Raw genomic sequence first — 114,968 nt, 5'->3', positions numbered from 1 at the left:
GCGGAACACTCCTGCGTCCTGAATGACGCGTGCAGCGCATGCGGTGCGGTGCGGGGAACGAGGGTCCTGCGCCTGAACGAGGTCCCCGTCTTGAACCTATGCAGCAGCCGAGTCAAAGGGCGAAGCGATTCAGGTACATACTGCCAATCTGACTTGTCGGACGCTCCTGTGATCCGGCTCCCGCAACAGTCATCGATAATCGAGGCTCAAAAGTGGCTGGATTCTCTTATCGACTCCCCGGAAGTGGACGCTTCCGACCTGCACGTGGTTCTGAATGACCTCAAGTTGCTGGCCGGACGCGCTCTCCGCGTCCTGACCTCTAACGAACTGCGGAGGTACAACGGCACGTCCGGGCGCGAGGACTGCAGGTTCAGGATCGACCCGAAACGAAAACGGAATGGACTCTTCTGCCCGGGATCAGTGCTTCAGATGGCACACGCAGTCTCCTTCGCGGCGTTTATTCTTCAAAGCGATGACCGCGAGACCTTCGTTCCGCTTATCCTGCGACTCATCTCCGGCGACAACAACGAACCGCTTCACGAATCCCCATCCAACATCATCAGACATTGGGGCGCGCCATCCGCCTCGCTTCAGCGCAAAATGCTCACCGCTCTGCACCCCAGACTTGGTCCCGCCGACGCACTTCGTTACGGAACAGCTGGGCCTAGCGCGTCGACACCGCAACTCGACACACCAGCGGTGCTGGAACGGGCCCGGTCCGTCCCACAACAATTCTGGCCGGGATGGACACGCCTGCTCCACATGGATCAATCGCTTCAAGCAGAAACACTTCAACTTTCACTCAGCGTCGGAGTGCTCCTGCCGGGATACCGGTCACACGACCTCGGCATCCAGGCAGCCGCTTTGGACATTCCCCACCGGAAACGACACACCTTTTCATACGCTTTTGCCCACATGAAGCAGCCCGGACGAGACCAAGTCGTGGTCATCCTCCAGCAGCTGGCAGACTACCTCGACTCCAACCCCGCCCCAATCGACTACAACCGGCGCAGACGGATGTCCTTGGCTGGTCTACTCTCTGAACCTGATTGGCACGATATGGCCCGGGCAGCGGGAACCGAAGCCGGACCGGCGGATGCCGCGAGGTTGTACCTTGCGTACCGGCTTACCGGATCGCTGCCTGAAGCCGGCAGTGACGGCCGGCGTTCTTCCTTCTACATCCTGCAGAATTTTCTGGTCACCACGCCGTCATCGGTTCTGGACGGCCTTGACGACCACGCCCGTGGTTTCCTCGCTGCGCGCGGCGTCCGTGAGCCGCTGAGCTGGGAACCGCCGATTGAGCTGTTTACCCTCCCATCGTTGATCGCGCGACGGGGCGAAGAGTTCGGTGCTACGAGCAGTGACGGCCTGGTTCGACGCGGTCTCGTCGAGGACCGGCTCCTTGCCCGGATCGACGCGAGGGCAACCAAAGCCGTCGCGGCGCTGATTCGTGATGGTGATCTGGACAGCATGCTTCGCTCGGCGATCGGGGCCGGTGAATCCATCGAAGACATGGTGAGACGGTTCAGGAAATCACGTCGAATGATCCGGTGGCATATCGACAGACTGGCCGTGACGTCCCGTTCCGGGGATAAGACGAGGATCAATCCGGAACAGCTCAGAACCTTGTATGTCGATGAGCGACGGACAGCTGAGGAAATCGCCGACATGACGGGCTGGAGCAAGACAACGATCAGGAGGTCTCTTCGCGAATCGGGGACTCTGATGAGGAGCAGGGGAAGTGGAAGCGGGTCGATCGGCGTCAGCGCGGAGCTCTTGCTCGGCTGCCCCGATCTGCTGAAGAAGACGCTGACCGGGCCGCGCTCCGGGCAAAGACTTCAACGGTTCGTCGCTGTCATGTCCTACCCGACGCTAGGAAAGGCCGCAGAAGCCCTTGGCCTGAATGGAACCGCGCTCGTCCGCCAATTCGGGCACCTCGAAGGCGACGCTGGCGGGAGACTTTTCGTCCGCGCGAATAGCCACCATCCGATGGAACTCACGCCCCTCGGGTGGGAGCTCAAACTCCAGGCTCTGAGTTCTGGAGTCCTTGCCTCCTTCCCGGATGGTTCGGGACCGCAACCAAGCACCAAAGAATGGGGAAGTAGCGGAGGCCCCAGTGAATAGGGATCCATCAGCCCGCAGGCCGGGCAGGCGACGGCCGGCGCCGCTCTCCCTCCCGGACGCCAGATGGTCAACGGAAGCAACCCTGCTTAGAACCATGCTCGGTACCGGGGAAACCGACTTGTTTCCCTTGTGGGAGGCGAACCTGGGCAGGTTCGAAAGTGTCGAGCCATGGCGAATATCCGGCTACTATCCCGGCCAGCGAAACAAGGCCGGGTGGTACTGGTCTGTGACGAACCAGGACCTCGTCCCCTTCGAGTCCAATCTTGAACTGGCATTCCTGGTGAAAGCCGACATGGAAGACGATGCTGTGAAGTTCATCTCGCAGCCCTTCAAGATGGTCATGAATGTAAGGCGTGGTCGTTCCTACGTCCCCGATTTCCTGATCGTAGACAATGACAGCGGGGTACGAATTGTAGAAGTGAAAGCTCGCTCCAGGCTCAAGGACGATGCAGTCGTAGCAACACGGGATTGGGCGCAGCCCGAACTGGAAGGGCATGGCTGGTCGTATGAGGTGTATTCAGACCCTGACCCGCAGGAGGCCGAAAACAGGTTGTTCCTCGCCACCTACAGGCGATCATGGCAGTTTGACCCGGTTTTGCTGCAACAGATCCGCTCTGACGCGGAGCCCACGGATTCATTCGGCAGGCTGGAGCGCCGCGTCGCCGCCGAGACCGGCTATGACTGCGGCATCGTTCGGGCGCATCTTCTGCACCTTTGCTGGGCGAGGGATTTCACCCTCGATCTTGAGATTCCGCTGGATCGAGCAACGATTCTGACGCGTGCGAGCAGGCAAGCCGATGTTTAACACACCGCGAATGCCGAAAATCCGAATCGGCGCGCACGTCGTTCACGACGATGAGATCTGGACGGTGGTCGAAATTGTCGGCACCGATCTCCTGATAGAGCGACAGCACCCGAAGACCTTCGCGCGGATCCACATGATTGAACTGCTCATCGACTCAGGCAATTACCGGTTGGCGGCCATCGTGGAAGAAGAAACAACACACCCGGAAGCCCGACAACCATAGACGCCGGGCGTCCGACCACCCACTAAGGGATCCCGGACCGGAGAACGTCGACTTCGGTACGGGCGGCCACACGCCTTCGGATCGAATATCGATCAACCCGGCAACACAATATGACAACGATATGGAAAAGACAGAATGTCAGACCAGCCAGGAACACCCCAACCAAGACCCGCGCTGCGACTTGTCCGGCATGGCCACATTTGGACCGTCTTTGAGATCGGAGGGACCAGCGTCTATATAAAACGTAAAAACCCGAAGGACTCCGCAAGCATCGGTGTCTTTGAACATCGCTCGAACAGCGAATACACCTTCCTGCCTGCGGCGGAAGAGCAAGAGAAGCCACAGTCAGGGCTCGAGACGTTCGAAGAACTGACCGTTCTGAACAAGGAGCAATTCGAAAGAATGAGGCAACGCCTTACCGACGTCAATGAAGTGTTGACTGGGTACAAGTCCGGAAACGCACGTCAACCTCTCCCCGGGGAACCACGCCCCGAGTACGACCCGAAGGTCACCAGCCTGATGGACAGATATCGGGCGAAGGCGGCCGAGCGGGGGATGAGCGTTTCAACCGTGCGCAATCACGTCCGTCGCTATCAGGGCAACCGGGCGCTTGGTCTGGTCGACAAGCCATCCAAACCGTCGAGTGCAATATTCCGCGGCTGTGAACTCCGATGGCTGAAAGCCGCCAAGGAAGTTTTGGACGACTGCACAGTGGAAACCACGGTTTCCCGCACCACCTTGCTCAGGATGGTCCGTGCCAGAGTCAGGGCACAATACGGGGACTCGGTGCCTGAGCCGGGCCGGACAAGAGCTTTCCGGGTCTTGAAAGTGCTCGCACGATGACACCGATATTGAGGTGACAGATTGTCAAACCAACCACCAACGAGGCAGCTAAGAGCGGGACTGCAAATCGTAAGGGACGGCCACATTTGGACCGTCGACGAGATCCGGGGAAGCAGCGTTTGCATAACACGCCAATTCCCGAAAGATTCCGCGAGCATCACTGTCTTTGAGCTTCTCGGGAACAGCAAATACACCTTCCTCCCCTTGACAGGGGAGCAAGAGAAGCCCGAGCCGGGGCTCGAGACGTTCGAAGGTCTATCCACCGTTCTGAAAAAGGAGCAACTCGACAAACTGACACAACGACTTGCCGACGTCAACGAAGTGTTGACGGGGCACAAGTCTGGAAACGAACACCAGCCTGTACCAGGGGAACCGCGCCCCGAGTACGACCCGAAGGTCACCCGGCTGATGGGCCGGTATGGGGCGAAGGCGGCCGAGCGGGGCGTGAGCGTTTCAACCGTGCGCAATCACGTCCGTCGCTATCAGGACAACCGGGTGCTTGGTCTGGTCGACAAGCGATCCAAACCGTCGAGTTCAATGTTCCACGCCTGTGACCCCAGATGGCTGAAAGTCGCGGAGGAAATCTTGGACAGCCGCACACTGGAAGCCACCGTTTCCCGCACCACCGTGCTCAGGATGATCCGGGCCAGGTTCAGGGCTCTCTACGATGGTTCGGTGCCCGAGCCGGGCAGGACATCCGCTTTCCGCGCCCTGAAAGAGCTCGACGGCGACCGAGGCACCTTCGACAATGCCAAAACAGTGCGGAACAAAGCCGCAGTGCCCACGGAATCCTTCGGTCACTTCCACGCAACACGACCGGGACAATACGTACTTCTGGACACCCACACCTTCGACATGCAAACCCTTGACCCCATCACTCTGTCCCCGTGCCGGCTGGAGGTCACAGCGGCAATGGACCTTTACAGCCGGTGCATCCTGGCCCTTCGGATTGCGACGGAGTCCACGAAGAGCATCGACGTCGCCTCTGTTCTGTTTGAAATCATCCAGCCCAGACCAGCTCCGGCAGAGTGGCCCGAAGGAGCGACATGGCCCTACCACGGTGTGCCCGAAGCCGTGCTTCAAATAGAACATGAAACCCCGGACCTCCGCTTCAGCGGCCCAGGAATGATGCCGGACGCAATAGTGGTCGATCACGGGAAAATCTTCATCGCGGCACACATCATGCGGGCGTGCGCAGACCTCGGATTTTCCGTTCTACCGGCCCGGAAGTACACCCCAACGGACAAATCTCCACTGGAACGCTGGTTTGAAACCCTCGAGTTTTTTCTTCAGCTGCTTCCCGGATACACGGGAAGGAACCCGATAACTGCCCCCGCCATCAGGAAGGCGTACTTCCTACCGACCGACCTGGACCGCATCATCCGGGCCCTCACGGCGCTGGTCTATCACCCGGCTCCTATTTCATCGGAGGCCGACGACGAAACGCCGGGACTCCATCTCTCCCCTTACGACCGTTACACACAGGGGATCGCAGCCGCCGGGTACATTCTTTTGCCCAGAGATCCCACGTTTGTTTTTCACCTTCTGCCGGAGAAGCGACGGGCCATCACCCACGAAGGTGTGTCCATTGATGGCCTCATTTACCGTGCTCCCATCCTTGGGAAATACCGGGGGCATCAAACTTCAGACCACAACGTCGGCCGAAAATGGTCATTCCGCGTCAATCCCGACGACCTCCGCAAGATCTACTTCCAGGACCCGGAAGACAATACCTGGTACACCATTCCCTGGGAGCGCTCATCCCCGGCCACTCGGCCTTTCAACGCGGAGGCGCTGGCCGTGGCCAAAGCACATGCGAACGAAAAATACACCGACGTAGAGGACGAGCTTCTACGCCTTGCCCAGGAATTTGGTGCGGGCCTGGAGCTAAGTCCCAAGGAACGCAAAGCAGCCTGGAGAGCCCTGGCAGAGGACGCCAAGCTCCGAGCAGCGCTCCAGAGAGCCATGTCATTCACAGACCCCCCAGATCCTGAAGAACCACAGGACGTGGACGACGGTCAGACACCTGCGAGGGGGCCGGGTGGAACTCCTAAACCGGCAGTTGACGAAGCAGATTACTACTCCGAGGCGGTGGACTTGTTGTGAAGACTTACCCGACATTGCCTGAAAACAATCAATCGATAGCACGGAAAGAAGGCTGGTTCTCATATGTGGAGAGGGCGCCACTCATCCAGCCTCAGCGCCTCTCCATGGAGGACCTCGAACGGCTCTCGAAAGAGGACAAGGTCCTATACGCCCGTCAGAGACAGCACTACCACAGCAATTTTGTCATGCGCACGCCGCAGCTTCAACGCATTCATGATGCACTCGACAATATGCTGATGGCAGATCTTCAGGCCTTTGACAGGGTGCGATACGCGCCGGTCATCGATGCGCTGCCGGGCGTTGGAAAATCCACCGCCGTCAACGAATACGGAAAACTCGTTCACCAAGCGGTCATCCAAGAATCGGGACCATCCGTTGACGAGGAAACCGACCGGATCCCTGTCGTAAGGATCGGGTTGACAGGCAACACGACCCCGAAGTCTCTTTCCCTGCAGATCCTGGAGTTCTTCGGGCACCCGAAAAAGACCGGAAGCGCACTGCAGCTGACTAACTCTGCGCTGGATTGCGTCATGAAATGTGAAACCCAACTCATCATCATTGATGACATCCATTTCCTGGACCTCCACCGAAGGGACGGAATCGAAGTCAGCAACGCTCTGAAGGCAATCGCCAACGAATACCCCAACTCCTTCATCTTCGTAGGAGTGGGCGTGTCAGACGCTCATTTCTTCGGGGAAGCGATGCAGGGGAAGGACGCCCGCAAAGCCCAGCTCGGCCGCCGATGGACAAAACTCGACATGCTCCCGTTCACGATTGAGACCGAGGAAGCACGAGAGGAGTGGAGAAGAGTGCTTCTCACATTGGAAAAGACCCTCGTTCTGTGCGACGCGTACCCGGGCATGCTCGCCGATGATCTGAGCGACTACTTTTTCGCACGAACGTCCGGCTATATCGGATCCATGATGCAGCTTCTTATCTACGGCGCCGCAGCAGCAATGAAAAAGGGGGAGAGGCTGACCAGGGAACTCTTGGACAATATTAGGATCTCTGAGGCAGCCCAGGCCCAGTATCCGGAGTTGGCAGCACGCCTGAACAGAGGCATAACAACTAGTTTGCCCAAGAATCGAAAAATAATGGGCACAACGGAAGAAGAGTGAGTGCCGGAGTCACCCATGATGGCGGCCAAAAGCACGGCCGCAACCCCAGGTTCGGTTCGTCACCCATGGCCGCGGCGAATTGGTCTGTAAATCGAACGCTTACGGTGTCGTACAGATCATCCGCCGGTAGCACAGGCTTCGAATGTTGTTCCAGACGGCCGACAGATTCCGCTCGGCGAGATGGTGTTCCCAAGGAGCGGGGCAAGCCAGATCGAGGTTGTCACCCTCGATTACGCAGTGCTCAACCCGTGTGGGACCACTGACGGGCGACACCCAGCCGACATATCCCTTCGCCAAATACCGCCCGTCAGGGTAGTTCGTGGAGGTCTCAAGCCGTTCACTTCCGGTTGCACCCGTTTCGCGAACAGTCCGTCGCAGCGTTTTCACAATCAGCTCGAAAAGCCCTCAAAGAAGCATCGGCGCCGATACTGTTTGCTGGTGAGCACTTTCAATATCAAGCCGAGGCCCAGGGTACTGTTCGAGGACGTACCCAAAGACTTACTTGCCGGGCTCGTTCGCTTGGTCCCAAGCTTCCAGCTCACCTTTGCCGGCGATGACGTGCATGAGACTGAATACGACCTTTTGGTCACGTTTGCTAGCGATGCTACGACAAGGGGAAAGCACCTCCACGTCTTGTCTTTCGGGGCTAACCTCGCTGATAGCGCCCGCAGAGGTAGCATGCTGACCCACCTTCATCGGGACGTGGGGACTCTGGCAAGCGAAGTGTCGATTTGCTCTGGCACCCCTACAGCCGTCGCAGACCTTCTGAAGTCAACTGTGATTCCACATATCCCTGATGGCCAGAAGGCTACCTGGCATCTGCTCTACCCTGACCCTTACGGGGTCAGCTGGCAGGACTCCATCACCGGCGATCTTGAAGGTCATTGCATTCCTCTGCTTCACCTCGGGCCGGAGCAATTCGTCTACGCCTTCAGCAACCGGCGGGACGGAAATAGTGGGGGCCTGCACTTGTCGTTGCCCGGAATCACGCAGAACCCTGCTGAGTGGTTAAGGCTCTTCCTCGATCTGGTGGCTGCCGTTGACCCTAATAGCGTGCCTTCGGAGATCGAGTGGAAATCCAGCGAACGATGGTCTCCTCCAGAAGTCAGTGATTTCGTCAAGGATCTGCATACGCTGAGGCAAGAGCATGAGCAGGCAATGCGCGTATTCCAAGTCCAGGAACAGGCTTTGAAAGACCAACTGGAGGACGCTGCAAAAAGGGCAGACTCAGGACCTGGCCGACTGCTGACTGCGGACGGCGATGAGCTCAGCGATGCCGTCCTGAAAGCAATGCAGGACCTGGGTTTCGGAGTCAGGGATATGGATGATCATCATGACGAGAGAACCGGGGCCAAGCTTGAAGATCTTCGGGTGGATGACCCGAAGGCCCCGGGCTGGCACTGCTTGGTCGAAGTAAAGGGCTACACCAAGGGCGCCAAAGTGAACGACGTTTCGCAGATCACCGGCCGCCCCGTGGCGGCCTATACGAAGGAGACAGGCGACTTCCCGTCAGCGGTATGGCACATCGTGAACGCGTGGCGTGGAACGCCCCCTTCGACACGACGGGTTTCCATTCCCAATGACGATGACCTGAAACCTCTCACCGATGCTGGCGGCGCCCTAATCGACACCCGGGACTTGTTCGAGGCGTGGCGTGACGTGCGCGCAGGACTGGCCGAGGCTGAGGATGTGAGAGTGTCACTGCGTTCGGCGGTCACCCGATGGACGTACGAGCTGCTCGGAACCTCAAGGCAGGCGGGTGTCGGTCCGAACCGGATGTCTCCCGCTCTGGACTAACTGCTCCCTGAGTGCGGGCCTACACTCGCGCCACGGAGAGTGTACCGCGGTCGCTGCATTCCCGTCGCCTTCGCGTTGGCGAGAGCGGTGGAGGCCATCCCGGCCGCGGGTGCTTTGCCGGCGAGCTTGTCTTTGACGCGAAGTGCTACGGCTTCCTTCACTGGACAAGTCAACTCACCCGCTTGTTTCTAACAGGCCTGTTCTGATGACATGTCCCCGGAGGGTGAGGTCATTTCCCCGAGGGCTTCGCCAGCCGCTCCGGGTCGCCATGGCGAAGCCCGTCAATGGTCTCCCGCTTCCCGCTGCATTGCCCGGCCAGATGAGACACTCCATTCGTTGAAGGGTTAAAGGCGTTGGAGTGTCTCAATCGCCAGTCTTGCAACCCATGGGATACGGCACAGCCGCGCTCCAGTACGGAGATTTCCCGACGCAACCTTGTCGAAGCTGATAGACATACGTCAGCATCATCCCGCGAATGTGAGCGAATCCTGAGAGGTTGTTCCTATGCACGAGATCATCTGCCCCGGATGCGGCAAAGCGTTCAAGATCGATGCGGCCGGATACGCTGACATTTTGAAGCAGGTACATGACCGCGAGTTCGAGCGGGCACTCCGAGAGCGGCTCGAACTGGTGGAGAAGGAGAAGCAAACCGCGGTCAAGCTCGCCGAGACAGAGCTCGCGGCGGTTCTTGAGAAAGACGCGGCAGTGAAGAACGCCGAGATCGAACGCCTCAAGGAAGAACTGAAATCCCGCGATATCGCGAAGCAGCTCGCCGTCAACGAAGCAGTGGGTGCGCTCGAAAAGGAACGAGACCGCCTCGTGCGCGATCTCGGCGCGACAGAGTCCGAACAGAAGGCGCTCCAGGCCCAACTTGGAGAGGCCCGCAAAGAGAAGCAAACTGCCGTCGAGCTCGCGGAGGCGAACCTCACCAACAAGCTCCAGGCAGAGACCGCGGAAAAAGCTGCCGAGATCGCGCGCCTTAAAGAGGAGCTCAAGTCTCGGGACATTGCTGAACAGCTCGCAGTCAACGAAGCAGTGGGCGTGCTCGAGAAAGAACGAGACCGGCTTGCTCGCGACATTTCGGCGAAGGAGACCGAGCAAAAGCTGCTCGAGTCAACGCTCAAAGATAAGCATGCAGTAGAGCTCAAGTCGAGGGACGAGATGATCTCCTACTACAAGGATCTCAAGGCGAAGCTCTCCACGAAGCTGGTCGGTGAGTCGCTGGAGCAGCACTGCGAGATCGAGTTCAACCGGATTCGCTCTGCCGGTTTCCCGATGGCGCATTTTGAGAAAGACAACGACGCACGGACCGGGAGCAAAGGCGACTACATCTTCCGCGAAGCGGACGAAGCCTCCACAGAATTCATTTCCGTGATGTTCGAGATGAAGAACGAGGGCGACGAAACAGCTACGAAGAAGAAAAACGAGGACTTCTTCAAAGAGCTCGACCGGGACCGGAACGAGAAAGGCTGCGAATACGCCGTTCTCGTTTCGCTTCTCGAGCCCGACAGCGAGCTGTACAACGGCGGCATCGTTGACGTTTCCCACCGATACCCAAAGATGTACGTCGTGCGCCCTCAGCTATTCATCCCGATCATCACCCTGCTCCGCAACGCGGCGCTGAGGTCACTGGAATACAAGACCGAGCTCGCCCGTGTCCGGGAACAGAATGTCGACATCACCAATTTCGAGAACGAGCTTGACACCTTCAAATCCGGGTTCGCAAGGAACTACGATCTCGCCTCTCGAAAATTCAAAGATGCGATCGACGACATCGATAAATCGATCGATCGCCTCCATAAGGTCAAAGAATCGCTCCTGGGCTCCGAGAACCACCTCCGGTTGGCTAACAACAAGGCAGAAGACCTGACGATCAAGCGCCTCACTCGCGGGAACCCCACGATGGCTGCGAAGTTCGTAGACCTCCAGTCCCCGGGCGATAGTGAGCAGGGATAGCGACACGGCCTCAATTCGATATTGAGCTAGTCGGCCGGCCTCCAATTGGAAGGAACCTGACCCATCTCGTGCTCAGCTATCGGGCGTGGCGGATCAACATGCCCCAAACTTTAGGGACACGACCCCGTCGCGAGTCTTCGAAGAAGTGAATGGCGAGTTCCGCACCGTCGATTTTGGGTTTGCATGCCAAGATGAGGCGTGCGCATTGAATCTGTCGAGATCCGGAACTTCCGCAAGCTGTATTCAGTCCGTCTGGATCTTTCGGGAGAAACGACTCTCCTCGTGGGTGCCAATAACAGCGGGAAGACGTCCGCGCTGATTGCGCTTCGTTCCTTCCTCAAGGATGGAATTCGGGCGTTCGGAAAGAACGATCTTACTCTGTCTCGCTGGCGCGATATTAACGAAATTGGCGCTACGTGGGTGCTCGATGGCGGGTCGCCGAGTACCAAACCGGGCACCTGGGATGAATACTTCCCGAGCCTCGACGTCTGGCTCCGCGTCAGCGACGTAGAAGTTCATCGGGTCAGCGCCCTCATTCCGACCCTGGACTGGACTGGCGGCCTGGTAGGTGTTCGCTTCGCATTGGAACCCGCCAACCAAGACGAACTTGCTCGTTCCTTTCGGGAAGCTTCGCTAAAGAGCCGGGCGCTGAGAAACCAGTGGCGCGACAATAAAGCCACCAGCTCTGGCGAGGCAACCGAGGCTGATGGCGCAAGCACGGCAGCGTCATCAGAGGCGGAGAGTCTGTCGCTGTGGCCCGAAAACTTGATCGACTTCCTCTCCAGGGACTTCCAGAAACACCTGAAGATTCGGTACTACGTGCTTGACCCTGCAAAGCTCCGCGAGCCCAGCCACGACGCCGCAGTGGTCCAAGCTTTGCCGGATATGGCGGAGCCTTTGACATCGAATCCGCTGGAGCACATCGTACGAATCGACGAGATCAACGCGCAACGTGGACTCGGCGACGCTACCGAACAGTCGCGCGACGGCGCCAGTGGCCGAGTCTCCGATACGGCGCGTCTATCCCGCCAACTCGGCGACTATTACACGCACCACCTCGACCCCTCCGAAAGTCCCGGGCTCGAAGACCTTGATGCCCTCCTGACTATCGCCATCGCACAGAAGCAGTTCGACGCGCGTCTTGAGGAAGCATTCAAAGTTTCTTTCGACGAAATGGCGACGCTCAGCTACCCGGGGATTACTGACCCCAAAATTCGGGTCGCGTCCAAACTCAGTGCTTCCGAAAGCCTGAACCACGAGTCCGCGGTGTCCTTCGCCCTCGACATCGCTGGAAGGCCTGCCACTCAGGATATGCACCTGCCCGAAGGGCAAAATGGACTCGGTTACCAGAATCTGATTTCCATGGTTTTCCGTCTGATGCGTTTTCGGGACCGGTGGATGCGAGTGGGAAAGGCGATCACGGCCAATCCAGATCAACGGATCGAACCAATCCACTTGGTGCTCGTAGAGGAGCCTGAGGCTCACCTGCACGTACAGGTCCAGCAGGTGTTCGCAAAGAAGGCGTTCGAGGTACTCCGACAACACTCCGATTTGGGCGACAACACTAACCTCACTACGCAGCTCGTTATCAGCACCCACTCCAGCCATATCGCCCACGAGTTGCCCTTCGAGAGCCTTCGCTACTTCCGACGACTTCAGGCCGGCACTCAGGTCGCTGTTCCAACATCGACGGTAATCAACGTGGGAAACGCGTTCGGGTCCACGGCTGTGACGCAGCAGTTCGTGACCCGCTATCTTCGCGTACAGCACGCGGATGTTTTCTTCGCTGATGCCCTGATTCTGATGGAAGGAGCTGCGGAGAGGATACTGATTCCCCACTTCATCAAAAACTGGCACCCGACGGTGCATCACGCATATGTCACCATGTTGGAAATCGGCGGAAGCCATGCACACCGCCTCCGCCCACTGATTGACACGTTGAAGATCCCTACCCTCATCGTTACTGACCTTGATCCGCAACTTGATAACCGCAGCACACCAACTGCTCGCCACGCCATGCAGAAGACCGGCAACCCGACCCTGAAGAAATGGTTGGACAACGGAGACGACATCGATGTACTTCTGGATGCTCCGACGGACAGCAAGGAGCTTCACGGGGACACGCAATTCGCGGTTCGGTTCGCGTATCAGATACCCGTGACGGCGATTCTGCCCGGCGGCACTTCGGGAGAGGCGCTCCCGGCGACGTTCGAAGACGCTCTTGCATTTGAGAACGTCGCCTTCTTCGAGGCACTCACCGGAGTCGGTTTGACGAAAAAATTCGCCGAGACCATGGCCACGGCGTCGGATGTCACTTCGGCTGCTGTAGATCTTCACAAACATTTAGGGTCAGGAAGCAAAGCGGAACTGGCCCTTGATGTGCTTGCCGATCCCAATTTTGACGCAATGCTCCCGCCCCGATATATACAAGAGGGTCTTGACTGGCTAGAGGCGAGACTGACTAGGCCAATAGCACTCACCCTTGAGGGTGCGGAACATGCCAAGTGACCCGTCAGTCGACGACCACGTCGATGTTGAGATCGCGGAGTGCCTGAACCTCAGGTCGCCCCGATCCTTCTTCCTCTATGCCGGCGCCGGTTCCGGGAAAACACGCTCTCTTGTCAACGCAGTTCGACAGAGTACGGAGGAATGGGGACAGGAGCTGGCGATTCGCGGACAGCAGGTTGCGGTCATCACGTACACAAACGCCGCCGCCGACGAAATCTCCAGCCGACTCGACTTTGATCCCCTCGTGAAGGTCTCGACTATCCATACCTTCTGTTGGGAGCTCATCCGCGAGTTCCAAGAGGATATCCGCAATTGGGTGAGGGCAGACCTGACCGCAAAGATCCTCGAGTTGGGATCGAAGTCAAGCAGAGCGGGATCTAAGAAGGAGACGGATCGCGTCCTAAGCCTGCAGCGAGCAGGGGACCGCTTGGCGAGAATCGATGAACTTCGCCGCTTCAGCTATAGTCCCGCTGGCGAAAACCGGGGCCCGGAGGCGCTCAACCATTCACAAGTAATCACGCTGACTGCGCAACTGCTGACAAGCAAGCCGATGCTCGGGCGGATCCTCACCACCCGGCACCCGATTCTTTTCATCGATGAAAGCCAGGACACCAACAAGCTGCTTCTCGAAGCGTTCATGCGAGTGGCGGCGGAACGAGAGGGCGAGTTCGTTCTAGGCCTCTTCGGCGACACGATGCAGCGTATCTACAACGATGGCAAAACGGACATCGCCGCGTCGATCCCTTCGACCTGGGCGACCCCCGCGAAGGTCATGAACCACCGCAGCCCCGAACGTATCGTGCGCCTGAGCAACCGCATTAGATCCGATGTCGATGGACGCCCTCAAGAATCCCGCGCCGACCGTGGCAATGGAGTCGTTCGGCTATTCATCGCGCGAACAGGCGCCGATACGTACGCAGTCGAAAGCAGCGTCGCTGAAGAGATGGCATCGACGACGCAAGACATGGACTGGGCATTTCCCTCTACCTCGGAAACTGAGCCGAATGAAGGCCCTGCCGTCAAACGGCTCATCCTTGAGCACAGCATGGCCGCTCAGCGCCTCGGATTCGCACACTTGTTCACGGCGTTATCGAAACTCCAGGCTGAGCGAACGAGTCGTCTGGATGGATCAATCGCTGGCCTTCAGGTGTTCTTGAAGCAGGTTGATCCCCTTGTGGACGCGCATAGAAGCCAAGACATGTTCCGCCTGGCTCGCATTGTTCGAGAGAACTCGCCCCTTCTCGCCAAAAATGCCTTGGAAGATGCCTCGAAGGAAGAGGGCGCGTTGAGACAGATTCTTGATCAAAGCCAGGCCGCTGTCGACCAACTCACTGGTCTTTGGGATGCGAATGTCACGCCGACGCTGGGTGAGGTCGCAGCTGTTTTGGACGAAACGGGCCTTTTTCCTTTGTCCGCGGCGGTGAAGACTGCCGTTATCACGGGCGGTCCCTCCGACAGCAATGACCCCGTCAACGACGAGATAGGCGCTTGGCAAGAATGCCTCTCCGCCCCGTTCAGCGAGCTTACACAGTACGGATCGTACGTCAATGGCCTTTCGCCATTTGCCACCCACCAAGGAGTTAAGGGACTGGAATTCCCGAGGGTTATGGTCGTTATCAGTGATGACGAAGCTGGTGGCTTCCTGTTCAGTTACGAGAAGCTCCTCGGTGTTAAGCCTCCCACTAAGGCTGACGTCGACAACGCGCTTGCCGGCAAGGACACATCCTTAGACCGCACTAGGCGACTTATGTATGTCACATGCAGTCGCGCGACGAAAAGCCTGGCCATCGTGGCATACACAGCTGAGCCGAATGCTGTTCAAACCTTTGCTGTCGATAACCATTGGTTCGCTGCAGAAGAGATTGTCTTGCTCTAGAAGAAGACGCTACCTTTCGGCCGCCACCAGCGCCGCGGGTCGGCAAGCCGCCGCAACGTCCGAGGTTCCGGACTCCGGATTCGGGGATCTCGTAGCGGCGGACCAGGGTTTCGACGGTGTGGCGGCGGTTGGCGACATTGGCGTGCCAGGCTGCGCGCAGCGTGGGCGGCTCTCCCGCAAGGGGGCCGAGAGCGACGAGTAGTTCCCAGGCCAGGTTCTCTTTGGCGTGGCGTTGGTTCATCCGTGCGGTGTGAGAGTAGGCGAGGATGTCTTCGCCGGTGAGTTGGCCGAGCCGTTTGCCGGTCCGGGCCAGGACCGTGGCGATCGCGTTCTCAGCGTTCCTGCGGGCAAGTTCGTGCGCGGCGCGGTACTGGGGAAGATCCCGCATCCGCGCCGTTTCCTCGGGTTCGGCAACGTCCAGGAACGTGATCGCCCCGGAGCTGCGGTTCCACTGCTTCGAGGAGAACATCCACTCGTAGGACGGGCGGACGAGCCGGGCCCGCACAAGGCTCGTCATGCCAAGGCTGACGTGCTGTGTAGGCCGGGACAGACGTCTGCTGAGTTCGGCTAGTCCATTCCTTGGCGCCTGGTCCAAGCCGGAGGCGAACCATCGTTCATCCCAAGTGTCGCCGGGGAAGCAAAGAAGCCAGTGCAGAATGTCACGGGTGGAGCTCCTGCACGCCTTCCGATACCCCTGGCTCTTCCCATAGGCACCGTTGTTGCGCTCGACCCATGCGAGGGCCTCATCTGCGTTGAGAAACTGAAGTCGGCGGAACTCCTCAGCCTGGTCCTGCGGGCCCGGAGTTCCGGCGTCGAAAGCCTGGCGGGGCCGCGTCCAGTTTCTTGCCGTGACGGCGCTGTCGGCCGCCAGCCGTAGCTCCTTTGCCCGCCTGTTGGTTTGGGTCGCTGCGACCTGCGCCGGGGATCTGGGATCAACGACGGTAGCGCTGTCGGTCATTCGGCCAGTCCCAGCAGTTCGCGCAGTGCCGCATCGTCGTATTCGGGCTCGATGCCCGGTGCTTGGGGCTTGGGCCTGGCGTAGTGTTCAAGCACCTTGTGCAATACGTCTTCCATGCGGGGCTGGGTATAGATCGTTGTGGTGGTCACGGACGGGGTAGGTTCTGACCGTCTCACTTGAAGTGTCAACGCCCGAGCGGACACATTGTCTCTTTGGGTGTTAATCTGGCACCGCACGTCCTGTTGTGTCAGGGCCGGATTGTCAATATTGGAGCGTACTCGATAGCGGTGGCGGGTTCTAGCCTCAGGCTGGTCAGTGGTGCTGGTCAGTGGTGCGTAGACCCAACGAAGTCCAGGGCCTCACGGGCGAGGGCCAGCCATGACTCCTGATCGTCGGCTGTGACCGTGAGCCACTCCTTCATGGCACGCCCCTTTCCGGCGTCGAACGGCGCCCCGGCTCCGGTCCCGATCAGGGCGCTGACACGATCTCGTGGCAGCTTCACAACAAGCCTGCCTCCCGAAACCATCGCGAAAATCGAGCCGTGAACCTTCAACGCCGAGGAGCCGAATCCATGCTGTCCCGGTTCGCCGGGCATGCTCACACCCGGGACAGCCCTGAATTCGTCGATCAGTGCGTTGAACCGTTCCTCAGCCAACATGAGGACATCTTCCCGCCCCGGACTTCGCGGCGCCAGACCCGGACGGAACGCCTAACCGCCGTTGAGCAGATGATCCGGCATCCGGTTCCCGGGCGCCCGTCCGCGGATTTCCAGCAGTTCGCGGGCGTGGGCATGAAGGCGCCGGTCCTCGTCGGTTTCCGGCACCCAGGGCGGGATTGGAACGGACGTGCCGGTTTCGTCCCTGGCAACCATGACCGTGAGGCAGTGGGTGGTCAGGTTCATCTCACGGCTCTTGGGGTTTCCGGAGCGCACATGCACGGCAATATGCATGCCTTTGTGGCCTGTGTAGACGAGCCGGGCTTCTACTTCCACCACGTCGCCGATCAAGAGCGGGCGGTAGAAGCGCACGCCTCCGGAGAACACCGCCACGGTGTCCTTGCCGCAGTACCGGGAAGCGCAGACGTACGCGGCCTCATCGATCCACTTCATGACGATGCCGCCGTGGACTTTCCCTCCCCAGTTCACGTCAGTGGGGGCCGCCATGAAGCGGAGAACAACGCGCTCGGCTGTGCCGGCGTGGGTATATTCCTGTGCGTTCATGGCTTCGACGATCTTTTCCCGCACGGCGATCCGCGCGAGGGCGTTGTCTCGCTGCTCGATTTCCTCCGGCGTCGACGGCTCGAATCGGGGGACTGGAACGGGGCGGCCGTCGGGACCGACCGCAACGAAGATCACCAGGCACTGGCTGCGCATCGTGGCCGGACCGCCCTTGGGATCGCCTGAGGACACGGTGGTCCGGATGTGCATGGAAGAGCGGCCCGTGTAGACGATGGTCGCTTCCACCTCGACCATGTCTCCGCTGTTCACGGGGTCGGCGAAATGGATGTTGCCGACGTATGCCGTGACGCAATAGGACTTCGACCAGCCAACAGCTGCCGCGTACGCCGCCTTGTCCACCCACTCAAGGACTGTGCCGGCGTCGACGGACCCGCTGTGTCCGACGTCGGTGGGGGAGGCCAGGAACCGCAGCGTGACGGAGTGTGAGGGGAGCTCGCTCATGACGTGAGTGTATCGACGGCGTGGATACCGGCGCGCTGTATGACGGACGGGCGACGCCCGGGCGGACCAGTGACACCCAAGCTGACCAGTGACACGCAAACGGGCCGCCGACGCCCGGACTCCGGAGTCGACAGCCCATTTTGGCATCAGCAGCGCACTTGGGTGTCGCCGGCGCGGCCGCGCTTTACGGGCCGATGCCTAGGCGAGGATGCCCAGCTTGGAACCCTTCCGGCCGAAGACGGCGGCATCGATGGAGATCCGTCCGGCGCCGGTCAGGGCCACGGCTGCCGCAGCGGCGGCGAGGGCCAAGACAAGTTCGTACCCACCCTTGTCGGCAAACAGGCCTGCTGGAGCGTGGACCAGGAGCAGGGCGCCGAGCATGTCCAGTGCAAGGAGGGCGCCGAAGACTCGGGTCAGCACGCCCGCGATGAGGGCGATGCCCCCGACAAGTTCGATGGTTGCCACGATCGGGGCCACGACGTCGGCGGCGGGTACGCCCATCTTGCCAAAAGCGGCCTGTGTGCCGGCGATAGTGAACTCGGTGAATTTCTGCCAGCCATGCGCGGCGAAGATGAAGCCGACGATGACGCGCAGGACGGTAAGGGCTGTGTTGGTCAGGGTGGACTGGTTCATGTTTTTGCACCGTTTTCGGGTAGCGGGTGGCTGTCGTGAAGCTCCCGAGGTCAAGGCTCTATTTGTTGAAGCTTCAACCCAAGCCTTTCGAACTTTGCTTGAAGTGTCAAACAAACGTTACGCGGGGGGCCGCCACGGCAGTCCCTGCCGAGGCTACTGGCCCTTCCGCTTTGCTTCCAACCAGGGCTTCAGGAGCCGCGTGGTGACCGGCAGGAAAATGTAGACCATGAGTGGCGTCAGGATACAGATGTTCAACAGAACCTGTAGGACCAGCGGCCAGCCCAGGACCAGGGGGTGCAGCAGAAAATTGGCCAGCAGGCTCAAAGGAAAGAACGGCAGGAAGATGCTGACGGCCTGCTTCCACCGCGGCGGCACTGCGGTCTCCGGGACAACGAGGTTCACGTCGCCGGGTTGGGAAAACCATCCCTCGATCCCGGAACGGCGCTCCACCCGTGTGACCTCCATGAGTTCGGTGGCGCTTTCGATCCACCATCGGCGCTCTTCGGATTCCTCCCAAGCCTGCAGGGTTTCAGCGTCCGCGAAGCGGTAAAGCATGTGCCATTCATCGGAATCGGCCGCCGTGCGCACCCACCCTGAACCGAGGTAGCCGGGCCATTCCCGGGCAAGTTCCTGGCCAGCGTGGGCCCATGCGTTGGCTTGGCGGGTGTAACCGGGAGTGATGGTGCGGGCGACGGAAACGGTGATGGGATGCTCGAGCGACACCTCACCAAGCTACATGCCGGTGCCCCGCTAGGCTGGGAAAGTGCCCCAAACAGTGACCCGTCCCACCACACCCTCCACTGCCCGCGAGATCCTGCGCCTGGCTGTCCCCGCCTTTGGGGCGCTCATTGCCGAACCCCTCTTCCTCTTGGCTGACTCCGCCATTGTGGGGCACCTTGGCGTCCCTCAATTGGCGGGGGTGGGGCTGGCCTCCACCCTGCTGTACACCGCCGTCGGACTTATGGTGTTTCTGGCATATTCGACAACTCCCGCTGTGGCGCGGGCCATCGGGCACGGAAAGCTCGCCAAGGCGCTGGCCGCAGGGCGCGACGGCGTCTGGCTGGCCTTGCTGCTGGGCACCGTCCTCGCGGTGGCCGGCTTCTTCGCGGCTGAGCGGTTGGTCGGGTTGCTTGGAGCCAGCGGCGAGGTGCGGGCATACGCCGTCGACTATCTGCGCTGGTCCATGCCAGGACTCGTCGCCATGCTTTTGATCTTCGCTGGCACCGGCGTCTTGCGCGGACTGCAGGACACCCGCACGCCGTTGGTGGTCGCAACGGCGGGGTTCGCTATCAACATCGCCCTGAACTGGTTCCTTGTCTATGGCCTGCATTTGTCCGTGGCGGGTTCAGCCATCGGCACCAGCATTGCTCAATGGGCCATGGCCGCGGTCTATTTGGTCATGGTGGGACGGAACGCCCGGCGCCACGGCGTTTCGCTGCGCCCGGACTGGCGTGGAATCCGCACGATGACCACCGTGGGTTCATGGCTCATGCTCCGCACCCTCAGCCTGCGCCTCGCTATCCTGGCAACGGTCCTGATAGTCACCTCCCAAGGCTCCGTGAACCTCGCCGCGCACCAGCTCGCGATGACCATCTTCTCCTTCCTCGCCTTCGCCCTGGACGCCTTGGCGATTGCCGCGCAGGCCCTCATCGGCAAGGAACTCGGAGCCTCCCATGCGGCGAGGGCGCGAGAGCTCACCCGCACCATGATCCGCTGGGGCGTGGGATTCGGCGTGGTGACCGGCGTGCTTCTGGCAGTCGCCGCTCCGTGGGCCGGCCTTCTCTTTACCTCCGACGCCGGCGTTCAGTCCGCGCTCACAGCGGCACTATGGGTACTCGCCGTCGGGCAGCCGCTCGCGGGTTACGTCTTCGTCCTTGACGGCGTGCTGATCGGCGCGGGCGACGCCCGCTACCTGGCGATTGCCGGCGTCGTGAACCTCGCGGTCTATCTACCGCTTTTGGTGGCAGTCCACGTGACCAGACTCGACGGCGCGGCGGGGCTCGTGTGGCTCTGGGTAGCGTTCGCGCTGGGCTACATGCTGGCCCGCGGAGTCACTCTGGGGCTGCGGGCCCGCTCTGACAAATGGATGGTCCTCGGTTCGCACTAAACTGGACTGGTGACTCTCCCCACCTCCTCAGCGACTTCATCCACGCCCACAGCAGCCGCGCTCTGGAAGCCCGTACTTCTCCGCGCCGGTGCCGCGCTGGTGTTTGGAGCCGTGACCGTCTTCTGGGGCTCGCCATCCGTTCACGTTCTGGCCTGGGCCACCGGGCTCTACATGCTCGCAACCGCGGGCGCCGCGTTCCTTGCTGCGAGTGTTCCGGCGGCCGCGGCGGTCGTCGTCGGCCTGGCGGGGGTGGGTGCCTTGATTACGCAGTCCGATACTGGGGTCGGCGTTTCCGCTCTCGTAGGATTGCTGGTGCTCGGGGCGTTTGAGCTGGTCCGGGGATTCCGGCAGCGCGGACGCCACGTGCTTGCCCGCGACTGGATCATTTCCGGCGTGGTGGGCATCGGCACCGCCGTTGCATTGCCGTTCTTCATCAGCCTTGGAGCGCACGCGCTCCTCGGTGTTGCCGGCGGCGGCGCCATCATCTCGGGAGTCTTGTGGGTGCTGTCCGGGCTGAGCCTGCGGCACGATGGGCGAACCCCCTCTGCTGAGGCCGTAAACTAGTAGTCGTACGTTCTACCCTGCGTAGAACTCTCAAGGCGCGGACGGCGCCAACACCCACATTGGAGGAATGACCTTGGCTGACCAGAAACCAGGAGAGCCGCGCAAGATGCGGACCTCGGTTAAGGGACCGCTGATGTTCTCCGCTTTTTGGGGTGTCTTGGTCTTTTTCGCCGTGCTGATCTTCGCCTCCGGCGGCAGCGCCCGCACTCCGCGCTTTGACCTCGCGTTCACCGGTGCCGGCATCGCCTTCATTGTGAGCCTCGTCCTCGCTGCGATGCTTTCCATGAGCCACAAGGAAAACGCCGAGCACCTCGGCAAGGGCTCGGGAGTCAACCTAAGTTCCAGGAAGCCGGGCCAGAGTCACGGTTCAGCGGCCCCCCATGCGGGCAGCGAAACGGAAACGCCCGACGCCGACTAGGCCGCCTTAGTCTCTTAGCCCGTCACGCCACGCAACTTTTCGCCGGCTGGTCAGCGCAGCAACCCCGGAAACTCGCGGCAGGCCGCCGTCGTGCGCCCTGAAAAGTTGCATGGCGTGACGCCCGCCCGCTTACTCCGTACTTGATGCCTTCCGGGCCCGGTAGGCGGCGACGTGCGTCCGGTTGGCGCAGTTGCCTGTATCGCAATAGAGCTTGGAGCGGTTGCGGCTCAGGTCCAGCACGACGGCGTCGCAATCGTCCGCCGCGCACACCCGCAGGCGATCCATTTCCTTGCTGCGGATGACGTCCACGAGTGCCATGGCGGCTTCCGTGCCCATGCGTTCCGCGAGGGGCGCTTCAGGGGTGGTGGCGTGCAAGTGCCAATCCCAATGATCGTGCTTGACCAATTGGGGGAGTGCGCGCGCGTCGGTGAGGAGCTGGTTGACGGCCTTTGCGGCCGCATCTTCATCGGCCGTCCAGAGGGAAGCCAATTGGCTTCGCAGTCGCTTCACGCTGACTAATTCGGCCTCGCTCCCTTCCCTGGTCCCGGTGAATTCTTCCGCGTCGAGGAAGGCGTGGAGCTCGGCGACACTTGTCAGGGATTCGATGCCGTTGGCGGCCGAATTGATCAAATTGACCACACTTCGAAGCGCCACTTCAGTGTCAGGTGCAAAAAGCACTTTGACTCCTTACATCTCTCGGTAGTAGTGTCAGCAGCGTAACCCATTTTACTCCTGACAGGAGGCTGCTGTGTCAGCTGCAACAAACCGGGCTGGTGCTGCGGGCTTCGTGGCGTCGGGCCTGGGGCTCGCGCTCTTTTCCTCAGCGGTCTTCGGCTTGTCCGGCTCGTTTGCCAAGTCCCTCCTGGAAACCGGGTGGACCCCCGGCGCCGCAGTTGCCATCCGATTGAGCGGTGCTGCACTCATCTTGGTGATCCCGGCCGTCGTCGCTCTCCGCGGCCGTTGGCACCAGCTCAGGGACAATTGGCTCACCATCCTGTTGTTCGGCGTGATTGGTGTTGCGGGGTGCCAGCTTTTCTACTTCAACGCGGTGTCCAGGCTGTCCGTGGGGGTCGCCCTCCTGCTCGAATACCTCGCGCCAACCATGATCGTCCTGTGGCTGTGGGCCGCGAGCCGACGCCGACCCCGGGCCCTCACCGCCATTGGAACGCTGTTTTCCCTCGGTGGACTCGTCCTGGTGCTTGATCTCACCGGTTCCGTGAAGGTGGACTTCGTCGGCGTGCTGTGGGGCATGGCCGCGGCCGTCTGCCTGGTCATCTACTTCTTCATCACAGCCAAGCAGAACGACACGCTGCCGCCCATCGTGCTGGCCTCCGGCGGTCTCATGGCGGGTTCAATCCTTATCTGGATTGCCGGCGGAACCGGTCTGGTGTCCATGACTTTCGCCACCGCGGATACGAAACTCGGGCCGTGGACCACGCCGTGGTGGGTCTCGATCGCCGGCCTCGTCATCCTGTCCACCGTGCTGTCCTACGTCACGGGGATCATGGCAGCACGAAGCCTTGGGTCCAAGGTGGCATCCTTTGTATCGCTCACGGAAGTGTTGTTCGCCGTGGTGTGGGCCTGGCTGTTGCTGGCCGAATTGCCCGGAGCCATCCAGCTCGTGGGCGGGGCACTCATCGTGTGCGGAGTGGTCCTGGTGCGAGTCGACGAGCTGCGGGCGGACAAGCGTGACGCCGTGGAGCCCGGCGAAGACCACGCCTCGCTGGAGCTTGACCATCCGAACGACGTCGAGCCGGTTCCTTCCGAGAGGGTCCTCTAAAACCGAGCCTTGATGGGGACCTGGGCCTAGCATGTTGATATGTGCCGGAACATCCACACCCTCCACAATTTTGAGCCACGAGCTACCTCCGCGGAGGTGGAAGCCGCAGCCCTGCAATACGTCCGCAAGATCAGTGGCACCACCAAGCCGTCCAAGGCCAACGAGGAAGCCTTCTCCGAGGCTGTCCATGAGATCGCGCATATCACCCAGCATCTGCTCGATTCCCTCGTGACCCATGCGCCAGCGCGCAACCGCGACGAGGAGGCGGCAAAAGCCAGGGCCCGCGCGGCCGTGCGTTTCGGAACGGCCTAGCCTCCTCAAACTGTCCCCACCGCCACCCTCGCCTCGCAAGCTCGGCTAGGGAACCCTGGCGGCGTGGGCCCAGGCAGTTGTTGCCGTTCTCACGCCGGATAACGACAACAACTGCGAGTCAGTTGGGTGGGCCGGGACTACTTTGCGAACGAGCGCAACCGCAGCGAATTTGCGACCACCAGGACCGAGCTCGCCGCCATGGCCGCGCCGGCGATCATCGGGTTGAGCAAACCAAGGGCTGCCACCGGGATACCGATGGCGTTGTAGAAGAATGCCCAGAACAGGTTTGTCTTGATGGTGGAGAGCGTCTTCCGGGACAGCTCGATGGCTTGCACCAGCTGCCCGAGGTCGCTGCCCATCACGGTCAGATCCGAGGCCTCGATGGCGACATCCGTGCCCGATCCCATGGCTATGCCAAGATCGGCTTGCGCCAGCGCTGCGGCGTCGTTGACTCCGTCCCCGGCCATGGCCACAGTGGACCCCTGGGACTGAAGCTTCCGCACCGCGTCCACTTTGCCTTCCGGCAGGACCCCCGCGAATACATCTTCCGGGGCGATCCCGACGGCGGTGGCCACCTGGGCGGCGACGGCGGCGTTGTCTCCTGTCAGCAGCAGAGGGCGAATCCCGAGTTCCTTGAGCTTCGAGATGGCTGCAGCCGAACCGGGTTTGACGGTGTCCCTTAGCGTGACTATTCCAGCGGGCTTCCCGTCCACGGCAACCCAGATGGCGGTAGCGCCGCCGGCTTCCTCAGCGGCCAGTGCCTCGCGCTGTACGTCGTCAGGGAAAATGCCGTTGTCTTCCAGCCAGCCGGTCCTGCCGGCCACGACCGTTCGCTCGGCTCTGTTTCCGGCTCCGTTCAGCGCAACCATCCCCCGGACTCCGCCGCCCGGGGCGGAACTGAAGTCCTTCACAGCGGGGAGCGGGCCGGCGTCGGGCATTGCGGACTTGGCGGCAGCGGCGATGGCGTGGGCGATGGGGTGCTCCGACGCTGCCTCGACGGCGCCGGCGAGAGACAGGACGTCGGCGGGGGAGTGGCCGTTCAAGGCCAGGGTGTGTCCAACGGCCAGCTTGCCGCTCGTGACGGTACCGGTCTTGTCCAGCAGGATGGCGTCCACAGTGCGCGTATCTTCCAGCACCTGTGGACCCTTGATGAGGATGCCGAGCTGCGCGCCCCGGCCGGTCCCGGTCAGGAGGCCAACGGGAGTCGCGAGCCCGAGCGCACACGGGCAGGCAATCACGAGCACCGCCACGGCAGCCGTGAACGAGGCATTGAGGTCCCCGCTCAGGGCGAGCCAGACTACGAAAGTAACCACGGCGATGACCAGTACGACCGGCACGAAGACGGCGCTGATACGATCGGCGAGCCGTGCGATCGGGGCTTTGCCCGTCTGCGCCTGGCTGACCAACCGCCCCATTTGCGCCAGCGTCGTCTCGGAACCGACGCGCGTCGCGCGGACCAGTAAACGGCCCGAAGTGTTGATGGTGGCGCCCGTGACCTGGCTCCCCGGTCCGACCTCCACGGGCACGGATTCACCGGTGACCAACGAGGAGTCCACGGCAGATGAACCGCTCGTCACCAGGCCGTCAGTGGCGATCTTCTCTCCCGGTCGGACCACGAAGATGTCCCCCACCACGAGTTGCTCGGCCGGGATCTTGTGCTCGACGCCGTCGCGCAGCACAGTTGCGTCCTTGGCTCCCAGATTCAGCAGGGCCTTGAGGGCATCGCCGGCCTTCGCTTTGGCATTGGCCTCGAGGAAGCGGCCCAGAAGCAGGAATGTGGTGACCACGGCCGCAACTTCGAAGTACAGCCCGCCGCCCATGCCTCCCGTGGACTCCATGCCGGGGTGTTCAGTCATCATGGGGTTGGCAAAGAGCTGCCACGCAGAGTAGAGGTATGCGGCCAGGACGCCGATGGATACGAGCGTGTCCATGGTCGAGGCGAAGTGGCGCGCGTTGATGGCGGCGGCCCGGTGGAAGGGCCAGGCAGCCCACGTCACCACGGGAAGAGCCAGCAGCCCCGCGACCCAACCCCACCGCGCGAACTGAAGGGCCGGAATCATCGAGATGGCGAAGACCGGGACTGTCAGTAAGGCAGCGGCGACCAGTCTCGGCTTTAGCTGCCGGGACGCGGGGCCGTGGTGCATGTGGTCGCCTTGCGCGTGCGCCCGGTGGTCGCCTTGCGCGCCGCCACCGGCGCCATGCTTAGCGCGGTCGCCTGCCGCGGCGCCACGGGCCACATGCTCTGCGTGCTCGGTCGTTCCGCCCCACCGGCCCCCTAACCTCGCAAGCTCGGCCAGGGAACCCTGCCGGCGTGGGCCCACCTTAGACGCACGCTGCCGCATATCTCCTTGCGCTCCCTCGTGCGCCGGGTCACCGTCGCTGTGGTTATGTTCAGGCGCGCCGAGCATGCTGGCTTCGTGCTCGTGCTCGTGGGCCTGGGATGTAGGGCTGGGCCTCGATTCGCGGATCCAGGCTTTGTAGCCCGTCGCGTTGACTGTGTCCACGATTTGTTGGTCCGTGACGTTGTCCGGGACTTTTACTTGGGCCGATTCGAGGGGGAGGTTGACTGAAGCCTCCACGCCGTCGAGCTTGCCCAGTTTCCGCTCCACGCGCGCCACGCATGATGCGCACGTCATACCCTCGATGTCGAGTTCGATGATGCGGGTGCCTGTTTGATGGAGAATGTCGTGATTGCTCACATTGGCCCCTAGGCCTCGTTGGCGACTACCAGGTAGCCGGCTTCGGCGACGGCTTCGCCGATTTCGGACGGGGACAGTTCCTGGGTGGAGGTGATGGTGACGGTGGAGATTCCGCCGGCATTCAGATCGATTTCGACATTCTCCACACCTGCCAAGGACTCGATTTCCTCGCTGACGGCTGAAACGCAGTGTCCGCAGGTCATGCCGGAAACGCTGACGTTCGTCTGGATGGTGGCGGTGTGGCCCATGGCGTGCTCCTTGGTGGTGAGTTGAATGGTGTGGTGAATGTTTGAGGCGTTACCGCAGCAGGCGCCCGATGGCATCGGCTGCCTCCTTGACCTTGATGTCGATTTGCTCTGCGCGCACGACGGGATCGGACTCGGAGGCGGCTCCGACGACGCAGTGCCCGATGTGTTCCTCCACGAGCCCGAGGCTCACGGCATGCAGGGCTTTAGTGACTGCAGAGACTTGAGTGAGGATGTCGATGCAGTATTTGTCCTCTTCCACCATGCGCGCGATACCGCGTACTTGGCCCTCGATCCGCTTGAGGCGCCGCAAGTACGCGTCCTTGTTGGAAGAGTAGCCGTGTTGGCCAATGTTCAAGTCAACCGGGTTCAAATCTGTGGGGTCCACGTCGATCGTGCTCATGCCGTAAAGATATACCCCCTAGGGGTATAAAATCAAGTACCCCCGGGGGGTATCGCCCATCTGGTGAGAGATCGTCTGTTTACAAATTCTGGTTTTGCAATGCAAACCTTTTGCCACTTGTGCTTCCGCTCACAGAAGTATGTTTGTAAAGTTTCCTTCCATACCCGAAGCGGGGGACCGCCGGGCACCGAACCCTTTTCTCCATGGAGGATCCATTGAAAATCGCACGCACTGCGGCTGCCTTTGCCCTCGCCGCCCTCGCGCTGACGGCCTGCGCCCCGCCCACGTCGAACAATGCCGCGTCATCTTCGGATGAGAAGTCAGGCACTATCCGCGTGTGGCTCTTCTCGGAAGTCAACCAGGACCCCAAATCTGCGGTAGTCAAGGCCGCGGTTTCCGATTTCGAATCCAGTCATAGCGGCGTCAAGGTCGACGTCCAGTACATTCCAGTCGACAGCCGGGCGGAACGGTTCAAGGCCGCGTTCAACGACCCCTCGAGTGCTCCCGACGTCGCCGAGTTCGGCAACACAGACCTTGCCAGCTACGTTGCATCCGGCGGATTGTCCGACATGACTGCAGACATCAAGGCCTGGGGCGAGTCCAGGGACCTGGACAGCAAGATCCTTGCCACCACGGACGTCGGAGGCAAGAACTACGGCGTGCCGTGGTACGTCGGCGTCCGGGCCCTCTACTACCGGACCGATCTGCTGCAGAAGCTCGGACTGGGGGCTCCCAAGACGCTCGCCGACGTCGAAACCGTGGCCCGCGCCGTCCGCGCAGCCAACCCGGACATGCTCGGCATTTCGATTGGTGGAGCCGCGCAGTTCTCGGCTATGCCCTACCTATGGGCCAACGGCGGCAACATTGCCACGAAGAAGGGTGACACCTTTGTCTCCGGTTTGGATTCCGCCGAATCCCGGGACGGTATCTCCGCTTATGCCCGGCTACTCAAGAACGACATCTGCCCGCCCCAGACCTGCGCCGAATTCGGCGGAAACGCCAGCGTCCAGCAATTCATCGCCGGAAAGTCGGCCATGACCATCGGTGGCGACTTCAACTACAAGGCCGTCGCGGCCAGCGCCGTCAAGGACAAGTTCGCGGTGGTTCCGGTTCCGGGCAATACGGCCGGTTCGATCGCCCCCGCATTTGCCGGCGGCAACAACCTGGGCGTCTTCAACAGCAGCAAGCACCACACCCTGGCAGCTGAGTTCGTCGAGCTGCTCGCGGGCAAGAAGTACCAGCAGAAAATGTTCGACGCAATGGGCAACTTGCCGACATTCAGCGACGTCCAGAAGTCTGTTGCGGCGTCCAATCCGCAGCTCGACCCCTTCATCAAGACCCTCGCCGCCGGCACCAACTTTGTCCCCGTGACGGAAACCTGGTCCACGATCGACGCCCAGGGCATCTTCACCGGCATGTACCAGAAGATCGTCACAGGCAAGGCTGACGTCAATACGGCTACTGCGGACGCGGCAGCAGCCATGAACAAGGTGTTCGGATCCAAATGACAGGGTTCGTGACACACGTTGGATCCGTGCCAGGCGGTGCGGCATGACGGCGCTTGCGTCCGCGAAGGCGGACGCAAGCGGAACGCGGAACCGCAAGCAGGACCGGAAGCCGACGACGGCGGGGACGTCCCGCCGTCGTGCGCTAGGCAAGCGCGGCCTGGAACCTTGGCTCTACCTGGCTCCAGCTTTCATTGTCCTGATCGCGCTGCTGGGATACCCGATCTTCCAGCTCATCAACGTCTCTTTGTATGACTACCGCCAGGCCCAAGTCAGCGGCAAGGCGCCACTGCAGTTCACGGGCCTGGAGAACTACCAGAAATTGTTCGCCGATCCGGACTTCTGGTCCGTCCTGGGCAATACCGTGCTGTTCGCGGGCGCCTGCGTTGTCCTGACGCTGCTGGTGGGAACGTCACTGGCAGTGCTGGCCACACGGCTCCGGCCCTGGGTCCGGACCGCACTGTTCGTAGTCTCGCTCGGCGCTTGGGCCACACCGGCCGTCACCGGCAGCGCCGTGTGGTTGTTCCTCTTCGACCCCACTCTGGGCCTGGTCAACAAGGCCCTTGTCTCCGTGGGCCTCACGCAGTTCAGCGGCTACTCCTGGACCTACGACAAATGGTCCGCCTTCGGGCTCGTAGCCAGCGAAGTGGTGTGGTGTTCGTTCCCGTTCGTGCTCGTGACGGTCTACGCCGGCATCCAGGCGATCTCCACCGAAGTGATTGAGGCGGCGCGTCTCGATGGTGCTTCCATGCCCCGGATCGCGCGCAGCATCATGCTTCCGATGCTGCGGCCCATCGTGATGGTGGTGACTATCCAGTCCATCATCTGGAATTTCAAGATCTTCTCGCAGATTTACATCATGACCAACGGCGGCGGTATTGCCGGGCAGAACCTCGTGCTGAATGTCTACGGCTACCAGCAGGCCTTCGCGGCCAGCCTGTACGGCCTCGGCTCGGCCCTCGGTGTCATCATGACCGCGTTGCTGATGATCATCACTCTGATCTACCTCCGCATCCTCAAGAGAACGGGAGAAGTCCTGTGACCGCCGTCGACGTTCCACTCCACAAGAACCGGCCCGCGCCGGACGCGCCGCAAAAGTTCCGCAAGGGCGGACGACGCCGGTTCGGCGCCGATGCGGCGGGACTCGCCATCGCGCTTCTCGTCGCGTTTCCCCTGTTCTGGATGGTCCTTTCGGCCCTCAAGCCGAAGACAGCGCTCGATGCCGGAGATGCGGCGCCGTTCACGCTGGAACCGTCCTTCGATTCCTTCATGCGGGTCCTGTCGGTCAACAACTTCGGCAGGTACTTCCTGAACAGCGTGATCGTGGCGCTCGTCGTCGTTATCGTCTCCACCGTGCTGGCGTTCTTGGCCTCCGTGGCACTGACCCGCTACCAGTTCAAGATGCGCACCAAGTTGCTGATCGTAGTGCTTGTGTCCCAGATGGTGCCCGTCGAAGCGCTCACGATTCCCCTGTTCTTCCTGCTCCGCAATGCCGGGGAGGCAGTACCGCTCGTGGGTCTGAATCAACTCGGCTCCCTGGTTCTGGTCCATGTGGGCTTCAGTATCCCGTTCGCGATCTGGATGCTTCGTGGCTTCGTGGCAGCGGTCCCGGTGGAGATCGAAGAGGCAGCGCGCATAGACGGGGCAAGTGGTTTCCGATTTGTCCGATCGATCCTCTTCCCGCTCGTGGCGCCCGGAGTGGTGGCGTGCTCCGTGTTTTCGTTCATCTCCACGTGGAACGACTTCCTCTTCGCCAAGACATTCATCATTTCCGCCCAGGAGAACCAGACCCTGCCCATGGCATTGTTGACCTTCTTCAAGCCCGACCAGAACGATTGGGGTGCCATCATGGCCGGTTCCGTGATCATGACCATTCCGGTGCTGATCTTCTTCATAGCCGTGCAGCGAAAACTCGTATCCGGGCTGGCCGGGGCGGTGAAGGGATGAGCGCCGCGCATTTGCTGGTTCCCGTGCCGTGCTCGGTGGAATCGCACGGAGGTTTCCTGGAACTGGACCCAGCCACCACCTTGGCCGCCGATCCGGAGCTGAACAGCGCGCGCCGCTGGCTCGCCCGGACCCTCAGCGCGGCCACCGGCTGGGACCTGTCCCTGGACACGGTAGCCGATGCGGGCATCAGCCTGCGGCTTGACCAGGAGCTCGACGCCGAGGGGTACCGCCTGCAGGTGGGCGCCGCCGTCGTGATTCATGCGGGCGGTCCGGCCGGCGCCTTCTATGCTGCCCAGACCCTCCTACAGCTGATGGGACCCGCCGCGCTGAGGCAAGCGCCCGTTCCGGAAACGGATGGCACATGGCCGGTTCCCAAGGTATCCATCCAGGACCAGCCGCGTTTCGGGTACCGCGGGGCCATGCTGGACGTGGCCCGGCATTTCATGCCCAAGGACAACCTGCTGCGGTTCATCGAGGTGATGGCCATGCACAAGCTCAACGTCCTCCACCTGCACCTCACGGACGACCAAGGCTGGCGGATCCAGATCAACCGCTACCCGAAACTCACCGAGACCGGGGCATGGCGGCGGGAGTCGTCGCTTGGTTCCTGGCGGGCAGGGGTTTTCGACGGGCTTCCGCACGGCGGTTTCTACAGTCAGGACGATCTCCGCGAAGTGGTCGCGTTCGCTGCCGAGCGGCACATCACCGTCATCCCGGAGATCGATGTTCCGGGACACAGCCAGGCCGCCATCGCCGCCTACCCGGAACTGGGTGCGGGCGCGGATACAGAGGTCTGGACCCGCTGGGGAATCAACGACACCGTTCTGGAAGTCTCGGAAACCTCTTTGGAGTTCTACCGCAAGGTCCTCGATGAAGTCGTGGAGATCTTCCCCGCCCGCTGGATCAGCTTGGGCGGTGACGAAGTTCCGCTCACCCAGTGGCAATCCAGCGCCCAGGCACAGGCCAAAGCCGCCGAACTCGGATTGCCGGACGTTTCGGGATTGCACAGCTGGTTTGTGGGGCAGTTGGCGAAGCACCTTGACGGGCACGGGCGAGCGACTTCCGTGTGGGACGAAATCGGCGACGGCGAGCTGCCGGATGGAGCGTTGGTGGCTTCCTGGCGGGGCTATGAAGGCGGACTAAGCGCGCTCAGAAGCGGTTATGACGTGGTCATGTGCCCCGAGCACAAGCTGTACCTGGACCACCGCCAGGCCGACGGCGACGACGAACCCGTGCCCGTCGGTTTTGTCACCAGCCTGCGGGATGTCTACGGCTTCGAACCGCTGCCCGCGGGTGCGGGTGAGGCGTTCCCGGGCACGCTCCTCGGCGCGCAGGCCAACATCTGGACGGAACACCTGGATTCCCCGCGACGGGTCCACTTCGCCGCGTTTCCGCGGCTGAGCGCCGTGGCGGAGGTGCTCTGGTCCCAGGCGGAGAACCGGGACTACGATGGTTTCCTGGCCAGGCTCGAAGGCGCGCATCTGGAGCGCCTGAAGGCCATGGGAGTGGAATACCGGCCGCTGTCGGGACCGCATCCCTGGCAGTTGAGGCCTGGCGTGGTTGGCTGGAATCGCGATTACGACGCCGAGCAGCGCATCGCCGCTGGATAGGACACACGTGGGTACTGAAGGCACGGAGGCCCGGAACTCCTCGGCTTCGTTGCGTAAGGCGCTGGCTTTGCTGGCGGTGGTTGCGGAGCATCCGGTAAGCGCGGACGGACTCGCCTTGGTGGAGTTGACCAAGCTCTCCGGGCTCAACAAGAGCACGGTCCTCAGGCTGGCCGCGCCCTTGTTGGACGAAAACCTGCTGGAACGCGACGCCGAGAGCGGCCGCTTCCGGCTGGGCCATGGTTGCCTGCGTTTGGGACAGTCATATTTGGACCGGCTCGATTTACGCAGCGTCGCCAACGCCGAGCTCAGACTGCTGATGAGGGCCACGGAAAGTACGTGCCACCTTGTTGTCCTGTCCGGCCATGATGTGGTCTACCTCGACAAAGTGGAAGACGAGGCAACAGTTCGTATGGCATCGCGCGTCGGGGCGACCATGCCGGCGTACTGCACTGCAGTCGGCAAAGCCATGTTGGCGTTCAGCCCGGAAGAAGTGGTGGCGCCGATCCTGGCTGGTGAGCTGGCGCCGATCACCGACAGGACGATCACGGACCCGGAGCAGTTGCGGGCTGAATTCGCCGCAATCCGTCGCCGAGGCTATGCGATAGACGACCGCGAAAACGAACCCGAGGTCCGGTGCGTCGCCGCCCCGATCTTCGGCCACGACGATCACGTGGTTGCCGCCCTCAGCGTCTCCTCCTTGTCGTCCCGCATGACCGCCAAGCGAGTCCGCGAAGTAGGTCCCATGGCCGCCGAAACCAGCCTGCGCATCTCGGCAAAGCTGGGATCCCGGCGTGCCAACGCCAAACTCGCGAAGCTGGCCTAGGAGGGCAGATGGAAAAGCCAATGAACGACGCCGGCGCTGGAGTTGGGGCGGACGGTGCGGCAGGCGCCTACTTCCGCGCGAAGTTGCAGTTCGAGATCGACGTCATGGACGTTGCGGATGCGGCTGCCGGCAGTTTCGTGCTCCTGGATACTCGCAGGCAGTCGTCGTGGGAACACGGACATATCCCCGGCGCAATGCACCTTCCGACCGCGGAGATACCCGCGCGGGCGGCCGCACTGATCCCTGCTGGGAGCTCAGTAGTGGTCTATTCGTGGGGACCGGGCTGCAACGGAAGCACCTTCGCGGCCCTGGCATTCGCCGAGCTCGGGTACCCGGTGCGCGAAATGATCGGCGGCATCGAGTATTGGGCGCGGAACGGGCTCCCGGTGGAGACAACTGAGGGTGTCGTCGTGCGGGACTTCGACGGGCTGGTCACGGCGCATCAGCCGGAGGGTTAGCGGCCACCCCTACCCCCATCCCGCCCAGTCCTCCGGTCTGAGCGAGGGCCGGCCGAGAAGGTAACCTTGGGCCGCGGTCATCCCGAGCTTGGTGACCGCAGCCAGCTCGGCCTCGGTCTCGATCCCTTCGGCTACAAGTGCGGCTCCGATTTCGAAGGAAAAACCGACCATCGCAGCTCCCAGGGCCCGCTGTCCCGGATCTGTGTCGATGCCGGCGATGATCTCGCGATCGAGCTTGATGAGGTCCGGCTTGAGCTGCAGGATGTGGCGCATGGAGGCAAAGCCGGCACCGGCGTCGTCGACGGCTATTCTCAGGCCGGCGCGCCGCAACGGCGCCAGCGCTTCGGCGAGCGGTTCATAGTTGGCGACCTCATGGCGTTCGGTGACCTCAAGCACGATGCGTCGCGGAGGGATGGTCGACTCCACAATCGCGGCTGCCAGCCGAGGGTCAAGGCACGCGCGCGGTGAGAGGTTTGCCGCGATGTACAGTTCCGGCGGGAGCCCCGCAGCGGTGGTCAGCGCCGTCTGGAGAGCAAGGATTTCGAGCTCGATATCCAGGCCGACCGAGGCGGCTTCCATGAAACGCACCTCCGGGGACAACTCCTGGGAACCGCTGAACCTTGTCAAGGATTCCACTCCAACGACGTTGCCCGTTTCCAGGCACCGGATCGGCTGGAATGCTGTTATGAGTGAGCCGTCATTGAGCAATGCCTGGATGCGGACGGTGACTTCCGCACGCGAGCGTGCTGTCTCTGGATTCAAGACACGGCAGGTGCCCTCGAAACCGCAGTCCCTGCCCTCCCTGTCGCCGATCGGCCTTCCGGACACGTCAACCAAGACGCGGCCGCCATTCCGGTGGCGGCACACGGTGACCACCCGGGACCACGAGGAGTCTCCGCTTTCCCTTGCCTTCCAGTCTTCCCGTGCGTCCGCCAAATCCGCGGGGTCGATGACGCAGGTGATGTGCCTCCCCAGCAGTTCGGAAGGTTCGTACCCCGTGATGTCCTTGCACGCCGGGCTGCAGAACGTAAATCGTCCATCGGGCCCAGTGGCCCACAGCCAGTCCATGCTTGTGTGCAGCACGGTGTCCATCAAGCGCGACGTCCGGAACGCCTGGCTGCGTTCCCGCTGCTGCTGCCGCAGGAGACGCCACGCGGCCAGCACCACCAGGGGCACGATCAGCAGTGCCAGAAGAGCGGGGAACCCGGTCTTTTCATCGATGCCGCCCCACGGCGGAAGCCCGAAAGCCAATGGCAGGCGGATAGACAGGGCGACTGCGGCCTCGATGAAGACGACGACCAGCAGCCACCATCCGGTTGAGGCCGACGCCAGCCGGTTCGCTTGGTGTCCCTCCCGGGAAGACGCCCTCTTAAGCCGGGGAAAGCGCATGAAGGGCATCACCCAATAGTGCCACCAAGCCGGGCCCTGGGGATTACGCTGTAACCGCCAGCGCGTCGATTTCCACGAGCATGACTTCGTGCGGGAGGTCGACGAACACCGTGGTGCGGCTGGGCAGTTGGCCGCTGGGGACGTTCTCGGTGATGAATTCGCCGTAGACCTCGTTCATGGCGGCGAAGTCGTCGCGGGTGGTGAGGTAGACGCGGAACATGATGACGTCTTCCACAGAGGAACCGCCGGCTTCGAGGATCGCCTTCACGTTTTCCAGTGTGCGGCGGGTCTGGGCGCGGACGTCGCCTTCGCCGATGTACTGGTTGGTGGCGGGATCCATGGGGCCCTGGCCGGACACCTGGAACAGGCCGCCCTTCTTGATTCCTTGGGAGAATACGTGCGCCGGGGCCGGAGCATTTCCGGTCAGTACTACAGTCTTTTCACTCATGCGGAGTTCCTTTCGTGGCTGACCCAGCCGAGGTCGCGGGAGATGGCCTCGGTGCTGGCTTTGAGGTCGGGCAGCAGCTCAAGCAGTCCTTCATAGCTGAGCATCACCACCGGTACCGAACAAGAGGCTGCGGCCACGACGGCGCCGCTCGCATCGCGAATGGGGGTCGCGATGCAGTGCACGAAGGATTCGTGCTCGGCGTTGTCGTGGGCCCAACCCTGCACCCTGACTTGCTCCAGTTCGGCCAAAAGGGCCTCCGGCGAGGTCAGGGTGGTGTCGGTAATTCTTGTGTAGTCGAGTCCCGCCGCGATCTTTTCCTGCCGGCTGCGCGGCATGTCGGCAAGCAGGACCTTTGCGACGGCGGCCGAATGCAGGGACGCGGTCAGGCCGATCCGGGAGTACATCCGCACGGGATGGTGCGACTCGAATTTGTCGATGTACACCACGTCATTGCCTTCGAACGCGGCGAGGTGCACGGTGTGCCCGGTCTTTCCGTTCAGTTCGGCCAAGTACGGGTGCGCCACTTTGCGGATGTCCCGCTGCTCCAGGGCGAGGGAGGACAGCTCGAACAGTTTGGAGCCAAGCATGAACCGTTGGTCCTCATCGCGGACAACGAAGCGCTTTTCCTCCATCGCGTGCAGAAGCCGCATCACGGTTGTCTTGTGCACCGAAGCCTTGGAGGCAAGCTCATCCAGCGTGGCTGGTTTGGCCGCAAGCTCGGCAAGCAGGTCGATGGCGCGCATCAGGCTCTGGCTCATGGTGCTGTGCTCCGATCTTGAAGGCTTCGGTCCTGGCTGCTGAAGTGCCCGCCGGCAACGTGGATCGCGGCCCATTCGGCATCCGTGGAACCGAGGATGGCCGAAAGCAGGGCGGAGCCGGGAAGGGGGCCGCGATCGCCATGCACGGTGAGGGTGCAGGCTGCGGCGACGTGACCGCGGCGAAGGCTCGCCTTCTGTTCAAGGCCGAACAGCACACCGCTCAGGTACCCGGCCGCGAAGGAATCGCCCGCGCCCACCGGCTCAAGCACGTCCACGGACAATGCCGATACCTCGGACCGCGTCCCGTCCCGTTCCAGGGCGATGGCGCTAATGGCTTCGTTCTTGATGACGACGACGGCGGGATCCGGCATGAGGCGCCGGAGTTCAGTTTCGTCGGTGGTGCCGAAGGCGTGCTCGGCTTCGTCCTTGCCCACCAGCACGATGTCGGCGAGATTGGCCAGGCGGCGCAGCGCGGAACGGTCCTGCCCGGCCCAGAGCGCGGCGCGCCAATTGACGTCGAAGCTGATGAGGCGCCCGTGCCTCGGTGCGGCGAGGATGGCTTCCGTCAGCTCAAGGCATTCCGCCGAGAGCGCCGCTGTGATGCCGCTCAGGTGGATGAGCGAGGCTTCCTCCAATAAGCGCTCGACGGCGGGATTCGCCAGCGTGCCCGGGCTCATGGCTGATGCGGCGGAACCCTGCCGGTAGTACAAAACTGAACTGCCGCCGTCGGGATCCGTTTCCTGGGCGGGGACCTTGACGTAAAGCCCCGTGGGCCGTCCGGGATCGACCTCGACGCCGGAAATCCCTACTCCGTGGTTGCTGAGCTCCTCCAGGATCCGGGTGCCGAATCCATCCCGGCCAACCCGGCCTACCCAGTGGGAGTCCAGGCCCATGGCAGCCAGGCCCATGGCTACGTTCGATTCCGCGCCGCCGATTCCACAATGCAGCTCCGTGGCTTGGTGTAGCGGGACGGGCTTCACCGGGGTAAGCATGGCCATCGTCTCACCCACACATACAGCTGAAAGCATGAAACTCCCGCGCTCCCTCTGCCGCTTCCAGCGGCACTCGACACCCCATGAAGAAGGGATTTCCGTGGCCTGATCAGGGAGCGCCGGGTCATTCCGCGGCCTTGACTCCCAATCCTGCACCATGTTAGACATATCACCAACAGCTTTGCAACCTGCGTTGCAAAATACGCAACGCAATGGAATTTGCGGGCAGAATGCGCACAGTGAATCGCGCACAGTGAAATTGCGCACAGTGAAGGGATCGAACTGGTGAACACTTCCACGTCCGGCGCCGGAGCCGGCGCCGGGGCAATTGCAGCGGACACCGTGGCACGCCTGGCGGATGTCCGGCTCGACTGGCGGCACAAGGCCGTGCCCGCCACAGCAAGCGGCACCAGCCACCGTGAGTTCCTCTCAACAGCCCCGAAGCTCGCCGACCTCCAGACGCCGTTGCTGACCCTTGATGCCGGGGCGGTCCGCTGCAACGCCGATCGCTTGGCCTCATGGTGTGCGGAGCGCGGCGTTTTGCTTGCCCCGCACGGAAAGACCACCATGGCGCCACAGCTCTGGGCCGAACAGCTGAGCCGCGGCGCTTGGGGGATCACTGTGGCGAACTTCGCCCAACTCCGCGTGGCCCGTGAATTCGGTGTGCGGCGCCTGCAACTGGCCAACAGCCTGATCGATCCGCACGCGATCGAGTGGGTCGCCGCGACCGCGAGCCCGGATCAGCCGATCCTTTCCTGGGTCGACTCCACTGTCACCGTGGATGTCATTGGCCGCGCCTTGGAGACCATTGGAAGCAGCGCCGTCCTTGATGTCCTTGTTGAGCTTGGCGGAATCGGTGGCCGGACCGGAGCGCGAGGCGTGGAGGCTGCACTCGACGTCGCCCGCGCCATCTCTGCCTCCCCGCACCTGCGGCTGGTGGGGGTGAGCGGCTACGAGGGATCGTTGGCCCACACGGCCGACGCCGACAGTATTGCCGCCGTCCGCGGCTACTTGGGCCAGATGGGTGAGCTGCATCAGCGGCTCCTCGGGGACGGTCTCTACGGATCCGACGCCGTCATCCTCACCGCAGGCGGCAGCGCCTACTTCGACGACGTCGTCGACGTCCTTTCGCCGTGCGTCACCGCTGGCTCCGGGGTGGGTCCCCGCGTGGAAGTCATGATCCGCAGCGGGGCCTACATCATCCACGACGACGGATTCTACCGCGGCATCTCGCCGTTTTCCCGCGACGGCGGCCAGCCATTCAAGGCAGGCATGCACGGCTGGGCGCGCGTCGTGTCGCAGCCCGAACCCGGCCTTGCCATCCTCGACGCCGGCAAACGCGACTTGCCCGTTGACGAAGGCCTGCCACGTCCGCAGCTGATCGGGCCCGCACTCGGCGGTCCCATGGTGCCCCTCGTCGGTGCCGAGATCACTGCCGTCAACGACCAGCACTCCTTCATGACGTTCGACGCCGGCACCGCCACCGTGCGGCCCGGCGACGTCGTGCGCCTGGGACTTTCGCATCCGTGCACAGCCTTCGACAAGTGGACGCTCATCCCCGTGCTCGCGGATACCGACGGTGACCAAACCGTCGTCGACCTCATCCATACCTTCTTCTAGGACGCACGCCATGAAGACCCTCATCAGCAACGCCGTCCTGGTGGACGGAACCGGGGCGGACCGCCGTCCCGCGGACGTCCTGCTGGACGGCGAGGTGATCGCCGTCGTCGCCGACGCCGGATCCCTCACCGCGAGCGGAACCGGTGCCGAGCGGACTGTCGACGCGACGGGACTCGTCCTAAGCCCCGGCTTCATCGACATGCACGCCCATTCGGACCTGCAATTGCTGGTCAACAAGGACCACTACGCCAAGCTCAGCCAAGGCGTCACCACCGAACTTCTGGGCCAGGACGGGCTGTCCTACGCTCCGGTGGACGATGCCACCCTTAGCGGGGTCCGGGAGAAGATCGCCGGTTGGAACGACAACCCGCAGGATTTCGACTGGAATTGGCGAACCGTGGGCGAGTACCTGGACCGCCTCGACGCGTCCGAAAACGGCAAGAGGATCGCCACCAACGCCGCCTACCTCGTCCCGCAGGGAACCGTCCGGGCCCTCGTGATGGGCTTCGCCGAAGGGGACCCGACACTTGAGCAGCAGGAGCGGATGCAGCACATCGTTCGCACCGCCATGGAGGAGGGCGCCGTGGGCATGTCCTCCGGGCTGACCTACACCCCCGGCATGTACGCCCGGACCGAGGAACTTGCAGGACTTTGCCGGACCGTGGGGGAGCTGGGTGGTTTCTACGCTCCGCACCACCGCTCCTACGGGAAGGGCGCGCTCGGAGCCTACGCGGAGATGATCGGGCTGAGCCGGGACACTGGCTGCGCGCTGCACCTTTCCCACGCCACCATGAACTTCGCCGAGAACAAGGGCCGGGCGGGCGAGCTCCTTGAGCTCATCGATGCAGCGCTCGACGACGGCGCCGACATCACGCTCGACACTTACCCCTACCTCCCCGGCGCCACCACGCTCGCGGCGATCTTGCCCAGCTGGTCGTCCTCGGGCGGTACCGAGGCCACGCTCGCGCGGTTGGCCGACCCGGCGATGCTGGCGAGAATCCGCGAAATTGTGGAGATCTACGGCTCCGACGGCTGCCACGGAGTGGTTGCCGAGTGGCACACCATGGAGATCAGCGGCGTCCAGAACCCTGCGCTCGCCGGCCTTGTGGGCAAGACCATCGCCGCAATCGCCGCTGAAACCAACGCAGAGCCGTTCACCGTGTTCGCTCAGATCCTCCAGGAGGACCGCCTGGGCACCGGGATCCTGCAGCACGTCGGCCACGAGGAAAACGTGCAGGCCATCATGGTCCACCGCACGCACACCGGCGGCAGCGACGGCCTCCTGGTCGGAGCCAAGCCCCACCCGCGCGCCTGGGGAACATTCCCCCGCTACTTGGGCCACTACAGCCGCGACTTGGGCTTGCTGACCCTGGAAGAAATGGTCCACCACTTGAGCGGCCGTCCCGCCGAGCGGCTCAAGCTTGACCGCCGCGGGCTTGTCCGCGAAGGCTACGCGGCCGACATCGTCCTCTTCGACCCGCGCACCGTCCGTGACGAAGCCACCTTTGAAAACCCCCGCCAGCCAGCCACTGGCATCCATTACGTGTTCGTCAACGGGACGGCAGCGATCGACGGCGGGAAGCCCACCGGCGCCCGAGCCGGACGTGCCCTGCGCCGCGGCCCGGACGGACGCACCCGAGCAGGAAGTACCGAAATCGCATGACTCCTGAAGAATTTGTCGAACAGCTTGAAGCCGACCGCACCCTCGCCGTCGTCCGGGCGCCGTTTATCCCCGACGCCGCCGAGCTCTGCCGCGCGCTGGCCGACGGCGGCATCCGCAGCGTCGAACTGACGTTCACCACGCCGGAGGTGCTAAAGCATGTGCGGCGAGCGGCGGAAACCGCAGCGCAGCACGGCGCCGCCGTCGGGATCGGCACCGTGATGACGGCCGATCAGGCAAAGGCAGCCATCGACGCTGGTGCCCGTTTCCTGGTGACGCCCGGTCTCCGCCCTGAGGTTGCGGCGGTGGCTGCGGCCGCCGGTATCCCCTTCAGTTTGGGGGCCATGACACCTACCGAGGTGGCGCAGGCGCTTGACCTCGGTTCCGCCGCAGTCAAGATCTTCCCGGCCAGGCAGCTCGGTCCCGCGTACCTCAAGGATCTCCAGGGTCCCTACCCCGGTATCCGCCTTCTGCCCTCCGGCGGGATCGACGCGTCAAACGCCAAGAGCTATCTCGACGCCGGCGCCGCAGCGGTCTGCTGTGGAACCAGTGTGGTCCCTCCCGCCGCCGTTGCTGCAGGCGACTGGGCAGACATCTCGGCCAGGGCCACCGCCTTCACCGCCACCCTCGCGTAGGAATCCCCAGAAAGTAACCCCCATGAATGAATTCCTGAACTGGCTGCGGCACGATACGGCCGGCCTGCTTATCCTGGCAGGCGCCGGCATTGCCCTCCTGTTGTTTCTGATCATCAAAGTCAAGGTAGAACCGTTCATTGCCTTGGTGGGTACCAGCGTGCTCGTCGCGCTAGCGGGCGGCGTGAGCATCGATGCCCTTGTCGGCTCGCCCATCAAGAGCGGCGACGCCCTCATCGAGAAGGGCTTCGCTGGGATCCTCGGACACATCACCCTGATCATCGGCCTGGGCACTGTCCTGGGCGCCATCCTGGAACGTTCAGGTGGCGCAGAGGTCCTGCTGGGCAGGCTCGTGAAGGTCTTCGGCGAAAAGGGAACGCCGCTGGCCATGGGCGTCACCGGTCTTGTCCTGGGTATTCCGGTCTTCTTCGACATTGGTATTTTCGTGCTCGCACCCCTCGTCTACGTGGCGGCGGTACGCGGCGGGAAATCCCTGATTCTGTACGCCTTGCCGCTCCTCGCCGGACTCTCAGTGACCCACGCCTTCCTGCCGCCGCACCCGGGTCCCGTAGCCGCAGCAGGATTGTTCCACGTTGAACTTGGCTGGATCATCATCATGGGCCTCGCTTGTGGCATCCCTGCCTGGTTCGCTTCCGGCATTCTCTGGGGTCAGTGGATCGGCAAGCGCGTGCAAGTGGCCGTCCCGGAAGATCGCGTGATCCCGGAGGCAGAGGAAGCCGTGGGCCACGAACCACCCATGAGCGTCGTTGCCCTTGCCATCGGCCTGCCGATGCTGCTGATCCTTGGCGCCACCTTCGGCAATGTCTTCCTGCCCGCTGGTGGATTCCGCGATGCGCTCGTGTTCTTCGGCAACCCGGCCATTGCGCTCACCGTTGCCGTCGCACTCTCGATGTGGCTCCTCGGCACGCGTCGGGGCATGAGCGCCAAGGACCTCTCCGAACTGAGCTCGGCCTCGCTGAAACCGGTCGGCATGATCCTGCTTGTTGTTGGAGCCGGCGCATTCTTCGGCGCAGTGCTCTCGGCAACCGGGGTAGGCAACGCGGTGGCTGACAGCTTGGCCAAGGCAGGGCTCCCGGTCATCGTGTCCGCTTACGTGATCGCCTGCGGCATGCGCCTCGCCCAGGGTTCCGCCACGGTCGCGATCGTGACCACCGGCGGCATCCTGGCTCCGGCGCTCACGGCCGGACACTATTCGCAGCCGCAATTGGCCCTGATTGTGATGGCCATCTCTTCCGGCTCTATCATCGCCAGCCACGTGAACGACGGCGGATTCTGGATCATCTCCAAGTACTTCAACATGTCAGTCAAGGACACCCTGAAGACGTGGACGGTGCTGGAAACCGTGCTCTCGGTAGTGGGCTTCGGCATGGCGGCCCTGCTGTACCAGTTCGTCTAGGCTGGTTCCGCGCCGCGCAAAGCTTAAACAAAGAGCTCCGGAGTGCGTTATTGGGGGATACGCACTCCGGAGCGGACTTTGGAGCAGGTTCTTTGGGTTCCTGCTGACAATTAGCTTACGTGCCCCAACAGCACTCCGCTACCAATCTGAATAACTACTTTCACTTTACTTTTTCCGACCCGGATTTCAGGGCGAAATCCGGCGTTTGATCAGGTCCCCGGCCCCTTGTAGTGCACCCGGCGCAGGCCTAGCGTTAACTTGCACAGGAAGGGGTGGTCCACGTGGAGATCTTCATGTGGTGGCTGGACATAGACCTCAAGAGCAAGGAATGGCTGCGCGAGAACCTTCGTGCCACGGAGCTTCCGCTGGAAGTTCTGCAACGCATTGCCGATGTTGGCGGCCCGCGCCTTGAAGAGCTGGCAGGCGGGCTGAGCGACGCTGACTGGGACTTCATTGAGACGCAGTCCGAGTTCGTGGACTGAGACGGTTTCCTAGACCGGTTCATAAAATCGTTGCGGCTCCCGCCCTAGGATGGTTGCATGGGGTGCATGGCAACCGCAGAGAGTTATGTCTTGGCGATCGGGACCAAAAAAGGACTGTGGCTGGCACGCAGCACAGACCGCAAGGAATGGTCCTTTTCCGGTCCGCACTTCCTCATGAGCGAGATCCCCAGCATCGGGATCGATACACGAGGAGACACGCCCCGGATCATGGTGGGCGTGCGTTCCGAACACTGGGGTCCCACCGTGGCCCACTCCGATGACCTTGGCGCCACATGGACCGAGCCCGAACAAGGCGCCATCAAATTCCCCGAGGGAACCGAGGCTGCGCTGGAACGGATCTGGCAGATCTACCCCGATTCCGCCTCCCGCCCCGGGGTCGTCTGGGCCGGCTGCGAACCGATCTCCGTCTGGAAGTCGACCGATGGCGGCGAGCACTTCGAGTTGAACCGCGGCCTGTGGGACCACCCGCACCGCAGCGAGTGGGGAGCCGGCTACGGCGGGGCTGCCGCCCACTCGATTGTGGTCAACCCCTCCGGGGAGAAGGTCCACGTCGCCATGAGTACCGGCGGCGTCTACCGATCGCTCGACGGCGGTGCCTCCTGGGAGGCCCGGAACAAGGGGATTTCGGCCTACTTCATGCCTGATCCCAACCCGGAGTTCGGCCAGTGCGTGCACAAGATCGCCGCGGATGCGGCCGTCGAAGGCCGCTTGTATGCGCAGAACCACCACGGTGTGTACCGCACGGATGACAACGGTGAGAACTGGATCTCCATCGCCGAGGGCCTCCCGGCGGATTTCGGCTTCGTGATGCTCGCCCACCCCCGCCGCGAAGGGACCGCCTGGGTGATCCCGATCAAGGCCGATAGTGAGCGGATTCCGCCGGACGGCCATCTCGCGGTGCACCGCACGGATGACGCAGGTGAGTCGTGGAAGCGCCTGGATGTGGGCCTCCCGGACCATGAATACAATGCCGTGCTCCGTGACGCGGCCGCGGTGGATTCGGCTGAACCTGCCGGGGTGTACTTCGGGACACGCGGCGGTTCGGTCTACGCCAGCGCCGATGAAGGCGAGTCTTTCATCGAAGTTGCCTCGCACCTACCTGATGTTTTGTGCGTCCGCGCTGCCGTCATCTCCGGGGTTGTCTCCGCAGATGTGGCCGACGAATTGGCCGCTGTCTCCGCAGCATCCGGTCTTCCGGCTTAGGACGGATCTTGCCCGATATCACCGTGGTTTTGCCTAGCGTTCTCCAGCCCCTCGCCGGCGGGCAGTCCTATCTGACTACGCCCGCCGACGGAGCTGTGACCGTGGAAAGCTTGCTTGACGCTGTGACCGGTAATTACCCGGTGCTGGCCCGGAGGCTCCGGGATGAAACCGGTTCGCTCCGGCGCTACGTGAATATTTACGTGAACGGCGAGGAGGTCCGGCGTCTGAAGGGTCTGGATACTGAGGTTACGGCCGGCCAGGAGGTCTTGATCATCCAGTCCGTGGCTGGCGGCTGAGCGGTTCGGGGCCAGGTCAGGCCACTCGCCAGACTGTGCATTCGTCGGTATTGATGGCCTTGCGCAGGCCCGTCAGCTGATCCATGATCCAGACGACGCCGATGCCCGGGGCCGTTTCCTGGACGCTGCCCCTGCGGATGACAACGTCATCGTAGGAGGGTCCGACGGAGAGGCGGGCTTCGATCTGGTCGCCGCGGTGCAACTGGTCAAGCGCGCGGATTCTTGTGGGGTGGGTTGATACTTCCTTCAACATGGTGGCCTCCCTGGCTGGAGCTGCCAGCTTTTGCCGGCTATTCCAGTGTGGCGGGCCAATGTTGCAGGGTGGTTTCGTACGGGTTAGCCGTGGGTAAGACTTCCGTTAGCAAAAAAATCCGTCGCTCCCCACCGGCCCCCTAGCTGCGCAAGCTCGGCCAGGGAACCCCGCCGGCGTGGGCCCAAGCCGGTGGGTGGGGAACAACGGATGTCTTTTGGAGGCAGAGGCTACTTCAGGCCGAGCTCCGCCGTCGGTGTCTTGAAGGATTCGCGGGCCGTCATCGCGGATACGGCTGCGACGACGCAGATGACGCCGGTGAAGATGCTGATCTGGACCCAGCCGCCAGCCTTGGTGCCGCCCATTGCGGTGACGATCGTCGGGGCGAAGCCTGCCATGAGGAAGCCGATCTGCGTGCCGATGGCCAAGCCGGAGAAACGGACCTTAGTGCTGAACATTTCGCCGTAGAAGGAGGGCCACACTGCGTTTGCTGCGGCGTATCCGAGAGCGAAGTACACCACGGAGACCAGGAACATGAGCGGCACGTTTCCGGATTCGAGCGTCAAGAGGAACACCGGCGTCATGATGGCGCTGGCTACGGCGCCGTAGATGAAGACGGGCTTGCGGCCGATCCGGTCGGCCATCCTGCCGAAGACAGGCTGTGTGCCGAGCGCGACGACGTTTGCCGCGACGACGAGCCACAAAGTGATGGTGCTGTTGACGTGGGCCACGTCCTTGGCATAGGCAATGGCCAAGGTGCCGAAGACGGTGCTCACGGCCGAGATGAAGGCGCAGCAAATAACGCGCAGAACATCGGCCCAGTGCAGCCGGAGGAGGTCGGCCACGGGAAGCTTGGCGATCTGGTTGTTCTTCTTGGCCTCGGCGAATGCGGGCGGCTCGTGCAGGGTGCGACGGATGAAGAACGCCACCAGGACCACCACGGCGCTGAGCCAGAACGGGATGCGCCAGCCGATGCCGTACTTGATCTCGTCGGGGAGGGCGACCACGGGGATGAAGACCAACGCTGCGAGGATCTGGCCTCCCTGGGTTCCGGTGAGGGTCCAGGAGGTAAAGAACGAACGGCGGTTGTCCGGAGCGTGTTCCAGCGTCATGGACGAGGCGCCGGCTTGTTCGCCGGCGGCCGAGAGGCCCTGGCAGAGGCGTGCGAAGACCAGCAGCGCCGGAGCCCACCATCCGATGGCCTTGAAGTCGGGGAGGCAACCGATGATGAACGTCGCACCCCCCATGAGCACCAGGGTGAACATCAGCACGCGCTGGCGGCCGATTCGGTCGCCGAAGTGCCCCAGGATGATGGCTCCAACAGGCCTTGCCACATATGCGAAGCCGAATGTCGCGAAGGACATGATGGCTGCGTTGGCATCGGCGCTGGGGAAGAAGACGTGCGGGAAGATCAAGGCCGCGGCCGAACCGAAGATAAAGAAGTCGTAGTACTCGACGGCGCTGCCGAGGAAGCTGGCGAGGGCGGCCTTCTTCGGCGTTCCCGCCGTGGCAGTGCCCGGCGTCGTAGACGGGATCGTGTGACTCATGGTGTTCCTTTTGTGTGACGGCGATGTCGCATCTGGCTGAAATTTGCGTACCTGGAACGTCGATGTGGGTCCGGCAGCGGCCTCACACAGTAGCCACATTGTGAGAGCTACTTGTGCGATATAGCAATGATGGCTGTGAGCGCAGTCACTTGTCAAGATGTTTATTCACCATCTAGCAATAGCTCTCACGATGTGGCAATCTTTAGTCATGGATGTGAAGGAAGACACAAAGACCGACATGATCGGCAAGGCCCTGGGCCTCCTTGTATTGCTGGGCAATGAGCCGAAGGGGGCCAGTGCTTCCGAGCTCGCCCGCCAAGCGGAGCTGCCCTTCAGCACTACTTACCGGCTGCTCGGATCCTTGACCCGCGACGGATTCGTCGACTACGAGGCCGACGGCCGCCGCTACCATCTGGGACTTCGTGTCTTCCAGCTCGGTCAACGGGTATCAAACCACCACGGCTTTGCCGGGACCGCGCGGCCCATCCTGCAGCGCGTGACGGAAGGGACCGGCGAGGCCACCATCCTTTCCGTGCGGGATGGCCACCATCACCTCACGGTCAACAAGGTGGACGGTCCCCAAATGTTCCGGGTCACAAGCGATCCGGGGCATCTTGGAATGCTGCACACCACGGCAGTGGGCAAGGCGCTTGTTGCCTTCGCGGACGGTGACGAGCGGCAGCAGTTGGTGGAAGAGCTTGAGCTGGAGCCGCTGACGGAGTTCTCCATTACCGACCGCGACGCTTTCCGCCTGGAAATCGAGAAGGTCCGTCGCCAAGGCTACGCGGTCATGGACGAAGAAAACGAGGTGGGTATGCGCGCCGTCGCCGTCCCCGTCCTCAATTCCCAGGGCGTTGCCTTCGCATCCCTCGCCACCGCCGTCCCAGTCTTCCGGATGAGTGTGGAACAGCTCGTGGCAGTCGTTCCGCTCTTGAAGAGCGCGGCGTCCGAGCTCGCCGACCGCCTGCCGCAGCGCTAAAGGGCGTTAGCGGCTGTCACTTTTGTTCGCTATAAGAACATAAGTGCAATATGTGAACATTTTGTGTAGTCTGATTCATACCGCCCGGCGGAGCAGCAGACTCTGGATGACTCAAAGGATCCAGAGACGGCCAATCCGCGGGTGCAGTTGTCAAAGGAGCAATGAGCATGAGCAACCGAGCCGAATCCTTCCTGGTGGGCCTGATCGGTGAGGGCGTCACGCCTTCGCTGACGCCGCCCATGCATGAGAAGGAGGCCGACGTCCAGGGGCTCCGCTACCTGTACCGGCCCATCGACCTGCTGGAGCTCTCCCTGCCCGGCTCCGCCGTCGGCGATCTGCTGACCGCAGCTTCCTGGCTTGGCTACAACGGCCTCAACATCACGCATCCGTGCAAGCAACTGGTGCTGCCGTTCCTGGACGAGGTTTCCGAGGACGCCCGGCGGCTTGGCGCGGTGAACACCGTGCTGATCAAGGACGGCCGCTTCATTGGCCACAACACAGACTTCTCCGGTTTCGGATCCGCTTTGGCCAGCGGCCTTCCCGACGCCGGACTGAACCGGGTTGTCCAACTCGGCGCCGGTGGTGCGGGCTCCGCAGTCGCATATGCCCTGCTTTCCGCGGGGGTCAAGACACTGGATCTGGTGGATGTGGACCCCGCGCGCTGCGCGGAACGGGCGGCGGAACTGGCCGCCCTGTTCCCGGGCAGCACCGTCACTGCGCGCACGACGGCGGAGCTGCCGCGACTCATGCCGCTTGCCGACGGTTTGGTGCACTGCACACCGGTGGGCATGGGCGCTCATCCAGGCCTCCCGCTGGACATGTCCCTCGTGGAACCCCGGCATTGGGTGGCTGACATCGTCTACCGGCCGATCGAAACCCAGCTCGTCCTCGAGGCCCGCGCCAAGGGTTGCCGCGTGCTCGACGGCGGACGCATGGCCGTAGGCCAGGCTGCCGACGCTTTCCGCATCTTCACCGGCCGTGACGCCGATCCGGAACGGATGCGGGAGCATTTCCTGGAGCTTGTGGGCGCCGAAGACGGCAAGGCTGAAGAGTCGAAGGCCGACAAGGCACTCGCCCGGGCAGGGCACTGATGCGCACGGGAATCGCCACGGTCTGCCTCTCCGGCACGCTCAAGGAAAAGATGCAGGCCTGTGCCATCGCGGGCTTCGATGGGATCGAGATCTTCGAACAGGACCTCGTCACCTCGCCGCTCAGCCCTGAGGACGTGCGGAAGATGGCCGCGGACCTCGGACTCGGGCTGGATCTTTACCAGCCGTTCCGCGACTTCGACAGCGTCTCCGAAGACCTCCTGCAGGAAAACCTGCGCCGGGCGGACGCCAAGTTCAAGCTCATGTCCCGCCTCGGCATGGACACCATCCTGGTGTGCACCAACGTGGGAACCGCCACCATCGACGACGACGGCCTCCGGGCCGAACAGCTCTCCCGCCTGGCGGAATTGGCCGGGGACCACGGCGTCAAAGTGGCGTACGAAGCCCTGGCCTGGGGCAAATACGTCAACGACTACGAGCACGCTCACCGCTTGGTGGACACGGTGGACCACCCCAACCTGGGCACGTGCCTCGACTCCTTCCACATCCTTTCCCGCGACTGGGACACCGCGCCCATCGAGGCCATCAAGCCCGAGAAGATCTTCTTCGTCCAAGTGGCCGACGCCCCGAAGCTCTCTATGGATGTCCTGTCCTGGAGCCGCCACTACCGCGTGTTCCCGGGCGAAGGACAGTTCGAGCTTGCCAAGTTCATGGGCCACGTGGCCCGCGCGGGCTACTCCGGCCCGGTCTCGCTGGAGGTCTTCAACGACGTCTTCCGCCAATCCGATGTGGAGCGCACCGCCGTCGACGCGATGCGCTCGCTGATCTGGCTTGAGGAACAGAGCGCCAAATGGCTCGACGAAAACGCGGCCTCCTGTGCACAGGGAGGAGCGGCGGGAGCCGGAAGCGGTGACTCGCTCGCCAACGCTGCCGGCCGGCGTCGTTATCCCATGGAACTGGCCACGCTGCCCAAGGTGGCGGAACCGGCCGGTTTCAACTTCGCCGAGGTCAAGACGGATGAGCCCGCACAGCTCGAGACGCTTCTGGGCCAGCTCGGCTTCGAATTCGACGGCCGTCACCGGACCAAGGACGTGCAGTTGTGGTCCATGGGGCAGGCACGCGTCATCATCAACGAACAGGCGCCGTCGCACAGTGAACCCGCCATCGCGGCGTTGGGGTTCGACGTCGACTCTCCCGTCATTGCCTCGGCCCGCGCCCAGCAACTCAAAGCCCCCGTGGTGCCGCGCAAGGTCCAGGCGGACGAGGAAGTGTTCCAAGGCATCGCAGCCCCGGACTCCACCGAGATCTTCCTGTGCCAAGGCAGCCCGGACGGGACGGCGGCATGGACCTATGAATTCGGCGAAGGCCTCGAGCACCCTTCAGCGGGAGCGCAAGCGGTGATCGACCACGTGAACCTCGCCCAGCCCTGGCAGCACTTCGACGAGGCCGTCCTTTTCTACACGAGTGCCCTTGCGCTGGAACCTCAGCCGTTAGCCGAGGTGGCGAGCCCGAGTGGCCTGGTGCGCTCGCAGGTCATGGTGACTTCCGACCGTGCCGTGCGCCTGGTCTTGAACCTTGCTCCCGTCATCCAGCAGGGACCAGGCCAGCAAGGCAACGGCGCCCGCAAGAGCTACCAGGAACACATCGCCTTCGCGGTGGACGACCTCGTGGCCACGGCCCGGGCGGCGCAGGCACGGGGGCTCGACTTCCTCCGGATTCCGGCGAATTACTACGAGGACCTGGATGCGCGCTTCGCCCTGGATCCTTCGTTCCTGGCCACCCTCAAGGAACTGAACCTTCTCTACGACAGGGACGCCAACGGTGAATTCCTCCATTTCTACACCGCCACGGTGGGCAGCGTGTTCTTCGAAATGGTCGAACGCCGTGGCAACTACGACGGCTACGGCGCCCCCAACGCCCCGGTGCGGCACGCCGTCCAGTACGACTCGCTTCACGCCCACCACGTGCACCGCTGAACAGAAACGCAAGCAGAGACCAGGAAAGCAACCACCCGAAAGGAGCCGGCCGTGCTGCTAGACGCAAATGCCGGGCACTACCAAGACGACGACGAGCTCGTACCTGCGGCCGAACCGCATGCCGCCCACGCGCCGTCGGACGCCGCCGTCGAAACCCAAACGGATCTCAGTGCCGAGATCAAGGCGATCGGCGAGGCGTACGCCCAAGCGCTCAAAGACGGTGCCGCGCCGGAGACCCAGCCCCGCCTGGACTTCGCGCCGTACCGCAGCAGCATCCTGCGCCACCCCACCAAGAGCCTGCACCACGCCGACCCGGAGACCATCGAGTTGTACTCGCCGGCGTTCGGGCACCAGGACGTGCACGCCTTGGAATCCGACCTCACCATCCAGCACAACGGCGAACCCCAGGGCGAGCGGATCATCGTGCAAGGCAAAGTGCTCGACGGCGACGGCCGCCCGGTTGCCGGCCAGCTCGTGGAGATCTGGCAGGCAAACGCCGCCGGCCGGTACATCCACAAGCGCGACCAGCACCCGGCCCCGCTCGACCCGAACTTCACCGGCGTCGGACGCTGCATCACCGGACCGGACGGCTCCTACCGCTTCACGACGATCAAGCCCGGCGCCTACCCCTGGAAGAACCATCTCAATGCCTGGCGGCCGGCACACATCCACTTCTCGCTGTTCGGCACCGACTTCACGCAGCGAATCATTACCCAGATGTACTTCCCGGGTGACCAGCTGTTCCCGCTGGACCCCATCTACCAATCGATCGTGGACCAGGACGCCCGCGACCGCCTCGTGGCCAAGTACGACCACGAGCTGACGAGCCCCGAATGGGCCCTCGGCTACAACTGGGACATTGTCCTGAGCGGGTCGAAGCGGACCTGGACCGAAAACGAAGCCTTTGGCGACGCCGGGGATGAGGAGTAGAACATGAGCAAGCTGACACCCACACCCGGCCAGACCGTCGGCCCGTTCTACGGCTATGCCCTCCCCTTTAATAAGGACAACGAGCTCCTTGCTCCGGGCAGCGTCGGAAGCATCCGCCTGCAAGGCACCGTGTACGACGGTGCCGGAGACGCCATCCCGGATGCCATCCTGGAGATCTGGCAGCCCGACGCCGAAGGCAAGGTGGTCCAGCGCACGGGCTCCCTGGTCCGCGATGGCTACACGTTCACCGGCTGGGGCCGTGCCGCGGTAGGCAACTCCGGTGTCTTCACCTTCACCACGGTCAACCCCGGACCCACTGAACCGGGAGCGGCGCCGTTCATTTCCGTCGCCGTCTTTGCCCGTGGCCTCATGAACCGACTGTTCACGCGTATCTACTTGCCCGAAAACGAGGAAGCGCTCGCTGCCGATCCGCTGCTCAGCTCCCTCGATCCCGAGCGTCGCAGCACCCTGATCGCGCGCCGCGACGCGGATGGCGGCCTCACGTGGGACCTGCGCCTTCAAGGCGGGAACGAGACGGTTTTTCTCGACTTCGAAGGCGCCTCCCAGTGAGCGGCGACGGCGATTTCGGGCTGCTCAGCCCGGTTTCGGCGTCGCCCGCCGTGGGGGCGCTGACGGGTGACCGTGCGGTGATCGCGGCCATCCTCGACGTCGAGGCCTCCTGGGCATCCGTGCTCGAAGAAGCGGGCCTCACACCCGCCGGTTCCGCCGCCGTCGTCGCCGAGGCCGCGGAATCCTGGGCCTACGACGCCGCGTCCATCGCCGAACGCGCACAAGGTGGCGCCAACCCGGTCATTCCGCTGCTGGCCGATCTCCGGGGCAGGGTCAGGCAGCTCGACGCCGGGCATCCCGGCGGGGCCATCGGCGCGCTTGCAGCCGTGCACACCTCCCTGACCAGCCAAGACGTCTTGGATTCGGCCCTGATGCTGCTCGCGCACCGCGTGGTTTCCGCGCTTCTCGCCGAAGTAAAAGGTACGACGACGGCGCTCGCCGCCCTTGCGGAGCAGCATGCGGACACGCTATGCGTAGGCAGGAGCCTGACGCAGCACGCGCTTCCGTTCACCTTCGGGCTCAAAGCGGCGCAGTGGTTCCACGGAGTGGCAGCAGCGGCCCGCCGCCTTGAATCCCTGGAGTTGCCCGTGCAGTTCGGCGGTGCCGGCGGCACGCTGGCTGCCGGTACCGTGCTCACCGACGGCTTGTCGTCGAGCCCCTTTGACTTGGCCGATGCTTTGGCCGGGAAGCTGGGGCTGGCTCTCGCTGCGGCTCCTTGGCACACGAACCGCCTGGCTGTCACTGCACTCGGCGACGCCTTGGCCTCCCTGACTGACTCTTTCGGGAAGATCGCGTCGGACCTGCTGTTCCTCAGCCGCCCCGAGGTTGCCGAACTGGGTGAACCCCTTGCCGCGGGTCGGGGCGTTTCCTCTGCCATGCCGCAAAAGCAAAACCCGGTGCTGTCCGTGCTGATCCGCAGCGCAGCGCTCCAAGCTCCCGGGCTGGCAATGCAGCTGCACCTCGCAGCCGCGAACTTCAACGACGAACGCCCGGACGGCGCCTGGCACAGTGAATGGCCCGCCCTGCGGGGCCTGCTTCGGCTCGCACTCGGCGCCGCCACACAGCTGCGCGAGCTCGCCGAAGGACTCCGTGTCTTCCCCGAGGCGATGCGCCGCAACCTGGAAATCTCCGGGCCGTTGCTGCTCAGCGAAGCGGTTGCATCCTCCGTTGCCCCGCTCCTCGGCGCGGACAGGGGCGATGCGAAGGCCAAGCTGCAGGCCGTCGTCGACGAGACCCTGCAGGCACCTGCAGCGGAGCAAGCCCGGATCTACACCAAGCTCCTCCGCGAGGCCGTCCCGGCCGGCAAGCTGTCCGACGAGGAACTGCAGGCACTTCTGGACCCTGCGAACTATGTCGGCGAGGCAGCCGAGATCAGCCGCCGCATCCTCGCCGCGTACCCCGATTTCACACACACCAATCCGAAGGGAGCCGATCGTGGCTAAGCCCAACGTCAAGGCGGTGTTGCTGTCGCCGCAGCGCACTTTGGGGGAGAAGCCGCTCCTGATAGTGGGGCCCTCCCTCGGAACCTCCACGGTGTTGTGGAGCGAGACGGCAGCCCTGCTCGGCGGTGAGTTCGATGTCATCGGCTGGGACCTGCCCGGTCACGGCGTCTCGCCCGCAGCCTCCGAAACGTTCAGCGTCGCCGAACTGGCCGACGCGGTGGTTGACTTGGTGGACTCGATCGCGCCCGGCGCCGTGTTCCACTACGCCGGGGACTCCCTGGGCGGCGCCACCGGACTGCAATTGGCCATCAAGCACGGAGAACGCCTCAAGTCCCTGTCGGTGCAATGCTCCGGAGCGAAGCTCGGCACTCGCGAGGGGTGGCTGGAACGGGCTGAAACCGTCCGCGCGCAAGGCACGGCGGTGATGATCCAGGGTTCGGCGCAGCGATGGTTCGCTCCTGGTTTCATGGATCGCGAGCCCGTGGTCAGCAGTCGCCTTCTGCATGCCCTGCGGGATGCAGACCGCTTCAGCTACGCCTTCTGCTGCGAGGCCCTCGCGGGATTCGATGTGCGCTCCGAACTCGGCAGCATCACCGTTTCCACGCAGGCACTGGCCGGCGTCGAGGACACTGTTGCACCGCCGTCGTTCGCTAAAGAAATTGCGGACGGCATCAACGCCAGATTCAACACAGGCGGCGCCACTGCAGTCGCTGTAGCGCTCGACGGCGTCGGGCACCTTGCGCCCGCGGAGGCGCCCGCCGTCGTCGCGGACCTCATGCGGACGTTCATGACGGAGGCCGGAAAATGAGCACTGATTCTTCGCAGGGCGCCGTTCAGCGCGACGCCACCTCGCAGGAAATCTACGACGCCGGCATGGTGGTCCGCCGTGAAGTGCTCGGCGACGCGCACGTGGACCGCGCCAACGCCAAGAAGGACGAATTCACCGAGGTCTTCCAGGACATGATCACCCGCATCGCCTGGGGCGGCATTTGGACCCGCCCGGGCCTGACGCGGCAGATGCGCTCCGCCGTCACCATCACCGCGATGGTGGCGCACGGGCACTGGGAAGAACTGGCCATGCACATCCGTGCCGCCATCACGAACGGGCTGAGTAGGGACGAAATCAAGGAAATCCTGCTGCAGACCGCCATCTACTGCGGAGTTCCCTCCGCCAACACTGCATTCAAGACCGCACAGGGCGTTTTCGCGGAACTCGACGAGACCCCCGAATCCACCGAACCCGCGAGCCCCACCCCACCCAACTGACTCGCATTAGATGTCGTTTTGAGCCCTCATAAGGACATCTAATGCGTGGGCCCACGCCGCCAGGGTTCCCTGGCCGCGCTTGCGAGGCAAGGGTGGCGGTGGGGACTAGTTGGGACTACAGACACTTAGAGGAGACCCCATGAACCAGGCGTATGTGTACGACGCCGTACGCACCCCTTTTGGAAAATTCGGCTCGGGCCTTGCCGGGGTGCGGCCGGATGACCTCGCGGCCCACGTGGTGCGCGAGGCCGTCAAGCGCGCCCCTGCTTTGGAGGTTGAGCGCATCGACGAGGTGGTGTTCGGGAACGCCAACGGCGCCGGCGAAGAGAACCGCAACATCGCCCGCATGGCCACCCTCCTGGCAGGGCTCCCGACGTCGATCCCGGGCACCACGGTCAACCGCCTGTGCGGTTCCTCCCTGGATGCCGCCATCATCGCCTCGCGCCAGATCAACGCCGGCGACGCCGAGCTGGTCCTGGTGGGCGGGGCTGAGTCCATGTCCCGGGCCCCGTGGGTGCTGCCCAAGACCTCCAAACCATACCCGGCCGGGGACATGACCCTGGCCTCCACCACCCTGGGCTGGCGCCTGGTGAACCCGGCGATGCCCAAGGACTGGACAATTTCCCTTGGCGAGGCCACCGAGCGGCTGCGCGAGAAGTACGGGATCACCCGGGAGCGGCAGGACGAGTTCGCCGCGGCCTCGCACAACCTCGCCGCGGCCGCCTGGGACGAAGGCTTCTACGACCAGTTGGTGACCCAGGTTCCGGGCACGGAGTTGGTCCGTGACGAAAGCATCCGGGCAGGCTCGACGGCGGAGAAGCTCGCAGGTCTCAAGACGGTGTTCCGTCCCGAAGCCAGCGGTCCGGAAGGTGGAACGGTCACCGCGGGGAACGCTTCGCCGCTGTCCGACGGCGCCTCCGCGGCGTGGATCGGCAGCGAAAGCGCCGCCGGGCTGCTCGGGCTGGAGCCGCTTGCCCGCATCGCCGGCCGAGGCGCGCACGGAAACGACCCCCAGTTCTTCGGCTACGCGCCGGTGGAAGCGGCCAACAAGGCACTCGCGAAGGCAGGCATCGGCTGGGAGCAGGTGGGCGCCGTCGAACTTAACGAAGCCTTCGCCGCGCAGTCCCTGGCCTGCATCGATTCGTGGGGGATCGACCCGTCCATTGTGAACCGGCATGGCGGCGCGATCGCGATGGGCCACCCGCTGGGCGCCTCCGGCACCCGGATCCTGGGCACCTTGGCCCGCAGCCTTCAGGCTTCCGGCGAGCGTTGGGGTGTCGCCGCGATTTGCATCGGCGTCGGGCAGGGCCTGGCCGTGGTGCTTGAGAACGTCACTGCCGGAAATTCGGCACAACGGGTGAAGGGCTAAGGCAATGCTGAAATTCATTGACACTGTCGGCGAAGCAGTCGCCGGCATCAAGGACGGCTCCACCGTGATGATCGGAGGCTTCGGAAACGCGGGCCAACCGTTCGAACTCATCGACGCGCTGCTCGATTCCGGTGCCACCGACCTCACTGTGGTGAACAACAACGCGGGCCAGGGCGACCAGGGCCTTGCACTGCTCATCAAGGAAGGACGGGTCCGCAAAATGATCTGCTCCTTCCCGCGCCAGTCCGATTCCTGGCACTTCGACGCCAAGTACAAGGCCGGGGAAATCGAACTGGAACTCGTGCCGCAAGGCAACTTGGCCGAACGCATCCGGGCTGCCGGGGCGGGTATCGGCGGGTTCTTCACCCCTACCGGCTACGGCACCATGCTCGCTGAAGGCAAGCACACGCGCTTCCTCGACGGAAAGTGGCAGGTGTTCGAGACGCCCATCCACGCCGACGTCGCGCTTATCAAGGCGCTCAAGGCCGACGGCAAGGGCAACCTTGTCTACCGCAAGACCGCCCGAAACTTCGGCCCCATCATGGCCGCCGCGGCCAAGCACACCATCGTCCAGGTGTCCGAGATCGTGCCGACCGGCGCCCTGGACCCGGAGAACGTGGTGACCCCCGGAATCTACGTCAACAGCATCGTGAAGGTGGCCTGACATGAGCATCCAAACCTCTCTACAAACTTCGGCTACGCCGTTGGGCCGTGACGATCTCGCGCGGCTCGTGGCGCGGGACATCGCTCCGGGCTCGTTCGTGAACCTCGGCATCGGCCAGCCTACGCTCGTCTCCAACTACCTCACAGAAGAGCAGAACATCACTCTCCACACGGAGAACGGGATGCTCGGGATGGGCCCTGAGGCCCAGGGGGACGAGATCGACGGCGACCTCATCAATGCCGGCAAGATCCCCGTCACGGAGCTCCCCGGTGCTTCGTATTTCCACCATGCCGATTCCTTCGCGATCATGCGCGGCGGGCATCTGGATATCTGCGTCCTCGGCGCTTTCCAGGTGTCGGCCACGGGTGACCTCGCCAATTGGCACACGGGAGCACCGGACGCCATCCCGGCCGTCGGCGGGGCGATGGACCTGGCCACCGGCGCCAAGGACGTATTCGTCATGATGACGCTCCTGACCCGCGAGGGCGCGTCCAAGCTCGTCGAGCACTGCAGCTACCCGCTTACGGGCGTGGGCTGCGTGACCCGCGTGTACACGGACAAAGCGGTCTTTCTGATAGGGCCCGACGGCGTGACCGTGCGTGAGACGTTCGGCTGCACCTTTGAAGAACTCCAAGCGATGGTCCCGGTCCCGTTGGTGCCGTTCGACGAGAAGGCGGCTGGCGCCGTCGTCGGCGTCTAAACGCGCCTAAAGTCGAGCGCGAACTGGCAGCAAATGCCCTCTGGAAGCAATCCAAGGGGCAACTGCTGCCAGTTCGCGCCAATAAGATTGGTAACCATGACCGACGCAGCAGTAGCCGGGGTGCCGCAGGCAGGTGCTCCACAAGCGAGTGACCAGTATGTGCAATCGCTGGCACGCGGATTGTCCGTGATCCGTGCGTTCGACGCGGCCAACCCCGTCATGACACTCAGCGAGGTGGCGGCGCGTACCAACCTGACGCGTGCCACGGCCCGTCGATTCCTGCATACCCTGGTGGAACTCGGCTATGTCCGCACAGACGGCAAGACCTTCGCGCTCACGGCGATGGTCCTGCAGCTTGGCTACTCATATTTGTCGGCCCTGTCTTTGCCCCAGCTCGCGCAGCCGCACCTTGAAGAACTCTCGCTGAAATTGGGGGAGTCGACGTCGGCCGCGGTGCTGGATGGGGCGGACATCTTCTACGTGGCCCGCGTGACCACACGCCGGATCATGACGGTCGGCATTTCGGTGGGCACCCGCTTCCCCGCCTACGCAACCTCCATGGGACGCGTCCTTCTGGCCGGGCTGACGCCGCTGAAACTGGACGAGTACCTGTCCTCGGTGGAGTTCAAGGAACTGACACCACGGACCATCACGTCGCGAGAGGAACTTCTGGCCGAGCTGGACCGGGTGCGCAAGCAGGGCTGGTGCCTCCTGGACCAGGAACTGGAACTCGGGCTCATGTCCATCGCTGCGCCGGTGTGGAATCACAATGCCGGCCATGTGGCTGCAGCGGTCAACGTCTCGCTCCAAGCCCAAAACGTCGCTGCCCAGCCAGACCCTGACGCCTACCTCGAATCGGTCCGGGACCAGATCGTGCAAACCGCGCGGGCGATTTCGCAGGACGTCTCGGCGAAGCATTAGCCTTTGGGATCGTTGCCACGGCGCGTTGCAGCGCGTAGGCTCACGGCCCATGACCGACGTAGATGAGCAAGGACGCCTGGAACCTCCCCTCGCGGCCGACGAGGCCGCGACCCTGCTGGGCTTCCTGGATTACCAGCGAGCCACATTTGCGTGGAAGTGTGCCGGGCTCGACGCATCCGGCTTGGGAGCGACCGTGGCTCCGACGTCAATGACCCTCGGCGGGCTGCTCAAACACCTGGCCTATGTTGAGGAGCACTGGTTTTCCCAATGCCTGCACGACCGGGACCGGCAGCCCCCGTGGGACACCGCGGACTGGAAAGCCGACCCGGACTGGGAATGGCACTCGGCCGCCGAGGACTCGCCCGAGCAGCTTCGTGCGCTCTTGGAGGACACGGTGTCCCGCTCCCGCTCGCTAACCGCGGAGGCAATGGCCGATGGCGGCCTGGGCCGGCTGGCCGCACGCACCTGGTCCGACGGTCGGGCGCCGAGCTTGCGATGGATCGTGCTCCACATGATCGAGGAGTACGCGCGGCACAACGGTCACGCCGACCTCCTTCGCGAGTCGGTCGACGGGCTTACCGGAGAGTAGCGCCCCGCGCGCAGCGAACTCCGCCCCCCGCTACCGCGTCAGCTTGGCGCCGTCCGGGTGCTCGTCGCCAATGTGCCCGGGAGCGTTGGCGGCCAGCACGCGTTGGACAAACGCGCTGTACTCCTCCATGTAGTGGCGCAGGAGGGACGCGGTTCCTTCGTCCCGGACGGATCCGTCCTCGTTGTAGGACGCCGGATCGAACTTGATGTAGGCCTCCGGGGCGTTCAGTTGCGGTGCGTCGAGGAAGCTCAGGACGCTACGCATGGAGGACTGCATCACCGCCGTGCCGATGCTGCCCGGAGATGTGCCGATGATGCCCGCGGGCTTGCGCGCGAAGGAGTTGGTTCCCCAAGGCCGCGATCCCCAGTCGATGGCGTTCTTCAAAGCGCCGGGGATGGAGCGGTTGTACTCGGGGGAGACGAAAAGGATGCCGTCCGACGCCACAATCGCGTCTTTCAACGCCCGGCCTGCGGGCGGGAAATCGGCGTCGTAGTCGGAGCTGTAGAGGGGCAGGTCCTTGATGGGGATCTCAGTGAATTCGAGTTCTTCCGGCGCTACGCTGATGAGCGCCTTGGACAGGACCCGGTTGATGGAGCGGCTTGAAAGGCTGCCGACGAAGTATCCGATCTTGTACGTGGCCATGGCAATGTTCCTTCCCGACGGCGCGGCCGGAACCGGCTCATCGACGGTGCGGTAACTGGAGGCTCCCAGCCCACAGCGAGCTTAGTAGAGCAGTCCGAAGATGGGAATGGCCGGGTTCGATGTATGGATATGCCAACACCGCACAGAGTCTGGATATTCATACATCGAGCCCGGGGCGTCGTCCCTACTCCCGCCCGGGCCTTCCGCGTCCTAGACTCAAGCCAACAACGGCTCGGGGCAATGGGGTTTCGGGAAGGGAGCGCAGGTGAAGCTTGGCATAGCGCGGGAACGCCTGGACGGTGAAAGGCGCGTGGCCGCGACGCCCGAGACCGTCAAGCAGTTGGCGTGCCTGGGACTGGAAGTCGTCGTCGAAAACGGGGCCGGAACGGCCGCAGGCCACAGCGATGACGACTACCGGCAGGCAGGCGCGCTCATCGTCCCCGCCTTGGATCTCGCCCGACTGGACGTCTACGCGCACGTTCGCCCCCTCGAACCCACGACGGCGGCCGCGCTGCGCCGGGGCGCCGTCACCGTGGGCCTGGCCTCGCCGTCGTCGGAACTTCCCACCGTTCGCGCGCTCGCGGAAGCGGGCGTGACCTCCTTTGCGCTTGAGCTGGTGCCGCGCATTTCCCGCGCACAATCCATGGACGCGCTCACGTCACAGGCCCTCGTGGCCGGGTATCGCTGCGTGCTTGAGGCCGCGATGCGCCTACCGCGCTTCTTCCCGCTGTACATGACAGCCGCTGGAACCATTCCGCCGGCGCGCGTGCTGGTGCTGGGCGCCGGGGTGGCGGGCCTGCAGGCCATCGGCACCGCGAAGAGGTTGGGCGCACGCGTCTCTGCCAACGACATCCGGCCGGCGTCGGCGGACGAGGTCGCCTCGATGGGCGGCACGTTCATCAAGCTCGACGTGGAGACGGCGGAGGCGTCCGGCGGCTATGCCCGCGAGCTCAGCGCCGATCGTGGCGCCCTGCAACGTGAGCTGCTCGCCCCGCACGTGGCCCAGGCGGACGTGCTCATCACGACGGCGGCGGTCCCCGGACGGCGGGCCCCGCTCCTGGTGAGCCGCGAAATGGTTCAGCACATGCGCCCGGGCTCGGTGGTCATCGACCTTGCCGCCGAATCCGGCGGCAACGTTGAAGGCTCCGTTCCCGGCATGGATCTCCAGATCCCGACGGCGGACGGCCAGGGTACGGTCACCCTGGTGGGGATGAAGGATGTCGCCTCTGCGATGCCGGCTGACGCCTCGCGCCTCTACGCGAAGAACGTCGCCAACCTGCTTGCCCTCATGACTTGTGATGGAGCCGTTGTCCCGGACTTCGGCGATGAGGTGGTGGCGGGCGCGTGCCTGACGCACGACGGCGAGGTGCGACACGGCCCGACGGCTGAGGCGCTTGCGGCACTCTCGGCCGAGACGGCGGAATCCATAAGCTCCGCCAACGAAGGAGTCTCCTGATGGACGGCATCGCCCTGCTCACCATCACAGTCTTGGCGATCTTCGTGGGCTTCGAAGTGGTCTCCAAGGTCTCGAGCACGCTGCACACGCCCTTGATGTCCGGGGCCAACGCCATTCACGGGATCATCCTGGTGGGCGCCATCATCGTTGCCGGGCAGGCCTCGGACCCGTGGGTGCTCGCGGTAGCGTTGCTCGCCGTCGTCCTCGCCACCGCCAACCTGGTGGGCGGCTTCGTGGTGACCGACCGCATGCTGGAGATGTTCCGTGGCCGTAAACGCGTAGCGCCCCCAGACGGGAAGCCCGACGCCATAAAGTCCGAGTCCAGAGCCTCGGGGTCCAAGGAGGGCATGCGATGACCCTCATCGATCCGGTGTGGACCTCGCTCCTCTACCTCGCGGCCGCTGTGTGCTTCATCCTCGCGCTGAAGGGACTGAACTCTCCCCGCACCGCCCGGCGAGGCAACCTGGTGGGCGCATTCGGTGCGGCGCTCGCCGTCGCCACGGTCTTCATGTCCGTCAAAATGGATAACGTTCCCTGGATCCTGGGCGCAATGGTGGTCGGTTCGGGCGTGGCCGCGCCGGTCGCGCGCCAGGTCAAGATGACCCAGATGCCGCAACTCGTGGCGCTGTTCAATGGCGTTGGCGGTGGTGCCGCGGCCCTCGTGGCACTCCTGGAACTCGCGCACTCGGAGGACCACTGGGTGCGCGTGGCCATTGTCTTCACGCTGTTGGTGGGGGCTGTCTCGTTCGCAGGTTCAGCCATCACGTTCTCCAAACTGCAGGAGCTCATGACCACCCGCCCGGTGGTGTTCCCCGGCCTGCCGACCCTCATGGGAGCGGTGCTGATCGCGGCGGTGGGTGCCGCCGTCGCCGTCGTTTTCAGCGGTTCCCTAGCGATCGCGCTGCTGCTCCTGGTGCTCGGGCTGGCGGCGGGCGTGCTGCTGGTGCTGCCGGTAGGCGGCGCGGACGTGCCGATCGTCATCTCGCTGCTGAATGCCTTCACGGGCCTGGCCGTGGCTGCCTCCGGCCTGGTGCTTGGCAACGTGCTTTTGGTGGTGGCTGGCACGTTGGTGGGCGCTTCGGGCACGATCCTCACACGGGCCATGGCCGCGGCCATGGGCCGCAGCGTTGCGGGCATCCTCTTCGGCGCGTTCAAGGGAGGCTCGACGGCGGGATCGACGGCGGTGAGCGATCGCCCCGTCCGCTCCTCCAGCCCCGAAGACGTGGCCGTGCTCCTTGGCTACGCGCAACGGGTCATCATTGTTCCCGGTTATGGGCTCGCGGTAGCGCAGGGGCAGCACACGGCGGCCGAGCTGGCCCTTGCATTGGAGGCGAGGGGCATCGACGTGGACTTCGCGATCCACCCGGTGGCCGGCCGAATGCCCGGGCACATGAACGTCCTGCTCGCCGAAGCCAATGTGCCCTATGAGTCCCTCAAGGAAATGGGCGAAATCAACTCGGAATTCCGGACGGCCGACGTCGCCCTCGTGGTTGGCGCGAACGACGTCGTCAATCCAGCCGCGAAAACCACCGCAGGTTCGCCGATCTACGGCATGCCCATCCTCGAAGTGGCCGACGCGCGCCAAGTAGTCTTCCTGAAGCGCTCCATGCGGCCAGGATTCGCGGGAATAGAGAACGAGCTCATGTACGAACCGCAGACCACGCTGCTGTTTGGCGACGCCAAGGAGTCCCTGGCCAAGGTGTTGAGCGCAGTCAAGGCGCTCAAGCTTAGTTAACCAACCCTAGGGTGCTGCCGCGCCTCTCTGCCGCCGAATCAGGTGAGCACACTCAGGATCGCGGCCCGCAGCTGCTGCCAGCCGGGTGAGCCCACTCAAGACGCGGCCGGATTCAACGCCCTATCATCGCCGAAGACCGAGGGTGGGAATGCTCCCATCCTTGACGGTTGCCCTGGCATCGAATGGACGGTGAGTGGAGTGGTTGGATCCTCGACGCATGAGCAGATGGTCACACGCCATTCCGGGGTCCGTTGGGCCGCCGTCGTGGCGTGCGCTGCGATGGTCCTGGCACTCCTCAGCGGTTTTGCGTTGCCGGCGCATGCGGCCGCAAACACCGTCATCACGCTGACCTTCGATGACGGCAACGCCGACCAACTGACCGCCGCAGCCACGCTAAAGAACCTCGGACTTCACGGCACCTACTTCGTCCCCTCCGGGTGGATCGATCAGCCGAGCTATTTCACGTCCGCGAACCTGCAGCAACTCTATGCGGACGGCAATGAGATTGCCGGGCACACGGTCACCCACCCCGATTTGGTCACCTTGACGTCGGATGAAGTGACGCGCCAAGTGTGCAACGGCAGGGTCGCCCTGGCCAACATGGGCTTCAAGGTCACCAGCTTCGCCTACCCCTTCGCTTCCTTGGATCCCGCCGTGCAGACCATCGTCAAGAACTGCGGTTTCAACAGTGCCCGCGGGCTCGGGGACCTTTACAGCAAGGACGATCCCGGGCTCCCGGCCGCCGAAACCATTCCGCCCGCCAACCCCTATGACACCGCGGCGCCGGAGGAAGTGGACAGCACCTGGACGCTGTCCAACCTTGAAAACTCCGTGACCAGGGCCCAGGCGGCCGGCGGTGGCTGGGTTCAATTGACGTTCCACCACATCGCGGTGGGGACCGATCCGACGCTCACCATCAGCCCCAGCCTGTTCAACCAATTCGCCTCCTGGCTAGCGCAACAACAGACAGCGGGCAGCGTTGCCGTGAAGACGGTTGACCAGGTAATCGGTGGCGCGGTCCAGCCCCTCGTCTCCGGTCCGCCGGTGCCGCCCCCGCCGCCACAGGGGACCAACATGATCCAGAACCCGAGTCTGGAAACGCTCACCAGCGGGATTCCGCTCTGCTGGGCTGCGGGTGGATACGGCACCAACACTCCCAGCTTTTCAGTAGTCTCGCCGGGACACACAGGCAACAACGCGGAACTGCTGACAATGAGCGGTTATGTCAGCGGTGACGCGAAGCTCCTGCCCGCCCTGGACCTTGGCGGCTGCTCACCCACGGGGACTCCCGGCCACATCTATCAGCTCAGCGCCTGGTATAAATCCAACGTCATCACCCAATTCGAGGTCTACTACCGCACCGGAACGGGGTATTGGACCTACTGGACGGCGAGCCCCCTGTTCAACGCGAGCAGCAACTGGACCCAGATAACCTGGACCACGCCGGCTCTTCCCGCAGGCGCCTCGGGAATCAGTTACGGACTCAACATCCAATCCAACGGTTCGATCACCACGGACGACTATTCGATGATCGACGTCACCCAGGCCGCCGCGACCGCGCCCGCCGCACCGACCGGTGTGACCGCTGCGGCGGGCAACGCGTCCGCGGTGGTGTCGTGGACGGCGCCGGCCAACGGCGGGTCCCCCATCACTTCCTATGCGGTGACGCCTTCGTCCGGCGGCGCGGCTTTGGCTCCGGTGACGGTCTCCGGTAACCCGCCAGCGACGACGGCGACAGTCACCGGGCTGACTAACGGCACGGCCTACACGTTCACGGTCACCGCCACGAATGCCGTCGGGACGTCCGCGCCCTCCGCCGCCTCGGCCCCGGTCACGCCCGCGGCGCCGACGGTTCCGGGGGTTCCCGCCGGGGTGACCGCGACGGCGGGCAACGCCTCGGCGTCCGTGTCCTGGACGGCTCCGGCCAACGGCGGCTCCCCGATCACCTCGTATGCGGTGACGCCTTCGTCCGGCGGCACGGCTTTGGCTCCGGTGACGGTCTCCGGAAGTCCGCCCTCGACGACGGCGACCGTCACCGGGCTGACTAACGGCACGGCCTACACGTTCACGGTCACCGCCACGAACGCCGTCGGGACGTCCGCGCCCTCCGCCGCGTCGGCCCCGGTCACGCCCACGGCGCCGGTTCCCGGCGTCACTAATGGCGGGTTCGAATCCGGGCTCACGTCCTGGACCACCGGCGGGGCCAGGGCACCCGTGGCCTCCACCACCGCCCACACCGGCACCGGCTCGGCACTGCTGGGCCTGGCCTCCGGGGCCGAGCCGCTCGGGGACAGCAGCCTGGCCCAGACGATCACGATGCCCGCTGCAGGGACGTCCACCCTGTCCTTCTGGTACCAGCCGCACACCGCGGACGAGACCTGCACCGGCACCGCCTGCAGGTACGACTGGATGGAAGCACAAGTCCGCACCACCAGCGGCACGGTCCTGGCCAGCCTGTTCAAACTCAGCAACGACAACGGCACCTGGACCCAGCTCAGCGCCAACCTCTCCGCCTACAACGGCCAGAGCATCGTGCTCTGGTTCAACGTCCACCTCGACGGCTCCAGCCCGGCGGACGACACCTGGATGTACCTGGACGACGTGACCCTCACCAACACCCAGACAACCCCCACGGCCCCCGCCGCCCCGACCGGGGTGACGGCAACGGCGGGCAACGCCTCCGCGACTGTGTCCTGGACCGCCCCGGCCAACGGCGGCTCCCCGATCACCTCCTACACCATCACCCCGCACGCCGGTGCCACCACCCTGGCCCCGGTGACCGTCACCGGGAACCCGCCCGCGACGTCGGCGAGCATCACCGGGCTGACTAACGGCACCGCCTACACGTTTACCGTCACTGCCGCGAACGCCATCGGCACCTCCCCGGCGTCGGCGGCCTCGGCGCCGGTCACCCCCACGGCGGGGGCGACGGCGCCCGCGGCCCCGACCGGGGTCACGGCGACGGCGGGAAACGCCTCCGCCGCCGTGTCCTGGACCGCCCCGGCCAACGGCGGCTCCCCGATCACCTCCTACGCGGTCACCCCGCATACCGGAACCACGACCCTGGCCCCGGTCACCGTCACCGGGAACCCGCCCGCCACCAGCACCAACGTGACCGGCCTGGCCAACGGCACCGCCTACACCTTCACGGTCACCGCCACCAACGCCATCGGCACCTCCCCGGCCTCGGCGGCCTCGGCACCGGTCACCCCCACGGGAACCACCACCTCGACCATCACCAACGGCGGCTTCGAATCCGGGCTCAGCTCCTGGATCACCGGCGGCGTCAGGGCACCCGTGGCCTCCACCGTGGCGCACACCGGCACCGGCTCCGCACTCCTGGGCCTGGCCTCAGGGGCCGAACCCCTGGGCGACAGCAGTGTGGCCCAGACCGTGACGGTCCCCGCCACCGGGACATCGACGCTGTCCTTCTGGTACCAGCCGCACACGAATGACGACACCTGCAACGGAACCACGTGCCGGTACGACTGGATGGAAGCGCAGGTCCGCTCCACGAACGGCACGGTCCTGGCCAGCCTGTTCAAACTCTGCAGTGACTCCGGCACGTGGGCCCAGTTCAGCGCCGATCTCTCGGCCTACAAGGGGCAGACCATCACGCTGTGGATCAACGTCCACCTCGACGGCGCCAGCCCCGCAGACGACACCTGGATGTACCTCGACGACGTCACCCTCACCACCAGGTGAATTGCTGGGTCTGAACCGTCCGCCGCGACAGAGGGCTCATGACCTCCACAACCACCGGAGCCTAGGAGGGAAGGTAGGCGTTGAGGACACTGGCGAGGGGGCTCTCTGGCTCTCCTGAGTAGTGACGCCGGATGCACTCGAGGGTGAGGTCCATGCGGTCACCGATCAGCCGACCTGAGGCTCGTGATGATCGTTGAGGATCACATCGGTTATGTCCATAGCCTCTTCCTTTCAGCACCGTTCAGATAATCCCTGGCCGCATGCCACGAAAGCTCGAGAATTCTGCGGATGAACCGGATAGAACGACGTCGCGCCCATTGCAGTAAGTATACTTACTATATTGGAGTCCTGTTCGATGTTGACGGAACCTTGGTTGACTCCACCTATTTCCACACAATGGCGTGGTGGAAGGCCTTCCGGCAACAGGGGCTGAAGGTTCCTATGGCCTCAATCCACCGTCACATTGGCATGGGTGGAGACAAACTGCTTGAGCGCCTGCTCCCTGCTAATGCCGATCGAGAGACCCGTGATACCGTCGAGCGCGCTCACGGCGCAATATTCTCGACATTTTGGCCGTCGATCCGGCCCTTCGAATCGGCAAGGACCCTCCTGCAGGCGTGTGCGGAATCCGGCTTGGCCGTGGCGCTGGCTTCCTCGGCACATGAGCGCGATCTTCGGGTGCTTCGAAGCATTCTCGATGCCGAACCCTTGATCGACCGTGCGACGAGTTCGGCCGACGTTGCTGAGAGCAAGCCTTCCCCCGACATTCTTCTGGCCGCACTTGAGAAGCTGCACTTAGAGGCGGCGGATGTGGCATTTGTCGGCGACTCCGTTTGGGATGTCAAGGCTGCGGCCCGGCTCGGCATCGAAACGATCGGCCTCACGTGCGGCGGAATCAGCGCAGCCGAGCTTTTCGAGGCAGGAGCGGTCGAAGTCTATTCAGGACCAAGAGCGCTCCTCCAGCGTCTGGACGCCAGCTCCATTGGAAAACTTGCGCACCGAAACGATGGCGCGGAACCCAGCGGAGCCGGCCCAGGCACGCCCACGGACGACGCGTCGCGATAGTCACCGCAGGAAGCATCGCCGATTGCCCTCCCCCACCCTCGACCGCGAAACGCCCCCGTAGGCCCGGGCCAATCCCCGGTTCGGTTCGTGGACTTCTCCGGCCACATTCGTGGACAGGGGGGGTTACGCCGAGAAGGTAAGCATGCTTACTATCTTAACTGCCAGTATTTCTGGTTCTTGATCCGCAGCAGACCTTCTTGGAAAGAGAGCGAAGATGACAGAGAACCAATGGGACGGGAATTACACGCCCCCGCCGGCCACCGAGCAACGAGCGGATGCGCAAGTTCACCCGCCGCACACCCAGAACAGCGGCATGCCGACGACGGAAGCCGTCAAGGACGAAGCAGGGAACGTGGCCGAGCAGGCCGAGGACTCTGCGAAGAACGTCGTCGAAACCGCGAAATCCGAAGTCGCGAACGTTGCCTCTGAAGTGAACTCAAGCGCAAGGGATCTGCTGGAGCAGGCCAGGCTGGACCTCACGGACCAGGCCGGAAAGCAGCAGCAAAAAGTCGCCGCAGGCCTTCGGTCCATCTCGGAGGAACTGCAATCCTTGGCCAGCGCCTCGGAGCAACCCGGCGTTGCAACGGATTTGGTGCGGCAAGCCGCCGATCGGTCTTCATCCGTGGCGACCTGGCTGGAGGACCGGGATCCGGGCTCCCTGCTGGACGAAGTGAAGACCTTCGCGCGGCAGCGTCCTGGCACGTTTCTCCTCTTGGCCGCCGGAGCAGGCGTCCTGGCCGGCCGCCTGAGCCGCGGACTGAGCGCCGGCGCTGACGGCTCCTCACAAGGAACGGCCACCGGACGTGCCCCCGCCCAACCCACCCACGACGAAGCCAAACCTTTCGTCGCCGGGCCAGGGATGACAGTGCCCCCTCCCCCGGTCCAGCTCCCCGGCCCAACCGCCACGACTGCTGGATACCCGAACCCCGGCACCCTCTCGGGGAACGGGACCGTTGCGCCCACCGGCGCGCATGCCACCCTGCCTCAACCCGCACCGGTCAGCGAGCCGGAAGCCGATCCCTGGCCTAACGGCGGGATGACCGAGGATCCATTCACCCGTGACCGTTCGCATCGTCTCGGTTCTCCTGCTCCCTTGGCGGGAAATAACGAGATCGACGGCGAGAGCAGGCCCGGCGTCGACCCCGCCAGCGGTGAGTCGCGATGACCGAGAGCCAAATCCCGCCGACGCCCGCACACGCCAAAGCGGAATCGACATCGCTGGGAGACCTTCTGGGCGAGGTCACGCGGGACATTTCCACGCTGATTCGCCAGGAAGTGGAACTGGCCAAGGCTGAACTGAAGCAGTCCACCGCGCAGGCAGGCAAGGGTGCCGGAATGCTGGCAGGCGCCGGCGTTGCCGGGCATTTTGTCCTCCTTTTCCTCTCCGTCGCCCTGTGGTACGCGCTAGGCGAGCTGATGGGCTTGGGCTGGTCCGCCGTCGTCGTGGCGGTCGTTTGGGCGATCGTGGCTGCCGTCCTGGCATCGATAGGCCGCAAGGAACTCAAAGCCGTCAAAGGCATGCCCCAGACGGCCGAAACAATCCAGGAAATCCCAGAAACACTCAAACCACGCGAGGAGCAACGATGAGTGAAAATCCGGATGATATCCGTTCCGAGATAGAGGAAACCCGCCGACGCCTCAGCACCAACGTTGACGCGGTGGCGGATAAGGTGACGCCGTCGCACGTGGTCCGACGCCAAACAGAGAAAGTCAAGGACGCCGTCTTCGGCGTGAAGGAGAACGTGATGGGCGCGGCTGATGAGCTGGCAGACGGCGGACGGTCAGCGATCGACGACGCCAGTGCGGCGATCGGCGATGTGCCCCACCGCCTGGCCGGCAAGGCGCAAGGCAGCCCATTGGCTGCCGGGCTGATAGCCTTCGGGGCCGGGCTGCTGGTGGCTTCCCTGATCCCGGCAAGCGAGAAGGAAAAGGAGGCAGCCGAAGCCCTGAAGGAAGCGGCCGAACCCTTGACCACCGAACTTGCCGCCGCGGCTCAGGACGCGGCCCGGGATCTCCAGGAGCCGGCCCAGGAAGCGCTGGACAACGTGAAGTCCGCGGCCACTGAGGCAGTCGAAAACGTCAAGGAAGAATCCCAGACCGCCGTTTCCGACGTAACGGACAGCACCACAGCGGCCAGGGACAGGATCCATCCCGCCTGATCCACACGGAGGCGTGCTGTCCGGCCAATGCGGCATCAAGGACAGTACGCCTCCAGCCCGCTTTGGAATGAGGGACATCCATGACAACGAACAGCCCCGCCGAAAGCAGCAAGGCCAAGGCAGCAACAGCCCCGGATGCCGATGACGCCAGAAAACCGGACAGGCCCACCGAGATCGCCAAGCCAACCTGGACCTACATAACCAAGAGGACTTTCCGAGAGTTCGGCAAGGACCAGTGCCCGGACGCCGCCGCGGGGCTGACCTACTACGCGGTGCTTTCCCTTTTCCCTGCGTTGCTTGCGCTCGTCTCCCTTCTCGGTATTTTCGGGCAGGCAGGAAAGAGCACCTCCGCCCTCCTGGACCTTCTCCAAGGCATCGCCCCGGGGTCCACCATCGACACCATCCGCCAGCCCATTGAAGAGCTCACCACCTCGACGTCGGCCGGTTTCGCCCTGGTACTCGGTCTCGTCGCTGCCCTGTGGTCGGCGTCCGGATACGTGGGAGCCTTCAGCAGGGCCATGAACCGCGTCTACGAAGTGGACGAAGGGCGCGGATTCATCAAACTCCGGGCAACCATGCTCGGTGTCACCGTGTTCGCGGTGATGCTCGTTGCCCTGATCGCCGGCATGCTCGTGCTCAGCGGACCCGTCGCCGACGCCGCGGGCAGGGCAGTCAACCTTGGAGGGGACCTCCTGACGGTCTGGAGCATCGCAAAATGGCCCGTCGTCGTCCTGTTGGTGGTCTTGATCATCGCGATCTTGTACTACGTCACCCCTAACGTGAAGCAGCCGCGGTTCCGTTGGATGAGCATCGGCTCCTTCATCGCTTTGCTGGCACTCATCCTGGCATCGCTGGGCTTTGGCTTCTACGTGGCAAACTTCAGCAACTACAACAAGACCTACGGCGCAATAGGCGGCGTCATCGTGATGCTCTTGTGGTTATGGATATTGAACATGTCCCTCCTGTTCGGCGCAGAGTTCGACGCCGAAATGGAACGCGGGCGGGAACTACAGGCAGGAATCGACGCCGAAGAAACCATCCAGCTCCCACCCCGCGGAACCAAGCGCAGCGAGAAACTCGAGAAACACGAAGAAGAAGAAATCGTCGACGGCGAGAGGCTTAGCGCGCAGCACACCGGGGTGCGGATTGACCCGGCCCCGGACCGGCTAAAGACTCAATCGCACGACATATCTCCTGGACCCGGCCAGGAGATGCTTGATAAGCAGTCAACAAATCGACAAAGGGGTGGCCCGTCATGACCTCGAACCAAGCGATACCCGAAATACCCGATCCGCAGCCCGGCGGTCCCCCATTCTCTGGATCCACCTCACCGCCAGCCGGCGCGCCGCAGGGCGCTTCCGCCGCCCCAAAGCCGAGAACTACACGTGCCGGCGTCGTTTGGGCCGCAGTCGTCGTGGGCTTGCTCGCGCTGATATTGCTGATCATCTTCATCCTGCAGAACCAGCAGCCGGTCAACGTCTTTTTCCTCGGGCTAGCGGTCACGGTCCCCCTGGGCATGGCGTTGTTCATCGCCGCCGTCGCCGGAGGCGTCCTCGTAGCCGCGGCCGGTGCAGTACGGATCATTCAGCTCCGGTCCGACGCCCGCAAAATACGAAAGTCGCGCAACAAGCCGAATCCAGAGTGAGTCGCAACTACGTAGCTCGTCCTGCGTTGACCTGTTGACAGGGCGTTTCCGCTAATCGAGGCCGGGCCATCGGGGCGATCATTAGCAGATCAAGGAGGCAGAGCTGTCTGGCTACCCGGCGCCGTCAAGGCAATCGATGCCCGCAGCAGAAGGCCAATCAGAGCCAAGCGGTTAGCCCGGCCCGCGCCTTCGCTGGTTCACACCGATACCTCAGGGCGATGGTGGAGACGTGCAGGTTGTCGGAGATGTACGCGAGCGGGAAACCGATCAGGTTCAGCTCGGCGCCGTCGAACAGGGTTCCCAGCAGGGCGAAGGCCAGGAGGACCGGATTTCCCTGCGGGTGTAGAACGTGGACGTGCCGCCTGAGGGCGCGGCACCTGCTGCAGAGGCCGCCTGCGCTGGGTGGTCCTTGAGGGCGGGGGCGGTCTTGTTCAGCTCGCGCATGCGCGAGTCCTCCTTCTCCAGCTGCGGTGCTGGGGGGTCGTCGTTGACCAAGATTGGAGAGAGTGAAACGTGGGGGGAAGGATGGCGGGAGCTTGGCCCGCCATCCTTGGGATCGGCGAGGATCAGGCGGGAACGGTGACGCTGCCCAGGTTGGCGGACTCCAGGGCCCGTGCGATTTCGTCGCCGGCGCCTTCAGCCAGGGGAAGCAGCGGCGGCCGGACGGTGGCGTGCTCAAGGATGCCGCGGGCGACGAGGCCTTCCTTGAGGGCGACGGTGCCTTCCATGTGGGACCCGCGGTGGTAGACGTTCTTGGTCACCGGCAGGAGGCGGTCGTGAATGGCGCGCGCCGCGGCGTAGTCCTTGGCCTTGCCGGCCGCGATCAGCTCGACGAGCGGTTCGGGGGCGAGCCCGCCGTAGCCGACGAGTGCACCGTCGACGTCGAACATGGTGTACAGCAGGTACTCGTCATGGCAGGTCAGGATCTGCAGCTCCGGGTAAGTTGCGTGAAGAACGGGGATTTCAGTGTCCCAGCGCTTCATGTTCCGCACGCCGTTCTTGGTGGCGAACACCCCTTCCTGCCCGGCGATCTCCAGCTGGGTCTCGAGATCGTAGGTGGCCTTGGTGGCGTCCGGGTACTGGAAGAGAATGAGCGGCAGGCCGGACGTTTCGTAGATTTCCTTGTAGCGGGTCTGCGGGGCGCCCTTCTGGTACCCGAAGTGCAGCCAGCCGTGGGATGGGTAGACCAGACCGGCAGATGCGCCGGCCTCGACCGCACGCTTGGCTTCCAGGGCGGCAACCATGTTGCCCTCCCCCGTGATGCCGGCGATGATCGGGATTTCGCCATTGACGGCGTTCTTGAATTCCCGGATGACAAGGGCCTGCTCCTCCTGGGTCAGGAAAGGCTCAAAAACAATACGGCCCAGCTCGCGGAGGTCCTCAGGGGCCGTTTGCGGACCTGAGTTCCGCCTCGAGGCGCCGGTTGTCGGCCTCCAGGACCAGGACCATCCGGATGCCGGCCAGGTTCAAGCCCAATTCCAGAAGCTCGCCGATCCGCCGCAATGTCACAAGGTCGTTCTCGCTGTACTGGCGGGTCCCGCCCAGGGTCCTGCCCGGTTCCAGCAGGCCCTTGCGTTCGTAGAGGCGCAGGTTCTGCTGACCCGTTCCCACCAGTGCGGCCGCAACGGAAATCGCATACACGCCCCTCCCCCGGTCCTCGGCCTGCCCCATCGGGCACCTCCAAAATCCTTCGAAAATCAGGCTTGCCCTGACCCATATAGAGTGCTATAAGAAATATATACCAGCCACCATAGATCGGCTGGATTGACAACAAAAAACTGCGATCTGCAAGGAGTGACACACCATGCTGATGCGAACGGACCCATTACGTGAACTCGACCGGCTCGCCGAACAGGTACTCGGCACCACAGCCCGGCCGGCGGCCATGCCGATGGACGCCTGGCGGGAAGGCGAGGACTTCGTGGTCGCCTTCGATCTGCCCGGAGTCAACGTGGACTCGGTGGACATCGACGTCGAACGCAACGTCCTGACCGTCAAGGCCGAACGCCCGGACCCCGTCGGCGAGGGCACGGAACTGATCGCCTCCGAACGGCCCCGCGGCGTCTTCAGCCGCCAGCTCATCCTCGGCGACGCGCTGGACACCGAAGGCGTCAAAGCAAACTACGACGCCGGCGTCCTGACCCTGCACATTCCGGTCGCGGAAAAAGCAAAACCGCGCCGCATCGAAATCGAAACCACCGGAAAACAGCGCCAGGAGATCAACGCCTGACCGCCGGCGCAGCCTCCCGGACCGGGAGCACCACAGCGGCCCACCATGTAAAGAGGGCGGTCGAGTTCACAGACCACGCCACAGCGCAGCCAGCGCACGGATGGATGAGGCCCCGAGGATGACTCCCGCAACGATGGTCCCCGGCCGAACCGGCCGGGGACCATCCCCCGCCCACGAGAACACCCATCTAAAACAAACACCACCGTCAACGATGAGGAACAACGGCCCCGACCTTTACGACATCCTGCATATCGCCCCCACCGCCACGGCGCGCGAGGTGACCCGCGCCTACCGCACGCTCATGCGCGGCCTGCACCCCGACACCCGGGCGGCCCGCGAACACCCCACCGGCCCCGGGCCGACGGAGCCGGAGACGAAGACGCAGGAAGAACTGCAGGAGCTCCGGGACATCATGGCCGCCTACGCCATCCTCGGCAACCCGGAAAAGCGGGCCGCCTATGACCGGGAGCACCCGCGTCCAGCCGCGAACGCTAAGCCGCAGCGCCCTGGCGCCGCCTCCGTTCGGATCCCAGGGCAGTTGCTTCCGGCGACGTCGCTTCTGATCGGACCGGTCATCTGGGAGCCGCCCGCCGGACGATCCGCGGGAATGCCGGTCCGGCAACGGTCATATCCGCCAACCGGCTACACGATGATCCTGCAGATCAGGCGTTGAGAGCCGGAAGCCACACAAGTCCAAGGAGCCCCCATGAGTGCCTGGCGCCCGTACGACAACCAATTGATGCCCGCGTTCTACGAACGCTTCGAAAAGCGGTGGGGCAAAGGAACAGCGCCGTTCCTGGACCCCGAAACCCACGAACAACCCATGCCCCGGGCCCAATGGATCAACCCGGATACCGGCGCCGCGGTCGCGGTCGTCCCCATCTGGACCGAAGACCCCCAGCACCGCTCCTTCGGGGTGTTCTACCTACCCCCGGCCGGCGACATCTGGGTCCTGCGGCCCGGCTACACAAACTACCTCGAAACCGACACCAGGAACACCGAGCAAGCCAGCCTGCGCAACGACGCCTTCCGAAAAGCCGTCGCACACGCCAAGGAATTCATCTACGGAACCCAACCCTGATTCTTCGGGAATACACCATGACCCCAAACGGCCCACGGATGATGGACCGGGGCCAAGGTAACGCGCCAATGCCCGGTGTCACCCTGTGCCGGGCACTGGCCCAGCTACCGCCGAGAGCATCTTCCAGGGAAACGCCCTCGCCCCGATCGTAGGCCGCGGAACCGGCCCGGCACTTGAGTACCGGCTACCTGTTGTGGCAGTGACGTGTCCGAGGCGCCTTGGGGGCTGTCGCAGGAACCCCTTGCCCGGGCGTGCATTCACGGCACATACGTCGAAGACTCGGGGCGGACCGCCATAGGCACATCCACAAAGCGGACATAAGTTTGGACACTGTCCACACCCCCTTTGGCAGGACAAACGGACACGCACAGCTCCCCGCTACGACCGGGAGTAGCTTTCCAAGTAACTTCCGCGCCAAGGTCGACCGATGTAAGGCCCAGTCCGGCGGCATGAGTGTGCATCAGTGTGCACACGCCACTTTTTCACGGAGACGAATGTCCGCTATGGCAAATGCGTCATGTCCGAGAAACCGGGGAAACGTCTCAGTCGTCCTGTCCGGCCCCTTGCGACATCCAGTAGTCGTTGATCGCCTGAACGGCCTGCTCTTTCGTCATGCAGGCAACATCTCGCTCGTCCATTCCAACGGTGTGGGTGAGTTGCCAGACCAGTGCCAGGGGAATAGCCGAAGCGGGAGGGGCTGCCATTCCGCGGGCAGGCAATACTCCGTCATCGACGCATGCCCAAAACTCATCCTCACCGACCTCTAGCTGGTCTTGGAGAACATGGTTCCAGATCGAACTCGAATACGTGGTGCGATCCACCGGGCGGGAAATCCGGGTCCGCAAGATCCGCCCATCTTGCAGACTCAACCGGTAGGTCGCGTGATGGCGCACTGGTTTCCCTCGGGCATTCGTCACCAGCTCCCAGCGCTCGGTCAGACAGAACTTCTCATGGTCGTCCCGTCCGCCCACGCGTCGGACGCTCATGCCACCGAGCCGGTGAGCCAGGCGGTCAATTGCTGATCGGTGGACAGCTCAATGAGCTGAACCAAGGCCCAGTTCTCGCGGTGATTGGGCGCCGCGTGCAGATGGTCCTCCCAATCCTCCGCGTAGTCCCGCAAAGCATCGACGAAGTCCGCCAAGGCTTCACCCAGTTCCGTGGCCTCAGCGGCAAAGGACTGCCCTGGCATGAAGACAGCCCATGCTTCGTCCTCATTCACGACCTGGACATTGGCGACGACCGTCAATTCCAGATACCGGCGCAAACTCTCTCCATTGACAACGGCGGCCGTGGCCCGGCCGGGCCGCCGTATCGTGGACAGCCCTCCCCGCTCGCTGAAATCCAGGATCGTCTTCAACGAATCCCGCGCTTGCGTGAACCCGTAGACGTGTCCGCCGGCCGTGTCCTGCGTGGGGGTGCTCATAGAGCAATCATCTGCACGTACATCAGGTACGTCAAGTACGTCTACGTCGCTTTCCGTTCCGTGGTCGTCACTGGACCATTTCGTGGCTTGGGCCGTAGCAAAATCACTGATGACTGTTTCCGCGGGGATGACGACGTCACGCGCTTGGCAGTTTCCGCGGATCAGGGAACCCGAGCGAGACGTACCCCGGCGCCCGCTTGTTCAGTGAAGCAACCTTCGCCAATGTATAAGCCGGTTCCCAACACCAGCAGCGGCTCTGAGTCATCGGAGTTGGAAAGAAGGTCGACGGCGGCTTGTCGTTCCTTCGCCTTGATTGCCCCGGTGAAGACCACCGGCTTCAGACCATCCGCCTCGAACCGGGACCTGAAGGAATCAAGATGGGTTTTCCAGGTCGTCAGTAAGAGGATTCGAGAGTTCTGTTCGTAAGCCTCCATAACGTCGTCGTAAATTTGCTGCAGGCGATGTCGACCTCGAGTACAACGCCGCCGGCACTGTCAGCGTCAACCGCTCAAGCCATGAATCCGGGATAGCGAACGCCGTTCAGCGCACCCGCAGGTACCTGGAGGAGGGAACGGTAGCTTCGGTGACGGGCGACATCGTCGCGGTCAGGGCGGACACCATCTGTATCCACTCCGACCAGGCAAATTCCGTCGAACTGGCAACCGCAGTCCGGGACGTCTGTCAACACCCCTCCTGACCGATTTTGAACATCCAACGGCGACTGCCACGTTCCCCATTCACTCCTCAACGAGACGACGCTGAGCGGCGACTCGATTCCGCTGCGCAGTGGACGTCGATCGCTTAGCTTCAGGCGGACTCGACCTCCGTCAGACGAAAATGAATGTGAAACTCGGTTGGCGTTTTAGTACACATTGCCTCTAATTGATCGGTGCGGGCGGTTGTTCGCCGCTGAGCACGGCGAGGGCGTTGTCGGCGGCCAGCATCGCCATCCCGGTGCGCGTCTCGACTGTGGCGGAGCCCAGATGCGGCACTAGCACCACGTTCTCCAGGTCCAGCAATTCGGGATGGACCTGGGGCTCACGCTCGAAGACGTCCAGCCCGGCACCGGCGATGACGCCCTCTCGAAGCGCAGACGCGAGGGCCGCCTCGTCGACGATCGGACCGCGAGCGGTGTTGACGAGGTACGCCGAGCTCTTCATCGCCGCGAGTTGTTCGGCGCCGATCAGATGATGCGTGGCGGGCCCGTAGGGGCAGTGCAGCGAGACGACGTCCGACACTGTCAGCAACTCGTCGAGGTCGACCCGCCGGGCGCCCAGCTCCGCGGCGATCCCGGGATCGAGCTCACTGCGCGACTGGTAGACGACGTCCATGCCGAAGGCCCTGGCCCGGAGCGCGGTCGCCTGCCCGATGCCGCCCATGCCGACGACGCCGAGGGTCTTCCCTTGCAGGCTGGACCCGAGCAGGAAGAACATGCCCCACTTCCAGGCCTGGCCGGAGCGGATGAGCCGTTCGCCCTCGCCGAGCCGGCGGGTTGCCATGAGGATGAGGCCCATGGCGATGTCGGCAGTCGCTTCGGTGAGCACGCCCGGGGTGTTGGTGGCGACAACGCCTCGTTCGCTGCACGCTGGCACGTCAATGTTGTCATAGCCCACGGCGACGTTCGCGACGACCTTGAGCTGCGGGCCGGCGGCGGCGAGCAGCTCGGCGTCGATGCGTTCGGTGAGCAGGCTCACCACGGCATCGGCCCCGGCTACCCGGCGCAGGAGCTCCTCGCGGCCGATCGATTCAGGGCCGGTCCACGCATCGACCTCGTGCTCGGCGCGAAGCTTCTCGATCGCGGCGTCGGGCACACGGCCCGTGACGACTACCCGGCTCATGCCGTCTCGATCCACTCGCGCAGGCGGCCGAGGCCCTCGCTGATATCTGGCACCTCGATGCCCGAGTAGGCGAGTCGGATGTACTGCCGCTCCTCACCGGGCAGCCGCCGGCCGAAGTGCTCACGCGTGCAAAAGGAGACGCCGGTCTTGTACAGGGCATCGCTGGCGAAGTCTCCGACTGCCGTGTAGCCCAGACGCTGCATCGCCTCGGTGACGTCGGGGAACAGGTAGAACGTCGATTGCGGCACGGCGACATGCATGCCGGGGATGTCATTCACGAGCTCGCATGCGGCATCCCGGCGCTCGCGCAGCACGTCGAGCATCTGCTGCACAGGCTCCTGGGGACCACGGAGCGCTTCGATTCCGGCCCACTGCACATAGTGCGTCGTGCAGGACTCATCATTGGTGTTGAGGGTACTGAGCACCTTGGCGATCTCGAGCGGGGCAACGGCGCAGCCGAGGCGTGAGCCGGTCATGGCGAACTTCTTGCTGAACGTGTAGAGGATAACGGTGCGCTCGGCCATGCCGGGAAGCGATGCGATCGAGCTGGAGACCCCCTCGTATCGGGTCTCGAAGTAGGCCTCGTCGGAGAGCACCCAGAGGTCGTTTTCTATCGCGAGGCGTGCGATGGCCTCGCGCTCGGCCGCCGTCGACTCGGCCGAGATGGGGTTCTGCAGGTCGTTGTAGATGATGGCGACGGTGTTCGGGGTGATTGACGCGCGCACCTGGTCGAGATCGATCGAGAAGCCCTCGCTCGTAGGCAAATAGCGGTAAGCCACGGCCGTACCGCCAAGGTACTCGATCTGGGATTCATAGATCGGGAAGCCGGGGTTCGGGTAGAGCACTTCCTGGCCGGGGTTCATGACCGCCTGCAGGAATTTCGTGATGACGGGTTTGCCTCCCGTCATCACGACGACGTTGTCCGGGGAAAAGTCGATGCCACGACGCGAGCCGATGTCATCGGCCAGTGCTTCACGCAGCTGCGGGATGCCGGGGCCGGGGCAGTAGCCCGTGTAGCCGTCCGCGATTGCCCGGTTCATTGCTTCCACGATGTTCCCGGCCGTCGGCATGTTGATGTCACCAAGATGGAAGGGGAACACGCGGTTCCCCTTGGCTTTCCAGGCGGCCGCGGCCTGGGCGACGCTGAAGGCGGTTTCGGTGCCCAGACGTTCGAGCCGGTGCGCGAGTTGCTGCATACTGTTCCACTCCTCGTTGAGTTGACGATCAATTCTCCGGCGAATTCAGATCAAGTTCAGGACTAATATATCAAACCATAAATTAAGATATACGAATAGTCCCGAGGGGGACAATGGTTCTTCTTTACGAGTCACCCCACCCTCTGGCGTGAGGTCCAGGACGGGCGTACCGTCGGTTAAACCCACGCGGTAGCAGCGAAAGGCAGCCCGCGCCCCGCGCGGCCCAGGAGTGCATTTGTATGAAGGAGCCGGCAGTGGCTGGATGGAATGCTGACACGGCGGCTGGACCCCTTGGGTCAGGCACAGTGACTTTGATTGAAGGATCGTCCTTCTGCATTTCATCGGCCAATGGAGACATCCATCCCGAACTCCCACATGGGGTCTTTCACTTGGATACTCGCATCCTGTCCCGCTGGAATCTGACCATCAACGGCCAGCCCCTCGAACCCTTGGCTGCTGAGACGAAGGAACCGTATCGGGCCATATTCGCTGGTCGCCTGCAGCTCTCGGATGGGTATGCGGACAGTCCGCTGATCGTAGAGCGGCTGCGTGAGGTGGGCGCAGGGATCCGGGAGCGGATTACCATCCGCAACTACTCGGCGAAGCCCGCTGAGTGCAAGATTGTGCTGGCCATTGAAGCGGACTTCGCCGACTTGTTTGAAGTGAAAGAGGCACGAATCCAGCGGCGCTGGGCGGAGACACGCGAACAGGACGGCGACTCGCTGGAAATCCAAGCCAAGTGGCACGACGTCCGGAAGGGCGTCGTCGTCAAGGCGGATGGGGCCAAGGCCACAACTGAAGGGCTGACATTTGAGATAGTAGTCCCACCCTATGGGCGTTGGAGTACCCGATTGAATGTTGTGCCCACGGACAACGGTGCACGTCCCGACGCGCCATTTGTTCATCCGGCGCCTGGCGAAATGTCTCCGAGCGACCGGCGCCGTCAAGAGTGGGTGGCGAAAATTCCGGCACTGCAGATGGGCAACCGCTCCATCCAGCGGACCCTGCGGCGAAGCTACGACGACTTGGGAGCGCTGAGAATCGAGGACCCTGGGCATCCGGAACGGGTGGTCGTCGCCGCCGGAGCGCCCTGGTTCATGACCCTGTTCGGTCGCGATTCGCTGTGGGCTTCGGAAATGTCGCTTCCTGTGGATCCTTCCCTGGCACTGGGCACCCTGAAGACGCTGGCTGACCGCCAAGGCAGCGTCGTGGACGTGATGAGCGAAGAGGAGCCCGGCAAGATCCTCCACGAGGTGAGGCTCGATGTCTCCACCGGGCTGGCGCTGGGCGGCAAATCCACCTACTACGGCAGCGTCGACGCAACTCCGCTGTTCGTGGTCGTGCTGGGGTCCGTCAGTCGCTGGGGTTTTGCCAAAGAGACCATCGCCGCCCTGTTGCCCAACGCGGACCGCGCCTTGGAGTGGATCCGCGATTACGGGGACCGGGACGGGGACGGATTTGTCGAGTATGAGCGCCTCAACGATCATGGGTTGGTCAATCAGGGATGGAAGGATTCCTGGGACGGCATCAACTTCGCCGATGGAACCCTGGCGGAACCGCCGATCGCCCTATGCGAGGTCCAAGCCTATGTCCACGGCGCATACGTAGCGCGCTCCTGGATGGCGTACGACGCCGGCGACCTCGCCTTGGCAGCCGAGCTTCGAGACCGGGCCGCGACGCTGAAGCGGCGGTTCAACGAACAGTTCTGGCTCCCGGACAAGGGGTACTACGCCGTCGCGCTGGACCGCGATAAGCGGCCGGTGGATGCCTGCGCTTCCAATATGGGCCACTGCCTCTGGTTCGGCCTTGTGGATGAGGACAAGGCGCCACAAATGGTCGAGCGTCTGATGTCCCTCGAGATGTTCAGCGGATGGGGCGTACGGACCCTCGCCAGCGACATGCGGGCGTATAACCCGGCCAGCTATCACAACGGGTCGGTCTGGCCCCACGACAACGCGCTCATTGTGGCAGGGTTGCTTCGGTATGGGTTTGTGGAAGAGGCACAGCGGATAGCCACTGCCCTGCTGGAAGCGGCCGAATACTCGGGCGGTCGATTGCCAGAGCTGTTCTGCGGCTTCAGCCGCGACCAGTTTGCCGAACCCGTGCCCTACCCCACGGCCTGTTCGCCACAGGCCTGGGCCGCCACCACACCGATCCTGCTGGTGACCAGCCTGATGCGCTACGACGCACACATTTCCCAAGGGGGGCTGTGGCTGGACCCTGTACTGCCGGATTCCTATGGCGAACTGCACATCACGAACGCGCCTATGGGCTCCGGCCGGATCACCATCGACATATCCGGTTCAGCAGCCTCCGTTCAGGGCATACCGGAGGGCTTGGTGCTCCATCGCGGGCAACGGCCATGGATAACCGATCTCGTGGAGCGAGCCAAACTGCGTCCGGATCAATAGCGTTCCCACCACGATCGCTTCTTGGAAACGGGAGGAGGGCGGTCTCCTTTACGCAGCAAACAGCGCTGAACGGACGGCCTTTTCGAAGCCGTCGACGTGAATTCGCGCCAGTTCCGCAGCCCTGGCCTCGTCGCCGTCGATCACCGCGCCAAGAAGATCAAGGTGCTCATGAACGTGGCGGGAAAGATCAGGCAGGCGATCGAGGACCATGCACCAGATCCGGGTCGCCAGGTTGTCGTAGCGGATCAGCACATCCTCCAGGTGGGGATTTGCCGCTGCCGCATAGATCCCCTGGTGCACGCGGGCATCAAGTCGGAGCGTCTCCACCACGGAGGCGCCGTTGACCTCGAATGACTCCACTGCACGCATCACGGAGCGCAAGTGCTCCCTGGCTGCCGGCGTCGCAACCCGCGCGGCCCGCGCAGCCGCCAAGGGCTCGAGCTGGGCGCGAATCTCCGAAATAAACGCCAGATCTGTCACCTCAACACGGGTGGCGAAGGTTCCCCTTCGCGGATAGCTGATGACCAAGCGGTCCAATTCAAGGCGCTTCAACGCCTCCCTCACGGGAGTGCGCCCTATGCCAAGGTCGCTCGCCAGCGCATCGTCGTTCAACAAGTCGCCCGGCTTGATGTCCAGCGTCAGGAGCCTGTCGCGTATCCGCTCGTAGGCCACTTCAGCCAGGGACCTCGGACCGCCGGCATCCACCACTTCCAGCGCTTCAAATACCACGGTATCGACCTTTCGCGTCCAACCAGGCGGACTATTGACCTCACTCGAACTCCAGTATACGCTAGTTCCCAGTCTGATATATCAGTAACTGACTTGAAAATATATCTTGAGGAGGAGACATGACGCTCGTGGAGACGACTCCAACACAAAGCACACTTCCGCAGGCGAGTGCCTCTGAAGACGACCGTTCCCGGAAGTTCGTGCTCACCCTGTCGTGTATTGAACGCGCCGGCATCGTACAGGCGGTCACCACCTTCCTGTTCGAACGTGGTTTCAACATTGAAGAGCACCAGCAGTTCGACGACGGACTCCGTCAGACACTGCACTTGCGCACAGCGTTTTCCGGATCCCCGGAGTACTCACCGGAAGCGCTCGAAGAAGAGTTCCAGGCGATCGCTGAGCGTTTCGACATGAAGTTCAGCTTCCATGACCAGACCAAGCAGCGCGTCCTGGTCATGGTGTCCAAGTTCGGGCACTGCCTGAACGACTTGATTTTCCGCTGGCGCGGGGGCAGCCTGGGCGGGGACCTGGTTCTGGTAGTTTCCAATCACGAAACCCACCGGGCCATGGCCGAGGCTGCGGGGCTACCCTTCATACACATTCCGGTGACCCCGGACACCAAGGCGGACGCGGAGCCGCGCCTGCTCGAACTGGTTGACGAGTACAACATCGATTTGGTGGTACTCGCCCGATATATGCAGGTTCTGTCCGACGAACTGAGCCGCACCCTGGAGGGCCGAGCGATCAACATCCACCACTCATTCCTGCCCGGCTTCAAAGGTGCCCGTCCTTACCACCAGGCCTACGACCGCGGCGTCAAGCTGGTGGGTGCCACGGCACACTATGTGACCGCGGATCTTGATGAGGGCCCGATCATCGAACAGGAAGTCATCCGCGTAGACCACAGCTACGGGCCGACTGCACTTTCCACGGTCGGGCAGGACGCCGAAGCACTCGCGCTGTCCCGCGCCGTGCGCTGGCATTGCGAGCACCGCGTGCTGTTGAACCAAACCAGCACCGTAGTCTTCCGCTAGCCGACGCCCAACAACAAGCAGCAGCAGTAGCCCACACACGAGAAATAGCAGGAGAAACCACATGGCATCGACGCCACGCATAGTCATCATCGGAGCTGGGATCGTCGGCACCAACCTGGCAGATGAACTGGTCGCCCGCGGCTGCAACAGCATCACCGTCCTGGACCAGGGACCGTTGAACATGCCCGGGGGCTCCACGTCCCACGCCCCGGGGCTGGTCTTCCAGACCAACGCCTCCAAGACCATGGCAACATTCGCCAAATACACGGTCGAAAAGCTCCTGTCGCTGACCGAGGACGGCGTCAGCTGCTTCAACCAGGTGGGCGGCCTGGAAGTCGCCACCACCGAGACCCGCCTCGCCGACCTCAAACGCAAGCTCGGCTACGCTGCATCCTGGGGAATCGAAGGCAAGATCCTTTCCCGCGAAGAGTGCAAGGAACTCTACCCGCTCATCAATGAGGAAGACATCCTGGGAGGTCTCCACGTCCCCAGCGACGGGCTGGCCCTCGCCGCCCGCGCAGTCCAATTGCTCATCAAGCGCACAGAGGCAGCCGGGGTGGAGTACCGTGGCTCCACGACCGTGACCGGGATCGAGCAGTCCGGCCGCCGCGTCACCGGAGTCCGCACCTCCGAGGGCGTCATCCGTGCGGACATCGTGGTCTCTTGCGCCGGCTTCTGGGGGGCCAAGATCGGCGAAATGATCGGCATGTCCGTTCCCCTCCTGCCCTTGGCGCACCAATACGTCAAGACAACTCCGGTGCCGGCACAGGAGGGCCGCAACGAACTACCCAACGGCGCTTCCCTGCCGATCCTGCGCCACCAGGACCAGGACCTCTACTACCGCGAGCACGGCGACCGCTACGGCATCGGCTCCTACGCCCACCGCCCCATGCCGGTGGACGTCGAGGAACTCGGCAGTTACGCACCGGACAGCATCAGTGAACACAACATGCCTTCCCGCCTGGACTTCACCCTTAAGGACTTCCTCCCGGCCTGGGAGGCGACCAAGCAATTGCTTCCGGCCCTGGCGGAAAGCGACATCGAAGACGGCTTCAACGGCATCTTCTCCTTCACCCCCGACGGCGGCCCTCTGGTGGGCGAATCCAAGGAGCTCGATGGCTTCTTCGTCGCGGAAGCCGTGTGGGTCACCCACTCGGCCGGCGTTGCCCGCGCTGTCGCGGAACTGCTGACCACGGGCAAGTCCCGGATCGACCTGGGCGAATGCGACATCCACCGCTTCGAGGAGGTCCAGCTCACCCCCGAATACGTCAGCGAAACGTCCCAGCAGAATTTCGTGGAAATCTACGACGTCCTGCACCCGCTCCAGCCCAAGCTCTCCCCCCGCAACCTCCGCGTCAGCCCTTTCCATGCCCGCCACAAGCAGCTGGGAGGGTACTTCCTGGAGGCCGGCGGCTGGGAGCGCCCCTACTGGTTCGAAGCCAACGCCGAACTGCTGAAGGAAATGCCAGCTGAATGGCAGCCCCCGGCCCGTGATGCCTGGTCCGGGATGTTCAGCTCGCCCATCGCCGCAGCCGAAGCATGGAAGACGCGCACCGCGGTGGCAATGTACGACATGACTCCGCTCAAGCGCCTCGAGGTTTCCGGCCCCGGAGCACTGAAACTGCTCCAGGAGCTGACCACCGCGGACCTGGATAAGAAGCCAGGCGCAGTGACCTACACGCTCCTGCTGGACCACGCCGGCGGCATTCGAAGCGACATCACGGTGGCCCGCCTCAGCGAAGACAGGTTCCAGCTCGGGGCCAACGGAAACATCGACACCGCCTACTTTGACCGGGCCGCGCGCCACCAGACCGAAAGCGGCTCCGCGAGCGACTGGGTCCAGGTGCGTGACACGACGGGCGGCACCTGCTGCATCGGTCTCTGGGGCCCCCTCGCCCGGGACCTCATCAGCACGGTCAGCAGCGACGATTTCTCCAACGACGGCCTGCGCTACTTCCGGGCCAAGAATGTCGTCATCGGCGGAGTCAACGTCACCGCCATGCGCCTGTCCTACGTCGGGGAGCTCGGCTGGGAGCTTTACACCAGCGCGGACAACGGCCAGCGCCTCTGGGACGCGCTGTGGAAGGCGGGGCAGCCCTTCGGTGTCATCGCGGCCGGCCGGGCCGCTTTCAGCTCGCTCCGGCTTGAAAAGGGCTACCGCTCCTGGGGCACCGACATGACCACGGAGCACGACCCCCTCGAAGCAGGCCTCGGATTCGCCGTGAAGATGGCCAAGGACAACTTCGTCGGAAAAGCCGCTTTGGAAGGCCGCACCGAGGAAAACTCCGCCCGCCGCTTGCGCTGCCTGACCGTCGACGACGGACGCAGCATCGTCCTGGGCAAGGAACCGGTCTTCTACAAGGACCAGGCAGTCGGCTACGTGACCAGCGCCGCCTACGGCTACACCGTTGCCAAACCGATCGCCTATGCGTACCTCCCGGCGGCCGTCTCCCTCGGTGACTCCGTCGAGATCGAGTACTTCGGACGGCGCATCCAGGCCACGGTCACGGCCGATCCGCTGTACGACCCGACGATGACCAGGCTCCGCGGCTAGCACCGCGGGCCATCCAAAGGCATGCGGCCCGGACTCATCCTCGCAACCAGAGTCCGGGCCGCTGTCTTTCCCCTCGACTCTTCTACCGCCCCAGCTCTCCAAGCCCAGCCTCGGAAGACACAGCCCAGGAAGACCCATGATCAGTTCAGAAACAATCAACAATTACCTCACCAGGCTTGCTTCACGTGAGCCCACCCCCGGCGGGGGCGCAGCCGCTGCGCTTCACGCCGCCCAAGGTGCCGCTCTCGTTGCGATGGTCGCCAGGTACACCACGGGCGCCAAATACGAGCAACACGCCGCACTGGTCTCAAGGATCATCGCGGCCGCCGACGAACTTGTGGACGAAGCCCTGCGACTTGCGGATGCCGACGAACACGCATTCCAGGGAGTCATCGACTCCTACAAGCTCCCCACCGGGACCGAGGCCCTCAACGGAGCGCGGTCGGCGGCCATCCAGGATGCCCTCATTCACGCTGCACAGACCCCGGCACAGCTGATCAAGGTCTCAGGAGCCGTCGTCGATCTGGCCACGGAACTGTTCGACGCCGCGAACTCCAACGTGATCAGCGACGTCGCAGCCGCCGCGGACGCCGCCCGCGCGGCCGCCACCACGGCGCGGGTCAACATCGACATCAACATTGTGGCCATCAATGACGGCGATACCCGTGCGCGGCTTGCCGCGCAGACCGACGGGATCGAAGAAAAGGTTGTCCTGGCGGCGGACTCGCTCGCGAAGCGCGTGCGCGAAAGGATCCTCGGTTGAGCGCCACCCTGCTTTCCGGAAAGCCGCTGGCCGCACTCATCCAAAAGAGAGCCCGGGATGAGGCACGGAACCTCGAAAACGAAGGAGTGCGCCCGGTCCTCGCGGTGGTCGTGGCAACCGAGGACGAGTCCACGCATTGGTACGTCCGCTCCATTGAACGTGCGGCCGAACGCGCGGGAATCGGCTGCCGGGTCCTCGATCTCGGCCATGACGCTACGGAGCAGGTCCTGGCCAGTGTCCTGAAAGACCTCAGCGCGGAACCCTCCGTCAACGGAATCATCCTGCAGACGCCCCTCCCCTCCGGGGTCAGGACCGATACCCTGGTCAGCCACATCGCACCGGAGAAGGACATCGACGGCGCGAACCCGCTCAGCCTCGGCCGCCTGGCCGTGGGGCAACCCGCCTTCGCGCCTGCTACCGCGCGGGCCGTCGTCGAGATCCTCGACCACCACGACGTCTCGGTGGCGGGCCGGAACGTCGTCGTCGTCGGCCGTTCCGCCGTCGTGGGCAAACCGCTTTCACTGCTCCTGCTGGGACGCGACGCCGCCATCACCGTCTGCCATTCAAAGTCGGGTCCGCTCGAGAAATACACCAAGCCAGCCGACGTCGTGGTCGTCGCGGCCGGGCGGACAGGCCTGCTAACCGGCGCCCATGTTTCCTCCCGGTCGGTAGTGATCGACGTCGGCACGAACGTCCTTCCCGACGGGTCCCTCGTGGGGGACGTGGACGAAGCCAGCGTGCTTGGCGTCGCGGCAGCACTGACGCCCGTTCCCGGTGGCGTCGGGACGGTCACTACATCCCTGCTGCTCCTGCACACCGCCGAGGCCGCCCGGGAACAGTCTCGCTCTTTGATCCCTGGACCTGTCGGCTGACATAAGGGCAAAACCATGCCCGGCTCCGAGGGCGACGGTGCCGGGCATGCGGGACGTTCAATTTTGCTAAAGGACCGCCCGGATCAGGTTCTCGAAGTCGGTCACGTGCCTGGCGGTCAGCCCTGCTGCCGCTTCGGCCTCGCCGTCCGCAATGCGTTCAAGCAGCTCCACGTGCTGGGCAATGTGCTCGGAAACCGGCGGGAGCTTCTCCAGCACAAGACTCCAGATACGGGTCGCCAGATTATCGCAACGTACCAGGACATCCTCCAGGTGCCGGCTGCCGGTCGCCCGGTAGATGCTTCGGTGTACTCTCATGTCCAGGCGCATGAGGTCCCGCTGTCCCAGGTCGCCAGCCAAAAGCTGCCGAACTTCCCGTGCAAGCTCCCTTAGCTCCTGCCGCGTCCGGTCCGAAGCCATTCGGGCGGCACGTGCCGATGCCGCGGGCTCCAAAAGCTGACGAATCTCGGAGATTTCGGCAAGGTCTGTAATATCCACGCCCGCGGCAAACGTTCCCCTGCGCGGATAGGCCACCACCAGGTGGTCGCTCTCCAGTCTCTTCATGGCTTCCCGGATAGGCGTTCTTCCGACACCAAGCCGACGGGAGATCTGATCATCATTCAAGGGCTCGCCAGGCTTGATATCAAGAACGATGAGCTCATCACACAGCACCCGGTACGCATACTCGGCATAGGACTCGTCATCCTGCCTCGCAGGCAGCTCCGACTCCCCCATGATCGATAACTTGCCGCTGCTCTCCACGTCTGATCCTTCCCGTTCGGTGACGGCGCCTTGACTCACAGGCCCCGTGAACATATTATCCCTACAACTGATATATCAATATGCCAGGGATAGGAATGTCACGAACTTCCTTCTCCTCACCGCCAGACCTCTCTATCCGGCCAAGATCTGAAGGAAAAGCCCATGGCCTCAAAAGCCCCGCGTGAAAATATCGACGAGTCAAAGCTGACTGTCACCAAACCCAAGTCGAAAGCCGTGGGCCTCCCCGCCGTCACCAACGCGCTGAAAATCTCCCTCGAGCAGATGGGCCCCTTGCGCAGCGTCCAAACTTTGCTGGCGGTCAACGAGGTAGACGGGTTCGACTGCATGGGCTGCGCCTGGCCGGAACACGACAAACGCCATACGGCCGAGTTCTGCGAGAACGGCGCCAAGGCCGTCGCGGAAGAAGCCACACGCCGCCGCGTTACGCCGGAGTTTTTCGCATCGCATTCCATCGCTGAGCTGAAGACGAGGGACGACTACTGGCTGGGACAGCAGGGGCGGCTGACGCATCCGATGCTCCTGGACGACGGCGCAACGCACTACAGGCCCGTCGATTGGGATGATGCCTTGGAGCTGATCGCACAGGAGATCAGGGACATGGACAACCCGGACCAGGCGGTGTTTTACACGTCCGGCCGGACGTCAAACGAGGCGGCCTTCGCCTACCAGCTCCTCGTGCGCGGCGTGGGGACCAATAATCTTCCGGACTGTTCCAACATGTGCCACGAGTCCTCCGGTTCGGCCCTCGTCGAAACCATCGGCATCGGTAAGGGCTCCGTGAGCCTCAAAGACGTCGAAACAGCGTCGCTGATCTTCGTCGCGGGCCAAAACCCAGGCACGAACCACCCGCGCATGCTCAGCTCACTGGAGAAGGCCAAGAAGAACGGTGCTCTCATCGTGTCCGTGAATCCGCTGCCCGAAGCCGGGCTGCTCAGATTCGAAAACCCGCAGAACGTCGTTGGCATGGTGGTTGGCACCGAACTGACCGACGACTTCCTGCAGATCAGGGCCGGGGGCGATCAGGCGCTCTTCCAGGGACTGGGTAAATACCTTCTGGAGGCCGAAGATGCGGGAAGGACCAGCCCAGGCCTGCCCACCGTGCTCGACCATGACTTCATCAACAAACACACCGTCGGCCTCGATGCCTACGTGAAGCAACTGGAAGATGTGGCGTGGGAGGACATCCTCGAAGCGACCGGGCTAACGATGGACCAGATCAAGGCTACCGGTGAGCGTCTCCTGGCTTCGAAAGCAACCATTGTCTGCTGGGCCATGGGCCTAACACAGCACAAGCATTCCGTGCCCACGCTCCGCGACGTCGTCAATGTCCTCCTTCTTCAGGGCAACATCGGCAAGCCCGGGGCCGGAGTCTGCCCCGTCCGCGGACACTCCAATGTCCAAGGCGACCGCACCATGGGCATTTTCGAGCAAATGCCGGAGAAGTTCCACGACAGGCTGGACCAGGAGTTCCAGTTCCAATCCCCCAGGGCCCATGGCTACGATACCGTCGCGGCCATCCGGGCGATGCGGGACGGCAAGGTCGGGGTTTTCGTCGGGATGGGCGGCAACTTTGTGCGGGCGGCCCCGGACTCTGAAACCACGGAGCAATCCCTGGCCAACACTCGCCTTACGGTCCAGATCTCCACAAAATTGAACCATTCCCACCTGGCAACGGGGCGGCGAGCCCTGATCCTTCCCACGCTCGGACGCACCGAGAAGGACACGCAGCGTACAGGTGACCAAAGGGTAACCGTGGAGGATTCCATGAGTGCCGTCCATGCGTCCCGTGGACGGCTCAAGCCTGCAAGCGAGCACTTGATGTCCGAAGTGGCGATCGTCTGCAACCTGGCCCACCGGCTCTTCACGGACCGCGACGGCCACCTCCTGCCCAACACACCCAAGGCCGCCTGGCTCGCACTCAGGGACGACTATTCCCTGATCAGGAAACACATCGAAGCGGTACTCGACGGCTTCGAAAATTTTGAGGAGAAGATCCAGAACCCGGGAGGCTTCGTTCTCCCCCACCGGCCCCGGGATGCCAGGGAATTCGACACCGCTTCCGGCAAGGCCCACTTTACGGCGAACGACTTGGAGTACCTCCGCGTCCCGGAGGGCCGCCTCATCCTCCAGACGCTGCGCTCCCACGACCAGTACAACACCACCATCTACGGCAAGGACGACCGCTACCGTGGCATTCACGGCGGTCGCCGAGTGGTCCTCGTGAACGAATCCGATGTGGCCGAATTGGGTTTCGAGAACGGCGACATGGTTCACCTGGTATCCGAATTCCGGGGCACCGAGCGACGGGCCGAGAATTTCCGCATCGTTTCCTATTCGACGCCAAAGGGCTGCGCCGCCTCCTACTACCCGGAGACCAACGTCCTCGTGCCGCTCGACTCGGTGGCCGACGTCAGCGGAACCCCGACGTCAAAGTCAGTCATTGTCCGCCTCGAGCCGGCAGGCGCAGGCAGCCATGAGTGATAGCCGGACCGCGGTTGCGGTGTCCTCCCCAGGGGTTGACCGTCCGCGGGTGGAACGGGCCGTCCGGGAATTCCTCCTTGCCGTTGGCGAAGACCCGGACAGGCCCGGCCTGGTTGAGACCCCCGCACGCGTCGCCCGCGCTGCCGCAGAAATGTACGGCGGCCTCCACGAAGACCCCTCTCCGTGCTGGACAAGACGTTTGACCTCGGCCATGAAGAACTCGTCATCGTCAAGGACATACCCTTCTATTCGACCTGCGAGCATCATCTGGTCCCGTTCCACGGCGCAGCCCACGTCGGATACATCCCCTCCCCGGATGGATTCGTCACGGGCCTGAGCAAACTCGCCCGGCTGGTGGACATCTTCGCTCGAAGGGCCCAAGTTCAGGAGCGGCTCACGACGCAGGTCGTTGATGCCCTGGTCACTTCGCTTCGACCCCTAGGTGCGATCGTCGTCGTCGAGTGTGAACATCTGTGCATGTCCATGCGCGGGGTCAGAAAACCAGGGGCAAAGACCATCACCTCCGCGGTGCGGGGCGAGCTCCGACTGCCGGCCGCCCGCGCAGAAGCACTCAGCCTGATACTCGGCCGCTGAAAAACCTCTGGACATGACGCGTTCGGCTGACGTAACATATTTCTGATATATCTTTAATCTAAGATCGACATATCAGTGTGGTTGTCTCTCTCATCCCCTGAACCGGGCGTGAGAAGTCGCGTTGCCCGTAAGCGGTGCTTCGGTGGCCTGAATGCCTGGGGAGGTAAGCGCCGGAGCACCGCTTACGGGCAACGGGCAACCGTTGGCAACTGTTTCAGCGAAGGTCCAACCACTGAATCAAAACACCATGAAATGGCCCTTAGGAGTGTCCATGTCAGGAAACAGAGCAGTCGCATACAAGGAACCTGGCGTAGTCGAGATCATTGACACCGACTACCCGACTCTTGAGCTCAAGGACGGCCCCGGCGTCAACCCCGCCAATGTCGGCCGGAAGGTGCCCCACGGAGCCATCCTGCGCACCGTGACCACAAACATCTGCGGCTCCGACCAGCACATGGTGCGCGGCCGCACCACCGCACCGCGCGACCTGGTCCTCGGTCATGAGATCACCGGCGAAGTGGTGGAAGTTGGCCCGGATGTGGAATTCATCAAGGTCGGCGACATCGTATCGGTGCCCTTCAACATCTCCTGTGGCCGCTGCCGGAACTGTAAGGAACGCAAGACCGGCATCTGCCTGAACGTCAACCCGGACCGGCCAGGCAGCGCCTTCGGCTACGTCGACATGGGCGGATGGGTCGGAGGGCAGGCCGAATATGTCCTGGTGCCGTATGCGGACTGGAACTTGCTGAAGTTCCCGGACCGGGACCAGGCCTTGGAGAAGATCATGGACTTGACCATGCTCTCGGACATTTTCCCCACCGGCTTCCACGGAGCAGTCACGGCCGGGGTCGGTGTCGGCTCTACCGTCTATATTGCTGGCGCGGGTCCGGTCGGCCTGGCGGCGGCCGCCGGCGCGCAACTGCTCGGCGCAGCCGTCGTCATTGTCGGTGACATCAACGAAAACCGCCTCGTCCAGGCCAGGTCATTCGGTTGCGAAACCGTCAATGTCTCCAAGGGTGATCCCAAGGACCAAATCGAGCAGATCCTCGGCGTGCCCGAAGTGGACTGCGGCGTGGACGCCGTCGGATTCGAAGCCCGCGGACACGGCAAGGACGCCTCGCACGAAGCGCCGGCCACCGTGCTGAATTCCCTCATGGACATCACCGCGGCCGGCGGCGCCTTGGGCATCCCCGGCCTGTACGTCACCGGCGACCCGGGCGGAATCGACGAGGCAGCCCAGCACGGTTCCCTTTCACTGTCCTTGGGCACCGGATGGGCCAAATCACTGTCCTTCACCACCGGCCAGTGCCCCGTGATGAAGTACAACCGGCAACTGATGATGGCGATCCTGCATGACAAGGTCCAGATCGCGAAAGCCGTCAACGCCAGGGCCATCGCGTTGGAGGACGCTGCCCGCGGGTATGCCGAGTTCGATGCGGGAGCCGCCACGAAGTACGTGCTGAACCCGAACGGTTACGTCAAGGCCTAGCCGCCACGACTAAGAGCCGGACCTAATCTGGCTCGCTCGCTCCGGGGAGGGGCGGCGATAGGGCCCAAGAATGTGCCTTATCGCCGTTCCCCGGGAGCAGCATCTCATTCGGAAAGCCTTCAGATAAGGGGCAAGGCTTGCATGCTCAGGATTTAACCGATCGCGGCGGTCAACGGCGTCGGCCTTCGGGTCCACTGGCCGCTCGAAAGTCCGCGACGAGCTGGTCTGAGGCCCGCCAAGTGGCATTCGATTGTGCCGCCCCCATCCCGGCGCTGCCTGTGCCCCTGGCGGGAACCATCGGACGCACGGTTGCCCAAGCCGTCACAACGAGTCAAGACCTACCGCACTACGCATCCTCGGCCATGGACGGCTGGGCCGTCAGCGACAGCGGACCCTGGACCTTGGTGAAACCGGGTCAACCGCTGGCACCGCACCATGCCAGCCCCATAGCCACCGGCGGACTGGTGCCTGTCGGTACCGACGCCGTATTACGCCGCGAAAGTGGCCGGACAAGCGATGACATAGCGGGTGTGCCCACGCTGACCCTCGGCCCCGAAGCAAGGCCCGGCGAACCGCGAAGCGGCCAGCATATCCGCCATGCAGGCGAGGAAGCCTGTGCAGGCGAAGTGCCCATCCCCGCAGGCACCGTGCTCAATCCCGCCCATATCGCCCTTGCCGCGATCGCCGGCCACGACGAGCTACACGTCTTTGGCAAGCCACGAGTCGCGATCCTTTTGACGGGCTCGGAAGTGGTCACCTCCGGGCTGCCCGCGCCGGGACAGGTCAGGGATGCATTCGGCCTGCAGCTGGGCACGGTGCTTGCAATGCTGGGAGGCGCCCCGGTGGGACAGCGAAGAATCGGGGACTCATATCAGGAGTGGCTCGCCGCCCTCAGCGATACGGGCACCCGCCCGGCGGAGCGGCCCGACGTCGTCATCACCACAGGCGGGACCGGCCGCTCCGGAACGGACCACTTCCGCAACGCCATATCCGCGCTAGGCGGGAGGCTGCTGCTGGACGGCATCGCCATGCGTCCCGGACATCCCGCGGTACTGGCCGAACTGCCGGACGGGCGCTTCGTCGTCGGACTGCCTGGAAACCCGCTGGCCGCCATGATGGCGCTGATTACCATTGGTGCGCCCCTGATCGCGGCATTAGGACACTGTCCGCTTTCGAACCTCAGCCGGGTAACGTCCGGTACCGCGTTTGGCGCTGATCCGGGCCGCACCCGCCTTTTGCCCTTCCGCTTTGACAACGGGCTGGCATCCCCTGCCCATCACACTGGCCCGGGAATGATGAGGGGCCTCGCCTGGGCCGATGGTGTCCTGGCTGTGCCTCCTCACGGCGCCCAGCCAGGGGACCCGGTTCCCGCGCTGCCGCTCCCTTGGACCCAAACCCTGACCGCCGGATCGGCGGGAAGCCACCTGTTCAATGCCCCTGTGGTTCCGGTCTAGGATTTAGAGAAACAAGAGGGAGGTTTCAGCCTCTTGTTTCGCCGCAGAAAGACGTAGGTATGGCTCATGGCCACAATTGACTTTGACTCCGAAAAAGGCGGAAACGGGCAGCCCGGTGGTGTGCAGTCTGTTGACCGTGCCCTCCAGATCCTCGAAATCCTTTCCCGTGACGGACACGCGGGCGTGAGCGAAATCGCCGAGGAAATCGGCATCCACAAATCCTCGGTCTCTCGACTGCTCGGCTCGCTGGTGAGCCGGGAGATGGTCCACCAGAACAGCGACCGGGGAAAGTACCAGCTGGGCTTCGGCATCCTGCGACTTGCCAGTTCGATTCCCGGCCGGCTCAGCTTGGTCCGCGAGGCCCGGCCCGTGCTGGAGAGTCTTGCGGAGGAGTTCAAGGAGACTGTGAACCTCGCTGTCCTGCGCTCGAACTATGCCGTTAACGTGGATCAGGCCATGGGACCGTCGTCGTTGGCCACCTATGACTGGGTGGGCGGCTTGACGCCGCTGCACGCCACCTCAAGCGGGAAGGTTTTGTTGGCCGCACTGTCCGCCGACGAACGGGACCGCATCCTGACGGAAGCGGGGTTTTATGCCAGGACTCCCCGCACTATCACCAATCGGGAAGACCTCGAGAAGCAGCTGATCGATGTGGCCCACGATGGATATGCGGAGACACGCGAGGAACTCGAGATCGGACTGAACGCGATTGCGGTTCCGGTCTACAACCACTTGGGAACCGTCATCGGAGCCGTCAGCATCTCCGGACCCGCGTTCCGGTTTGACCCGCAGAAGATCCCCGGACTTATTGACGCCCTGCGTCAGGCCGGAATCCGGATCAGCGTGCAAATGGGCTACACGCACCGATGACCCCGGGCACTGGGGCACGGGGTCATCGGTAAATGGCTGGCGGGGAGATCTACCTCCAGCAATCCGACGAGACCCCCAACCTCCCTCCCGGTATCACCGTGAACGGCCACGACTAGCAGCCACGCGTGACAGCCAAGCACTGCAGATGCATCATCAATACAGGGGTTGTGATAGCGGAAAGAGCAGAACAGCATGAGCACGCACACCGCGACAGAAGAGACCCCCAGCTCCAACGCGACTGAGTCCGCGCTCAAGGTCGATGGACTATGGAAGATCTTCGGCCAAAAGTCTGACGAGATCATCGGCACCCCGGCCGAGCACCTCTCGCGCAAGGAGCTCCAAAGCAAGACCGGATGCGTCGCAGCCGTCAAAAACGTCTCGTTCGAGGTGGCCCCGGGGGAGGTCTTCGTGGTCATGGGACTCTCCGGCTCCGGCAAGTCGACGCTCGTACGCCTGCTCACCCGACTGATCGAGCCGACAGCGGGAAGCGTCACGATCGGCGGCGAGGACGTTATCCGCGCGAGCAAGGCCCGCCTCCGGGCTATGCGCCGGAACCACATGGCGATGGTATTCCAGCAGTTCGGCCTGCTCCCGCACCGCAGGGTGATCGACAACGTCGCCTACGGCCTCGAAGTCCGCGGGGAGGGCAAGTCCCAGCGCCGCGCCCGGGCCCAGGACATGGTCGACCTCGTCGGCCTGACCGGGTACGAGAATTCGTTCCCCGACCAGCTCTCTGGCGGCATGCAGCAGCGCGTGGGCCTTGCCCGGGCACTCGCCGTGGACCCGCAGGTCCTGCTCTTCGACGAGCCGTTTTCCGCCCTTGACCCGCTCATCCGTCGCGACATGCAGAACGAGGTCCGCCGCCTGCACGAGGAGGTGGGGAAGACGATGGTCTTCATCACCCACGACCTCCAGGAGGCCCTCAAGCTCGGTGACCGCATCCTCATCATGCGCGACGGAGAGGTCGTCCAGATCGGAACCCCGGCCGACATCGTGGCCAACCCCGCTGACGACTACGTGCGCGACTTCGTCTCGGATGTCCCCCGATCACACGTGCTCACGCTGCGCTATGTGGTGCGGCCCCCGCGCGACGGCGAGGCCCTCGACGGGCCGGTGATGCAGGCCGACCGCGTCGTGCGCGAAGCCGCCCGGCAGGTCCTCCACTCGGAGCTCCCTGTAAGGGTTTTCGACGGCGAGGAGTTCCTCGGCATCGTCGACGACGAGGATATCCTCCGCGTCGTCGTCGCCGAAGAGCCGTCCCCGGCTTCCCACCAAGGCGGCGCCAGGTGAGCATCGCCACAGAGCGGGCCAACCGTCGACGACGGTCTGGGGGCGCGCGTCCCGACTCACCTGGAGGACGAACCCCTGCCACCCCGTCCGGAGGCCCTGCTGTCCTGGGATTCTGCCGACGCCATTGGCGCCCGGTCTCGCTCGTGGGCATTGGTGTCGTCTGGCTCATACTCTGGGCCACGCTCAGGGGACTGGACACCCTCGAGTTGGGTGGCGCAGACAAGACGGACTTCCAACTCTGGCTGAACAGCGTCCGCGACGCCTTTGACAGCGCCCGCACCAACTCCTTCGTGTTCCAGCACATCGTCCAGCCGATCACGGACGGAGTCAACGGGCTCGTCACCTCTCTCCAAGGCATCTTCAGCCAGGCCTCGGACGGACGCCCGGTGCCGGAGATCGGCTGGCTCGGCGTCGTCGCGCTCCTCGCCTGGCTGGCCCTGGCGTTCGCCGGCGTGCGCTCGATGCTCCTCGTCGGCGTGTGCGTGCTGCTCTTCGGGTTCCTTGGCTACTGGGCACAAAGCATCGACACGCTCATCGTCACGTTCTTTGCAGTCGGCATCTGTACAGTCGCGGGCCTCCCGCTAGGCATTGTCATGGCCCGAAGCCGCCGAGTCTCGGCCGCGGTCTCACCCTTGCTTGACCTCATGCAGACCCTGCCGTCGTTCGCCTACCTGGCCCCGCTCGCACTGGTCTTCGGCATCGGCCCGGCCGCCGCGATTGTCACGACCATCATCTACTCGCTGCCGCCGCTCGTGCGCATCACCGAGCACGGCATCCGAGGGGTCTCACCGGCCACCCTCGAGGCCGTCACGTCCATGGGCAGCACGCCCTGGCAGGCCCTCGTGAAGGTGCAACTTCCCATGGCCCGGCGCACTATCGTGGTCGGCATCAACCAGTGCACGATGGCGGCGCTCTCGATGGCCACCATAGCCGCGCTCATCAACGGCCCGGGCCTGGGCACTCCGGTGCTCCAGGCGCTCCAGTCGCTCGACGTCGGCTCGGCGTTTGTCTCTGGCCTTGCCATCGTGCTCATGGCGATCATGCTCGACCGCACCACGACGAGAGCCTCCGAACGCTCAGGCATCGAAGCCCGCATGCAGCGAGGGTCCGGAGTGGGTCAGACGGGCACATTCGGGGGCCAGCAGATGCGTCGGACCATTATCATCGCAGGCGCTGTCGTCGCCGCTGTGGCCATCTATCTCTCGCACATCTATCTTGCACTCTCGAAGTTCCCGGCTTCGCCCGACCTCGGCACCCCACTAGCGAAGGCCGTCTCTGCCGCCACTGACTGGACGGTCGGCACGTTCTCAGGCTTCACGGAATGGCTCAGGAACACCGTCACCGCGCTTCTCGTCGACCCACTCCAGTCGGTGCTCGCACAGTCGCCGTGGTGGGCCATGGCGCTCGCGCTGCTCGGAATCGCGTTCGTGCTCGCCGGCCGGTGGGCCGCCATAGTCACGATCGTGTGCGAAGCTGTGATCCTCGGAAGCGGGCTGTGGAATGAGAGCATGAAGACGCTCGCGACCACGCTCGTAGCCGCGTTCGTTGTGGTCCTCGTCGCTGTCTGCCTGGGCGTCTGGATGGGTCGGAGCAAGCCCGCCGACTCGGTTATCCGACCCGTGCTCGACGCCTTCCAGACCATCCCGTCCTTCGTGTACCTCGTACCGGCCCTCGCCCTCTTCGGTCCCACACGATTCACGGCGATCGTCGCCGCGTTCGCCTACGGCGTGCCCATCGCGACGAAACTAGTTGCCGACGGGATCCGAGGTGTCTCGCCGGTTGCCGTGGAGGCCGCGGAATCGCTCGGAACAGCGTCGTGGCAGATGATCGCGAAGGTCCAGCTCCCCATGGCCCGCGCGGCAGTAGTCCTCGCCGCCAACCAGGGCTTGCTCTACGTCCTGTCCATGGTCGTCGTCGGCGGACTCGTCGGCGGCGGAGGACTCGGCTATCTCGTAGTCGCCGGATTCTCCCAGAGCCAGCTCTTCGGAAAGGGGCTTGCCGCCGGCATGGCCATCACCGCGCTCGGAGTCATGCTCGACCGCATCACCCAACACGCCACTGCCCGCTTCGGCAGCACCCGATAGAGGAAAGAGCCGTGAAAAAATCACTGACGGAACTTGGCCTAAAGACCAGGACGAGAGCGTCTGCCGCAATTGTCCTCACCGCGGTTCTGGCGCTCACGGCCTGCTCCGGCGATATCCCTAGCGCAACCCCGCCAAGCGGAAAGAGTGCATGCGGCGCATTCAACGTCGCCGTAAACCCTTGGGTCGGCTACGAGGCGGACGCCTACGTCGTAGGGACCGTTGCCAAGGAAAAGCTTGGCTGCACCGTAAATTACAAGACCCTCAAGGAAGAGGTGTCATGGCAGGGCTTCGGCAGCGGCGAGGTGGACACCGTCCTTGAGAACTGGGGCCACTCCGAGCTCGCGGACAAGTACATCAAGCAGCAAAAGACTGCGGTCGACGCCGGGCCGACCGGCAACACCGGCGTGATCGGCTGGTACGCGCCGCCATGGATGGCCAAGCAGTACCCGGACATCACGGACTCCAAGAACCTCAACAAGTATGCTGACTTGTTCAAGACCTCCGAGTCCGGAGGACAGGGCCAACTCCTCGACGGCGACCCCTCCTTTGTCACGAATGACGCAGCCCTCGTAAAGAACCTTCACCTCAACTTCAAGGTTGTGTACGCGGGGAGCGAACCAGCGCTCATCCAGGCCTTCCGGCAAGCCGAGCAGAACAAGACCCCGCTGATCGGCTACTTCTACGAGCCCCAGTGGTTCATGGCGGAGGTCCCGCTCGTCAAAGTCAACCTCCCGGCCTACACGCCCGGCTGCGACGCCGACGCGGCCAAGGTCGCCTGCGACTACCCCAAGTACGACCTCAACAAGATCGTATCCACCAAGTTCGCCAACTCCGGTAGCCCCGCGTATTCGCTCGTCAAGAAATTCACGTGGGCGAACCAGGACCAGAACACGGTTGCCGGGTACATCGCCAAGGACAACATGAGCCCGGATGCCGCCGCCCAGAAGTGGATCGACGCGAACTCGGACAAGGTCGCCGCCTGGGTCAAGTAGATGCGTAGTTCCCAAGGAGCATAGGCCGCAGCCGAAGGTCTATACGCAACAAGAATCACGATAAGCAACACTTTTGCGCAATGTCCTTGACAATCACTGTGATCTAACGCACTCTGTTGCTTATGGCGAATTCTGTTGTTCCATGCGGAACGATCAAGAATTGGCGCCTACAGGTATTTGCGAGTCCCTTCCTAAAGGAAGGAGAGGTGCTTCATGCCCAAGGCCTCCGAGGGAAGCACTACGCCTATCCGCCGACGAACCGAACCTGTCACAAGGTGCCGGCCGACGGCCACATATGAGCCAATTGCAACATTGAGCAAAAGGAACCATTATGACCCAGAAACCGAAGCTCCTCAGACACAGGCGGCTAGAGGTGTCCGACGTCAACGTCGTCAACCAGCCGATGCTCAAGAAGGCACTCGGCGGCACGATCGTCGGCAACACCATGGAATGGTACGACGTCGGCGTGTTCGGCTACCTGATAACCACAATGGGCCCCGTTTTCCTGCCGGAAGCTGACAGGTCCGTCCAAACCCTATTCCTACTCGGCACCTTCGCCGCAACATTCATCGCCCGCCCGCTGGGCGGTGTCATCTTCGGTTGGCTCGGCGACAAGATTGGCCGCCAGAAGGTGCTGGCGGCGACGCTCCTGCTGATGGCGGCAAGTACCTTCGCCGTCGGACTCCTTCCCGGATACGCTCAGATCGGCGTGTGGGCCGCCGCCCTGTTGGTGATCCTGAAACTCGTCCAGGGCTTTTCCACCGGCGGCGAGTACGCAGGCGCCACTACCTTCGTCTGCGAATATGCCCCCGACAAGCGGCGCGGCTTCTTCGCGAGCTTCCTGGACATGGGCTCGTATCTCGGCTTCGCGCTGGGGGCTGCGATCGTGTCCGTGCTGCAACTGTCTCTGGGCCAAGCGGCCATGGAGGAATGGGGCTGGAGGCTGCCCTTCCTGATCGCCGGGCCGCTCGGTGCGATCGCCGTCTACTTCCGGAACAAGATCGAGGAATCCCCCCAGTTCCAGGCAACCCTCGACGCCCAGCAAGCACATTCTGCAGATGCTGCAGCAGCCGACAAAGCCGTGGCCAAGGGACCCCTGCCAATCATCAAGGCTTACTGGCGCCAAATTATCCTCGCCATGATCCTCGCCGCCGCTGCCAACACTGTAGGTTATGTCTTGACGTCCTACATGCCGACGTACCTGACCGAATCCAAAGGCTACGACCCCATCCACGGCACGCTGCTAACCATCCCCGTGATGGTGATAATGGCAGCCTGCATCCCGCTGACCGGGAAACTGTCCGACCGCATCGGCCGTCGCCCCGTCCTCTGGATCGGTGCCGGAAGCACCATCGTGTTCGCGGTCCCGGCATTCATGCTGATCGGCGTCGGCAATGTCTGGTCCACGCTCGCTGGCCTTGCCCTTGTCGCCTTCCCCGTGACGTTCTATGTCGCCAACCTCGCCTCGGCACTTCCCGCGCAGTTCCCGACGTCGGGCCGCTATAGCAGCATGGGCATTGCCTACAACTTCTCCATGGCGCTCTTCGGCGGCACAACGCCATTCATCGTCCAAGGCCTGATCGAGGCTACGCACAATGACATGGCCCCGGCCTACTACCTCATGGGCACTTCCATCATCGGTGCGATCGGCATCTACTTCCTGCGCGAATCCGCCCGGCGGCCGCTGCCCGGCTCCATGCCGAGCGTTGATACTGAGGACGAGGCCCGTGAGCTGGTGGCTAACCAGGACAACAACCCACTGATCAACCTGGATGGAATGCCCTTCCTGGAGGATCTGGCATTCGAAAATGAGACCGAACCTACTGCCGTTGGTTCTCGAGGACCGAACTAATGCTCCAAAGCTCGCCAAACGACCCCCCAAAGAAGGAATCCTCAATGAATCAATCCCTGCCGAAGGAAAACGTGCTTCGCATCTCAGGCGCCGGCACCGATCCGATAATCGTCAACTTCGAAGGTTCCGAATCCGTCACGGTCCGGCTACAAATCGACGCCAAGTGCAACTGCCAAGACGAAGGTGGCGCCGCCAGCCGGCCGGGTTCGTACGTCTACAGTGATCCGCGGGGCCGAACGAAGCCAAGCAACGTTATCGATGCTCCATCGTGGCCTGGAAACATGGGTGTTTAGCTGAACATGCCCCAGCCGCGGAGCGGAAACGATCACGCGGGGTCGCCGATGCTGAGGCGCCCTGCAGGAACTCCGGCGGGCCTGTTCGACCGCTACGGACGCCGGGCCACCGACATGCGCTTGTCCCTGACCGACAAATGCAACCTCCGCTGCACGTACTGCATGCCTGCCGAGGGCCTTGAATGGTTGTCCAAGCAGGCCGTCATGACCGCCGCCGAGATCGTCCGGCTGGTGCGGATCGGCGTCGAACAGCTCGGGGTCCGCGAATTGCGCCTCACAGGAGGCGAGCCCCTGGTCCGTGCCGACCTGGTGGACATCATCTCGGCCCTCCGCGAGGCGCACCCCGAGCTGCCGATCTCCATGACCACCAACGGCGTCGGATTGGACAAGAAAGCGGCGGCGCTCAAGGACGCCGGGCTCACCCGCATCAACGTGTCCCTCGACTCCCTGCACGAAGAAACTTTCACGAAGCTGACCAGGCGACCCTTCCTGGCCAAGGTTTTGGCCGGCGTCGATGCCGCTTGGGCTGCAGGGCTGGGTCCGGTCAAGATCAATGCCGTCCTCATGCGCGGAATCAACGACGCCGAGTCCCCCGACCTCCTGGCCTGGGCCGTGGACCGCGGCTATGAGCTGCGCTTCATCGAGCAAATGCCGCTGGACGCCGATCACGGCTGGACCCGGCGGGACATGATCACCGCAGCCGAGATCCGCGAACTGCTCTCCCGAGACTTCGCACTGAGCCCGGACCCGCGCGAACGCGACGGGGCACCGGCGGAACGATTCGAAGTACGACGCCGGGACCCGGCATCTGCGGACGCCACGGGTCCGCTTCTGGGGACCGTCGGCATCATCGCGTCCGTCACCGAGCCGTTCTGTTCCGATTGCCGGCGCACACGGATCACCGCCGAAGGCAAGATCATGAGCTGCTTGTTCTCCCGCGAGGAATTCGACCTGTTGGGACTCCTTCGCTCCGGAGCGGACGACGAGGAACTCGCCCAACGCTGGCAGGACGCCATGTGGATCAAACCCAAGGCGCACGGTATGGACCACACCGGCCTCGGCGCACCCGACTTCGTCCAGCCGGACCGCAGCATGAGCGCCATCGGAGGATAGCAATAGCCACATGGACGCTGATGCAAGCCCCTGTCCCAGCACATCTCAAGCCGCATCAGGCTGGGCACTCGGGATCCGTCCCGGCAACAATGGCCTTCAGAAGGACCAGACGCCCCTTCGGACGCCAGCGTCCTAGTACCTCATATCGACTGGTGCGGCGCACAAGGCCGGCGGCTGCGGACGTGCCGCCATAATCTGGACCTGCTTGCCCGTCGGCAACGAATCTCGGCCAGGCGATTTCAGGGGTCATCTTCGGGTCGGGCGGTGAGGATTCGATTGGCGCTGGCCCGCAGGATGCCGAGCGACTCCTGGATCAGGGGCGATGCAATGCTGCCACTGCGCACCGCAGCGACAATGCGCCGCGAGGGCTTCCCCTTGCCAGTAATGCGCAGTCGAACCACGTTTTCGGCACTATGCAGGGGCGCCAGTCGCGGCAGCAGGCCCACGCCCAGCCCCGCACCAACGAAGGCGATCTGGGTTTCCCATTCCACGGCCTCATGGGCAATTCGCGGCGTCACCCCGACTGCCGTGAACGCCGCTGTGAATAGGGAATGGTAGGTGGATCCCGCAGCCTCGGTGATCCAGGGTTCCGACGCCAGCTCTTCGAGCGTCACTTTTTCCCGCGATGCCAACGGATGATTGGAGGGAATGATCACGTCCAGGGGATCGTCGAGCAGAACGGTCTGCTCGAAGCGCTGATCGTCCTCAACATAGGTGTCGGACTGCATGGCGACGATGACGGCGATGTCGATTCGCTCGGCAACCAATAAGTCGAAGCAGCGCGCCGGGTTGGCCTCGAGTACCTGCACCTCCAGCGACGGGTGTGTTGAGCGCAGGGTGGCGGCCAGAGGCGCGAGCAACTGGGCGGCCGCGGTGGAGAATCCGCCGAGGCCAAAACGGGTGGGCATCTGGTCGCCGGCCTCCATCGCCGCAGCGCGCAGGCTCTCCCATTCGGCAATGAGGGTGTCCGAGCCCGCCACGAGAAAACGGCCTGTGGCGGTCAGCCGCACACCCCGGCCGTCCTTCGTCAGCAGCTGCATTCCAAGCACGCGCTGGAACTCCCGTAACTGCGCGGAGACGGCGGAGGGAGAATAACCTGTGAGCTCCGCGGTTGCGCCAATGGTGCCGCACTGGGCAAACACCCGAAGTGTTATGAGCCGTGGATCGATCATGCATCAATTGTGCACTGTTATCTCCTAAATCTTGCGCTTTTGTTGCAGATCGATCGGTCCTAATCTCATGAATAAAACGTTCGACAACGGCGATTGCACCCACCAACCCTGGTCTCGATGGATCGCCCCCTACCCAGCCCTCCCGGGAGGAAACACATGTCTGCTCCAGTGAACGCGCCCCTCAATTCACGCAGAAAACTCGCTTCGTCATTGCCTGCCGAGCAGCTGGCGGAAATCACCGAGTTGTTCGAGTTCCGGCGCGTGGGGTATTCCCTCAATGCCCCCTTCTACACCGATCCGACGATTTTCAACATCGACATGGAAGCCATTTTTGGCCAGCACTGGATCTTTGCCGCCAGCATCGCCGAACTGCCGGAGCCGGGCGACTACGTCACCGTCGACTATGGGCCCTACTCCCTGATCGTGCTGCGCAACGACGACGGCGGCGTGAACGTCCTGCACAACGTGTGCCGCCACCGCGGAGCCCGCGTCCTGACCGAACCCGCCGGGTCAACGGGAAACCTGGTATGCGGCTATCACTCCTGGACCTACTCCCCCAACGGCGATCTAATCCACGCCTCGGCACCGGGGGAAACGAAGTTCGACAAGAGCTGCTTCGGCCTCAAGCGCGCCCACAGCCGCGTGTTCGCCGGACTCATCTTCGTCTCCCTTGCGGACGAACCGCCGACGGATTTCGACGAAACCGGAAAGATCTTCGAGCCTTACCTCGCGCCCCACGATCTGTCGAAGACGAAGATCGCCTACCAGCAGAACATCATCGAGGAGGGCAACTGGAAGCTCGTCATGGAGAACAACCGTGAGTGCTACCACTGCGACGGCCACCCGGAGCTCGCGTGCTCCCTCTTTCCCACCTGGGGCCTGACGGAGGGCCTGATTCCGGCCCATCTCGAAGAAGTGTGGGACCGCAACAAGGAAGCACAGTCCTCGCTCGAGGAGCGTTGCCGCCGCTATGGCCTTCCCTATGAGGTCATCGAGGAGCTCGACACCCGCATAGCGGGAATCCGCATCTCACGGGACTCACTCGACGGCGAGGGCGAATCCTTCTCACCCGATGGGCGCAGGCTCTCCAAGAAGCTGCTCGGCGACTTGCGGGACTTCCGCCTTGGCCGCTGCTCGATGCACCTGCAGCCCAACAGCTGGTTCCATTTCCTCGGGGACCACGTCATCACGTTCGCCGTCTTCCCCATCAACGAACACCAGACACTGGTACGCACCACCTGGCTGGTGGCTGACGACGCCGAGGAAGGCGTCGACTACGACCTGGAGAAACTCACCTACACCTGGAAGCAGACCAATCTGCAGGATAAGGCGTTCGTGGAGCTATGCCAGAAGGGCGCCAGCAGCCCCGCCTACGAGCCCGGCCCGTACATGAAGAGTGAATACCAGGTGGAGGCGTTCATCAACTGGTACGTGCAGCGCGTGCAGGAGCACTTGGCATGATTGAACTCCTCACCGAGACGGCCATCCAGGAACCACAGCGCATTCGCGGCCTTGAGATGCCGTGGAACAGGGTGATGGGCAGCACAGAGGGACCCGCAAGCGCCGCCCGCGCATTGGGCCCCTGGCATCCGCAGGAGTTCTTGGCCGAGTGTGTCGAGACCGTTCCCGAGGTGGGCGGCATGATGACCTTCGTGTTTCGCCGCTGCGATGGTGCGCCGCTGGCGTTCCGTCCGGGCCAGTACGTGAACGTCGCCTTTCCCGTGAACGGCGAGGACCAGGACGCGGTGGACCGCAGCTACTCACTGTCCAGTTCGCCCACCAAGCCGTGGACCTTCGACATCACAGTCAAATGCGACCCCACGGGACAGGTCTCGCCGTGGGTGCACCAGTACGTCAAACCCGGCACCGTTCTCGACATGCTCGGACCGGTCGGGGCATTCCACCTGCCCGACGCGGACCGGCGGGCACGGTACCTGTTCCTGGCCGCCGGCGCCGGCATCACCCCCATCATGTCGATGGTGCGGACCATCCACTCCCTGCCCGGACAGGCCGATGTCGTGGTGCTCTACCACGGAGCGGCGGCCGGAGACTTTGCCTTCCACCAGGAGCTCGCCTACATCGCCTCCGTTGACTCGCGCGTCAAGGTCTTCTACTCCCTGGGCGACCGCAGCAAACCCGAGGGGTGGGAAGGGCTCACCGGAAGGCTGACGGCGGCCATGCTCGAGGAGGTGGCTCCCGATGCCAACGGCCGCCAGGTCTATGCCTGCGGCCCCGAGGGTTACCTGAACACCGCCACCGAGCTCCTCAAGAAAGTCGGCGTCGACGACACCTCCATCTACATGGAGTTCTTCTCGGGAGACCGCCAGACGATCCTTGAATACCAGGCCGAACTCGCGCTTGCAGTGGACATTGCGGAGGAAATCGCCGAGGAAATCGCCCATTCCGCCGAGGACTACTACGAAAGCCAGCCCACCGCGTTCGGGCTCTACGAGCCTGGCTACGACGCCGAGGGAACCCTAATGGCCACGGGGCTGCCGCTGGAAACCGTCGACCCGGACGTGCCCGGTCCCGAAGCCCCCGAAGGCAGCCTCGACGTGGGACCGGAGGCCGGGTCCTCCGATGCCTCGAGCTTCGACACGGTCGGAACGGGAAGCCTCACCCTGTCCTTCATGCGCACCGGCATCAACGTGCGCATCGACCCCGCCGAACACATCCTCGGGGTGGCCCAGCGTGCGGGCGTCAGGATCGGCGCGAACTGCAAAGAGGGCATGTGCGGGTCCTGCAAGGTCGTCAAGCTCTCCGGGGAGGTCGAGATGAACCACCAGGGCGGGATCCGGGCACGGGAAATCGAGGCAGGCAAGTTCCTGCCCTGCTGCTCCACCGCACGGACCGATTTGGTGATCGATGCCTAACCGCTTCCAGCTGCTAGACCTCACTGGAAGCTTTCGCCGCTGGCACGTCAGATTCCTATGCTCAGGCCTGGGACGGCGTGAACCAGGGCACCCACGACTCGCCGGGCACTAGCGCTGTGACCGGTGAAGGGACACTTGAGGTCAGTTGAGTCTCTCCTGCGTGAGTTTGGATTGGCGTGCCGGCTGATCTCAGGTCAAAGGAAATACTGTGAAGGCATTCCTAGACCGCTTTACTCCCAGAGGAAGACGGATCCGTCATCCCTTCGGACGGCTCCGTCTTCCTCTGACCTTCAGGATGTCGCCAAAGGCCCCCTGACCTCAGAAAACACGTGCGAAAGTGGGACTCGAACCGGCTTCCGACCGCTGAAAACACAGGAAACTACAGAAAATATGCCCAGTACAGCCCCGGGTGCGTGCACATTGTGGCACCCTCATTTTTGCGCCAAGGCCGTCAATTCAGCCGCTACGCGCCATGCCGAAAACTAAACCCAAACGAGCTCTAAGCAAGCGGCCTTGCACCTAGGGGGCCAGTTCGCCCGCCCGCGTCCAGCCGAGGGCCTCGTACCGGTCCGCCGCCCCGGCGTCCACGGGCGCATAGACGACATCCGCGCCTTCGACGAACGCTTCCTCCGCCAGGCGGGCCAGAACCACGGCCTCGTGATCGAGCGCCACAGCGTCGCCGTCCACTGCGCGCACCGGGCCCACCACAGCGAAACCATCGCCGAACACCACCCGGCCCCGCGCCAAGGGGCGGTCGAAGCGCGTCAGCTCCACGACGTCGTAATCCTCCAAGGGCGCCTCGAACACGCCGAACTCGGACTCCAGCGGCGGCGCGCTGTTGACCTCGCCCGGCGGGGCGGTCATCAGGACGCCGGCGGGAACTGTTTCCTCGCCCTCGTTGAGCCGCGCCCACAGGGGCCGCCAGTCGTGTGTCGTATCCGGTGCGCTCATGCACCAACCCTATCGTCGTCCCTGACTGCCGGTACATGCGGAGTAGCGGTTGAACGAGTGGCGGGCCCAATGCGGCAGGGGTAGCGATCGGTTGCGAACCGGCGTCACCCGGCCGTTGAGGCAGCCTCACACGGGCCTCTCGGGCACGGTGCTAGAAGTGTAAGTGCACGCGGGCGTCGACGGTCACGGCGTCGGCCCCGGCGTGGCTGTCCGCGGCGGGATCATGAACGGCGTCCGCACCGGACACCTCATGGTCCGTGACACTCCCGGACAGGGGATCCGCCAGCGAACCACCGGCGCCCGAGCATTCCGGCAAAGCCGCCCTCTTCGACGGACAGGACGCTCCCCGCCTCGTCATCTCCCGGGACATGAGCAGCGCGGTTTTTCAGCCGCATTTCCGCGAATTCGTCGCCCGCTTTCTCGCAGGCGACGCAGCCTCCGTCTCAGGGCTCTGGGCCTCCGACGACGGCACGGTCGCCCTGGAAATCACCCGCACGGCCGCGGCATGGGCAGGACACCGCGACGTTGCCCTGATCGTTGAAACACCGATGGAACTTCCGTTCAGACTGACCACGAGGGAAGCCGAGGTCATCGATCGAATAACGGCGGGGCGCTCAAATCAGCAGATTGCCTCCGAACTCGGCATTTCAATCCGCACCGTCACAACACACGTGGAGAACATCCTCGTCAAAATGGCACAGGAATCCCGATCGGGTGTGGCCGCGGTGGCCATCGGTGCGGGCCTGCGTCGGCTCGACCTAAGGTAGCGATCGTCGTTGCGCGGAGGCGCAACGACGTCGGGCCGTGAATCTGGGCTGAGACAGCAACTCCTTCAGCGAAGGTTCCTGGCTGGAAGGTCCAGGTCAGGAACAGCGATTCATTGACGGGGACCGCGCGGACGCCGAGGTCCTACTGACCCGCTACGGTGAAGCCCGCCTTACCCGGGAAGCGAACTTGAACCGATCAACGTCGCTCTTGCCGTCGAGGTGCATGCAAAGGACCGACAGTGCATCTACGCTCCCATCGCAGGTTCGGTCACCTTCGACACCCAAACTGCCGTCCTGACGCTGACCGGCACCCACGACACCGTCATTCTGGAGGGACTATCGGGGGTCACCCACCCTCCCGGAAGGTCTACCGTCAACGTCGGGGATTCTCTCGGACTCATCGGCGCCGAGGGAATCACGGTCTGGCACACCCGCAGCGCGCTGGAGAACACCCGACCGCATCCGCCCCGTTTCGTCCGCGCTTCCGAGTAGTTCAATGGCTTGAGGCGCGCGACCGTGCAGTGGGGCCCCGTCTCGTCCGGGCGGCTGCTTTGTAGCGGAACGGATGATTTTTCGCGTCCTATTGGCCGGCGGCCACAAGCGCTCCCTGCGCCTGCTGACCATCATCCGAACCAGCGGCCTCGGTCGCCTCAATATTGGAACATCGAGCCGGTGGACTGCGTACGCCTCGTCGTCCCGTGGAGCGGCCTCAGATCGGGGTCTTGGAGCCTTCCAGCAGGGAGAGGTGCTTTGCGCCTCTTCCTAAGTTCGCCCAGCGGGAGTGGTTTGGCGGGGACGGCTACCCGGACTAGATGGTGACATAGGGCGGTTGAGGCTCGGCCAGCCGTGTAAGAAGCTCGTTGGAGGTCGGCGGGTTGGCTCCGGGCCGGCTGACCGTGATTGCGGCGGCCATTGACGCTGTTTGTCCGATGTTTTGGAGTGCGGCCGGTCCGAATGCTTCTTCGCCGCGGGTCAGCAGTCCGAAGATGAGGGCGGCCATGTAGGAGTCGCCTGCCCCGATGGTGTCGGCAACTTCGGTTTTCACGGATGGGATGCTGAACCGGGCGCCGGGGGTGGCGAGCAGGGCACCGTCGGCGCCCTTGGTGATGACGGCCAGGCGCGCGCCATGATGCAGCAAGTGGGCGGCCACGTCGTCCGGGGACCATCCGGGGTAGAGCCAGTTTGCATCTTCGTCGCTGAGTTTGACGACGTCCGTGAGCGGGAGCAGGTCCTCGAAGATCGTCTTTGCCTCGGTGTGGCTGCCAAGGAGAGCAGGGCGGATATTGGGGTCGTAGGTGACCAGGCAGGACTGGTGGCACTGCTCGAGGAGGGTGCGGACGGTGCCGGCTCCCGGGGCCAGGAACGTGGCGATCGAGCCCGTGTGCAGAATTTTCGGGATCATGGCCGGCGCCGCAGGTGCCAGCTGCCAGGCGATGTCGAACTCGTAGCTGGCTGAGCCGTCTGCGGCCAGTGTGGCGGTGGCGGTGGCGGTCCGTTCAAGGGAAGTGGATCCGGGACGAAGCTCGACCCCTGCGCTGTGGAGGTGGTTGGTGATGGCTGTGCCGTGTTCGTCGTCGCCGATTGCCGTGAGCAGCCCGGTCCGGACGCCGAGCCGGCCGAGGCCATAGGCGACGTTGGCCGGGGACCCGCCCGGATAACTGATGGATCCTTCGGGGCCGTTGACGATGTCGATCAGGGCTTCGCCGATGACGACAACGTCTATCAGCTCGTGGTTGGAGCCGTCCGGTTGGGGCTTGTGCATCGGGGTTCTTTCTTCGGGTTGACTGGTGGGAGCCCGGTATGGATCCGTCCGCGGACCTGTTGGCAGGTCCGCGGACGGAGAAGGGGCTCCGGTGGAGCGGGAGGTGCCGGTGGGCCTGTCAGGCCTTTGCGGCTCCTGTCATGATGGCGACGGCGTCGGTCATGCTGTGGGATTGCGGGGTGATGGTGGCCGCGCACTTGCCCAGGCGCTGGATGTGGATCCGGTCGGCCACATCGAACACGTGCGGCATGTTGTGGCTGATCAGGATGACCGGCAGGCCGCGGTCGCGCAGGTCGCGGACGAGTTGGAGGACCTGGTTTGATTCGCGCACGCCCAGGGCCGCCGTCGGCTCGTCCAGGACGACGACCTTGGACCCGAAAGCCGCCGCGCGGGCCACGGCGACGGCCTGGCGCTGGCCGCCGGAAAGGTTCTCGACCGGAACTGTGACGTCCTGAAGGGTGGAGATGCCCAGCCGGGTCAGCTCTTCCTTTGCCTTCCTGCGCATGCCTTTGGTGTCGAGCATCCGGAACACGCTCCCCAGGGGGCCCGGGAGTCGTTCTTCACGGCCGAGGAACAGGTTGGAGGCGACATCGAGGGCCGGTGAGACGGCCAGGTTCTGGTAAACCGTTTCGATGCCGTGGACCCGCGCGTCCTGCGGGCGTTTGAAGTGCACCTGCTGCCCCGATACGTAGAGTTCCCCGGTGTCGGGGATTTCGGCGCCGGTCAGGCACTTGATGAGCGTGGACTTGCCGGCGCCGTTGTCGCCGATGACGGCCAGGACCTCGCCCGGATACAGGTCCAGGCTCACGCCGTCGAGCCCGACTACGCGGCCGAAGGTCTTGACGAGGTTCCTGGCTTTGAGGATGGGTTCGCGGGTGTTGGTGTGGGAGGCTGCAAATTCTGTCATGGTCATGACTTGACCTTTCGGATCCACTGGTCGATAGACACGGCAACGATGATCAGGATGCCGACGGCGAGAGTCTGGTAGAGGACGTCCAGGCCTGCGAGTGAGAGGCCGTTGCGGAAGATGCCGACGATCAATGCGCCAAGCAGGGAACCCCAGATGGAGCCGCGGCCGCCGAAGAGGCTGGTTCCGCCGATCACGACGGCGGTGATGGAGTCCAGGTTCAGGTCGACCCCGGCGTTCGGGCTGGCAGCGTTGGTGCGGCCGATCTGGATCCAGGCACCGACTGCCAGCACCGCCCCGGCGGCAAGGTAGACGCTCATCAGCACGCGGCTCACAGGAATGCCGGCAAGGCGTGCCGCTTCTTTGTCATCGCCGACGGCGTAGACGTGGCGTCCCCAGGCGGTCTTGCCCAGGATGAAGGCGACGACGACGTAGAGCAGGATCATCATCACGACGCCGGTGGAGATGCGCACGGGTCCGATCGGGAACGTGCTTCCCAGCCAGGTGAGCACCGGCGGCATCGCGGATCCGCGGACCGTGCTGCCGCCGGAGTAGAGCAGCGTCAGGGCGACGAAAATGTTCAGCGTTCCGAGGGTGACGATGAACGGCGGGAGCCGGAATCTGGTCACCAGGAAGCCGTTGAGTGCCCCGGCCGCCAGACCGACGGCGAGACCTGCAATGAGGGCGAGCGGCCCGGGGATGCCGTTGCTGACGGCGAGCTGGGCGATCACCATCGAGGACAGGATCATGACCGCCCCGACCGAGAGGTCGATGCCGGCGGTCAGGATAATCAGGGTCTGGGCGATCGCCAGGGTGCCCACCACCGCGACCTGCTGCGTGATGAGAGACAGGTTCTCCACCCGCAGGAAGCGCTCATTGAGGATCCCGAAGACCACCACCGCGATCAGCAGGACAATGGCGGGGCTGAGGGCCGGGTAGCGGTGGAGAATGTTGCGGATTCTACTGAGAGGGGTCTGGCGGTCGAGGAATTCCTCGGCCAAATCAGCATGCCCGGCGCTCGGCGGGCCGGCGGTCTGTTGCTGGGTCACTTGAATAGCTCCTGAACTTCAATGTTCTATAACTGTTGTCGTGCTGGGTATGCTGCGGGGAGACGCCTTTGGCGCGGCTCCCCGCAGAGGGGAGGCTTTACTTGCCCCAGCAGATCTGGGAAGCCGCCGTGGTATCGATGCTCTGCAGTCCGGAAACTGCCTTGTCCGTGACGAGTGCGGAGCCGGTGTTGAAGAAGTCCAGGCCCGCTGAGACCGTGGGCTTCTTGCCTGAGGTGGCCAGGTCCTGGATGGCCTGGACGCCCAGCTGGGCCATCTTCACCGGGTACTGCTGGGCAGTGGCGCCGATGATGCCGGACTTGACGTTGTTCACGCCGGTGCAGCCGCCGTCGATGGAGACGACTAGTACGCCCTTGTCCTTGCCCGCGGCCTTCAGGGCCTCATAGGCGCCTGCCGCGGCAGGTTCGTTGATCGTGTAGACGACGTTGATGTTCGGGTTCTTCGAGAGCAGGGTTTCCATCGCCGTGCGGCCGCCGTCTTCGGCGCCCTGGGACGCCTGGTTGCCGACGATCTCGTAGTCCCCGCCCTTGCCGCCGGTGTACTTGCCGGTCTTGGCCTCGTCACCGTTCTTCGTCTTGTCGGCGGTGTCGATGCCCAAACCGGTCAGGAACCCCTGGTCGCGGTTGTAGTCAACCGAGACGACCTTGTCGCTGAACAGGTCCACCAGCGCAATGGTGGCCTTCTTGCCGTCCAGCTGCGCCGCGGTCCACTGGCCGATCTGCTTGCCGGCCGCGAAGTTGTCGGTGGCGAAGGTGATGTCCACTGCACTTGCCGGGTCCGGCGGGGTGTCCAGGGCAATCACGTACAGCCCCGCGTCGCGGGCCTTCTTGATCGCGTCGACGACGGCGGGCCCGTTCGGCGTGATCAGGATGCCCTTGTCCCCGCTGGAGATGGCGTTCTCGATGGCCTGGATCTGGGTGTCTTCGTCGCCGTCGGACTTGCCCGCGGCGAGCTTCAGGTCAATATTGCCGCCTTCGGCTGCTTTCTTCGCGCCGTCCTCCATCGCCACGAAGTAGGGGTTGGACGTAGTCTTCACGATCAGCGAAACGCCGATCTTTCCGGCGGCGCCTCCGCTGGACGACGAGCTGGAGGAACTGCCTCCGCAGGCGGTCAAGCTAAGTGCGCCGAGGGTCAGGACTGCGCCGGCGGCAAGAAGGCGGGTCGCGGCCGGCCTCGGGGCTTTGGAACTCAACATTGAAACTCCTGTGTTTGTGGCGCCTTTCCGGCGCCAGACAACGATGTCATGTATCATGTAACCAAGCTCACACTGTGGAGTCAAGTGTTAATCGATGATGAGGAGCAGTTCGTTGACAACGGTGTCTAATCGTTACCAATCCGTTTCCGGTCGGAGGCCTCCGACGATGAAAAACGTGGCAGATCTCGCAGGGGTCGGGATCAAGACGGTCTCGCGAGTCGTGAACAACGAACCCGGTGTTTCAGAGGAAACGCGCCAGAGGGTGCTCCGGGCCACGGAACAGCTGCAGTATCACCTTGATATGACCGCGGGCAGCTTGAAACGGTCCGGTCGCAAGACCCAGTCCATCGGGTTGTTGCTTCCCAGTGTGTCCAATCCCTTCAGCGGGGAGATTCACCGGGCGCTGGAAGACGCGTTGACCGAGCGCGGGATTGCGGTTTTCGCCTCGAGCCTGGATGACGACCCGGAAAGGGAGAAGAAGCTGATTTCCGCTTTCCTGGGGCGCCGGGTTGACGGACTTGTCCTGACCCCGATCGCCAGGAGCCAGGCGTACGTCATCCCGGAGCACTCACGGTCCCTGCCCATGGTGTTCATCGACCGCGAGCCGGTGGGCATCGAAGCGGACGCGGTGGTCACGGACAACGAGGTGGGTGCCGCAAAGGCGGCCGCGCACCTCATCCGGCACGGCCACACGAAGCTGGCCTACCTCGGCGACCGGACAGACATCCAGACGGCAACGAAACGCCGCACGGGGTTCCTGGAGGAAATCGGCAGGGCCGGGATTGCGACGTCAACCATCCCGGTGCGCAACGGACTCCACGACGAGGAGACCGCCCTTCGGGCGGCGATCGAGTTGCTCACCTCGGAGAACCCTCCCACCGCGATCTTCTCCAGCCAGAACCTGATCACCTTCGGTGCCATGCGCGCGCTGAGATCCCTCGGGTTGCATCACAGGGTTGCCTTGATCGGATTTGACGACTTCACCCTGGCCGACATGATGGAACCGGGGATCACCGTGATCGCCCAGCACCCCGAGCGCATCGGCAAACTTGCCGCCGAACGGATCCTCGCCAGAATCGACGGAGACGACGGCGCCCCGAAAACCTACATCGTCCCGTCAGAACTGATCCCTAGGGGATCCGGCGAGATCCCGCCACTGAACTAACAACCAACTCTGCAAGACAGCCGAACCCACCGAGCAAAGGACCGGACATGACCAAAACACTGTACGCGGAATTCACCGTCAGGGAAGGCAGCGAAGCGAGGGTGGCCGAAATGATGGCAGAGCTCACCGGCCACGTCCGCCGGGAACCAGGGAACGTCATGTTCCTGCCCTACACCCGCGAAACCAACCCGCGGGAATACTTCGTGTTCGAGGTCTACCGCGATGAAGCGGCATTCGAGGAACACATCGGGGCGGAATACGGCCGGATTTTCAACGCGGAACTTGCCGGGCACATCGAAGGCGACGGCTCGGTCCTGACCTGGCTCCATCCACTGGACTAGGTCCCGGCCAAGGCCGGAGGTCACGCACGGGCCGAAACGAACAGTGCCTGGCTCCTAGCGGTCGTTGCACCACCCGGATTTCCTCGGGGCGGCAACGGCCGTTGAGCATTTAACATCGAGACCAACTGGAGTCAGGAAGTCCATGTAGCCGGATATGCATTCTTCGCCGCGCCGGACGGCGGATCCAACGAGGACACGAACTGGCTGCTCAGGGGAATGAACTGCCGTGGAGATCTCGGACAGTGGGCCCTCTTAAGATGAGGGTCTACCGA

Annotated in this window: 107 protein-coding genes and 4 pseudogenes (1 of these 111 running past the window's edge); 78 read left to right on the top strand and 33 right to left on the bottom strand. The window is 63.5% G+C overall.

Annotated features, from left to right (window positions below):
- The 8 genes and pseudogenes from AC4CS3_RS05470 to AC4CS3_RS05435 all read left to right on the top strand — a co-directional run.
- Positions 1-9: pseudogene (locus AC4CS3_RS05470) on the top strand (TniQ family protein); its annotated part reaches 429 nt to the left of the window's first position; the annotation flags it as partial.
- A gap of 234 nt (positions 10-243) precedes the next feature.
- Positions 244-2,124: a helix-turn-helix domain-containing protein gene (locus tag AC4CS3_RS05465; RefSeq protein WP_490782754.1), complete on the top strand. Its 1,881-nt coding sequence runs from the start codon at positions 244-246 to the stop codon at positions 2,122-2,124.
- Positions 2,125-2,218: 94 nt separating this feature from the next.
- Positions 2,219-2,929 carry a TnsA-like heteromeric transposase endonuclease subunit gene (locus AC4CS3_RS05460; RefSeq protein ID WP_490782541.1) on the top strand — a complete coding sequence of 237 codons (711 nt, stop codon included), beginning with the start codon at positions 2,219-2,221 and terminating at the stop codon, positions 2,927-2,929.
- Between the two features lie 10 nt (positions 2,930-2,939).
- On the top strand, positions 2,940-3,152 hold the full coding sequence (locus tag AC4CS3_RS05455) for a hypothetical protein (RefSeq protein ID WP_490782540.1): 213 nt from the start codon (positions 2,940-2,942) through the stop codon (positions 3,150-3,152).
- A 135-nt stretch (positions 3,153-3,287) separates the two neighbouring features.
- Positions 3,288-3,995 carry a hypothetical protein gene (locus AC4CS3_RS05450; RefSeq protein ID WP_490782539.1) on the top strand — a complete coding sequence of 236 codons (708 nt, stop codon included), beginning with the start codon at positions 3,288-3,290 and terminating at the stop codon, positions 3,993-3,995.
- 204 nt (positions 3,996-4,199) lie between these two features.
- Positions 4,200-6,101, top strand: a complete 1,902-nt coding sequence (locus AC4CS3_RS05445) for a Mu transposase C-terminal domain-containing protein (RefSeq protein WP_490782538.1) — start codon at positions 4,200-4,202, stop codon at positions 6,099-6,101.
- A complete protein-coding gene (locus AC4CS3_RS05440) occupies positions 6,098-7,219 on the top strand; it encodes an AAA family ATPase (protein WP_490782537.1) in 1,122 nt (373 codons plus the stop codon). The genes AC4CS3_RS05445 and AC4CS3_RS05440 overlap by 4 nt, the downstream gene beginning before the upstream one ends.
- Positions 7,220-7,897: 678 nt before the next feature.
- Positions 7,898-9,016: a hypothetical protein gene (locus AC4CS3_RS05435; protein WP_490782536.1), complete on the top strand. Its 1,119-nt coding sequence runs from the start codon at positions 7,898-7,900 to the stop codon at positions 9,014-9,016.
- Here AC4CS3_RS05435 and AC4CS3_RS05430 read toward each other — a convergent pair.
- Entirely contained in the window at positions 9,013-9,177 is a 165-nt protein-coding gene (locus tag AC4CS3_RS05430; protein ID WP_490782535.1) for a hypothetical protein, read from the bottom strand. The genes AC4CS3_RS05435 and AC4CS3_RS05430 overlap by 4 nt on opposite strands.
- 343 nt (positions 9,178-9,520) lie before the next feature.
- Between AC4CS3_RS05430 and AC4CS3_RS05425 the strand changes: the two genes are divergently transcribed.
- The 3 genes from AC4CS3_RS05425 to AC4CS3_RS05415 all read left to right on the top strand — a co-directional run bounded on the left by AC4CS3_RS05425 (position 9,521) and on the right by AC4CS3_RS05415 (position 15,356).
- A complete protein-coding gene (locus tag AC4CS3_RS05425; RefSeq protein WP_490782534.1) occupies positions 9,521-10,972 on the top strand; it encodes a DUF2130 domain-containing protein in 1,452 nt (483 codons plus the stop codon).
- Between the two features lie 198 nt (positions 10,973-11,170).
- Positions 11,171-13,480 carry an AAA family ATPase gene (locus AC4CS3_RS05420; RefSeq protein WP_490782533.1) on the top strand — a complete coding sequence of 770 codons (2,310 nt, stop codon included), beginning with the start codon at positions 11,171-11,173 and terminating at the stop codon, positions 13,478-13,480.
- The gene (locus AC4CS3_RS05415) at positions 13,470-15,356 is read left to right on the top strand and encodes a UvrD-helicase domain-containing protein (protein WP_490782532.1); all 1,887 of its coding nucleotides are present in this window, start codon (positions 13,470-13,472) and stop codon (positions 15,354-15,356) included. The genes AC4CS3_RS05420 and AC4CS3_RS05415 overlap by 11 nt, the downstream gene beginning before the upstream one ends.
- 954 nt (positions 15,357-16,310) lie before the next feature.
- Here AC4CS3_RS05415 and AC4CS3_RS05410 read toward each other — a convergent pair.
- The 5 genes from AC4CS3_RS05410 to AC4CS3_RS05390 all read right to left on the bottom strand — a co-directional run bounded on the left by AC4CS3_RS05410 (position 16,311) and on the right by AC4CS3_RS05390 (position 19,348).
- Positions 16,311-16,463, bottom strand: a complete 153-nt coding sequence (locus AC4CS3_RS05410) for a hypothetical protein (RefSeq protein ID WP_490782531.1) — start codon at positions 16,461-16,463, stop codon at positions 16,311-16,313.
- Between the two features lie 176 nt (positions 16,464-16,639).
- Positions 16,640-16,972 carry a hypothetical protein gene (locus tag AC4CS3_RS05405; protein ID WP_490782530.1) on the bottom strand — a complete coding sequence of 111 codons (333 nt, stop codon included), beginning with the start codon at positions 16,970-16,972 and terminating at the stop codon, positions 16,640-16,642.
- 51 nt (positions 16,973-17,023) lie between these two features.
- Positions 17,024-17,992, bottom strand: a complete 969-nt coding sequence (locus AC4CS3_RS05400) for an acyl-CoA thioesterase (RefSeq protein WP_490782529.1) — start codon at positions 17,990-17,992, stop codon at positions 17,024-17,026.
- Between the two features lie 198 nt (positions 17,993-18,190).
- Positions 18,191-18,625, bottom strand: a complete 435-nt coding sequence (locus tag AC4CS3_RS05395) for a DoxX family protein (protein ID WP_490782528.1) — start codon at positions 18,623-18,625, stop codon at positions 18,191-18,193.
- A 153-nt stretch (positions 18,626-18,778) separates the two neighbouring features.
- Positions 18,779-19,348 (bottom strand): antibiotic biosynthesis monooxygenase, encoded by a 570-nt coding sequence (locus tag AC4CS3_RS05390; RefSeq protein WP_490782527.1) that lies wholly within the window; start codon positions 19,346-19,348, stop codon positions 18,779-18,781.
- A 40-nt stretch (positions 19,349-19,388) separates the two neighbouring features.
- Here AC4CS3_RS05390 and AC4CS3_RS05385 point away from each other — a divergent pair, with 40 nt between their 5' ends.
- From AC4CS3_RS05385 to AC4CS3_RS05375, 3 genes are all read left to right on the top strand, one after another.
- Positions 19,389-20,732: an MATE family efflux transporter gene (locus tag AC4CS3_RS05385; RefSeq protein ID WP_490782526.1), complete on the top strand. Its 1,344-nt coding sequence runs from the start codon at positions 19,389-19,391 to the stop codon at positions 20,730-20,732.
- Between the two features lie 9 nt (positions 20,733-20,741).
- A complete protein-coding gene (locus AC4CS3_RS05380; RefSeq protein ID WP_437771917.1) occupies positions 20,742-21,296 on the top strand; it encodes a hypothetical protein in 555 nt (184 codons plus the stop codon).
- Positions 21,297-21,363: 67 nt separating this feature from the next.
- Positions 21,364-21,714 (top strand): hypothetical protein, encoded by a 351-nt coding sequence (locus AC4CS3_RS05375; protein ID WP_441412345.1) that lies wholly within the window; start codon positions 21,364-21,366, stop codon positions 21,712-21,714.
- A gap of 129 nt (positions 21,715-21,843) precedes the next feature.
- On the opposite strand, the gene AC4CS3_RS05370 is transcribed toward AC4CS3_RS05375, so the two are convergent.
- On the bottom strand, positions 21,844-22,392 hold the full coding sequence (locus AC4CS3_RS05370; RefSeq protein WP_490782525.1) for a CGNR zinc finger domain-containing protein: 549 nt from the start codon (positions 22,390-22,392) through the stop codon (positions 21,844-21,846).
- Between the two features lie 70 nt (positions 22,393-22,462).
- Here AC4CS3_RS05370 and AC4CS3_RS05365 point away from each other — a divergent pair, with 70 nt between their 5' ends.
- Together AC4CS3_RS05365 and AC4CS3_RS05360 are read left to right on the top strand one after the other, a co-directional pair.
- Positions 22,463-23,494: an EamA family transporter gene (locus AC4CS3_RS05365; protein WP_490782524.1), complete on the top strand. Its 1,032-nt coding sequence runs from the start codon at positions 22,463-22,465 to the stop codon at positions 23,492-23,494.
- A 39-nt stretch (positions 23,495-23,533) separates the two neighbouring features.
- Complete coding sequence (locus AC4CS3_RS05360) at positions 23,534-23,806, top strand: DUF2277 domain-containing protein (protein ID WP_345448205.1); 273 nt, start codon at positions 23,534-23,536, stop codon at positions 23,804-23,806.
- Positions 23,807-23,943: 137 nt separating this feature from the next.
- On the opposite strand, the gene AC4CS3_RS05355 is transcribed toward AC4CS3_RS05360, so the two are convergent.
- From AC4CS3_RS05355 to AC4CS3_RS05345, 3 genes are all read right to left on the bottom strand, one after another.
- Positions 23,944-26,442, bottom strand: a complete 2,499-nt coding sequence (locus AC4CS3_RS05355; protein WP_490782753.1) for a heavy metal translocating P-type ATPase — start codon at positions 26,440-26,442, stop codon at positions 23,944-23,946.
- A 71-nt stretch (positions 26,443-26,513) separates the two neighbouring features.
- Complete coding sequence (locus tag AC4CS3_RS05350; RefSeq protein WP_059388821.1) at positions 26,514-26,753, bottom strand: heavy-metal-associated domain-containing protein; 240 nt, start codon at positions 26,751-26,753, stop codon at positions 26,514-26,516.
- 49 nt (positions 26,754-26,802) lie between these two features.
- Positions 26,803-27,153, bottom strand: a complete 351-nt coding sequence (locus tag AC4CS3_RS05345; protein ID WP_437771911.1) for a metal-sensitive transcriptional regulator — start codon at positions 27,151-27,153, stop codon at positions 26,803-26,805.
- Between the two features lie 215 nt (positions 27,154-27,368).
- Between AC4CS3_RS05345 and AC4CS3_RS05340 the strand changes: the two genes are divergently transcribed.
- From AC4CS3_RS05340 to AC4CS3_RS05315, 6 genes are read left to right on the top strand one after another with little or no spacing between them, the layout of a single operon-like run.
- Complete coding sequence (locus tag AC4CS3_RS05340) at positions 27,369-28,661, top strand: extracellular solute-binding protein (protein ID WP_490782523.1); 1,293 nt, start codon at positions 27,369-27,371, stop codon at positions 28,659-28,661.
- Between the two features lie 43 nt (positions 28,662-28,704).
- A complete protein-coding gene (locus tag AC4CS3_RS05335; protein ID WP_490782522.1) occupies positions 28,705-29,700 on the top strand; it encodes a carbohydrate ABC transporter permease in 996 nt (331 codons plus the stop codon).
- Positions 29,697-30,605, top strand: coding sequence for a carbohydrate ABC transporter permease (locus tag AC4CS3_RS05330; protein ID WP_490782521.1), 909 nt, complete (start codon positions 29,697-29,699; stop codon positions 30,603-30,605). Before AC4CS3_RS05335 ends, AC4CS3_RS05330 begins: the two co-directional genes overlap by 4 nt.
- Positions 30,602-32,215 carry a beta-N-acetylhexosaminidase gene (locus AC4CS3_RS05325; RefSeq protein WP_490782520.1) on the top strand — a complete coding sequence of 538 codons (1,614 nt, stop codon included), beginning with the start codon at positions 30,602-30,604 and terminating at the stop codon, positions 32,213-32,215. Before AC4CS3_RS05330 ends, AC4CS3_RS05325 begins: the two co-directional genes overlap by 4 nt.
- Before the next feature lie 7 nt (positions 32,216-32,222).
- On the top strand, positions 32,223-33,038 hold the full coding sequence (locus AC4CS3_RS05320) for an IclR family transcriptional regulator (protein WP_441412339.1): 816 nt from the start codon (positions 32,223-32,225) through the stop codon (positions 33,036-33,038).
- An 8-nt stretch (positions 33,039-33,046) separates the two neighbouring features.
- Positions 33,047-33,496 carry a rhodanese-like domain-containing protein gene (locus tag AC4CS3_RS05315; RefSeq protein WP_490782519.1) on the top strand — a complete coding sequence of 150 codons (450 nt, stop codon included), beginning with the start codon at positions 33,047-33,049 and terminating at the stop codon, positions 33,494-33,496.
- A 9-nt stretch (positions 33,497-33,505) separates the two neighbouring features.
- Here AC4CS3_RS05315 and AC4CS3_RS05310 read toward each other — a convergent pair whose 3' ends face one another.
- Genes AC4CS3_RS05310 through AC4CS3_RS05295 form a run of 4 tightly spaced genes read right to left on the bottom strand, consistent with a single transcriptional unit; the run spans position 33,506 to position 37,119 of the window.
- On the bottom strand, positions 33,506-34,894 hold the full coding sequence (locus AC4CS3_RS05310; RefSeq protein ID WP_490782518.1) for a sensor domain-containing phosphodiesterase: 1,389 nt from the start codon (positions 34,892-34,894) through the stop codon (positions 33,506-33,508).
- 34 nt (positions 34,895-34,928) lie between these two features.
- Positions 34,929-35,333, bottom strand: a complete 405-nt coding sequence (locus AC4CS3_RS05305; protein ID WP_490782517.1) for a RidA family protein — start codon at positions 35,331-35,333, stop codon at positions 34,929-34,931.
- Positions 35,330-36,091: an IclR family transcriptional regulator gene (locus AC4CS3_RS05300; protein ID WP_490782516.1), complete on the bottom strand. Its 762-nt coding sequence runs from the start codon at positions 36,089-36,091 to the stop codon at positions 35,330-35,332. The genes AC4CS3_RS05305 and AC4CS3_RS05300 overlap by 4 nt, the downstream gene beginning before the upstream one ends.
- The gene (locus tag AC4CS3_RS05295; RefSeq protein WP_490782515.1) at positions 36,088-37,119 is read right to left on the bottom strand and encodes a sugar kinase; all 1,032 of its coding nucleotides are present in this window, start codon (positions 37,117-37,119) and stop codon (positions 36,088-36,090) included. The genes AC4CS3_RS05300 and AC4CS3_RS05295 overlap by 4 nt, the downstream gene beginning before the upstream one ends.
- A 249-nt stretch (positions 37,120-37,368) precedes the next feature.
- Between AC4CS3_RS05295 and AC4CS3_RS05290 the strand changes: the two genes are divergently transcribed.
- The 7 genes from AC4CS3_RS05290 to AC4CS3_RS05260 all read left to right on the top strand — a co-directional run bounded on the left by AC4CS3_RS05290 (position 37,369) and on the right by AC4CS3_RS05260 (position 44,414).
- Positions 37,369-38,703, top strand: coding sequence for a type III PLP-dependent enzyme domain-containing protein (locus tag AC4CS3_RS05290; protein WP_490782514.1), 1,335 nt, complete (start codon positions 37,369-37,371; stop codon positions 38,701-38,703).
- A gap of 10 nt (positions 38,704-38,713) precedes the next feature.
- Complete coding sequence (locus AC4CS3_RS05285) at positions 38,714-40,366, top strand: N-acyl-D-amino-acid deacylase family protein (protein ID WP_490782513.1); 1,653 nt, start codon at positions 38,714-38,716, stop codon at positions 40,364-40,366.
- Entirely contained in the window at positions 40,363-40,998 is a 636-nt protein-coding gene (locus AC4CS3_RS05280; protein ID WP_490782512.1) for a bifunctional 4-hydroxy-2-oxoglutarate aldolase/2-dehydro-3-deoxy-phosphogluconate aldolase, read from the top strand. Before AC4CS3_RS05285 ends, AC4CS3_RS05280 begins: the two co-directional genes overlap by 4 nt.
- Positions 40,999-41,020: 22 nt before the next feature.
- Positions 41,021-42,412, top strand: coding sequence for a GntP family permease (locus AC4CS3_RS05275; protein WP_490782511.1), 1,392 nt, complete (start codon positions 41,021-41,023; stop codon positions 42,410-42,412).
- A gap of 281 nt (positions 42,413-42,693) precedes the next feature.
- Entirely contained in the window at positions 42,694-42,894 is a 201-nt protein-coding gene (locus AC4CS3_RS05270; protein WP_059388808.1) for a hypothetical protein, read from the top strand.
- 57 nt (positions 42,895-42,951) lie between these two features.
- Positions 42,952-44,118 (top strand): WD40/YVTN/BNR-like repeat-containing protein, encoded by a 1,167-nt coding sequence (locus AC4CS3_RS05265; protein WP_490782510.1) that lies wholly within the window; start codon positions 42,952-42,954, stop codon positions 44,116-44,118.
- Positions 44,119-44,126: 8 nt separating this feature from the next.
- Entirely contained in the window at positions 44,127-44,414 is a 288-nt protein-coding gene (locus tag AC4CS3_RS05260) for a MoaD/ThiS family protein (protein WP_236813790.1), read from the top strand.
- A gap of 16 nt (positions 44,415-44,430) precedes the next feature.
- On the opposite strand, the gene AC4CS3_RS05255 is transcribed toward AC4CS3_RS05260, so the two are convergent.
- Entirely contained in the window at positions 44,431-44,667 is a 237-nt protein-coding gene (locus tag AC4CS3_RS05255; protein WP_059388807.1) for a hypothetical protein, read from the bottom strand.
- 227 nt (positions 44,668-44,894) lie between these two features.
- A complete protein-coding gene (locus tag AC4CS3_RS05250) occupies positions 44,895-46,211 on the bottom strand; it encodes an MFS transporter (protein WP_490782509.1) in 1,317 nt (438 codons plus the stop codon).
- 208 nt (positions 46,212-46,419) lie between these two features.
- On the opposite strand from AC4CS3_RS05250, the gene AC4CS3_RS05245 reads away from it, so the two are divergent.
- The 13 genes from AC4CS3_RS05245 to AC4CS3_RS05185 all read left to right on the top strand — a co-directional run bounded on the left by AC4CS3_RS05245 (position 46,420) and on the right by AC4CS3_RS05185 (position 58,666).
- Positions 46,420-47,190 (top strand): IclR family transcriptional regulator, encoded by a 771-nt coding sequence (locus AC4CS3_RS05245; RefSeq protein ID WP_441412328.1) that lies wholly within the window; start codon positions 46,420-46,422, stop codon positions 47,188-47,190.
- A 167-nt stretch (positions 47,191-47,357) separates the two neighbouring features.
- A complete protein-coding gene (locus AC4CS3_RS05240) occupies positions 47,358-48,281 on the top strand; it encodes a shikimate dehydrogenase (protein WP_490782508.1) in 924 nt (307 codons plus the stop codon).
- Entirely contained in the window at positions 48,281-50,215 is a 1,935-nt protein-coding gene (locus AC4CS3_RS05235; RefSeq protein ID WP_490782507.1) for a bifunctional sugar phosphate isomerase/epimerase/4-hydroxyphenylpyruvate dioxygenase family protein, read from the top strand. The genes AC4CS3_RS05240 and AC4CS3_RS05235 overlap by 1 nt, the downstream gene beginning before the upstream one ends.
- A 54-nt stretch (positions 50,216-50,269) precedes the next feature.
- The gene (gene pcaH / locus AC4CS3_RS05230; RefSeq protein WP_490782752.1) at positions 50,270-51,145 is read left to right on the top strand and encodes a protocatechuate 3,4-dioxygenase subunit beta; all 876 of its coding nucleotides are present in this window, start codon (positions 50,270-50,272) and stop codon (positions 51,143-51,145) included.
- A gap of 3 nt (positions 51,146-51,148) precedes the next feature.
- Entirely contained in the window at positions 51,149-51,715 is a 567-nt protein-coding gene (pcaG, locus tag AC4CS3_RS05225; RefSeq protein ID WP_490782506.1) for a protocatechuate 3,4-dioxygenase subunit alpha, read from the top strand.
- Positions 51,712-53,157, top strand: a complete 1,446-nt coding sequence (locus AC4CS3_RS05220) for a lyase family protein (RefSeq protein ID WP_490782505.1) — start codon at positions 51,712-51,714, stop codon at positions 53,155-53,157. The genes pcaG and AC4CS3_RS05220 overlap by 4 nt, the downstream gene beginning before the upstream one ends.
- Positions 53,150-53,965 carry an alpha/beta fold hydrolase gene (locus tag AC4CS3_RS05215; protein WP_490782504.1) on the top strand — a complete coding sequence of 272 codons (816 nt, stop codon included), beginning with the start codon at positions 53,150-53,152 and terminating at the stop codon, positions 53,963-53,965. The genes AC4CS3_RS05220 and AC4CS3_RS05215 overlap by 8 nt, the downstream gene beginning before the upstream one ends.
- Positions 53,962-54,423: a 4-carboxymuconolactone decarboxylase gene (pcaC, locus tag AC4CS3_RS05210; RefSeq protein ID WP_490782503.1), complete on the top strand. Its 462-nt coding sequence runs from the start codon at positions 53,962-53,964 to the stop codon at positions 54,421-54,423. Before AC4CS3_RS05215 ends, pcaC begins: the two co-directional genes overlap by 4 nt.
- Before the next feature lie 139 nt (positions 54,424-54,562).
- Positions 54,563-55,792 carry a thiolase family protein gene (locus AC4CS3_RS05205; RefSeq protein WP_490782502.1) on the top strand — a complete coding sequence of 410 codons (1,230 nt, stop codon included), beginning with the start codon at positions 54,563-54,565 and terminating at the stop codon, positions 55,790-55,792.
- Positions 55,793-55,796: 4 nt separating this feature from the next.
- A complete protein-coding gene (locus AC4CS3_RS05200) occupies positions 55,797-56,456 on the top strand; it encodes a 3-oxoacid CoA-transferase subunit A (RefSeq protein ID WP_234752852.1) in 660 nt (219 codons plus the stop codon).
- A 1-nt stretch (position 56,457) separates the two neighbouring features.
- A complete protein-coding gene (locus tag AC4CS3_RS05195) occupies positions 56,458-57,156 on the top strand; it encodes a 3-oxoacid CoA-transferase subunit B (protein WP_490782501.1) in 699 nt (232 codons plus the stop codon).
- 96 nt (positions 57,157-57,252) lie between these two features.
- Positions 57,253-58,077, top strand: coding sequence for an IclR family transcriptional regulator domain-containing protein (locus AC4CS3_RS05190; protein ID WP_490782500.1), 825 nt, complete (start codon positions 57,253-57,255; stop codon positions 58,075-58,077).
- A 49-nt stretch (positions 58,078-58,126) separates the two neighbouring features.
- Positions 58,127-58,666, top strand: a complete 540-nt coding sequence (locus AC4CS3_RS05185) for a DinB family protein (protein ID WP_490782499.1) — start codon at positions 58,127-58,129, stop codon at positions 58,664-58,666.
- A 30-nt stretch (positions 58,667-58,696) separates the two neighbouring features.
- Here the strand turns inward: AC4CS3_RS05185 and AC4CS3_RS05180 are convergent, their stop codons facing one another.
- Positions 58,697-59,308, bottom strand: coding sequence for an NADPH-dependent FMN reductase (locus AC4CS3_RS05180; RefSeq protein WP_490782498.1), 612 nt, complete (start codon positions 59,306-59,308; stop codon positions 58,697-58,699).
- A gap of 265 nt (positions 59,309-59,573) precedes the next feature.
- Here AC4CS3_RS05180 and AC4CS3_RS05175 point away from each other — a divergent pair, with 265 nt between their 5' ends.
- The 4 genes from AC4CS3_RS05175 (at position 59,574) to AC4CS3_RS05160 (ending at position 66,204) form a co-directional block, all read left to right on the top strand.
- Positions 59,574-60,764 (top strand): Re/Si-specific NAD(P)(+) transhydrogenase subunit alpha, encoded by a 1,191-nt coding sequence (locus tag AC4CS3_RS05175; protein WP_490782497.1) that lies wholly within the window; start codon positions 59,574-59,576, stop codon positions 60,762-60,764.
- Complete coding sequence (locus AC4CS3_RS05170) at positions 60,764-61,120, top strand: NAD(P) transhydrogenase subunit alpha part 2 (protein ID WP_490782496.1); 357 nt, start codon at positions 60,764-60,766, stop codon at positions 61,118-61,120. The genes AC4CS3_RS05175 and AC4CS3_RS05170 overlap by 1 nt, the downstream gene beginning before the upstream one ends.
- Entirely contained in the window at positions 61,117-62,499 is a 1,383-nt protein-coding gene (locus AC4CS3_RS05165) for an NAD(P)(+) transhydrogenase (Re/Si-specific) subunit beta (protein ID WP_490782495.1), read from the top strand. Before AC4CS3_RS05170 ends, AC4CS3_RS05165 begins: the two co-directional genes overlap by 4 nt.
- A gap of 225 nt (positions 62,500-62,724) precedes the next feature.
- The gene (locus AC4CS3_RS05160) at positions 62,725-66,204 is read left to right on the top strand and encodes a fibronectin type III domain-containing protein (RefSeq protein ID WP_490782494.1); all 3,480 of its coding nucleotides are present in this window, start codon (positions 62,725-62,727) and stop codon (positions 66,202-66,204) included.
- 61 nt (positions 66,205-66,265) lie between these two features.
- On the opposite strand, the gene AC4CS3_RS05155 is transcribed toward AC4CS3_RS05160, so the two are convergent.
- Positions 66,266-66,442 (bottom strand): DUF6994 family protein, encoded by a 177-nt coding sequence (locus tag AC4CS3_RS05155; RefSeq protein ID WP_490782493.1) that lies wholly within the window; start codon positions 66,440-66,442, stop codon positions 66,266-66,268.
- Positions 66,443-66,492: 50 nt separating this feature from the next.
- Between AC4CS3_RS05155 and AC4CS3_RS05150 the strand changes: the two genes are divergently transcribed.
- The 6 genes from AC4CS3_RS05150 to AC4CS3_RS05125 all read left to right on the top strand — a co-directional run bounded on the left by AC4CS3_RS05150 (position 66,493) and on the right by AC4CS3_RS05125 (position 71,073).
- Positions 66,493-67,269 (top strand): HAD family hydrolase, encoded by a 777-nt coding sequence (locus AC4CS3_RS05150; protein ID WP_490782492.1) that lies wholly within the window; start codon positions 66,493-66,495, stop codon positions 67,267-67,269.
- A 214-nt stretch (positions 67,270-67,483) separates the two neighbouring features.
- Positions 67,484-68,434, top strand: a complete 951-nt coding sequence (locus AC4CS3_RS05145) for a hypothetical protein (RefSeq protein ID WP_490782491.1) — start codon at positions 67,484-67,486, stop codon at positions 68,432-68,434.
- Positions 68,431-68,856: a phage holin family protein gene (locus AC4CS3_RS05140; protein ID WP_490782490.1), complete on the top strand. Its 426-nt coding sequence runs from the start codon at positions 68,431-68,433 to the stop codon at positions 68,854-68,856. Before AC4CS3_RS05145 ends, AC4CS3_RS05140 begins: the two co-directional genes overlap by 4 nt.
- Positions 68,853-69,428 (top strand): DUF3618 domain-containing protein, encoded by a 576-nt coding sequence (locus AC4CS3_RS05135; RefSeq protein ID WP_490782489.1) that lies wholly within the window; start codon positions 68,853-68,855, stop codon positions 69,426-69,428. Before AC4CS3_RS05140 ends, AC4CS3_RS05135 begins: the two co-directional genes overlap by 4 nt.
- An 80-nt stretch (positions 69,429-69,508) precedes the next feature.
- A complete protein-coding gene (locus AC4CS3_RS05130) occupies positions 69,509-70,687 on the top strand; it encodes a YihY/virulence factor BrkB family protein (RefSeq protein WP_490782488.1) in 1,179 nt (392 codons plus the stop codon).
- Entirely contained in the window at positions 70,684-71,073 is a 390-nt protein-coding gene (locus tag AC4CS3_RS05125; RefSeq protein ID WP_490782487.1) for a LapA family protein, read from the top strand. Before AC4CS3_RS05130 ends, AC4CS3_RS05125 begins: the two co-directional genes overlap by 4 nt.
- A 566-nt stretch (positions 71,074-71,639) precedes the next feature.
- Here the strand turns inward: AC4CS3_RS05125 and AC4CS3_RS05120 are convergent.
- Together AC4CS3_RS05120 and AC4CS3_RS05115 are read right to left on the bottom strand one after the other, a co-directional pair.
- A pseudogene (locus AC4CS3_RS05120) lies at positions 71,640-72,416 on the bottom strand (dihydrodipicolinate synthase family protein); the annotation flags it as partial.
- Between the two features lie 37 nt (positions 72,417-72,453).
- A complete protein-coding gene (locus AC4CS3_RS05115; protein WP_490782486.1) occupies positions 72,454-72,744 on the bottom strand; it encodes a MerR family transcriptional regulator in 291 nt (96 codons plus the stop codon).
- A 133-nt stretch (positions 72,745-72,877) separates the two neighbouring features.
- Here AC4CS3_RS05115 and AC4CS3_RS05110 point away from each other — a divergent pair, with 133 nt between their 5' ends.
- The 3 genes from AC4CS3_RS05110 to AC4CS3_RS05100 all read left to right on the top strand — a co-directional run bounded on the left by AC4CS3_RS05110 (position 72,878) and on the right by AC4CS3_RS05100 (position 74,384).
- Positions 72,878-73,303, top strand: a complete 426-nt coding sequence (locus AC4CS3_RS05110; protein WP_490782485.1) for an Hsp20/alpha crystallin family protein — start codon at positions 72,878-72,880, stop codon at positions 73,301-73,303.
- Between the two features lie 211 nt (positions 73,304-73,514).
- Positions 73,515-73,976, top strand: coding sequence for a J domain-containing protein (locus AC4CS3_RS05105; RefSeq protein ID WP_490782484.1), 462 nt, complete (start codon positions 73,515-73,517; stop codon positions 73,974-73,976).
- Between the two features lie 33 nt (positions 73,977-74,009).
- Complete coding sequence (locus AC4CS3_RS05100) at positions 74,010-74,384, top strand: hypothetical protein (protein ID WP_490782483.1); 375 nt, start codon at positions 74,010-74,012, stop codon at positions 74,382-74,384.
- Positions 74,385-74,926: 542 nt separating this feature from the next.
- Here AC4CS3_RS05100 and AC4CS3_RS05095 read toward each other — a convergent pair.
- From AC4CS3_RS05095 to AC4CS3_RS05085, 3 genes are all read right to left on the bottom strand, one after another.
- Complete coding sequence (locus AC4CS3_RS05095; RefSeq protein WP_490782482.1) at positions 74,927-75,355, bottom strand: cytotoxic translational repressor of toxin-antitoxin stability system; 429 nt, start codon at positions 75,353-75,355, stop codon at positions 74,927-74,929.
- Positions 75,356-75,366: 11 nt separating this feature from the next.
- Positions 75,367-75,807, bottom strand: a complete 441-nt coding sequence (locus AC4CS3_RS05090; RefSeq protein WP_490782481.1) for a hypothetical protein — start codon at positions 75,805-75,807, stop codon at positions 75,367-75,369.
- Between the two features lie 161 nt (positions 75,808-75,968).
- On the bottom strand, positions 75,969-76,241 hold the full coding sequence (locus AC4CS3_RS05085) for a P-loop NTPase family protein (RefSeq protein WP_490782480.1): 273 nt from the start codon (positions 76,239-76,241) through the stop codon (positions 75,969-75,971).
- 41 nt (positions 76,242-76,282) lie between these two features.
- Here AC4CS3_RS05085 and AC4CS3_RS05080 point away from each other — a divergent pair.
- A pseudogene (locus tag AC4CS3_RS05080) lies at positions 76,283-76,504 on the top strand (LamB/YcsF family protein); the annotation flags it as partial.
- A gap of 181 nt (positions 76,505-76,685) precedes the next feature.
- Here the strand turns inward: AC4CS3_RS05080 and AC4CS3_RS05075 are convergent.
- Both AC4CS3_RS05075 and AC4CS3_RS05070 read right to left on the bottom strand, forming a co-directional pair.
- On the bottom strand, positions 76,686-77,645 hold the full coding sequence (locus AC4CS3_RS05075) for a 2-hydroxyacid dehydrogenase (RefSeq protein ID WP_490782479.1): 960 nt from the start codon (positions 77,643-77,645) through the stop codon (positions 76,686-76,688).
- Positions 77,642-78,841: a pyridoxal phosphate-dependent aminotransferase gene (locus AC4CS3_RS05070; protein ID WP_490782478.1), complete on the bottom strand. Its 1,200-nt coding sequence runs from the start codon at positions 78,839-78,841 to the stop codon at positions 77,642-77,644. Before AC4CS3_RS05070 ends, AC4CS3_RS05075 begins: the two co-directional genes overlap by 4 nt.
- Positions 78,842-79,095: 254 nt before the next feature.
- Between AC4CS3_RS05070 and AC4CS3_RS05065 the strand changes: the two genes are divergently transcribed.
- On the top strand, positions 79,096-81,252 hold the full coding sequence (locus AC4CS3_RS05065; RefSeq protein WP_490782477.1) for an amylo-alpha-1,6-glucosidase: 2,157 nt from the start codon (positions 79,096-79,098) through the stop codon (positions 81,250-81,252).
- A 48-nt stretch (positions 81,253-81,300) separates the two neighbouring features.
- On the opposite strand, the gene AC4CS3_RS05060 is transcribed toward AC4CS3_RS05065, so the two are convergent.
- Positions 81,301-81,981 (bottom strand): GntR family transcriptional regulator, encoded by a 681-nt coding sequence (locus AC4CS3_RS05060; RefSeq protein WP_490782476.1) that lies wholly within the window; start codon positions 81,979-81,981, stop codon positions 81,301-81,303.
- A 119-nt stretch (positions 81,982-82,100) separates the two neighbouring features.
- Between AC4CS3_RS05060 and purU the strand changes: the two genes are divergently transcribed.
- The 4 genes from purU (at position 82,101) to AC4CS3_RS05040 (ending at position 87,204) form a co-directional block, all read left to right on the top strand.
- The gene (purU, locus tag AC4CS3_RS05055) at positions 82,101-83,015 is read left to right on the top strand and encodes a formyltetrahydrofolate deformylase (RefSeq protein ID WP_490782475.1); all 915 of its coding nucleotides are present in this window, start codon (positions 82,101-82,103) and stop codon (positions 83,013-83,015) included.
- Between the two features lie 61 nt (positions 83,016-83,076).
- The gene (locus AC4CS3_RS05050; protein ID WP_490782474.1) at positions 83,077-85,569 is read left to right on the top strand and encodes a GcvT family protein; all 2,493 of its coding nucleotides are present in this window, start codon (positions 83,077-83,079) and stop codon (positions 85,567-85,569) included.
- 136 nt (positions 85,570-85,705) lie between these two features.
- Positions 85,706-86,332 carry a cyclodeaminase/cyclohydrolase family protein gene (locus AC4CS3_RS05045; protein ID WP_490782473.1) on the top strand — a complete coding sequence of 209 codons (627 nt, stop codon included), beginning with the start codon at positions 85,706-85,708 and terminating at the stop codon, positions 86,330-86,332.
- Positions 86,329-87,204 carry a bifunctional 5,10-methylenetetrahydrofolate dehydrogenase/5,10-methenyltetrahydrofolate cyclohydrolase gene (locus AC4CS3_RS05040; protein ID WP_490782472.1) on the top strand — a complete coding sequence of 292 codons (876 nt, stop codon included), beginning with the start codon at positions 86,329-86,331 and terminating at the stop codon, positions 87,202-87,204. Before AC4CS3_RS05045 ends, AC4CS3_RS05040 begins: the two co-directional genes overlap by 4 nt.
- Before the next feature lie 66 nt (positions 87,205-87,270).
- Here the strand turns inward: AC4CS3_RS05040 and AC4CS3_RS05035 are convergent, their stop codons facing one another.
- Entirely contained in the window at positions 87,271-87,936 is a 666-nt protein-coding gene (locus tag AC4CS3_RS05035) for a GntR family transcriptional regulator (protein ID WP_490782751.1), read from the bottom strand.
- Positions 87,937-88,125: 189 nt separating this feature from the next.
- Here AC4CS3_RS05035 and AC4CS3_RS05030 point away from each other — a divergent pair, with 189 nt between their 5' ends.
- The 11 genes and pseudogenes from AC4CS3_RS05030 to moaA all read left to right on the top strand — a co-directional run bounded on the left by AC4CS3_RS05030 (position 88,126) and on the right by moaA (position 102,496).
- Positions 88,126-90,465: an FdhF/YdeP family oxidoreductase gene (locus AC4CS3_RS05030; RefSeq protein ID WP_490782471.1), complete on the top strand. Its 2,340-nt coding sequence runs from the start codon at positions 88,126-88,128 to the stop codon at positions 90,463-90,465.
- Positions 90,458-91,059, top strand: a pseudogene (gene folE / locus AC4CS3_RS05025) (GTP cyclohydrolase I FolE). The gene AC4CS3_RS05030 and the pseudogene folE overlap by 8 nt, the downstream one beginning before the upstream one ends.
- Positions 91,060-91,330: 271 nt before the next feature.
- Entirely contained in the window at positions 91,331-92,548 is a 1,218-nt protein-coding gene (gene fdhA / locus AC4CS3_RS05020) for a formaldehyde dehydrogenase, glutathione-independent (RefSeq protein WP_490782470.1), read from the top strand.
- A gap of 137 nt (positions 92,549-92,685) precedes the next feature.
- Entirely contained in the window at positions 92,686-94,002 is a 1,317-nt protein-coding gene (locus AC4CS3_RS05015; protein WP_490782469.1) for a molybdopterin molybdotransferase MoeA, read from the top strand.
- 66 nt (positions 94,003-94,068) lie between these two features.
- Positions 94,069-94,872, top strand: coding sequence for an IclR family transcriptional regulator (locus tag AC4CS3_RS05010; RefSeq protein ID WP_441414926.1), 804 nt, complete (start codon positions 94,069-94,071; stop codon positions 94,870-94,872).
- Between the two features lie 192 nt (positions 94,873-95,064).
- Entirely contained in the window at positions 95,065-96,162 is a 1,098-nt protein-coding gene (locus tag AC4CS3_RS05005; RefSeq protein WP_490782468.1) for a quaternary amine ABC transporter ATP-binding protein, read from the top strand.
- Positions 96,159-98,246: an ABC transporter permease gene (locus AC4CS3_RS05000; protein ID WP_490782467.1), complete on the top strand. Its 2,088-nt coding sequence runs from the start codon at positions 96,159-96,161 to the stop codon at positions 98,244-98,246. The genes AC4CS3_RS05005 and AC4CS3_RS05000 overlap by 4 nt, the downstream gene beginning before the upstream one ends.
- An 11-nt stretch (positions 98,247-98,257) precedes the next feature.
- The gene (locus tag AC4CS3_RS04995) at positions 98,258-99,238 is read left to right on the top strand and encodes an ABC transporter substrate-binding protein (RefSeq protein ID WP_490782466.1); all 981 of its coding nucleotides are present in this window, start codon (positions 98,258-98,260) and stop codon (positions 99,236-99,238) included.
- Between the two features lie 331 nt (positions 99,239-99,569).
- Positions 99,570-101,090, top strand: a complete 1,521-nt coding sequence (locus AC4CS3_RS04990) for an MFS transporter (RefSeq protein ID WP_490782465.1) — start codon at positions 99,570-99,572, stop codon at positions 101,088-101,090.
- 44 nt (positions 101,091-101,134) lie between these two features.
- Entirely contained in the window at positions 101,135-101,383 is a 249-nt protein-coding gene (locus tag AC4CS3_RS04985) for a hypothetical protein (RefSeq protein ID WP_441414921.1), read from the top strand.
- Positions 101,384-101,431: 48 nt separating this feature from the next.
- Positions 101,432-102,496: a GTP 3',8-cyclase MoaA gene (moaA, locus tag AC4CS3_RS04980; protein WP_490782464.1), complete on the top strand. Its 1,065-nt coding sequence runs from the start codon at positions 101,432-101,434 to the stop codon at positions 102,494-102,496.
- A gap of 239 nt (positions 102,497-102,735) precedes the next feature.
- Here moaA and AC4CS3_RS04975 read toward each other — a convergent pair whose 3' ends face one another.
- Complete coding sequence (locus AC4CS3_RS04975; RefSeq protein ID WP_490782463.1) at positions 102,736-103,668, bottom strand: LysR family transcriptional regulator; 933 nt, start codon at positions 103,666-103,668, stop codon at positions 102,736-102,738.
- A 156-nt stretch (positions 103,669-103,824) separates the two neighbouring features.
- Here AC4CS3_RS04975 and AC4CS3_RS04970 point away from each other — a divergent pair, with 156 nt between their 5' ends.
- Positions 103,825-105,129: an aromatic ring-hydroxylating oxygenase subunit alpha gene (locus tag AC4CS3_RS04970; protein ID WP_490782462.1), complete on the top strand. Its 1,305-nt coding sequence runs from the start codon at positions 103,825-103,827 to the stop codon at positions 105,127-105,129.
- Positions 105,126-106,541, top strand: coding sequence for a ferredoxin reductase (locus tag AC4CS3_RS04965; RefSeq protein WP_490782461.1), 1,416 nt, complete (start codon positions 105,126-105,128; stop codon positions 106,539-106,541). The genes AC4CS3_RS04970 and AC4CS3_RS04965 overlap by 4 nt, the downstream gene beginning before the upstream one ends.
- A 519-nt stretch (positions 106,542-107,060) precedes the next feature.
- On the opposite strand, the gene AC4CS3_RS04960 is transcribed toward AC4CS3_RS04965, so the two are convergent.
- A complete protein-coding gene (locus tag AC4CS3_RS04960) occupies positions 107,061-107,492 on the bottom strand; it encodes a hypothetical protein (protein ID WP_490782460.1) in 432 nt (143 codons plus the stop codon).
- Between the two features lie 257 nt (positions 107,493-107,749).
- Here AC4CS3_RS04960 and AC4CS3_RS04955 point away from each other — a divergent pair, with 257 nt between their 5' ends.
- Together AC4CS3_RS04955 and AC4CS3_RS04950 are read left to right on the top strand one after the other, a co-directional pair.
- On the top strand, positions 107,750-108,259 hold the full coding sequence (locus AC4CS3_RS04955; RefSeq protein ID WP_490782459.1) for a response regulator transcription factor: 510 nt from the start codon (positions 107,750-107,752) through the stop codon (positions 108,257-108,259).
- A gap of 219 nt (positions 108,260-108,478) precedes the next feature.
- Positions 108,479-108,751 (top strand): hypothetical protein, encoded by a 273-nt coding sequence (locus tag AC4CS3_RS04950; RefSeq protein WP_490782458.1) that lies wholly within the window; start codon positions 108,479-108,481, stop codon positions 108,749-108,751.
- 316 nt (positions 108,752-109,067) lie between these two features.
- On the opposite strand, the gene AC4CS3_RS04945 is transcribed toward AC4CS3_RS04950, so the two are convergent.
- From AC4CS3_RS04945 to AC4CS3_RS04930, 4 genes are all read right to left on the bottom strand, one after another.
- Positions 109,068-110,021 (bottom strand): carbohydrate kinase family protein, encoded by a 954-nt coding sequence (locus AC4CS3_RS04945; protein ID WP_490782457.1) that lies wholly within the window; start codon positions 110,019-110,021, stop codon positions 109,068-109,070.
- A gap of 118 nt (positions 110,022-110,139) precedes the next feature.
- Positions 110,140-110,934: an ATP-binding cassette domain-containing protein gene (locus AC4CS3_RS04940; RefSeq protein WP_490782456.1), complete on the bottom strand. Its 795-nt coding sequence runs from the start codon at positions 110,932-110,934 to the stop codon at positions 110,140-110,142.
- Positions 110,931-111,977, bottom strand: coding sequence for an ABC transporter permease (locus AC4CS3_RS04935; protein ID WP_234750546.1), 1,047 nt, complete (start codon positions 111,975-111,977; stop codon positions 110,931-110,933). The genes AC4CS3_RS04940 and AC4CS3_RS04935 overlap by 4 nt, the downstream gene beginning before the upstream one ends.
- Positions 111,978-112,074: 97 nt before the next feature.
- Entirely contained in the window at positions 112,075-113,190 is a 1,116-nt protein-coding gene (locus AC4CS3_RS04930) for a substrate-binding domain-containing protein (protein WP_241708020.1), read from the bottom strand.
- 166 nt (positions 113,191-113,356) lie between these two features.
- Here AC4CS3_RS04930 and AC4CS3_RS04925 point away from each other — a divergent pair, with 166 nt between their 5' ends.
- Positions 113,357-114,355 (top strand): LacI family DNA-binding transcriptional regulator, encoded by a 999-nt coding sequence (locus AC4CS3_RS04925; protein WP_490782455.1) that lies wholly within the window; start codon positions 113,357-113,359, stop codon positions 114,353-114,355.
- A gap of 47 nt (positions 114,356-114,402) precedes the next feature.
- Positions 114,403-114,696, top strand: a complete 294-nt coding sequence (locus AC4CS3_RS04920) for a putative quinol monooxygenase (protein ID WP_490782454.1) — start codon at positions 114,403-114,405, stop codon at positions 114,694-114,696.
- Positions 114,697-114,968: the final 272 nt, after the last annotated feature.

The sequence above is a fragment of the Arthrobacter sp. SE2 genome, from assembly GCF_058244265.1.
The sequence above is the reverse complement of the archived record's forward strand: the minus strand, read 5'-3'. Positions and strand labels throughout refer to the sequence as shown.

Bases quoted from the DNA above. Each gene is read 5' to 3' on its own strand.
- AC4CS3_RS05460 (WP_490782541.1), top strand. From the start codon at position 2,219: ATGCTCGGTACCGGGGAAACCGACTTGTTTCCCTTGTGGGAGGCGAAC.
- AC4CS3_RS05455 (WP_490782540.1), top strand. From the start codon at position 2,940: ATGCCGAAAATCCGAATCGGCGCGCACGTCGTTCACGACGATGAGATC.
- AC4CS3_RS05450 (WP_490782539.1), top strand. From the start codon at position 3,288: ATGTCAGACCAGCCAGGAACACCCCAACCAAGACCCGCGCTGCGACTT.
- AC4CS3_RS05435 (WP_490782536.1), top strand. From the start codon at position 7,898: ATGCTGACCCACCTTCATCGGGACGTGGGGACTCTGGCAAGCGAAGTG.
- AC4CS3_RS05425 (WP_490782534.1), top strand. From the start codon at position 9,521: ATGCACGAGATCATCTGCCCCGGATGCGGCAAAGCGTTCAAGATCGAT.
- AC4CS3_RS05415 (WP_490782532.1), top strand. From the start codon at position 13,470: ATGCCAAGTGACCCGTCAGTCGACGACCACGTCGATGTTGAGATCGCG.
- AC4CS3_RS05405 (WP_490782530.1), bottom strand. From the start codon at position 16,972: ATGTTGGCTGAGGAACGGTTCAACGCACTGATCGACGAATTCAGGGCT.
- AC4CS3_RS05400 (WP_490782529.1), bottom strand. From the start codon at position 17,992: ATGAGCGAGCTCCCCTCACACTCCGTCACGCTGCGGTTCCTGGCCTCC.
- AC4CS3_RS05395 (WP_490782528.1), bottom strand. From the start codon at position 18,625: ATGAACCAGTCCACCCTGACCAACACAGCCCTTACCGTCCTGCGCGTC.
- AC4CS3_RS05375 (WP_441412345.1), top strand. From the start codon at position 21,364: ATGACCTTGGCTGACCAGAAACCAGGAGAGCCGCGCAAGATGCGGACC.
- AC4CS3_RS05360 (WP_345448205.1), top strand. From the start codon at position 23,534: ATGTGCCGGAACATCCACACCCTCCACAATTTTGAGCCACGAGCTACC.
- AC4CS3_RS05355 (WP_490782753.1), bottom strand. From the start codon at position 26,442: ATGACGTGCGCATCATGCGTGGCGCGCGTGGAGCGGAAACTGGGCAAG.
- AC4CS3_RS05350 (WP_059388821.1), bottom strand. From the start codon at position 26,753: ATGGGCCACACCGCCACCATCCAGACGAACGTCAGCGTTTCCGGCATG.
- AC4CS3_RS05345 (WP_437771911.1), bottom strand. From the start codon at position 27,153: ATGAGCACGATCGACGTGGACCCCACAGATTTGAACCCGGTTGACTTG.
- AC4CS3_RS05335 (WP_490782522.1), top strand. From the start codon at position 28,705: ATGACGGCGCTTGCGTCCGCGAAGGCGGACGCAAGCGGAACGCGGAAC.
- AC4CS3_RS05325 (WP_490782520.1), top strand. From the start codon at position 30,602: ATGAGCGCCGCGCATTTGCTGGTTCCCGTGCCGTGCTCGGTGGAATCG.
- AC4CS3_RS05315 (WP_490782519.1), top strand. From the start codon at position 33,047: ATGGAAAAGCCAATGAACGACGCCGGCGCTGGAGTTGGGGCGGACGGT.
- AC4CS3_RS05310 (WP_490782518.1), bottom strand. From the start codon at position 34,894: ATGCCCTTCATGCGCTTTCCCCGGCTTAAGAGGGCGTCTTCCCGGGAG.
- AC4CS3_RS05305 (WP_490782517.1), bottom strand. From the start codon at position 35,333: ATGAGTGAAAAGACTGTAGTACTGACCGGAAATGCTCCGGCCCCGGCG.
- AC4CS3_RS05300 (WP_490782516.1), bottom strand. From the start codon at position 36,091: ATGAGCCAGAGCCTGATGCGCGCCATCGACCTGCTTGCCGAGCTTGCG.
- AC4CS3_RS05295 (WP_490782515.1), bottom strand. From the start codon at position 37,119: ATGCTTTCAGCTGTATGTGTGGGTGAGACGATGGCCATGCTTACCCCG.
- AC4CS3_RS05285 (WP_490782513.1), top strand. From the start codon at position 38,714: ATGAAGACCCTCATCAGCAACGCCGTCCTGGTGGACGGAACCGGGGCG.
- AC4CS3_RS05280 (WP_490782512.1), top strand. From the start codon at position 40,363: ATGACTCCTGAAGAATTTGTCGAACAGCTTGAAGCCGACCGCACCCTC.
- AC4CS3_RS05275 (WP_490782511.1), top strand. From the start codon at position 41,021: ATGAATGAATTCCTGAACTGGCTGCGGCACGATACGGCCGGCCTGCTT.
- AC4CS3_RS05265 (WP_490782510.1), top strand. From the start codon at position 42,952: ATGGGGTGCATGGCAACCGCAGAGAGTTATGTCTTGGCGATCGGGACC.
- AC4CS3_RS05255 (WP_059388807.1), bottom strand. From the start codon at position 44,667: ATGTTGAAGGAAGTATCAACCCACCCCACAAGAATCCGCGCGCTTGAC.
- AC4CS3_RS05250 (WP_490782509.1), bottom strand. From the start codon at position 46,211: ATGAGTCACACGATCCCGTCTACGACGCCGGGCACTGCCACGGCGGGA.
- AC4CS3_RS05245 (WP_441412328.1), top strand. From the start codon at position 46,420: ATGGATGTGAAGGAAGACACAAAGACCGACATGATCGGCAAGGCCCTG.
- AC4CS3_RS05240 (WP_490782508.1), top strand. From the start codon at position 47,358: ATGAGCAACCGAGCCGAATCCTTCCTGGTGGGCCTGATCGGTGAGGGC.
- AC4CS3_RS05235 (WP_490782507.1), top strand. From the start codon at position 48,281: ATGCGCACGGGAATCGCCACGGTCTGCCTCTCCGGCACGCTCAAGGAA.
- pcaG (WP_490782506.1), top strand. From the start codon at position 51,149: ATGAGCAAGCTGACACCCACACCCGGCCAGACCGTCGGCCCGTTCTAC.
- pcaC (WP_490782503.1), top strand. From the start codon at position 53,962: ATGAGCACTGATTCTTCGCAGGGCGCCGTTCAGCGCGACGCCACCTCG.
- AC4CS3_RS05205 (WP_490782502.1), top strand. From the start codon at position 54,563: ATGAACCAGGCGTATGTGTACGACGCCGTACGCACCCCTTTTGGAAAA.
- AC4CS3_RS05200 (WP_234752852.1), top strand. From the start codon at position 55,797: ATGCTGAAATTCATTGACACTGTCGGCGAAGCAGTCGCCGGCATCAAG.
- AC4CS3_RS05195 (WP_490782501.1), top strand. From the start codon at position 56,458: ATGAGCATCCAAACCTCTCTACAAACTTCGGCTACGCCGTTGGGCCGT.
- AC4CS3_RS05190 (WP_490782500.1), top strand. From the start codon at position 57,253: ATGACCGACGCAGCAGTAGCCGGGGTGCCGCAGGCAGGTGCTCCACAA.
- AC4CS3_RS05185 (WP_490782499.1), top strand. From the start codon at position 58,127: ATGACCGACGTAGATGAGCAAGGACGCCTGGAACCTCCCCTCGCGGCC.
- AC4CS3_RS05180 (WP_490782498.1), bottom strand. From the start codon at position 59,308: ATGGCCACGTACAAGATCGGATACTTCGTCGGCAGCCTTTCAAGCCGC.
- AC4CS3_RS05170 (WP_490782496.1), top strand. From the start codon at position 60,764: ATGGACGGCATCGCCCTGCTCACCATCACAGTCTTGGCGATCTTCGTG.
- AC4CS3_RS05165 (WP_490782495.1), top strand. From the start codon at position 61,117: ATGACCCTCATCGATCCGGTGTGGACCTCGCTCCTCTACCTCGCGGCC.
- AC4CS3_RS05160 (WP_490782494.1), top strand. From the start codon at position 62,725: ATGGTCACACGCCATTCCGGGGTCCGTTGGGCCGCCGTCGTGGCGTGC.
- AC4CS3_RS05150 (WP_490782492.1), top strand. From the start codon at position 66,493: ATGAACCGGATAGAACGACGTCGCGCCCATTGCAGTAAGTATACTTAC.
- AC4CS3_RS05145 (WP_490782491.1), top strand. From the start codon at position 67,484: ATGACAGAGAACCAATGGGACGGGAATTACACGCCCCCGCCGGCCACC.
- AC4CS3_RS05140 (WP_490782490.1), top strand. From the start codon at position 68,431: ATGACCGAGAGCCAAATCCCGCCGACGCCCGCACACGCCAAAGCGGAA.
- AC4CS3_RS05135 (WP_490782489.1), top strand. From the start codon at position 68,853: ATGAGTGAAAATCCGGATGATATCCGTTCCGAGATAGAGGAAACCCGC.
- AC4CS3_RS05130 (WP_490782488.1), top strand. From the start codon at position 69,509: ATGACAACGAACAGCCCCGCCGAAAGCAGCAAGGCCAAGGCAGCAACA.
- AC4CS3_RS05125 (WP_490782487.1), top strand. From the start codon at position 70,684: ATGACCTCGAACCAAGCGATACCCGAAATACCCGATCCGCAGCCCGGC.
- AC4CS3_RS05115 (WP_490782486.1), bottom strand. From the start codon at position 72,744: ATGGGGCAGGCCGAGGACCGGGGGAGGGGCGTGTATGCGATTTCCGTT.
- AC4CS3_RS05110 (WP_490782485.1), top strand. From the start codon at position 72,878: ATGCTGATGCGAACGGACCCATTACGTGAACTCGACCGGCTCGCCGAA.
- AC4CS3_RS05105 (WP_490782484.1), top strand. From the start codon at position 73,515: ATGAGGAACAACGGCCCCGACCTTTACGACATCCTGCATATCGCCCCC.
- AC4CS3_RS05100 (WP_490782483.1), top strand. From the start codon at position 74,010: ATGAGTGCCTGGCGCCCGTACGACAACCAATTGATGCCCGCGTTCTAC.
- AC4CS3_RS05090 (WP_490782481.1), bottom strand. From the start codon at position 75,807: ATGAGCACCCCCACGCAGGACACGGCCGGCGGACACGTCTACGGGTTC.
- AC4CS3_RS05085 (WP_490782480.1), bottom strand. From the start codon at position 76,241: ATGGAGGCTTACGAACAGAACTCTCGAATCCTCTTACTGACGACCTGG.
- AC4CS3_RS05075 (WP_490782479.1), bottom strand. From the start codon at position 77,645: ATGAGCCGGGTAGTCGTCACGGGCCGTGTGCCCGACGCCGCGATCGAG.
- AC4CS3_RS05070 (WP_490782478.1), bottom strand. From the start codon at position 78,841: ATGCAGCAACTCGCGCACCGGCTCGAACGTCTGGGCACCGAAACCGCC.
- purU (WP_490782475.1), top strand. From the start codon at position 82,101: ATGACGCTCGTGGAGACGACTCCAACACAAAGCACACTTCCGCAGGCG.
- AC4CS3_RS05050 (WP_490782474.1), top strand. From the start codon at position 83,077: ATGGCATCGACGCCACGCATAGTCATCATCGGAGCTGGGATCGTCGGC.
- AC4CS3_RS05045 (WP_490782473.1), top strand. From the start codon at position 85,706: ATGATCAGTTCAGAAACAATCAACAATTACCTCACCAGGCTTGCTTCA.
- AC4CS3_RS05035 (WP_490782751.1), bottom strand. From the start codon at position 87,936: ATGGGGGAGTCGGAGCTGCCTGCGAGGCAGGATGACGAGTCCTATGCC.
- AC4CS3_RS05030 (WP_490782471.1), top strand. From the start codon at position 88,126: ATGGCCTCAAAAGCCCCGCGTGAAAATATCGACGAGTCAAAGCTGACT.
- fdhA (WP_490782470.1), top strand. From the start codon at position 91,331: ATGTCAGGAAACAGAGCAGTCGCATACAAGGAACCTGGCGTAGTCGAG.
- AC4CS3_RS05010 (WP_441414926.1), top strand. From the start codon at position 94,069: ATGGCCACAATTGACTTTGACTCCGAAAAAGGCGGAAACGGGCAGCCC.
- AC4CS3_RS05005 (WP_490782468.1), top strand. From the start codon at position 95,065: ATGAGCACGCACACCGCGACAGAAGAGACCCCCAGCTCCAACGCGACT.
- AC4CS3_RS04990 (WP_490782465.1), top strand. From the start codon at position 99,570: ATGACCCAGAAACCGAAGCTCCTCAGACACAGGCGGCTAGAGGTGTCC.
- AC4CS3_RS04985 (WP_441414921.1), top strand. From the start codon at position 101,135: ATGAATCAATCCCTGCCGAAGGAAAACGTGCTTCGCATCTCAGGCGCC.
- moaA (WP_490782464.1), top strand. From the start codon at position 101,432: ATGCTGAGGCGCCCTGCAGGAACTCCGGCGGGCCTGTTCGACCGCTAC.
- AC4CS3_RS04975 (WP_490782463.1), bottom strand. From the start codon at position 103,668: ATGATCGATCCACGGCTCATAACACTTCGGGTGTTTGCCCAGTGCGGC.
- AC4CS3_RS04970 (WP_490782462.1), top strand. From the start codon at position 103,825: ATGTCTGCTCCAGTGAACGCGCCCCTCAATTCACGCAGAAAACTCGCT.
- AC4CS3_RS04965 (WP_490782461.1), top strand. From the start codon at position 105,126: ATGATTGAACTCCTCACCGAGACGGCCATCCAGGAACCACAGCGCATT.
- AC4CS3_RS04960 (WP_490782460.1), bottom strand. From the start codon at position 107,492: ATGAGCGCACCGGATACGACACACGACTGGCGGCCCCTGTGGGCGCGG.
- AC4CS3_RS04945 (WP_490782457.1), bottom strand. From the start codon at position 110,021: ATGCACAAGCCCCAACCGGACGGCTCCAACCACGAGCTGATAGACGTT.
- AC4CS3_RS04940 (WP_490782456.1), bottom strand. From the start codon at position 110,934: ATGACCATGACAGAATTTGCAGCCTCCCACACCAACACCCGCGAACCC.
- AC4CS3_RS04930 (WP_241708020.1), bottom strand. From the start codon at position 113,190: ATGTTGAGTTCCAAAGCCCCGAGGCCGGCCGCGACCCGCCTTCTTGCC.
- AC4CS3_RS04925 (WP_490782455.1), top strand. From the start codon at position 113,357: ATGAAAAACGTGGCAGATCTCGCAGGGGTCGGGATCAAGACGGTCTCG.
- AC4CS3_RS04920 (WP_490782454.1), top strand. From the start codon at position 114,403: ATGACCAAAACACTGTACGCGGAATTCACCGTCAGGGAAGGCAGCGAA.